Annotated in this window: 88 protein-coding genes and 1 tRNA gene (2 of these 89 only partly in view); 33 read left to right on the forward strand and 56 right to left on the reverse strand. The window is 38.4% G+C overall.

Going from position 1 to position 115343, the window contains the following annotated elements; genetic code table 11:
- Both lysS and KYH19_RS10665 read left to right on the forward strand, forming a co-directional pair.
- Positions 1–719 carry the end of a lysine--tRNA ligase gene (gene lysS, locus KYH19_RS10660; RefSeq protein WP_255562613.1) on the forward strand. Its footprint begins 991 nt before the window's first position, so 719 of the gene's 1710 nt are visible here — the last part of the coding sequence; its start codon lies off the left edge, out of view; its stop codon occupies positions 717–719.
- 138 nt (positions 720–857) lie between these two features.
- Positions 858–1064 (forward strand): hypothetical protein, encoded by a 207-nt coding sequence (locus KYH19_RS10665; RefSeq protein WP_255562614.1) that lies wholly within the window; start codon positions 858–860, stop codon positions 1062–1064.
- A gap of 89 nt (positions 1065–1153) precedes the next feature.
- Here KYH19_RS10665 and KYH19_RS10670 read toward each other — a convergent pair whose 3' ends face one another.
- Positions 1154–1708 carry a pyridoxamine 5'-phosphate oxidase family protein gene (locus KYH19_RS10670; RefSeq protein ID WP_121284719.1) on the reverse strand — a complete coding sequence of 185 codons (555 nt, stop codon included), beginning with the start codon at positions 1706–1708 and terminating at the stop codon, positions 1154–1156.
- A gap of 154 nt (positions 1709–1862) precedes the next feature.
- Between KYH19_RS10670 and KYH19_RS10675 the strand changes: the two genes are divergently transcribed.
- Positions 1863–2360, forward strand: a complete 498-nt coding sequence (locus tag KYH19_RS10675) for a YdeI/OmpD-associated family protein (protein ID WP_219078686.1) — start codon at positions 1863–1865, stop codon at positions 2358–2360.
- A gap of 64 nt (positions 2361–2424) precedes the next feature.
- Here KYH19_RS10675 and KYH19_RS10680 read toward each other — a convergent pair whose 3' ends face one another.
- Both KYH19_RS10680 and KYH19_RS10685 read right to left on the reverse strand, forming a co-directional pair.
- The gene (locus tag KYH19_RS10680) at positions 2425–4446 is read right to left on the reverse strand and encodes a M3 family metallopeptidase (RefSeq protein ID WP_219078687.1); all 2022 of its coding nucleotides are present in this window, start codon (positions 4444–4446) and stop codon (positions 2425–2427) included.
- A 128-nt stretch (positions 4447–4574) separates the two neighbouring features.
- Complete coding sequence (locus KYH19_RS10685) at positions 4575–5114, reverse strand: DUF2892 domain-containing protein (protein WP_121284716.1); 540 nt, start codon at positions 5112–5114, stop codon at positions 4575–4577.
- A 113-nt stretch (positions 5115–5227) separates the two neighbouring features.
- On the opposite strand from KYH19_RS10685, the gene KYH19_RS10690 reads away from it, so the two are divergent.
- The 4 genes from KYH19_RS10690 to KYH19_RS10705 all read left to right on the forward strand — a co-directional run bounded on the left by KYH19_RS10690 (position 5228) and on the right by KYH19_RS10705 (position 7766).
- Positions 5228–5746 (forward strand): thioredoxin family protein, encoded by a 519-nt coding sequence (locus KYH19_RS10690; protein WP_219078688.1) that lies wholly within the window; start codon positions 5228–5230, stop codon positions 5744–5746.
- A gap of 221 nt (positions 5747–5967) precedes the next feature.
- Positions 5968–6648 (forward strand): uracil-DNA glycosylase, encoded by a 681-nt coding sequence (gene ung / locus KYH19_RS10695; RefSeq protein ID WP_219078689.1) that lies wholly within the window; start codon positions 5968–5970, stop codon positions 6646–6648.
- On the forward strand, positions 6648–7295 hold the full coding sequence (locus KYH19_RS10700; protein WP_219078690.1) for an alpha/beta fold hydrolase: 648 nt from the start codon (positions 6648–6650) through the stop codon (positions 7293–7295). Before ung ends, KYH19_RS10700 begins: the two co-directional genes overlap by 1 nt.
- Positions 7296–7355: 60 nt before the next feature.
- Positions 7356–7766, forward strand: coding sequence for a GxxExxY protein (locus tag KYH19_RS10705; RefSeq protein ID WP_255562615.1), 411 nt, complete (start codon positions 7356–7358; stop codon positions 7764–7766).
- Positions 7767–7942: 176 nt separating this feature from the next.
- Here KYH19_RS10705 and KYH19_RS10710 read toward each other — a convergent pair whose 3' ends face one another.
- A complete protein-coding gene (locus tag KYH19_RS10710; protein ID WP_025142637.1) occupies positions 7943–8413 on the reverse strand; it encodes an Lrp/AsnC family transcriptional regulator in 471 nt (156 codons plus the stop codon).
- A gap of 127 nt (positions 8414–8540) precedes the next feature.
- Here KYH19_RS10710 and KYH19_RS10715 point away from each other — a divergent pair, with 127 nt between their 5' ends.
- Together KYH19_RS10715 and KYH19_RS10720 are read left to right on the forward strand one after the other, a co-directional pair.
- Positions 8541–9203, forward strand: a complete 663-nt coding sequence (locus KYH19_RS10715; RefSeq protein ID WP_132396899.1) for a metal-dependent transcriptional regulator — start codon at positions 8541–8543, stop codon at positions 9201–9203.
- A complete protein-coding gene (locus tag KYH19_RS10720) occupies positions 9190–11055 on the forward strand; it encodes an Nramp family divalent metal transporter (RefSeq protein WP_132396897.1) in 1866 nt (621 codons plus the stop codon). Before KYH19_RS10715 ends, KYH19_RS10720 begins: the two co-directional genes overlap by 14 nt.
- Positions 11056–11187: 132 nt before the next feature.
- Here KYH19_RS10720 and KYH19_RS10725 read toward each other — a convergent pair whose 3' ends face one another.
- Positions 11188–11667, reverse strand: a complete 480-nt coding sequence (locus tag KYH19_RS10725) for a redoxin domain-containing protein (protein ID WP_219078692.1) — start codon at positions 11665–11667, stop codon at positions 11188–11190.
- A 763-nt stretch (positions 11668–12430) separates the two neighbouring features.
- On the opposite strand from KYH19_RS10725, the gene smpB reads away from it, so the two are divergent.
- Positions 12431–12880, forward strand: a complete 450-nt coding sequence (smpB, locus tag KYH19_RS10730) for an SsrA-binding protein (RefSeq protein WP_090496795.1) — start codon at positions 12431–12433, stop codon at positions 12878–12880.
- Positions 12881–12945: 65 nt separating this feature from the next.
- Here smpB and KYH19_RS10735 read toward each other — a convergent pair whose 3' ends face one another.
- The 3 genes from KYH19_RS10735 to KYH19_RS10745 form a co-directional block, all read right to left on the reverse strand.
- Positions 12946–13602: a protein-L-isoaspartate(D-aspartate) O-methyltransferase gene (locus KYH19_RS10735; RefSeq protein ID WP_121284707.1), complete on the reverse strand. Its 657-nt coding sequence runs from the start codon at positions 13600–13602 to the stop codon at positions 12946–12948.
- A 214-nt stretch (positions 13603–13816) separates the two neighbouring features.
- Positions 13817–16297, reverse strand: coding sequence for a primosomal protein N' (gene priA, locus KYH19_RS10740; protein ID WP_219078693.1), 2481 nt, complete (start codon positions 16295–16297; stop codon positions 13817–13819).
- Positions 16297–16683 carry a DUF423 domain-containing protein gene (locus KYH19_RS10745; protein WP_029279875.1) on the reverse strand — a complete coding sequence of 129 codons (387 nt, stop codon included), beginning with the start codon at positions 16681–16683 and terminating at the stop codon, positions 16297–16299. The genes priA and KYH19_RS10745 overlap by 1 nt, the downstream gene beginning before the upstream one ends.
- Positions 16684–16773: 90 nt before the next feature.
- On the opposite strand from KYH19_RS10745, the gene KYH19_RS10750 reads away from it, so the two are divergent.
- Positions 16774–18342 carry a DUF3352 domain-containing protein gene (locus KYH19_RS10750; RefSeq protein ID WP_219078694.1) on the forward strand — a complete coding sequence of 523 codons (1569 nt, stop codon included), beginning with the start codon at positions 16774–16776 and terminating at the stop codon, positions 18340–18342.
- A gap of 29 nt (positions 18343–18371) precedes the next feature.
- A complete protein-coding gene (locus KYH19_RS10755; protein ID WP_219078695.1) occupies positions 18372–19781 on the forward strand; it encodes a DUF5723 family protein in 1410 nt (469 codons plus the stop codon).
- A 5-nt stretch (positions 19782–19786) separates the two neighbouring features.
- Here the strand turns inward: KYH19_RS10755 and tsaB are convergent, their stop codons facing one another.
- From tsaB to KYH19_RS10795, 8 genes are all read right to left on the reverse strand, one after another.
- Positions 19787–20482 carry a tRNA (adenosine(37)-N6)-threonylcarbamoyltransferase complex dimerization subunit type 1 TsaB gene (gene tsaB / locus KYH19_RS10760; RefSeq protein WP_219078696.1) on the reverse strand — a complete coding sequence of 232 codons (696 nt, stop codon included), beginning with the start codon at positions 20480–20482 and terminating at the stop codon, positions 19787–19789.
- Between the two features lie 459 nt (positions 20483–20941).
- Positions 20942–21172, reverse strand: a complete 231-nt coding sequence (gene yidD / locus KYH19_RS10765) for a membrane protein insertion efficiency factor YidD (RefSeq protein WP_025142648.1) — start codon at positions 21170–21172, stop codon at positions 20942–20944.
- A complete protein-coding gene (locus tag KYH19_RS10770) occupies positions 21156–21554 on the reverse strand; it encodes a ribonuclease P protein component (protein WP_132396881.1) in 399 nt (132 codons plus the stop codon). The genes yidD and KYH19_RS10770 overlap by 17 nt, the downstream gene beginning before the upstream one ends.
- 66 nt (positions 21555–21620) lie before the next feature.
- Positions 21621–21779, reverse strand: coding sequence for a 50S ribosomal protein L34 (gene rpmH / locus KYH19_RS10775; RefSeq protein WP_010601723.1), 159 nt, complete (start codon positions 21777–21779; stop codon positions 21621–21623).
- A gap of 513 nt (positions 21780–22292) precedes the next feature.
- Positions 22293–23027 carry a LytTR family DNA-binding domain-containing protein gene (locus tag KYH19_RS10780; RefSeq protein ID WP_219078697.1) on the reverse strand — a complete coding sequence of 245 codons (735 nt, stop codon included), beginning with the start codon at positions 23025–23027 and terminating at the stop codon, positions 22293–22295.
- The gene (locus KYH19_RS10785; RefSeq protein ID WP_255562616.1) at positions 23005–24066 is read right to left on the reverse strand and encodes a sensor histidine kinase; all 1062 of its coding nucleotides are present in this window, start codon (positions 24064–24066) and stop codon (positions 23005–23007) included. Before KYH19_RS10785 ends, KYH19_RS10780 begins: the two co-directional genes overlap by 23 nt.
- Positions 24056–24403 carry a DUF4288 domain-containing protein gene (locus KYH19_RS10790; RefSeq protein WP_193420288.1) on the reverse strand — a complete coding sequence of 116 codons (348 nt, stop codon included), beginning with the start codon at positions 24401–24403 and terminating at the stop codon, positions 24056–24058. Before KYH19_RS10790 ends, KYH19_RS10785 begins: the two co-directional genes overlap by 11 nt.
- A 22-nt stretch (positions 24404–24425) precedes the next feature.
- Positions 24426–25190, reverse strand: a complete 765-nt coding sequence (locus KYH19_RS10795; protein WP_219078698.1) for a LiaF domain-containing protein — start codon at positions 25188–25190, stop codon at positions 24426–24428.
- A gap of 132 nt (positions 25191–25322) precedes the next feature.
- Here KYH19_RS10795 and KYH19_RS10800 point away from each other — a divergent pair, with 132 nt between their 5' ends.
- The gene (locus KYH19_RS10800; protein WP_219078699.1) at positions 25323–26195 is read left to right on the forward strand and encodes a ChaN family lipoprotein; all 873 of its coding nucleotides are present in this window, start codon (positions 25323–25325) and stop codon (positions 26193–26195) included.
- Positions 26196–26324: 129 nt separating this feature from the next.
- Here KYH19_RS10800 and mscL read toward each other — a convergent pair whose 3' ends face one another.
- On the reverse strand, positions 26325–26774 hold the full coding sequence (mscL, locus tag KYH19_RS10805; RefSeq protein ID WP_121284697.1) for a large conductance mechanosensitive channel protein MscL: 450 nt from the start codon (positions 26772–26774) through the stop codon (positions 26325–26327).
- Positions 26775–26942: 168 nt separating this feature from the next.
- On the opposite strand from mscL, the gene rpoN reads away from it, so the two are divergent.
- Positions 26943–28415: an RNA polymerase factor sigma-54 gene (gene rpoN / locus KYH19_RS10810; RefSeq protein WP_121284696.1), complete on the forward strand. Its 1473-nt coding sequence runs from the start codon at positions 26943–26945 to the stop codon at positions 28413–28415.
- Between the two features lie 560 nt (positions 28416–28975).
- Here the strand turns inward: rpoN and KYH19_RS10815 are convergent.
- The 3 genes from KYH19_RS10815 to KYH19_RS10825 all read right to left on the reverse strand — a co-directional run bounded on the left by KYH19_RS10815 (position 28976) and on the right by KYH19_RS10825 (position 30637).
- Complete coding sequence (locus KYH19_RS10815; protein ID WP_219078700.1) at positions 28976–29188, reverse strand: hypothetical protein; 213 nt, start codon at positions 29186–29188, stop codon at positions 28976–28978.
- 59 nt (positions 29189–29247) lie between these two features.
- Positions 29248–29388 carry a twin-arginine translocase TatA/TatE family subunit gene (locus tag KYH19_RS10820; RefSeq protein ID WP_121284694.1) on the reverse strand — a complete coding sequence of 47 codons (141 nt, stop codon included), beginning with the start codon at positions 29386–29388 and terminating at the stop codon, positions 29248–29250.
- Positions 29389–29782: 394 nt separating this feature from the next.
- Complete coding sequence (locus tag KYH19_RS10825) at positions 29783–30637, reverse strand: HD domain-containing protein (protein ID WP_219078701.1); 855 nt, start codon at positions 30635–30637, stop codon at positions 29783–29785.
- Between the two features lie 225 nt (positions 30638–30862).
- On the opposite strand from KYH19_RS10825, the gene KYH19_RS10830 reads away from it, so the two are divergent.
- The gene (locus KYH19_RS10830; protein WP_132396869.1) at positions 30863–31516 is read left to right on the forward strand and encodes a TetR family transcriptional regulator C-terminal domain-containing protein; all 654 of its coding nucleotides are present in this window, start codon (positions 30863–30865) and stop codon (positions 31514–31516) included.
- A gap of 7 nt (positions 31517–31523) precedes the next feature.
- Entirely contained in the window at positions 31524–32828 is a 1305-nt protein-coding gene (locus KYH19_RS10835) for an AarF/ABC1/UbiB kinase family protein (RefSeq protein ID WP_132396867.1), read from the forward strand.
- 54 nt (positions 32829–32882) lie between these two features.
- Here the strand turns inward: KYH19_RS10835 and KYH19_RS10840 are convergent, their stop codons facing one another.
- Together KYH19_RS10840 and KYH19_RS10845 are read right to left on the reverse strand one after the other, a co-directional pair.
- On the reverse strand, positions 32883–33434 hold the full coding sequence (locus KYH19_RS10840; protein WP_219078702.1) for a hypothetical protein: 552 nt from the start codon (positions 33432–33434) through the stop codon (positions 32883–32885).
- A 203-nt stretch (positions 33435–33637) separates the two neighbouring features.
- Positions 33638–33994 (reverse strand): two-component system response regulator, encoded by a 357-nt coding sequence (locus KYH19_RS10845; RefSeq protein ID WP_132396863.1) that lies wholly within the window; start codon positions 33992–33994, stop codon positions 33638–33640.
- A 268-nt stretch (positions 33995–34262) separates the two neighbouring features.
- Here KYH19_RS10845 and KYH19_RS10850 point away from each other — a divergent pair, with 268 nt between their 5' ends.
- The gene (locus KYH19_RS10850) at positions 34263–34865 is read left to right on the forward strand and encodes a GIN domain-containing protein (protein WP_219078703.1); all 603 of its coding nucleotides are present in this window, start codon (positions 34263–34265) and stop codon (positions 34863–34865) included.
- Between the two features lie 257 nt (positions 34866–35122).
- Here KYH19_RS10850 and KYH19_RS10855 read toward each other — a convergent pair whose 3' ends face one another.
- The 5 genes from KYH19_RS10855 to KYH19_RS10875 all read right to left on the reverse strand — a co-directional run bounded on the left by KYH19_RS10855 (position 35123) and on the right by KYH19_RS10875 (position 45981).
- Entirely contained in the window at positions 35123–37447 is a 2325-nt protein-coding gene (locus KYH19_RS10855) for a GAF domain-containing protein (RefSeq protein WP_219078704.1), read from the reverse strand.
- Between the two features lie 243 nt (positions 37448–37690).
- A complete protein-coding gene (locus tag KYH19_RS10860) occupies positions 37691–41296 on the reverse strand; it encodes a BamA/TamA family outer membrane protein (RefSeq protein ID WP_219078705.1) in 3606 nt (1201 codons plus the stop codon).
- A gap of 465 nt (positions 41297–41761) precedes the next feature.
- Entirely contained in the window at positions 41762–42676 is a 915-nt protein-coding gene (locus tag KYH19_RS10865; RefSeq protein WP_219078706.1) for an SdiA-regulated domain-containing protein, read from the reverse strand.
- A gap of 51 nt (positions 42677–42727) precedes the next feature.
- On the reverse strand, positions 42728–44767 hold the full coding sequence (ppk1, locus tag KYH19_RS10870) for a polyphosphate kinase 1 (RefSeq protein WP_165902588.1): 2040 nt from the start codon (positions 44765–44767) through the stop codon (positions 42728–42730).
- Positions 44767–45981 carry a Pycsar system effector family protein gene (locus tag KYH19_RS10875; protein WP_132396853.1) on the reverse strand — a complete coding sequence of 405 codons (1215 nt, stop codon included), beginning with the start codon at positions 45979–45981 and terminating at the stop codon, positions 44767–44769. The genes ppk1 and KYH19_RS10875 overlap by 1 nt, the downstream gene beginning before the upstream one ends.
- 451 nt (positions 45982–46432) lie before the next feature.
- Between KYH19_RS10875 and KYH19_RS10880 the strand changes: the two genes are divergently transcribed.
- Positions 46433–48619, forward strand: coding sequence for an alpha-galactosidase (locus tag KYH19_RS10880; protein WP_219078707.1), 2187 nt, complete (start codon positions 46433–46435; stop codon positions 48617–48619).
- A gap of 181 nt (positions 48620–48800) precedes the next feature.
- Here the strand turns inward: KYH19_RS10880 and KYH19_RS10885 are convergent, their stop codons facing one another.
- The 19 genes from KYH19_RS10885 to KYH19_RS10975 all read right to left on the reverse strand — a co-directional run bounded on the left by KYH19_RS10885 (position 48801) and on the right by KYH19_RS10975 (position 81021).
- A complete protein-coding gene (locus KYH19_RS10885; RefSeq protein ID WP_219078708.1) occupies positions 48801–51170 on the reverse strand; it encodes an FdhF/YdeP family oxidoreductase in 2370 nt (789 codons plus the stop codon).
- A gap of 3 nt (positions 51171–51173) precedes the next feature.
- Positions 51174–51524: a hypothetical protein gene (locus tag KYH19_RS10890; protein WP_219078709.1), complete on the reverse strand. Its 351-nt coding sequence runs from the start codon at positions 51522–51524 to the stop codon at positions 51174–51176.
- Entirely contained in the window at positions 51514–52392 is an 879-nt protein-coding gene (gene fdhD / locus KYH19_RS10895) for a formate dehydrogenase accessory sulfurtransferase FdhD (RefSeq protein WP_219078710.1), read from the reverse strand. The genes KYH19_RS10890 and fdhD overlap by 11 nt, the downstream gene beginning before the upstream one ends.
- 163 nt (positions 52393–52555) lie before the next feature.
- Positions 52556–53467, reverse strand: coding sequence for a sugar phosphate isomerase/epimerase (locus KYH19_RS10900; protein WP_219078711.1), 912 nt, complete (start codon positions 53465–53467; stop codon positions 52556–52558).
- A gap of 6 nt (positions 53468–53473) precedes the next feature.
- Positions 53474–55012, reverse strand: coding sequence for an acetylxylan esterase (locus KYH19_RS10905; protein WP_255562617.1), 1539 nt, complete (start codon positions 55010–55012; stop codon positions 53474–53476).
- A 1-nt stretch (position 55013) separates the two neighbouring features.
- Entirely contained in the window at positions 55014–56150 is a 1137-nt protein-coding gene (locus tag KYH19_RS10910; protein WP_219078713.1) for an exo-alpha-sialidase, read from the reverse strand.
- Between the two features lie 139 nt (positions 56151–56289).
- The gene (locus KYH19_RS10915) at positions 56290–56955 is read right to left on the reverse strand and encodes a DUF3826 domain-containing protein (protein WP_219078714.1); all 666 of its coding nucleotides are present in this window, start codon (positions 56953–56955) and stop codon (positions 56290–56292) included.
- A 100-nt stretch (positions 56956–57055) separates the two neighbouring features.
- The gene (locus KYH19_RS10920) at positions 57056–59794 is read right to left on the reverse strand and encodes an alpha-L-rhamnosidase (RefSeq protein ID WP_219078715.1); all 2739 of its coding nucleotides are present in this window, start codon (positions 59792–59794) and stop codon (positions 57056–57058) included.
- 139 nt (positions 59795–59933) lie between these two features.
- Positions 59934–62747 (reverse strand): glycoside hydrolase family 2 TIM barrel-domain containing protein, encoded by a 2814-nt coding sequence (locus tag KYH19_RS10925; protein WP_219078716.1) that lies wholly within the window; start codon positions 62745–62747, stop codon positions 59934–59936.
- Complete coding sequence (locus KYH19_RS10930) at positions 62747–64081, reverse strand: sialate O-acetylesterase (RefSeq protein ID WP_132397040.1); 1335 nt, start codon at positions 64079–64081, stop codon at positions 62747–62749. The genes KYH19_RS10925 and KYH19_RS10930 overlap by 1 nt, the downstream gene beginning before the upstream one ends.
- Before the next feature lie 193 nt (positions 64082–64274).
- The gene (locus KYH19_RS10935; RefSeq protein ID WP_219078717.1) at positions 64275–66107 is read right to left on the reverse strand and encodes an exo-alpha-sialidase; all 1833 of its coding nucleotides are present in this window, start codon (positions 66105–66107) and stop codon (positions 64275–64277) included.
- Between the two features lie 121 nt (positions 66108–66228).
- Positions 66229–67161 (reverse strand): glycoside hydrolase family 43 protein, encoded by a 933-nt coding sequence (locus KYH19_RS10940; RefSeq protein WP_255562618.1) that lies wholly within the window; start codon positions 67159–67161, stop codon positions 66229–66231.
- A 355-nt stretch (positions 67162–67516) separates the two neighbouring features.
- The gene (locus tag KYH19_RS10945; RefSeq protein WP_219078718.1) at positions 67517–68917 is read right to left on the reverse strand and encodes a glycoside hydrolase family 140 protein; all 1401 of its coding nucleotides are present in this window, start codon (positions 68915–68917) and stop codon (positions 67517–67519) included.
- A 204-nt stretch (positions 68918–69121) separates the two neighbouring features.
- Positions 69122–72253, reverse strand: coding sequence for a DUF6298 domain-containing protein (locus KYH19_RS10950; RefSeq protein WP_255562619.1), 3132 nt, complete (start codon positions 72251–72253; stop codon positions 69122–69124).
- Positions 72254–72446: 193 nt separating this feature from the next.
- Positions 72447–72749, reverse strand: a complete 303-nt coding sequence (locus KYH19_RS10955; RefSeq protein ID WP_132396829.1) for a GIY-YIG nuclease family protein — start codon at positions 72747–72749, stop codon at positions 72447–72449.
- 75 nt (positions 72750–72824) lie between these two features.
- Positions 72825–74477 carry a polysaccharide lyase family 1 protein gene (locus tag KYH19_RS10960; RefSeq protein ID WP_132396827.1) on the reverse strand — a complete coding sequence of 551 codons (1653 nt, stop codon included), beginning with the start codon at positions 74475–74477 and terminating at the stop codon, positions 72825–72827.
- Positions 74478–74874: 397 nt separating this feature from the next.
- On the reverse strand, positions 74875–76689 hold the full coding sequence (locus KYH19_RS10965) for a RagB/SusD family nutrient uptake outer membrane protein (RefSeq protein WP_255562620.1): 1815 nt from the start codon (positions 76687–76689) through the stop codon (positions 74875–74877).
- A 10-nt stretch (positions 76690–76699) separates the two neighbouring features.
- Positions 76700–79894 (reverse strand): TonB-dependent receptor, encoded by a 3195-nt coding sequence (locus tag KYH19_RS10970; RefSeq protein ID WP_219078721.1) that lies wholly within the window; start codon positions 79892–79894, stop codon positions 76700–76702.
- Positions 79895–80352: 458 nt separating this feature from the next.
- The gene (locus KYH19_RS10975) at positions 80353–81021 is read right to left on the reverse strand and encodes a DUF3826 domain-containing protein (protein ID WP_219078722.1); all 669 of its coding nucleotides are present in this window, start codon (positions 81019–81021) and stop codon (positions 80353–80355) included.
- A gap of 388 nt (positions 81022–81409) precedes the next feature.
- Between KYH19_RS10975 and KYH19_RS10980 the strand changes: the two genes are divergently transcribed.
- Complete coding sequence (locus tag KYH19_RS10980) at positions 81410–82279, forward strand: AraC family transcriptional regulator (protein ID WP_219078723.1); 870 nt, start codon at positions 81410–81412, stop codon at positions 82277–82279.
- Between the two features lie 144 nt (positions 82280–82423).
- Here KYH19_RS10980 and KYH19_RS10985 read toward each other — a convergent pair whose 3' ends face one another.
- The 7 genes from KYH19_RS10985 to KYH19_RS11015 all read right to left on the reverse strand — a co-directional run bounded on the left by KYH19_RS10985 (position 82424) and on the right by KYH19_RS11015 (position 97583).
- Complete coding sequence (locus KYH19_RS10985) at positions 82424–83356, reverse strand: dihydrodipicolinate synthase family protein (RefSeq protein WP_219078724.1); 933 nt, start codon at positions 83354–83356, stop codon at positions 82424–82426.
- A gap of 62 nt (positions 83357–83418) precedes the next feature.
- Positions 83419–84987 (reverse strand): sodium:solute symporter, encoded by a 1569-nt coding sequence (locus KYH19_RS10990; RefSeq protein ID WP_219078725.1) that lies wholly within the window; start codon positions 84985–84987, stop codon positions 83419–83421.
- A 98-nt stretch (positions 84988–85085) separates the two neighbouring features.
- Positions 85086–88742: a malectin domain-containing carbohydrate-binding protein gene (locus KYH19_RS10995; RefSeq protein ID WP_255562621.1), complete on the reverse strand. Its 3657-nt coding sequence runs from the start codon at positions 88740–88742 to the stop codon at positions 85086–85088.
- Complete coding sequence (locus KYH19_RS11000; protein WP_219078726.1) at positions 88739–91552, reverse strand: glycoside hydrolase N-terminal domain-containing protein; 2814 nt, start codon at positions 91550–91552, stop codon at positions 88739–88741. Before KYH19_RS11000 ends, KYH19_RS10995 begins: the two co-directional genes overlap by 4 nt.
- A gap of 1 nt (position 91553) precedes the next feature.
- The gene (locus KYH19_RS11005; protein ID WP_219078727.1) at positions 91554–93131 is read right to left on the reverse strand and encodes a glycoside hydrolase family 28 protein; all 1578 of its coding nucleotides are present in this window, start codon (positions 93129–93131) and stop codon (positions 91554–91556) included.
- A gap of 199 nt (positions 93132–93330) precedes the next feature.
- A complete protein-coding gene (locus KYH19_RS11010) occupies positions 93331–94884 on the reverse strand; it encodes a glycosyl hydrolase family 65 protein (RefSeq protein ID WP_219078728.1) in 1554 nt (517 codons plus the stop codon).
- Positions 94884–97583 carry a hypothetical protein gene (locus tag KYH19_RS11015; protein WP_255562622.1) on the reverse strand — a complete coding sequence of 900 codons (2700 nt, stop codon included), beginning with the start codon at positions 97581–97583 and terminating at the stop codon, positions 94884–94886. The genes KYH19_RS11010 and KYH19_RS11015 overlap by 1 nt, the downstream gene beginning before the upstream one ends.
- A 303-nt stretch (positions 97584–97886) precedes the next feature.
- On the opposite strand from KYH19_RS11015, the gene KYH19_RS11020 reads away from it, so the two are divergent.
- The 6 genes from KYH19_RS11020 (at position 97887) to KYH19_RS11045 (ending at position 102767) form a co-directional block, all read left to right on the forward strand.
- Complete coding sequence (locus tag KYH19_RS11020; RefSeq protein WP_219078730.1) at positions 97887–98651, forward strand: SDR family NAD(P)-dependent oxidoreductase; 765 nt, start codon at positions 97887–97889, stop codon at positions 98649–98651.
- Positions 98652–98675: 24 nt separating this feature from the next.
- Positions 98676–99530 (forward strand): fumarylacetoacetate hydrolase family protein, encoded by an 855-nt coding sequence (locus KYH19_RS11025; RefSeq protein ID WP_219078731.1) that lies wholly within the window; start codon positions 98676–98678, stop codon positions 99528–99530.
- A 1-nt stretch (position 99531) separates the two neighbouring features.
- Entirely contained in the window at positions 99532–99861 is a 330-nt protein-coding gene (locus tag KYH19_RS11030; protein ID WP_132396803.1) for an L-rhamnose mutarotase, read from the forward strand.
- A 12-nt stretch (positions 99862–99873) separates the two neighbouring features.
- Positions 99874–100695 carry an amidohydrolase gene (locus KYH19_RS11035; RefSeq protein WP_219078732.1) on the forward strand — a complete coding sequence of 274 codons (822 nt, stop codon included), beginning with the start codon at positions 99874–99876 and terminating at the stop codon, positions 100693–100695.
- A 224-nt stretch (positions 100696–100919) separates the two neighbouring features.
- Positions 100920–102089, forward strand: a complete 1170-nt coding sequence (locus KYH19_RS11040) for an alpha-hydroxy acid oxidase (RefSeq protein ID WP_219078733.1) — start codon at positions 100920–100922, stop codon at positions 102087–102089.
- A 468-nt stretch (positions 102090–102557) separates the two neighbouring features.
- Positions 102558–102767 carry a hypothetical protein gene (locus KYH19_RS11045; protein ID WP_219078734.1) on the forward strand — a complete coding sequence of 70 codons (210 nt, stop codon included), beginning with the start codon at positions 102558–102560 and terminating at the stop codon, positions 102765–102767.
- 58 nt (positions 102768–102825) lie between these two features.
- Here KYH19_RS11045 and KYH19_RS11050 read toward each other — a convergent pair whose 3' ends face one another.
- Positions 102826–103977: an aldose epimerase family protein gene (locus KYH19_RS11050; RefSeq protein WP_219078735.1), complete on the reverse strand. Its 1152-nt coding sequence runs from the start codon at positions 103975–103977 to the stop codon at positions 102826–102828.
- A gap of 199 nt (positions 103978–104176) precedes the next feature.
- Here KYH19_RS11050 and KYH19_RS11055 point away from each other — a divergent pair, with 199 nt between their 5' ends.
- The 6 genes from KYH19_RS11055 to KYH19_RS11080 all read left to right on the forward strand — a co-directional run bounded on the left by KYH19_RS11055 (position 104177) and on the right by KYH19_RS11080 (position 110311).
- Positions 104177–104848: an HAD family phosphatase gene (locus tag KYH19_RS11055; protein ID WP_219078736.1), complete on the forward strand. Its 672-nt coding sequence runs from the start codon at positions 104177–104179 to the stop codon at positions 104846–104848.
- 3 nt (positions 104849–104851) lie between these two features.
- Positions 104852–105550, forward strand: a complete 699-nt coding sequence (locus tag KYH19_RS11060; protein WP_219078737.1) for an NUDIX domain-containing protein — start codon at positions 104852–104854, stop codon at positions 105548–105550.
- Positions 105551–105759: 209 nt separating this feature from the next.
- A tRNA-Lys gene (locus KYH19_RS11065) sits at positions 105760–105832 on the forward strand.
- A 449-nt stretch (positions 105833–106281) separates the two neighbouring features.
- Positions 106282–107097 (forward strand): SDR family oxidoreductase, encoded by an 816-nt coding sequence (locus KYH19_RS11070; protein WP_219078738.1) that lies wholly within the window; start codon positions 106282–106284, stop codon positions 107095–107097.
- A gap of 78 nt (positions 107098–107175) precedes the next feature.
- Entirely contained in the window at positions 107176–108090 is a 915-nt protein-coding gene (locus tag KYH19_RS11075; RefSeq protein ID WP_255562623.1) for an AraC family transcriptional regulator, read from the forward strand.
- 469 nt (positions 108091–108559) lie between these two features.
- Entirely contained in the window at positions 108560–110311 is a 1752-nt protein-coding gene (locus KYH19_RS11080; RefSeq protein WP_219078739.1) for a S41 family peptidase, read from the forward strand.
- Between the two features lie 382 nt (positions 110312–110693).
- On the opposite strand, the gene KYH19_RS11085 is transcribed toward KYH19_RS11080, so the two are convergent.
- Both KYH19_RS11085 and KYH19_RS11090 read right to left on the reverse strand, forming a co-directional pair.
- Positions 110694–111686, reverse strand: coding sequence for an NADP-dependent oxidoreductase (locus KYH19_RS11085; protein WP_219078740.1), 993 nt, complete (start codon positions 111684–111686; stop codon positions 110694–110696).
- A gap of 15 nt (positions 111687–111701) precedes the next feature.
- The gene (locus tag KYH19_RS11090) at positions 111702–112253 is read right to left on the reverse strand and encodes a hypothetical protein (protein WP_219078741.1); all 552 of its coding nucleotides are present in this window, start codon (positions 112251–112253) and stop codon (positions 111702–111704) included.
- Positions 112254–112362: 109 nt separating this feature from the next.
- On the opposite strand from KYH19_RS11090, the gene KYH19_RS11095 reads away from it, so the two are divergent.
- Together KYH19_RS11095 and KYH19_RS11100 are read left to right on the forward strand one after the other, a co-directional pair.
- Positions 112363–113256, forward strand: a complete 894-nt coding sequence (locus KYH19_RS11095) for a LysR substrate-binding domain-containing protein (RefSeq protein ID WP_219078742.1) — start codon at positions 112363–112365, stop codon at positions 113254–113256.
- A 598-nt stretch (positions 113257–113854) separates the two neighbouring features.
- Positions 113855–115343, forward strand: partial view of a type VI secretion system Vgr family protein gene (locus KYH19_RS11100; RefSeq protein WP_219078743.1) — the 5' portion only. 338 nt of this gene lie beyond the right edge of the window; only the first 1489 of its 1827 coding nucleotides appear in the window; the start codon lies at positions 113855–113857; its stop codon lies off the right edge, out of view.

Here is a 115343-nt window from a genome sequence, read left to right on the forward strand (position 1 = left end):
AATCGATCCAAAAATATACAGGAATTGATGTTTCGAAAATGACTGAAGAGGAACTTTTGCAAACCTGTGCATCATTAGGCATCGAAACCGATTCTACAATGGGCCGCGGTAAATTAGTAGATGAAATTTTCAGTGATAAGGTAGAAGCCAATTTAATCCAGCCTACATTCATTACAGATTACCCGATCGAAATGACACCGTTGGCTAAAAAACACCGTAGTGCAGAAGGATTGGTAGAGCGTTTCGAAATATTTGTGAATGGTAAAGAAATCGGAAATGCGTATTCAGAACTGAATGATCCAATTGATCAAAAAGAACGTTTTGAAGATCAGTTGAAACTTGCTGATCGTGGTGATGCCGAAGCAATGGCAATGGATGATGACTTTGTTCGTGCTTTAGAATATGGTATGCCTCCTACCTCAGGTTTAGGTTTTGGTATCGATCGTATCGTGATGTTAATGACTAATCAAAGTACCATCCAGGAAGTTTTATTCTTCCCGCAGATGCGCCCGGAGAAAAAGAAAATAGAAATGACAGCCGAAGAAACAGAATTATATTCATTGGTTTCGGAAGGCGAACAGTACCTGTTAACTGAAGTAAAAGGGAAGCTAGCCGATTGGAGTAACAAGAAATGGGATACCACTTTAAAGGCTTTAACAGCAAAAGGAATCTTGAAAGTTGCCAAAACAGATGATGGCTTATTCCTGTCGCACAAATAATCACCCCCCTGAAAAAGGACATTCTGGATTAGATTTTAACATAAACATAACATAAACTTAAAAGGCTTGCTAACAATTATTTAGCAAGCCTTCTCTATATTTACAGCAATCGATAATTAAAATCACTGCGATATGAATATGTCAAGTTTAGAAATCAACGAAAGAGAATACTGCATTAAATTAAGCAAAGATGCTTTTGATTTAACACTGGTACGTCAATTAATAAAAAGAATCCAGGCTGAAGCCTTATTTTTCTCAAGAGTACAAGCTGAAGAAGAAGATATCTTAAGCAAAAGAGCTCAAAGAGAAGAATTTGAAGGATTTGATTATTTAGGAGATAAGTAATAGAAATCGTCATGCTGATCCGATAGTTATCGGATTTATTTCAGCATCTATAAGATCCTGCAATAAATTCAGGGTGACGCGCTATTTTATTAATCAACCTCCAAAGTTCCTTCAACCGAGTCATCCATTGTTTTTCCTGTGATAACTGAGGCTGCCATTTTCAAAAATGCAACAGCAGTACCATGTTTGGTATCCCAGTAATATCCTTCTGATGGGATTACTTTAATTAAAGTAATATTCGGGTCGTCTTTCCCACCCTGAAACCAGGTCTTAATAAACGGACTCCAAAGTTCATCGATTTTCGCCTGATCCCTGCTGATTTCAGAAATACCATAAATATTTACAAAACCTGAATGGGCACCTGCCTGAAACAGCAAATGTGTAAATGGATCGGCAGAGATTTCATCATTTTTATGACTGTCTTTCATGCTCATGAACCAGATATTACCTTCATCATCCACCTGCTGAATAGCCATTGGCCTTACAGATAATGGTATACCTGTTTTAATATTGGTGCAGAAAAAACAACTTTCAGCTTTTTCTGCCAACTCCCTCAGTTTTTCAATGGCTGCTTTGCCACCCAGATCTTTAATGTTATTTTCTTCCTGAGTATTGTTCGTACTTCCTTCTTGTGATGTTGCCATAGGATTAAGATTTTATATTAACTACAATAGAAATTGGGGTTTGGTTTTGAGTTTTTGCGGAGAGCGTTAAGCGGAGCGCATATAGATAAATTATAGCGTTTGATTTACTGGATAAAAATTATGGCGTTTTGATCAAAGGCAATATCTTTAATCAATGAATATCAAAAAACCGGAAGCTTTTAAGGCTGAGATTAAAATTATAGGCATCAACCCTTTTGTATTTGTACCAGAAGAAGCATTAAATTCTATTTTTCATCAATCTGGAAAAAATAAAGGTCAATTACCCATTAAAATGAAAATTGATGGTCATGAGTTTAAACAAACCCTGGTTAAATATGCCGGAGATTGGCGTTTGTACTTAAATACACCCATGCGAAAAGCAGCCGGAAAAGATATTGGCGACACCGCAACTTTCGAAATCGAATTTGATACGGAAGAACAGACAATTAGTATCAACCCTAAACTTGTACAGGCCTTAGCAGAAAATAAACAAGCCAAAGATATATTTGATGGCCTTGCTCCTTATTTACAGAAGGAAATTATACGTTATATTGCCAATCTTAAAACTAAAGAATCAGTTGACCGTAATGTAAAAAAAGCTATTCAGTTTCTTTTGGGTAAAGAAAGGTTTATTGGCAGAGATGGGATTTAAAGCATTATTCATTATAGTACAAAGGCCAATTAGTAACTGTCGTCCTTTGTACTATAATGTTATTTTATAACAATCCTCGCTTTTTAAGCATTGGTTTAATATCAGGATTATGTCCCCTGAAATTAAAAAACATTTTGCCAAGATCTTCCGTATTTCCTTTGGACAGAATCATATCCCTAAAACGCTGACCATTTGCCCTGGTTAATCCTCCATTCTCCTGAAACCACGAAAAGGCATCATTTTCAAGCATAGAAGTCCAGCTGTAAGCATAATAACCTGCGGCATAGCCATTACTCCAGATATGCAGAAAATAGCTGGAGCGGTAACGTGGTGGTACATACGATAAATTTAAATTGGTTTTCTTTAAAGCCTCGGCTTCAAATTTGTCAACATCCTGCAATGGTGAACCAGGAGAAATTGTATGCCATTGCATATCCAGATCGGCTGCTGCCAAAGCTTCTGTAAAAATATAACCCTGGTTAAACGAACTCGCTTTTTTAATCTTATCCAGCAAAGCCTGCGGCATCTGTGCTCCGGTTTGATAATGAAGGGCATAATTCTTCAGTATTTTAGGATCAGAAGCCCAATGTTCATTAAACTGGGAAGGAAATTCTACATAATCGCGGGCTACGTTCGCACCTGAAAGACTTGGATATTGCTGGTTGGCAAACAGACCATGTAAACCGTGTCCAAATTCATGAAACATGGTGGTAACATCATCAAAGCTAATTAATGCTGGTTTTCCGGCTTCGGGTTTTGCAAAATTGCAGACATTATAAATTACCGGTATTGTACCGAATAGCTTAGATTGTGGAACAAGATTATCCATCCAGGCACCACCATCCTTGTTATCACGCTTATAGTAATCGCAATAAAACAGGCCTAACAGTTTTCCATCTTTGTCCATCACATCAAAAACACGAACATCTTCCTGGTAAACGGGTAAATCTTTACGTTCTTTAAAAGTAATGCCGTAAAGTTGTGTTGCAGCATAAAACACACCATTTATAAGCACCTTGTTTAACTCGAAATAAGGTTTAACCTCATTTTCATCCAGATCGAATTTTGCTTTACGAACTTGTTCGGCATAAAAATCCCAATCCCATGGCTCTAGTTTAAAGCCACCTTTTTGCTGATCGATTACGGCCTGTATATCTGCCGCTTCACTTTTTGCCTTCGCGGTAGCTGCAGGAATAACTTTGCTAAAAAAATCTTCTACTGCTTCAGGTGTTTTAGCCATCTGATTTTGCAATTTCCAGGCTGCATAATTTTTAAAGCCAAGCAATGCCGCCTGAGCAGAACGGATTTGTGCAATTCGTGAAATTATTTTACGGGTATCGTTTGTATCGCCTTTTTCTGCCCTGTTCCATGATTTCTTAAAAAGTTCTTCTCTCTTGGCACGATCGGTCATTGATTGCAATTCGGGCTGTTGCGTAGTATTTTTTAAACCTTTACCTGCTGCCTGTAACTGTGCGGTAAACTTCGCGGCCAAAGTAGCTTCTTCTTTATTCAGCGCTTTAAGCTTTTCTTTGTCGGCATCAGATAGCTTTGCTCCTGCCAATTCAAATTTTTGGTAATAATACTCCAGTAAACGCAACGATTCGGCATCTAACTTCAGCTGATCTTTGTTTTTAAAAAGGGTTTCTACCCGATTAAATAGTTTCGTATTCAAATAAATGGCATCGGTATTTGCAGTTAGTTTAGGCGCTTCCTCTTCTTTAACCTTTTGCAATTCAGGATTGGTATTGGCGCCTGTAAGCAGGTTAAAAACCATACTTGTGCGGCTCAGCAATTGTCCGCTTTTTTCGATCGCCAAGATGGTATTTTCGAAGCCAGGCGCATCGCTCTGATCTGCAATTTTCCGGATTTCATCCATTTGCTGCTTCATCCCTTCTTCCAATGCCGGTTTAAAATCGCCGTTTTTTATTTTGTCGAAGGCAGGAGCCTGGAAAGCAAGTGCGCTTGCCTTAAAAAAAGGATTGGCCGCTGAAAAGGTTTCGCTACTTTCTTCAGCATTTTTTTTGTTATTGCAGGCACCCAGAATGGCTAAAAAAGCCAGCATGGGTAAATAATACACTTTTTTCATGAATATTTAAAAGTTAGGTATCCATAAAAATAGTAATTTATATGCTGCAATTTTCAATAAACAAAACTGAGTTGCAACAAAAAAGCCATCTCAATTTTGAAATGGCTCTATATAAGATGTGATCAATACTATCTGTAGCGTACTTGTTGTTGTTTGTCCATCATACCCATCTGATCTTTCATTTGTTTAATCTGATCGGCCAATAATTTATTTTTATCTGCTTTTTTCGCTTCAGCAAGATACATGGTCGCTTCTCGTTTGTTACGCTTTGCCATTGCAATACCAGCCAAACTCAATTTAGCCAAAGCAATGTTATGATCCATCTGCATGCCCAGGCTCAAAGCGGCTTTGAAATATTTTTCTGATTTCATCGGCGCTGTTCTGCTTTCGATTAACCCGATCAATAAATTATAATAACCATGTTGAACTTTAATCAACTGCGTTTCATAATTGGTAATCCGATCTAAAAACATTTTTGCTTTAGGCATGTTATCTTTTCTGAGGAACCATTGTGCTAAAAGCATGTTCTCATTAAAGAAATAGGTTACCAGTACAATTATCCCCAATAAAATGGAAACAATACCCCATGGCCAGAAACCGAAAATAAATAAAGCTACTGCGCCACCCAGTAAAGCAAACCCCGCAATTAATCTGATAATATTTGGCATAAATTTATTCTAATTGTTTTTTTTGCAAATATCGTGTTTAAATGGCAGAAATTAGATTTTAAAACAATAATTTCAGTAAAAATTTAAAAGCTCACAAAAACCGCCCCGTCAATATGAAAATCCTCTTATCTATAACCCTAATTGTAATCGCGATGAACGTTTCTGCACAGGAAGTTAATAAAAAAATCCACGATCAAGTCCACAATAAAGATATATTAATAAATGCTTGTACGCGTGAAGGCATTACCACTTTTCCTGAGTTTAAAGAAATGTATGATCCACTTTATGCGGCATATATACCAGATGCGGCAACCATGATCGAATTGAAAAAACTGGTTAAAAATGAAAAGATCAAAATTGTTTTAGGTACCTGGTGTGGCGACAGTAAGGCAAATGTTCCTAACTTTTTTAAAATTTTAGATGCCTTACATTTTAAAGAGAAAAACGTAGAGATTATAGCCGCTGACGGTAATAAAAAAGCTGAAAATGGCATTTTAGACGGCCTGGATATTTCCAGGGTACCTACATTTATTGTTTTCGATAAAAAAGGCAAAGAATTGGGTAGGATTACAGAAGGCCCAAAAACAAGCCTTGAGGGGGATTTATTGGCTATATACAAGAAGAAGTCTTAAACTTTTTGAGAGGTCTTTGGTTCATAGTTTGATGGTTGATTGCCTAAGTCGTCATTCATAGTCGATAACCTATTGGCTTATACTTAACCATCCAGACCATTGACCATGATCTATAAAACTATGAACTATCAAACCATAGACTAAACATTTATTATAAGACATTACCCGAAATCCATTTTACATCATACATCTTACATTTAAATACATCTTACATCAATATTATGTCTGCAGCATTAGAACCAGGTTGGTTAGCCGTTTTAGAGGGAGAATTTGAAAAAGACTACATGAAAAACCTAAAGTCTTTTTTACAGGAAGAGAAAAACAAAGGAGCAACTGTTTATCCAAAGGGCACAGATATTTTTAACGCATTAAACACCACTCCTTTTGATCAGGTTAAGGTGGTGATATTGGGTCAGGATCCTTATCATGGTGTTGGCCAGGCACACGGCCTTTCTTTTTCCGTTCAACGCGGTGTAACAGTTCCACCGTCGTTAAAAAATATTTACAAAGAACTTGAAACTGATATCGAGGGCTTTAAGACACCAAATCATGGTAACTTAACCCATTGGGCAGAACAAGGTGTATTATTGCTCAATGCCACATTAACAGTCCGTGCTTCTGAGGCTGGTTCACACCAAAACCAGGGATGGGAAATTTTTACAGATGAAATAATTAAAGCTTTATCTCAAAAACGCGAGCATATTGTTTTTTTGTTGTGGGGTAAATACGCTCAGCAAAAGGCATCATTAATAGATCAAAAAAAACATTATGTACTTACAGCTGCTCACCCATCGCCTTTTTCGGCCTACAATGGTTTCTTCGGATCGAAACATTTTTCGAAAGCAAATCAGCTTCTGGTACAGAATAATTTAAAACCAATCGACTGGAACTTACCAGCCTAATGAATGCCTATTTTATAAGTGGTTTAGGTGCCGATAAAAGGATTTTTTCTAAGCTTAAGCTGAATGAAAAAATCAATATTATTCATGTAGATTGGATCAATCCGGTTAAAAATGAATCACTGTCCGCTTATGCAGAAAGGTTGAGCAAAGTTATCGACAAATCTCAACCTTTTGCTTTGGTAGGCGTTTCTTTTGGAGGGATGATCGCAGTGGAAATTGCTAAAGTATTAAAACCTGCAACAACGATTATAATTTCCAGCACCATGTTGAGTACTCAGCTGCCAGCATTATACCGCTTCGCAGGGAAACTCAGACTGTTGAATTTTATTCCGGCAAGTCTTTTAAAATCATCGAACAAACTTACCCAAAACTATTATTTCGGTACACGATCTGGCAGTGAGAAAACATTACTGAGCAAAATTATTAAGGATACTGATCCCTATTTTTTGAAATGGGCTATTGGAAGCATATTAAGCTGGGAGAATAAGATTAAACCAGCAAGGATTTTTCACATCCATGGCACGAATGACAAAATCCTCTATTCTAAAAAAGCAACCCCCGATTTCATGATCGAAAATGGAACCCACTTCATGGTTTATCAAAATGCGAAGGAAATTTCGGGAATTATTGATAAATTGCTTTTATAATTCGATCAACGAATTGTTCAAATCATCCAAAAAAACATTATTAACTAACTAATGGATTTTATGATGAACAAAACTTTTCTCGACCAGTTGGAATACAAGGTTACAGGTGCTTGTATTGAAGTAAATAAAATTCTCGGTCCTGGCCTCCTTGAAAGCGTATATCAAAAGTGCTTAAAGTGGGAATTACAATTGCAGGATATAAATTTTACTGCTGAACATCCAATTATACTTTCTTACAAAGATGTTTTATTAGATACAACACTTAAAGTAGATTTGGTTATTGAAAACTGCTTAGTATTAGAGTTAAAAGCAGTTGAAAGTATATTGCCTATTCATGAGGCGCAGATTTTAACCTATATGAAATTGCTTAAAATACCTAAAGGCTTGTTGATTAACTTCAATTCAACCAATATTGTTCATAATGGGAAAAAGAGTTTCGTAAACGAATTTATGTACGGCATTGACAATTAAACATAAAGATATAAACACCCAACTTAGATGATCTTAGGTGACTTAGGTGGTAACAAAACAATAAAAATATGCATACTCAACCTAGGTTATCAAGTTCGACTCAGGTGATAAGACATATAACCACCTTAGTCACCTGAGGACACCTTAGTTCGTTTAATTCCTACAGTAGTATGAAGCTAGTATTCTAAAGGCACAATTGGTTCCTTCTTTGTGGTAGACATGATCATCATCGTCTGGAATGTTTTCACTACAGAAATCTTACTGATTTTATCCATAATTAAACGTTCATACGCTTTAATATCTTTCACATAAACCTTTAATAAAAAGTCCGCCTGACCGGTAACGTGGTGACATTCGGTAATTTCTTTAATTTGATTTACTTCATCCAAAAAGATCTGAATGGTATTATTTTTATGAAAATCGAGTTGAATCTGAATAAAGGTTTTAATACCTAAACCCAGTTTTTCTTCATCCACCAGGGCATGATAACTTTTAATATATCCTGCCATTTCGAGCTTACGTACACGCTCTAAAGTTGGTGCAGGTGATAGACCAATTTCTTGTGATAAAAGTAAATTGGTAATTCTTCCATTCTCTTGAAGAATTCTTAAAATTTTAAAGTCTATTTTATCTAATTCAGATGCCATATGGTGTTAAAGGTATTTCAGAACACAAACATAACCAAATTATATTCTAAATTTTAACATAATTTATCATATATATTTTAAATAATAATTTTTAGATTTACCTAAAAATAAAATTAGATAAACATAAATGCAAAGTTATACCGAAGAGAACTATCTAAAGACTATTTATCATCTGGCAGAGAAAACAACAAACGTACAAACCAATGCTATTGCAGAGCAAATGCAAACCAAACCAGCATCGGTTACCGATATGATCAAGAAATTAGCCGATAAGGGCCTGATTGATTATATTAAATACCAAGGGGTTACCTTAACCGAAACAGGGAAAAATACAGCGATAGATATTGTTCGTAAACATAGATTATGGGAAGTTTTTTTGGTAGACAAATTAAACTTTAAATGGGATGAGGTACATGATGTTGCCGAAGAGTTGGAACATATTAAATCGATTGAGTTAATTGAAAGATTAGATGAGTTTTTAGGTTTTCCGAAAGCAGACCCTCATGGCGACCCCATTCCGGATAAAAACGGACGATTTGCCAAAACCCAGTTTATTAAACTGATTGAATTAAAAGTAGGAGATTCGGGTACCATTACCGGCGTGAGTCAGCACAGTTCTCCTTTTTTAAAACATTTAGAAAAATTAGGGCTTACCCTGGGCAAACAAATCCGGGTTAGTGATGTTACCGATTTCGATGGCTCAGTAGAAATTGTGCTATCGGATAAACAAGTTAATATTAGTAGAGAAGTTGCAAAACATATTTTAATCAGTAGCAATGGCAAAAACTGAATCCCTAAGTGAAGTACATCAAAGCGTAAATACAGATAAAAGAAAAGGCTGGAGAAGAATTCTGGCGTTCATAGGCCCGGCTTATTTAATAAGTGTTGGCTACATGGATCCGGGTAACTGGGCGACAGATTTAGCAGGTGGCAGTAAATTTGGTTACCAATTAATTTGGGTTTTACTGATGTCTAACCTCATTGCATTGCTTTTGCAATCGCTGAGTGCCCGCCTGGGCATTGTGAGGGGATTGGATTTAGCCCAGGCTTCAAAACAGGCTTACCCACGCTGGGCCAATATTCCACTATTTGGATTGGCACAAACCGCTATTATTGCCTGTGATCTGGCAGAAATTATCGGGATGGCCATTGGTTTACAGTTACTTTTTGGCCTGCCATTAATCTGGGGCATTTCAATTACCATTTTCGATACCATTTTATTACTCTTTTTACTTAATAAAGGCATGAGAGCCATGGAAGGCTTTATTGTTTCGATGGTTTTTATTGTCGGGATTTCCTTTTTGGTTGAAATGTTTATTGTAGAGCCATCACTTAAAGAAGTAGTCAAAGGTTTTGAACCCTCTATACTCAATGGTGATGCACTTTATATTGCCATCGGGATTATTGGCGCAACGGTAATGCCGCACAATCTTTACCTTCATTCTTCTTTAGTACAGACCAGAAAAATAGAACGGAGCAATAAAGGGATTAAAGAAGCTTTAAAGTTTAACCTCATTGATACCACGGTAGCACTAAACCTGGCCTTTTTTGTTAATGCAGCTATATTGATTCTTGCCGCTGCAGCTTTCTATAAAAATGGCTTACACGAAGTAGCCGAAATTCAGGATGCGCATAAACTCCTTTCGAATATTTTTGGCAATGTAGCGCCAACTCTATTTGCCATCGCGCTAATAGCAGCCGGGCAAAGCTCTACCGTTACCGGAACTTTAGCCGGACAGATTATTATGGAAGGGCACATCAACTTAAGGATCCAACCCTGGCTACGGCGTTTGATTACACGACTACTGGCAATTATCCCTGCATTTTTCACCATTCTGCATTATGGCGACGATGCCCTTGGTGGCTTATTGGTGTTAAGTCAGGTGGTTTTAAGTTTGCAGTTGGGTTTTGCCATTATCCCTTTAATCCATTTTACATCAGATAAAAAACTGATGAAAGATTTCGCAATCAAACCTTGGGTAAAAGTTTTGGCCTGGGCAAGCGCTATCGCCATTATTGCGCTCAATGTAAAACTGGTTGTTGAAGAAATAAGCGGCTGGGCAAAAGAAGCCAATAACTGGTGGATCTATGTGATTGTAATACCGGCATTAATCCTAATCGTACTACTCCTGCTCTATGTTTTCTTCCATCCACTATTGGAAAAGAAAAAAGATGCATCCAAACAAATTGTACCTCATGGAGATGCTTTGGATATTGGCAAAATAGACAAGATCACTTATACAAAAATTGGTATTGCAGTAGACTTCTCTAAAAACGACAGAAACACGATCAGGCATGCTTTAATTCAAGGTGGCAAAGATGCGCACTATTACCTGATCCATGTTGTAGAAACTGCTGCTGCCCGCTATCTTGGTAAGGAAGTAATGGACCATGAAACGCAGAGCGATGCTGCGAACCTGGAGAGGTACAGAGCTAATCTCGAAGACCTTGGATATGATTCTACACCCTTCATTGGTTTTGGAAACACCGGTAAAGCCATAGCCGATATTAGTAACCGGAACGAAATGGAGCTTTTGGTAATGGGTGCACACGGACATAAAGGTTTAAAAGACCTTATTTTCGGAACTACAGTAGATTCGGTGAGGCATAAGGTTAATATTCCCGTACTGATTATCAGGTAAGTCTATTTAGCTACCTCCCTAGCTTACGCCGCACCCAGAGCTAAATTACGACTAACCACAGATAAAAAGGATGAACACAGATATATGAGAATCTGTGTTTATCTGTGCATATCTGTGGTAAAAAAATAGTTATTATTTATTCACCACCGTCATCAGCTTGTTGATGCCGCCATCGCCTGATTGATACATTAATAATTTACCTGCAGGTGAATATAAGTACATGGAAGGGTACTTTTTTGGTAAAAATGTTGGAATAAATATTCGTTTTTTATCCTGTAGTACCAGCACGTTAGGTTTTGAATTTAAACCTTTGGCATAAGAATCGAAAAACTGTGGAATGATATAACCTTCATCCATGGTAATCATATAAATATTTACATTCTTAAACTTAGCATAATTGGTATTCAATATTTTGCTTTCACGCTGGCAATGCGCGCAGGTACAATCGAATAATATAAAAAGGTTCTTTTTGCCTTGTTTAATATCTGTATTAGAAAAGGCTTTTCCATCCAGGCGGTAAAAAGTAAATTGTGGCAACAAAGTTGGCTGCTGTGCTTTTACCTGGAAAGTAATGGCTAATAATAAGATTAAAAGTAGGTTTCTGAATTTCATTTTAGATATTTTATGTCCAAACTTAACGGAATAAATACGAACATAATAATATATCATTAGCTTTTACAAACTGATGAACATTTTTTATCCAAGAGAAGTCAAGTTTAAATATGCACATTGCCAAGAAACTTGACTTCTCTCCAATCCAAGCATTATAATTAGAAAATGAAAGCCAGTTTTTCATGGGTACTGTTGTCCCGCCATCCGCTTTACCCCGATGAAACCTGTGAAACAAGCAAGCATACCAAAAAATAATCAACAACAATGCTTAAATCGGGATGCCCGCTCCTGTCGGGTTTAGGAACAAGGGCTTGTGAGTATCCAATTGGCTTGTTTCCTTGCAAAAGCCTCTGTTAAATAAAGCCGATTGACGCGGAAACCAAAGGCTTTTTCTGCTTTTGTTGCAGCAAAAAGCGGAACTGAGGCTGCAAAATGCTTCTTCCTTACATTTCCAGATATTAAAGAAGTCAAGTTTTAAAGCAATTTGGCTATTCAAACTTGACTTCTTTAATTCATACAATTGAAATTAAAACTAAATTATCACATCAATTTTTAGGATATTTGCAACCAGTTGAGGGCAAATCGCATAAACGGTCGTCATCCTGATCCGATAGCTATCGGATTTATTTCAGGATCTTTACAGTTACAAAGATGCTGAAACGAGTTCAGCATGACGTGGTGTATTTTATATCTGCATTTGCGACCTAAACATTATACTTTATATACAATTGTATATATTACAACAACATACTTTATTAAAATTTTGAAAAACGACATCAACATAAAAAATAAAAGAGCATATTTCGACTACAATCTCTTAGATAAATACGTAGCCGGTATTGCCCTTTTAGGAACTGAAATAAAAGCGATCAGACAAGGTAAAGCCAATATGACGGATGCATTTTGCATGTTTATTGGTGGCAATCTTTTCGTGCGCAACCTTCATATTTCTGAATATAGCCACAGTTCTTTTTATCACCACGATATAAAACGCGACCGTGCATTACTGTTACAGAAAAAAGAAATCAGAAAATTAAAGCTTAAAGGCGAAGAAAAAGGTTATACCATTGTTCCTTTACGCATTTTCATCAATGAAAGAGGTTTCGCTAAAATGGAGATTGCCCTGGCTCAGGGTAAAAAAGAATTCGATAAACGCGATAGCATTAAAGATAGAGATACCAAGCGGGAGTTGGATAGAGCGATGAAACGGTAGTTTAGTCTTCAGTCTTTAGTTCTGAGTCCAAATTGACTTAAGACTGAGGACTTTGGACTAAAAGACTACCACGCCTGGTCGCCAACTAAGGGTACAAACCTAAAGGTATCTAACACAATTTTTTCGTAGTCGGTTTCGCTTACTCGGATAACAGTAACCATTTTCTGCGTTTTCTCATCTCCTACCGGGATAACCAGAATGCCACCAATTTTTAGCTGTTTTAATAAGATCTCCGGAACCAGGGGAGCGCCAGCAGTAACAATTATTTTGTCGTATGGTGCGTGCGCAGCAATTCCTTTTGAGCCATCACCACAATAAAAAGTAGGTCTGTAACCCATTCCAGGTAAAATCTGAATCGTTCTGTTGTAAATATTCTCTTGTCTTTCTATCGTAAAAACGGTAGCACCCAACTCCATTAAAATACAGGTTTGATAGCCCGATCCCGTTCCAATCTCAAGTACTTTATCTCCTTTTTTAATGTGCAGCAATTCACTTTGGTAAGCAACCGTATAAGGTTGAGAGATGGTTTGCCCATCCCCTATCGGAAAAGCAATATCTTTGTAAGATTGATTCCAAAAAGTTTCATCAAAAAAGAAGTGCCGTGGAACTTTACCTATGGCTTTTAACACATTTTCATCTTCAATTCCGCGAGATTTTAACAACTCGACCAGTTTTTTTCTCGCTCCACGTTCCCGGTAATTATCAACAAATTTATACGCCATGAGCTTCAAAATTAGCTTTTTTTAACGGTGATACAAGGGGTAAAATGAGAGAATGATTTAATTAGTGAATGATTACCTGAATTAGAGAAAGATACATTATCCACATTAAAGAATGATTGAATGAATGAATTTTGAATGGGAGATTGAGAGAATGTTAGAATGAACAAACCCATCCAATCATTCAAAATTCATTCAATCAATAATTCACTCATTTCTAGTATGGATCTACATCTATCTGTGTAAAAACACCTTTAAATTCTTTGGTGGCATTAAATTGGGTCAGGGTCTCCCTCAATGCATCTTTAACCTTTTGAATGGCCGTATGCTTATCAGCTTTAATAATGATCTGTTTGATATAAAGATTCCGTACACGGCTTACCAACGGTTGCTCGGGACCTAAAACACGTTTACCAAATTTTCCTTTGAGGATGTTAGCCAGAGTGAATGCCGCGTGATCTAGTATATGAGAATCTTTATGTTTTACATACAAGAATATCATTCTGGAAAAAGGTGGATACAAGAATTTCTCGCGTTCAACGATTTCGTCGTTGTACATCCCTTCGTAATCATTGTTTACCACTTGTTTGATAATCCGGTTTTCTGCGTCGTAAGTCTGGATACAAACATTACCCTGATCGGCTCTTCTACCTGCCCTACCCGCAACCTGTGCCAACAGCTGGAAGCTCCTTTCGTAAGCGCGGAAATCGGGATAACCTAAAAGAGTATCGGCATTAATTACCCCTATAAGGTTCAGGTTGTCGAAATCAAGTCCTTTGGCCACCATCTGTGTGCCAATTAAAATATCGGTTTTCTTCTCTTGAAAGTCATTTAAAATCTGCTGAAGCCCATTTTTTGTCCGCGTACTGTCCATATCCAACCGGGCAATAGTAACCTCTGGATAAAGTAATCTGAGTTCTTCTTCAATCCGCTCGGTACCAAAACCTTTTTGCTCTACATGTACTGAACCACAAGCCGGACAGATATTAACACTGCTCTGCTGATAACCACAGTAGTGACAATGTAATTTCCCACTGCTTTTATGATAGGTTAAACTTACATCGCAGTTTACACATTTTGGGGTATAACCACAGGTTGCACAGATTAAAATGGTGGCATAGCCCCTCCTGTTCTGAAACAATACAATCTGCTCTTTTTTAGAAAGTGCCAGGTCGATATCTTTGATCAACACGCTCGAAAAATACGAACTCATCGTTTTTTTCTTGGTTTCTTCAGAGATACTTACTACCTGTTGGTTTGGCAATTGAACACCACCAAAACGTTCTTTCATCTCTACAAGTCCGTATTTGCCCTGTAAGGCATTGTAATAACTTTCTAAAGATGGAGTAGCCGAACCTAAAATCACTTTTGCCTGGTGCAGGTATCCTAAGTAAATGGCTGCATCCCTGGCCTGATAACGTGGTGCCGGATCATATTGTTTATATGAGGGTTCATGCTCTTCATCAACCACAATCAGTTTTAAATCCTGAAAGGGAAGAAAAACAGCTGAACGTGCGCCTAAGATTACTTTATAGGCACCTGTTCTTACCTTATTCCAGATTTCTACCCTTTCACTATTGTTGAATTTAGAATGGTATACTCCTATCGAATTGCCAAAATAACGTTTAATCCGCTCTACAATCTGTGTGGTTAAGGCAATTTCGGGAAGCAGGAACAATACTTGTCCATCTGTATTTTGAATAATTTTTTCGATCAGTTTAATATAAACCTGTGTTTTTCCTGATGCAGTGACACCATGCAGCAAAACCACCTCTTTCTCTTCAAAGTGCTGGTTAATCTGACCTAATGCTTTCTGCTGACCTTCGTTCAGTTCAAAATTAACACTAAACTCTTCATCGTGAGCGGCCAGGCGACTAACCGGCCTTTTCATTACCACAAAAATATCTTTGTCGGTTAAAGCCTTTAATGCCGCTGGTCCACAATTACTTTCTTCCAAAAGCTGTTCTTTAGCGATCGGAAGATTTGATTTTTGTAATTTCAGGTAAGCCAGCAAAGCGTCTAATTGTTTAGGTGCCTTATCCAAAACATTAAAAAGCTGTTTCAGATTTTCTTCATCGCTATAAAAATCATTTAAAATGATGAACGATTTAAGCAAAGGTTTATATTTCTGCACTACCTCCTCGGCAACCAGAATCAATTCTTTATCAAGTAAATGGTTGATGATGGGATACACCGTTTTCTGCCCCAGTAGCTTGGAAACATCATTAACTGTAAGTTTCTGTTGCTGTTTCAGTGCATTGATGATGATTTCTTCCTTATCGGTAAGCGCAGTATCTTCATTGTAATCTTCACGAAGAATCAATATGGTTTCGCTTGCCAATTTTAAACTTGCAGGTAACGCAGCCGCCATTACATCACCTTCATTGCACATATAATAATTGGTCATCCATGTCCAGAATTTAAGCTGCATGGGTGTAATTACAGGCTCGGCATCTACAACATCAATAATATATTTCGCCTCATAAGCCACTGGTGGTACCGTGCTGATTCCGCTAATTAAGGCCGTATAAATTTTATGCTTTCCAAATTGCACCACCACCCGTTTTCCAACAGCAATCTGGTCGTTTAAATCAAAAGGTACCCGATAAGTATAGTTTTTCGCCAAAGATAATGGCAAAATAACTTCCACAAAAAGTGTTTCTCTTTCTGAAAAAATATCGTTTTCGAAAGTATTCATTATTTATCTTTAAATGCCGCAAAAAAGAGCATTATCCATCCCAATACAAATAAAAGCCCGCCAATTGGTGTAATTGGTCCAATAAATTCAGTAAATCCTAAATGCGATATGCTTCGGGTAGCCAATAAATATAACGATCCTGAAAAAAGGATGATTCCAAATGTGAAGCAGAAATAAGCAATATTAATGAGTTTGTTCCGATAACGGGCGAAGGTAGAAAGGTACAATAGTGCAAATGTATGATAGAACTGATAATCAACACCTTTTTGCCAGATTTCTAATGATGGCCCATCAATTAAGGCCTTTAAGCCATGGGCACCGAATGCGCCCAGTAAAACAGCAACAGCACCAAAAAAAGAAGCAGTAAGGATTATTCGTTTATTCATAGTTAATTGCTAGTAGCAATCGCTAAATTAATAAATTGACAAAGAACTTCTCACTAATCAATGTAATAAATTAAATTTGTTGCACAGCAGATGAAAAAAATCGTAATTCTAACAAGTGCATTATTTTTAGGTGTAGCCTTTATGGCCTACCTTTATTTTTCGAAATTGGGAATTGATAATGATGCGAAAGACCTGGCGCTGCAATCGGCAACCAATAATGCCGCTTTGGTGTTTTCCTTTCAAAACGATAAAGGTTTTTACGATATCATTGAAGGGCAACAGCTTATCCAACAGGTTTTAGGGAAGGATAAAATGAACCTTTTAAAACAGCTAAAAACAAGCATTATCGACGATAATCTGCTAAACAGATACCTGAAAGATCAGCAAGTTTATATTAGTGTGCTGCCCGACTCGAATAAAACGCTAAACTTCTTAATCACCTTGCAGATACAACGTGATAATGACATCAAAAAATTCTACGAACAGTTAAAATTTAAAAAAGCGATCAGCGAAAATGCTAAGGATCTGTACACGGTGAAGCTCAATGACAGCTTATCGGTTTATTTAGGCATTCATAACCAGGTATTAACTGCATCAACATCGCTCAAACTGATCAATGATGCCAATGTACGTTTAACAGAAAATCCCTTTACCGAATACATTAAGGAGAATAACCGTCAAATTAAAAATGTACTCAGCCATGTTTATATTAATTTTAACCAGGCTCCCTTATTGATCAAAAATATTATTGCTGGCAACATTAATGGCGAGATTTCAATTTTTAACCAACAGAACAGTTTCGCTGTACTCAATTACAATTTCAGTAAAGAGAAAATTCTTTTCAACGGGAGTACCGAATTAAAAGATCAGCATAATTATCTTAAATTATTCGAAAACACCGCGGCCCAAAATACATCTATCCAAAATATCCTGCCTGATAATACTGCAAATTATGTACTTTATGCTTATGATAATTATGGTAAATGGCTCAAAAAACTGAATAGCTGGCAGGAACAGACGAAAATACTTTTAAAAACCAATGCCGCAATAAAAAAAGTAAAGGATGATTACAGAACAGATTTAAATTTGATTTTTACTACTTACACCAAAAATCAGTTTATTCTTTTTCAGTTAAGCACCAGCGAAAAACTAGGCGCAATTTCGTTATCAAATGGCGAAAAAGTAAAACAGTTATTGCTTGATGTAAGTGCAGATTATAACGAAGACATTAAGCTCTTTAAATCGACTGATATCTTATACAGTTATTTTGGCGAACCATTAAAAAAATTTGGCAGGCCATATTATACCATTGTAGATAATAACTTAGTTGTAGCCAATAATGCCAGCACGTTGCAATCATTTCTAAATAATTATAAAAACAACAGGCTTTTAATTCAAACGCCACAATATTTAGATGCAATGAACCAGATTTCTACCACTTCAAACATCAGCTATTACATCAATACTAAAAATTCTGCAGATATTTTCAGACACAACATCCAACTGAATTTCTACAAACATCTACGGGCCGATAGTGGTTTAAAAAGTTTCGATACTTTTTGCTACCAAATGAGTTCAGATAAAAACAAGTTCATCACTAACTTACTCTTAAACAAATACATACAAAATGAAACACCAGATTCATTAAGTAACCGTTAATAATGAACCATCCCTAGAAACTATTTTACATGAAGAAACTTTTACTGGCGTTACTGGCAATAACCAGCTTCAGTGTTGCAAATGCACAACAATATGCGCTTTTTGGCACGAAAACCATGTTTGATGCATTCGAAAATCCATCGCAGAAATCTTTCACCCTGGATTCATCACGAAGATTTTCTTCCAATTTCTTCTTACCTTATCTTGGAACGAATGCCATTAATAAGGGAAGCTCTAAGCTGGCTATAAGAAAATTAACACAAGAAGGTGTTTTTGATACCAGAAGTTTACCGATTGGCACCGGAGAAGTGAATCATTTTTTTGAGAACAGCAATATCTATGTAGCAGCCTTCAGGCTTTTCATGTCTTATAAAGATCAAAAAGAAATGGGTTTTTCGTGGCAGATCAGGTCTGATGCCAATATAGATTACACTAATGAAACTTTGGTTATTTTTAATTCATTCGAAAGATTTAATACCGACCAACTGTATTCCGGAATATTGGATACCAAGGGTTATGAACAAAGCTACCACCAATTTAGCTTTACCTATCGGGAAAACTGGAATAAAAGGCTGGCATTTGGTTTAAAAGCAAGTATATTGAGCGGAATACTTTATAACAAATTAGATGTTTCTGAATCTAATTTATATATCACATCCGGATCAAATGATCCGTTAATTAGCTTTAAAGGAACCTATTCAGCTAACTTCGCTGACTTTAAGGAGGTAGACCAGAAAAACTTTTTCCCAAATTTTAAAAACCCTGGTTTATCATTAGGTTTTGGAACAAATTATACCACGGAAAAGGGTTTGTTTTTAATGGCTAACATTAAAGATTTAGGATTTATCTGGTGGCGCAGTAATACCCAACGTACTACTATAGATCAACCGGACGGTATTCCGAATATAGTAAACAACCAGTCGAATATCAATCAGCAAATAAAAGACATTTTCCTCCATTCAGGGCAACCCAAAAAGTTTTTGGCCCCAACCAATGCTAAACTGGATGTTTATCTATCTAAACGTTATGATTTTTACAAACCCGCATTGGCTGTTTCGAAAAACCTGCTTTACAAAGGCGGGGACATCGCTTTTGTAAACACCTTTATTTTTAACGATCTTTCAGGAAGCATTACCCCATTATATAATTTAAATGGTGTTTTTATGGTTGGCCTGCAAGGGAAATACCAGACTCCAAATTTCGAGTTGTTTATGGGTACCGATAATTTGGTGGCTACCAGTTTCCAAACTTATGGACTACTTAAAAAAGATGCTACTGTAGGCAGCGGCCCCAATGGTGCTTCTTTTTACATGGGTGTAGGCATTAAATTCGGCAGTGTAGTTAACCATCCTCAATTTGCCGATATAATACCGGTCATAAATGGTAATGAAAGAGAAAGTTTCTTTAAAAGTTTGTTTTCGGTATTTAAAAGAAAGTAAATACCTTAACCTTGTACTTGTTGTTTTTTAGATTGGGTAACGACAAAATCTTTCAGGTAAAAGGGTTCGAAATAGGCTACATCTTCAAATTTACTGTTGCTGAAAGCTTTATTAGCTAAACCCGACATATATGTTGCAGAATTAAAGTTAGCTTCATCGAATTTTGCATTTTGATGTGTTAAAACTTCTGCACACTTGGCTGCTCCATCACCTATAAAAGTAAGCGTTTCCTTTGCGAGATCATCTGTAAAACTTGTTTCATCAATAATTTTAGCTTCAGTTGGTAAAATTATGTTTAACGATAGGTCGAAAATTGAGGTATACACTTCCATTCTACGGGCATCGATCATCGGACAAATTAAACCAGAATAATCCGGGTTCTCCGCTAAGTAACCGGCAGCCATCATTTCTAACGTTTCAATTGCGATCAGGGGTTTATCTAAGGCATAACAAAGTCCTTTAGCAGTAGAAACACCAATTCTCAATCCGGTATAAGATCCAGGACCTTTACTTACGGCGATGGCATCAAGTTCCTGATAGCTTAGTCCTGCAGTTTTAACTACTTCATCAATAAACAGGGTTAAATTTGCTGCGTGCAGGTTTTGTCCGTGCTCTTCTTTAAAAGAAATTGTTTTCCCGTTAACAGATAATGCCACAGAACAAATTGCCGTAGCGGTTTCTATTTGAAGTATTTTAGCCATGGGGCAAAGATAAGTAAAAATGGAAGATGTAAGAGGGATTATGGAAGATGGGCGTGGCTAGTCCGAAGTCTTTAGTCCGAAGTTAAATACCCTTTGTGTCGTGTCATACTGAAAAATAATTTTTGTATAAAAATCCTTCTAGGTACCGTCATTTCGAGCGGAGTACAACGCAGTTGAGAACCCGAAGGCTCTGCGAAGCAAAATCTGCCTAGATAGATCTCTCCATTTCGCTGCGCTACAGTCGAGATGACGACCATTCTATTGAATTCTGTCTTTAATAGCGGAGTCGAAGAATAATTGAACCAAACGAAATAGATTTCTCCGTTCCGCTGCCTTACATCTGATCGCTATCGGATCGAAATGACGGCCACCTTAATCAATAATCAAATGGCTAATGAATCAATAACCAGTCAGCTGTGGCAACAAATCAACTAATGACTAATGAACGATTAAACCTCGCTATGGAACCGGGTCGTGCCCATGTTTACCCCAGGGATGACAACGGCCTATACGTTTCAGCGCCAGCCAGCCACCTTTAAACGGGCCATGTTTTTTAATGGCCTCTATGCCATATTGTGAGCAGGTTGGTGTAAAGCGGCAGTTTGCGCCTAGCATAGGTGAAATGGCGTATTGATAAATTTTGATCAACCCTAAAAAAAACCATCCAAAAATTTTATTGATGAATTTCATTGGGCTGGATTAAATTTTGGAAACGCTTAAAGGTAGCGATCAGTTTTTTCTCGATGAAAGCAAATTCGTACTTATCCTTTCCTACAAACTGGATTGAAAACAAAAGCAATCCCCGATCTGCAGGTAATGACATGTAAAATTTATCTTGTTTATTTAGGCGATAAGCTTCGCGTATGCGGCGCTTGAGCAGATTGCGATCTACTGCCCGTTTATATCTTTTTTTAGGAACATTGATCACCACCTGCGCTTGTACATTCGCTGGTATATCAACAAAAAGATAAGAAATCCGGAAGGGATATAATAAAAAAGAAGAACCGTTTTTAAACAGCAGGTCTAAATGTTTCCTGCTGCATAACCGTTCTTCTTTCTTGAATGTGTACATATATTTTGATTGATAATTGCAGACTTTGATCTGCCGATTCCGAATTAACGGAAAAGCAATCAAAAATTATGCTTTATGCTTGCGTTCGTCAGAAACTGTTAATCTTTTTCTTCCTTTAGCACGACGTGATGCTAATACTCGTCTGCCGTTAGCTGTTGCCATTCTTTCGCGGAAGCCGTGTTTGTTTCTTCTCTTTCTTTGCGAAGGTTGGTATGTTCTTTTCATGACTGTATATTATCTATTGTAAAATTAAGAGGTGCAAATATAAAGCGATTTCTCTACAAATGCAAGAGTGATTAATTATTATTTTTTCTATTTAAATGCAAATGTAATAATTCTTTTGAAAAAGATGCCTTGTGGGCATTTAAAATATGTGCTTGTATGTTTTATTGTTTCACCAAACGTTCCCACGGAACGAAAATATAAATATTTTTTCCACCCATAATCCATTTCGATGCATTGTCATCCTGATATAGAACGCTAGAAAGGATCAAGCATCAATAACAGCAACGACAGCCGTAAAATAAACCTGATTGGAGTGGAAACCCTTTTTGTCAGCCTGAGCGCAGTCGAAGGGTAAAAAGATTGTAACGGAAAGCAGGGCTAACAATAATTTTAGCACTCAATTGCTTTGCAAAAAAAACTAATGACTACATAGTGAGCTAACATCTTTCTGGCAATGAAGATCCTGATCCCGAAGTTTCGGGACAGGGTGACACCAGTTATAAACATTACTTTTTACAAGCCCAGCGCGGCCTTCAATTTTACATAACCTGTTTTACTCACAGGCAACCAAATATCAGACTTTAACAAAACCACATAACTATCTTTCTCTTTAAGCTCTATTTTAGTTACCTGAGCCAGATTAATGATATACGATCGGTGTATGCGAATAAACTGGCCCACATCTAGCGTTTGTTCGAAATAAGCCATTGTTTTGTTCTTATAGAAGGCACCATCAACGGTACTTAATTTCACATAATCATCATCAGCTTCTAAATAGTTGATATCGGCAACAGGAATAATCTTAATTACGCCATCTTTTTTAACCACTACTCTATTGTTTTGAGCCGGACTTAAAGCTGCAGCATCCAAAACAGCCTCTGTATTTTCTGTTTGATTTAATTTTCCCGGTAACTTTTTAATAGCAGCATCGAAGCGCGACTTATCAATTGGCTTAAGCAAATAATCTACTGCATTAACTTCAAAAGCTTTAATGGCATATTCATCAAAAGCTGTGGTAAAAATTACCGCAGGTTTGTCTTCCACCAGTTCGAGCATTTCGAAACCACTGATTTTAGGCATCTGTATATCGAGAAAAATTAAATCAGGCTTATGTAAGGTAATGGCTTTTAATCCTTCAAACCCATCCACACATTCTGCTACAATCTCTATTTCTGCATGATCTGAAAGGTAATATTTTACAATATCTCTCGCTAAAGGCTCATCGTCAATTAGTATTGTTCTGATCATTTTTCTGTGGAATTTTTAGGGTGGTAATATATAAATTATTTGCCTCAATATCGGTTTGTAATAAATGGGTATTTGCAAATAACAGATATAACCTGCGTTTAATGGCACTTAAACCAAATCCTGTACCTCCGGCAGCTTTCATCTCCGGATCGAAAGGATTTTGTACACGCAACTGTAAAATATTGTACTCTACAGTGACATCAACTTTGATGGTAATGCCTGCAGATGTGTTATACAGTCCGAATTTAATGGCATTTTCTACGATGGGTTGCAATAATGTACCGGGCAGACAAAGATTTAAAGTATCTTCAGCAACGTTAACTTCAATGTTTAACCTATGGCTAAACCTCACTTTTTCGATATCGAGATACAGTTGAATATACTCCATTTCTTCTTCCACAGAAACCCATAACTCATCATCGCGTTTTAGGGTACCACGTAAAAAAGAAGCCAATTTTGTAATCATTACTCCCGCCTCTTTTGGATTAACCATGGTAAGTGCAAATACCGAATTTAAACTATTAAAAAGAAAATGCGGCTGTAATTGGTGTCTTAACTTATTTAGCTCAGCCTCTTTAGCTAAACTTTTAGCTGCCGATAGTCTTTCGTGTGTTTCTGATTGTTCTTCCAGCCTATACCATAAAATATTAGCTAAAGCACACCAGGCTAAACACATAAAGGAAATTAAGCCTCTAAAGGCAAAAGAGAAATTGTAAAAATCTTTGTATTCTTTATAATCGACAAAAATATAAAGAACGCTGTATTTAGCAGCATAAATAATTACAAATGTGAGGGCCAGCGTAATAATCAGTACATAGAGAATCCGTTCATTTTTTGGCTGATAATAACCCAGCATATTGCTTAACCCTATACAAGCCAAGGCCAGCAAAAAGTTATTGGTTAAGCTATCGGTTATCGCTATCCACCAGGAAAAATTAACTACATAATGTAATCCGGCACCACACAATACCGTCCACACGATTGCAATGGTAAGCGATACTTTCTGTATTTGCGGAACGGATAAAGGTCTAGTTGTCAAAATGATTTTGATTAGTTAATGATTTATTACGGTGCGCCAGCTTTTCCAGGTATTGTGTAACTGATTTAGGCTCAACAATCCTGGAACTTACTTCTACACCATCGGTAAGTTCTGCAACTTCCGATATTCCACCTACACCTAAAAACTTCCATGTTACTTTATCACCCTGGCAATTATTAAAAGAGGGATTAAAGTGTATGGCATTCAAATTAGCTTTGCTTAAGACTTGCTTTATACCTTCTGCCTGGATTAAACGCGTTTGTTCATTAAATTGGGGCGTATGCTTTCCTTCACCACAAATTACCTGATAAATACAATTTACTGCAAACCATTTCATAGGCGATGTTTATAATAAATGTTTAGAAACTTTTAATTTCAATCCCGCCAAATAAAGCCGTCCCATCTAAGATTAATGTTTTTTTCAACTCGGCTACTGGCATTACATGTGATCTTTTATCTTCAACGCTCCCAAATAATGCCGTTACGTTCGATTTTATTGCCCAGTTTTGGGGTACAATTAATTTAATTCCTCCAAAAACTGCCGTTACATCGAGTGATACTGTTTCAGAAAAATCAGCCTGGGTCATTACAATATCGGCACCGCCAAAAACGGCCGTAATATCGCCGCCCTGAAAGTTTTTGGTGTAAACCGTTTGATGGCTACCACCAAAAACGGCCATTACATCAATAACATCATTATTATTTGCGGTCTTATGATCGCTAGCCGTGTCAAAATCAAAATCGGCTTTGTTTTTATCTTTACGTTTTTTCTTAAAACCAAAAGTATCCTTTGGTCTGAAGATTAAAAAACCGCCTACTATCACTAAACCAATACCTAAAGCGTATTTAGATAGGTCGAGATCTAATCCAGGTATACTACATAAGGTATTGTAAGCGCCGATTAAAATCAAAATTAGCCAGGCTATTCCTTTAAAGTTACGACGAACGCCGAGAAATACACCAAGTAAAATTAAAAAATTAGACCAGCTGAATATCCACCTCGGAATCGCTAATCCCATATTGTTCAATAGAAATGCAAATCCGATGATGACTATGATGAAACCGCTCCAAACCCTTCCTGAGTTTTTAAGTTGGCTATTATCGTTATTATTAATATTTTCCATTTGTGCTCGTATTTAATAATTCAAAAATATTGATAAGCACCTGATCATAATATAGACAACACGCAAGAACTCCGTAAAAAGCGGTAAGTGCCCTTATTTTATCGGTGAAAATTATTTTGTTATTTTGATGGTATGAAATTTCTCCTATTAATGTTTGTTCTTGTTACTTCTACCTGCTTAAAGGCACAGGAAATGAGTATCGACTATAAAATCTACGATGTAAAAAAACAAAAATTGATATCGATAGATGATATTGTTGCTGATATGGAGCAGGCAGATGTATTATTCTTTGGCGAAGATCATAACGATTCTGTAGGGCACTACCTTGAAGCGCTGCTTTTCAGAAAACTCCATTCAAAATATCCATTAAAAACGGCGCTATCTTTAGAAATGTTCCATACTGATGTACAACCTGAGTTAGACGAATACCTGGCAGGATTAATATCAGAAAAAAATTTTATTAAAGAAAGCAGGGCCTGGGGAAATTACAAAGATTACAGACCTTTAATTGAGTATGCCAAACAGAACGGGTTAAAAGTTATTGCGGCAAATGCGGCAACGCGTTACAGCAATGCTGTTACACAAGGCGGACTTAAGGTTTTAGAAAATTTCCCAAAAACATCATTCAATTTTTTACCTCCCTTACCTATTGATACGGCTCAGGGTAGATATTATGAAAAATTTACAGAAACTTTGGGTGGACACAGTATGGGTTCCATGAAAATTTATCAGACCCAAAATTTATGGGATGCGACCATGGCCTGGTCTATCAATAAATTTATTAAGGCGAACAGGGGCATAAAGGTTTTTCAACTTAACGGGCGTTTCCATAGCGATGAAAAACTAGGGACTCTTGCAAAACTCCAACAATTAAATCCAAAATTAAAAATCCTGAGTATTTCGTCCTTTTCTGATGAAAGTTTTATCAACCCCAATTGGGAGAAATTTAAAAATCTTGGTGATTATATTATAATAACAGATCCAACGGTAAAAAGGAGTTATTAACCTGAATCAGTTAAAGATGTTCAGCAGATATTTATCACTTTAGTCCTCACCCCGACGAAAGTACCTAAAAATAAGTTCTTAAAAACAAATAGCTCCGCAACCGGGACAGGTCTGCGGAGCTTTTACATTTTATGCTTTTGCTTTTAGTAAATCTCTGATTTCAGTTAAAAGCACTTCTTCTTTTGTAGGCACAGGTGGTGCGGCAATTGCTACGGCTTCTTCTTTCTTTTTCATTCTGTTAATTGCCTTAACCATAATAAAAACAATTAATGCCAATAGTATGAAGTTGATCGCAACCGTAATAAAATTACCATAGGCAAATATAGCGGCATCCGGAGCAGCTTTTTTGGCATCTGCCAACGATGCGCCTTCAGGAATAAGTTCTGATCCTTTACCCATTGCAAAGTAAATGCTGCTGAAATCTGGTTTACCCACCATAGCAGCAACTACAGGCATTATCAAGTCTTCAATTACACTGGTCACTATCTTACCGAAAGCTCCACCAATAATAACTCCGACTGCTAAATCGAAAGCATTCCCCTTAATGGCAAACTCTTTAAATTCTTTTACGAACCCCATACTTATTTTCGTTTAGTTTTATTTATTTACTAAAGTAGCAAACATTAAACTCAATACAAATGTTTAGCAAATTAATTTTAAAACCAAACATATCGATAGCATTTAGATCAAATCAGCATAATATCTGAAATCTATTGTTTATTTTTGCCCTATTCTTTTCTATTTAATATGCTAAAACAACACCTACAACAAAAATTATTACAAAAGTTATCACCACAACAAATACAGTTTATTAAATTGTTGCAGGTACCAACCGTTGCTTTAGATACCCGTGTAAAAGAAGAACTCGAAGAAAACCCAGCGCTTGAAGATCCAAGCTTAATGACTCAGGATGAGCCAAAGAGTGAATATGATGATTTAAATGATGGACCTGAAGATTACGAACAACCATCAGAAGATACCAGCATGGATGAGTTTAATGTAGATGACTATCTACAGGATGATTCGACCAACGATTACAGCACCAACTACAATAATGGCGACGACGATGAGGAGAAAAAAGAAACGCCAATAGCTATAGAAAGTACATTTTTTGAAAGTTTACAAGAGCAATTAGACCTTATTCCCCTATCCGATCAGGATTTTATTATCGGCAAACAGATTATTGGCAGTTTAGATGATGATGGTTATTTACGCCGTCCGTTGGGCTCCATGATCGATGACCTTGCTTTTTCTCAGAATGTTATTGTTGAGGAAGAGGATGTATTGGAAATGTTAAAACTGATCCAAAGCTTCGATCCTCCGGGCATTGGCGCAAGAGACCTGAAAGAATGTTTACTGATCCAGTTAAAAAGAAAAGATCCGAACAATCCCATTATAGTTAAAGCAATGAATGTTGTAGAAAACTATCTGGATGAATTTACACGCAAACACTACGATAAATTAGAAAAAAGTTTAGGCTTGGATAGCGAAGAGCTTAAAGAGGTGGTAAATGAAATTTTACGTTTAAATCCGAAACCAGGTGATGCCAATCAGGTTACGACTAAACAAATGCAGATTATTCCTGATTTCCACATCAGCAATAACGATGGCATATTAATTTTGACTTTAAATTCGAAAAATGCTCCAGAATTAAAGGTAAGCAGATCTTACCAGGAAATGTTTGAGCATTACGACAAGGCTGCATCTAAAGATAAAAAGCTAAAAGAGGCTGTTCAGTTTGTTAAACAAAAATTAGATTCCGCCCGATGGTTTATAGATGCGATTAAACAAAGACAACAAACTTTGTTAAAAACGATGAATGCCATTATGCACTATCAATACGAATATTTTTTAACGGCTGATGAGCGTAAAATGCGCCCGATGATCTTAAAAGATATTGCAGATAAAATCGATATGGATATCTCAACCGTATCCAGGGTGGCCAACTCTAAATATGTACAAACCGAATTTGGCACATTCCTGTTAAAATCTTTCTTCTCAGAAGCTATACAGACTGAAAACGGTGAAGAAGTTTCTAATAAAGAAGTAAAAAAGATTTTAGAAGATTGCATTGGCAATGAAGATAAGCGCAAACCTTTGGCAGATGAAAAACTAACCGAAATTTTAAAAGAAAGAGGTTACAACATTGCCAGAAGAACGGTTGCGAAATATCGTGAACAAATGAATATTCCGGTAGCAAGGCTGAGGAAAGAACTTTAGTTCAGTTGGCAGTTTTCAGTTATTAGTTTACAGTTACTATCTAAAGTATAGAATTTCAAATTGCCAAATGATAGTGCTGCGCTCGAAATATAAGTGGTGTATTTTGTGATTGGGAAATGAGCAGTTCTTTGTGCGTGGCAGCTTCAGTCCCGCTTTCCATTCCAAGTCCACACTCGTTCCTCGCTTATGGGCTTTCCATTACATCCGATAGCTATCGGATCGGGTTTATGAGCATAGGCCTGTGCATTTTCACCTTTGAAATTGAATAATGGCTTAGCTATTTAGCTCCTGTTATAGCGTTACTATAATATAGTCCTCGTTTGCAGCATTACTCTAATGTCATTAAGTTAAACACTGCGATTGTCAGTCTGAGCGTAGTCGAAGACTTATTTAGATTGATAAATCACAATCAATAGAATCCAATAAAAGATGACAACTCCACTTTAATATGGTTCCCTGTTAAATCATCAACTGATTGATATTAATAAATATCACCTTTATTTAATTTGGATAAGATATGAAACCAAAGCCAACTTATTAATTGGCTATATGATAAAAATTCAGTTATTTCCCTGGTCGGACTGGTCGCCGCTACCATATTTCTCTGAAAAATCTTTGGCCTTTTCATCTGCCTCATAATGACTATGCGCTTCAGGCTCCAGATTCTCATCTAAACGATCGTTCCAATTGTCAAGTCCTTTTTCAGGATTTTCAGCATTTTCTTTGGTAAAATCTGATTTTGATTTGGCCAGGTCTTGTTTTTGATTTTCCATTCTTTGGTATTTATTTTAAATAAAACAGCGCCCGTGAGGGAATGTTTCACTAATAAGAATTATTTAACTGGCGGCTCATTTTTGGCATCCTTAAATTCTTTTACACTCTTCCCTATCCCCCTCATTAATTCAGGTAGTTTCTTACCACCAAAAATAAGCAGGATAACCACGCCGATTAAAATAATTTCTACTGCAGACATATCGTTATATTTTTCCCAATATACGTGATTTCTTTTGAACCGGATTGTTTGATTATTGGTTTATCAGGGAAATTGCTTTTAAAACATGTGTAAAAATTAATTAGCCACAGAAGCACAGAAATCACGGAGGAGATTAAAGTTTTTCCGTGTTTTTCGTGCTTCCGTGGCAAACATAATGCTTAGGCATGCGCAGAAAGAGGAAGAATTATCAGAGAAAAGTTAAAAGCGATTTCCCTGATTTGTTCATTGTCCATTAGCAAATTTGGTCATTGGCTTCCTAGTACCCGGCATAAACTCCAAATTGAATTGATGAATTATACTGGAAAGATTCTGAAACAAGTTCAGTATGACGAAACTAAGAAAATAACCGGCGCTTAACGCCTGGCCCTAAAAACTAAACCAGCAACGCATTTAAAGTTCTTTTTTTAATGTTTGGTACCGCACCATGGCGCATAAATTCAGCAAAACCTTTTAACTGTTTAATCGACTTGATGGCTTCATAGCCTTCATATGATGTTCTGATTTTGTTCAGCAACATGGTATCTGTTTTAAACAGGTCACTTTCAACCAATATTCCTTTATTCAAAAATTTCTTAATCAGTTCGGCCATTTTGCCATTGGCATATAAATGAAGGGGCAATTTAAACACATCATTATTCAGCTTCTCAAAAGCTTCATTAATCCAGGCTACTTCAGTTTCTGCATTTACCGCAATTTTTCCATCTTTCAATACAATGGAAGTCAAAAATTCGCGTGCACGCTGGCGGGAAATTACCCCACCATGAATACCATCGCGTAAAGTATAATCCAAACGATCAGCACAGAGTGCTGGTAAGGGCTGTTCTAAAATGTCAAAGGTGCCATACAGAATCTGGTTAACATTATATCCATATTTCAACAGCACATCAGGCACTTCTGATTTACATAAAACTTCGGCAAAAACCTTTTCATGATAATCTTCGTCCAGATTATCGAAAACATAATCCCCCACATGAGAAAAAGCAGTATGTGAAATATCGTGTAGCAAGCCTGCAATTTGCTCCAGTTCCGAGCCACCAAGCATCCTGATCAGCATGGTTACTCCAACGGCATGCTCTAACCGCGAATGGCAGATATCCGGATTGACCAAAAATATAGCACCGCTTTGATGAACCCCACCTAACCTTTTTAAAGCGTCAGTATTTAACAGATCAGAAAATACCATTGGCAGTTCCATTTTGCCATACAAAAAATCGTTCACCTGAATCATATTGCCTTGCTTTAGTTAAAAGAATAATCAGCAACAAAAATACTAAATAAATTAGCTTTACAGCGAAAAATTATCAACATTAAAACAAGCTAAAAACTAAATTAATTAGTCAAAAACCAACTTTCAAATATTTTGAAAGCTATTATTACAATTTCGTGATCAACAAAAAACCAGCAGTAAAAACAACCCGATTAATTAAACGTTATACTTGTAAAAAATAGCGATATGGCAACTGCTGAACAAATTAGAAAAGGGTATTTAGATTATGTTTTAACGAACAATGAAAAGCCTAAATCGGTTTACATTTTTGCAAAAAAGATTAAAATTACCGAAGCCGATTTTTATCAGTTTTTCTCTTCTTTCGAAAGCATTGAAAAAACAACATGGTTCGAACTTACTTTCGAAACCATTACAAAAATCAAAGAGCAGGAAGTTTGGCTCCAGTATACGGCCAGAGAAAAAATGCTTTCTTTCTTTTACAGTTATCTCGAAAATCTGAAGAATGAGCGCAGTTTTGTGATTTATAGCTTAAAAAATCACCGGGGTAAATTTTCTACCCCTGATGTACTGGCTGGTGTAAAGCCTATTTTCGAGAACTTTGCACAGGAAATTATTGAAGAGGGTTTAGATAGTGGAGAACTTGCTGAGCGCCGCTTTTTAAGCAAAAGATATAAGGATGCCTTATGGATCCAGTTTGCCTTTATTCTTAATTTCTGGATCAACGATGATAGTGAGGGTTTCGAAAAAAGCGACGAAGCCATAGAAAAAGGCATCAACGTTACTTTCGATCTTTTTCAGCATTCGCCAATTGATAATTTATTGGAATACGGGAAATTTTTATCCAGAAACGGAAAATTTGCAGAAAAGATGAGGTTTTAAACATTAGATGAAGACACAAAAAAGTATTCCAACTACAAAGGTAGAGCGTTCGGCAAAATTTGTTAAAACTGGCATTCAGATCGGCGGTAATTACATTAAACATTATTCAAAAAAACTGTTTAACCCTGAAATGGACCGGGAACAGCTTAACGAGGATAATGCTACCGACATTTATAAATCACTGAGCGAACTTAAGGGAAGCGCCTTAAAAATTGCACAAATGCTGAGCATGGATAAAAATATCCTGCCGAAATCTTATGTCGATAAGTTTAGCCAGTCGCAATACAATGCTCCCCCGCTTTCAGGCCCATTAATTGTGCGCACTTTCACCAAAAATTTCGGTAAAACACCTGAAAACATTTTCGATAGTTTTAACTTAAATTCCAGCAATGCAGCTTCTATCGGGCAGGTACACCAGGCCATGCTTAACGGCAAAAAATTAGCCATTAAAATTCAATATCCTGGCGTGGGCGATAGTATTTCGTCTGATTTAAAACTGGTAAAACCTTTTGCATTCCGTTTACTGGGCATGTCTGAAAGGGAATTGAATATCTATATAAAAGAAGTTGAAGAACGTCTTCTCGAAGAAACTGATTATGAACTGGAAGTTAAACGTTCTATAGAATTTTCTGAAGCCTGTAAAAACCTCGATCATGTGGTTTTTCCGAAATATTATCCCGAATTATCTGGCAAGCGTGTCATTACCATGGATTGGATTGATGGCCAGCACTTGAAGGAATTTTTGCAGACCAATCCCTCGCAGCAACTTCGGAATAAAATTGGTCAGGCCTTGTGGGATTTCTATAACTTTCAGCAACACGAGCTGAGGGCTGTACATGCAGACCCACATCCGGGAAATTTTATGATCACTCCAGATGAAAATTTAGGCGTAATTGATTTTGGCTGTATTAAAGAAATGCCAGACGACTTTTATTACCCGTTTTTCTCCTTAATTTCTACTGATGTCATCAATGATAAAAATAAAACCATCGATGCTTTTAGAAAACTGGATATGATCCATGCAGAGGATTCTGCTGAACAGGTTGAGTTTTATTATAAATCGTATAAGGAAATGATCAGTCTGTTTGCCAAACCTTATATCAGTAAATCTTTTGATTTTAGTAAACCTGATTTTTTTGAGCAGCTTTATGCTTACGGTGAAAAGATCTCTAAGATGCCAGAATTTAAACAGGCACGTGGCGTAAAACATTTTATTTATGTTAACCGGACTAACTTTGGATTGTACCAGATTTTGCACGAGTTAAAGGCTACTGTACATACGGATACCTATAAACCCACTTTGGAAAGGTAAATACAGGAGATTAATATAGTTCCGGCACTACGATCGGATAGTTATCGGAATGAATTAATTACATAATGCTCCGGCAAAGTCTTTTGATGCATAAGCTTTAAATGTTCTGTTTGCAGTTCCGATAGACTCACTCGCTTTTGAATCCGATTTTACAGTTTTCGCTTCTTCCATTGTTTTTAAAGGACTGTCATCCTTAACGTAAAACCTGTATTCTGTTTTGGTAACCTTGCCAACGGCAGGTCCGCCAACAATTGTCTCAAAACAAAAAATAACTTTACCCGATCGGTAATAGTATTCATTTACCCAGCTCCCATCTCCTATTGCACCTGATTCTACTATTTTAACGATGCCTTTTTCGTCAAAATAGTAATCCACTACGCCATCCTCCGTACAACCGGCAGATTCATAAGTGTAATGTTCCTTTTTTAGCCTTTTTGAATTGATTTTCTGCACATCCTGTCGAATTGCTAAAATTGCCTGGTCGACCATTTGTTTGTTCGATGTTAAATTCTGTTGCGATGGCACAGATTTCGTTACCTGGGAAAACGCCACATTTGTTAAACCAAAAGACAGGAGCAATTGAACGACAGTTTTGCAAAAGGTCATAGTTATATTTATTGTTTTAGTGAACACACTATGAACACTAACAATCTATCTGCCATTCGGTTTATTATTGGGGTAACTTTTCTTTCAATTTCGTTGCGCTACAGTCGAAAAATCAATAAATTAAATCCAGTAAAAATGCTTTTGTAGATTTCTCCATTCCGTTGCACTCCAGTCGAAATGACGATTATTCTATTAAATAAACGCTAAGTATTTTTTTTTACCACATTAACCATGTGATCAATATCAAATGGTTTTTCGATATAATCGTCGGCTTTGCAATCTTCTGCCTGTTGTGGTAAGTTATTAGATGTTGAGGTGAGCACGGCTGGTACATCTTGCGTTTCAGGATCAGATTTAAGTTCTTTAATCACCTGCGACCCTTTCTTTTTACCTTTGATATGATCATCAACTATCACCACATCGGGCTCAATTTCATCTATTTTATCTATAGGATCGGTTGTTAAAGATGCGGTAACATCAAATCCCTCATCTTCTAATACCTGGTCCATTATATCAAGGATATCTTTATTATCCTGAACAAGTACAACCTTTTTCTTCATAAATAAACAGACTAAATTCTCACTAAAGATAAAAAAAAAGAGCAATCCAAAAATGGATCTTAAAAGATTTTACAAATGCTTGGTAAAGTTTCAGGCTTTCGTCTTGAATTAATGCCTGTTCGTCGAGTATTAACTATCGATTGTATAAAAATGCAACATGGCCTGCAACGTTTTTCATTTCACGGCGTCTTATCATCAAACAAAAACAAAAAAGACTTAAACAGTTAAATAACAATTAATTAACATTTAATTATTAAATAAAAATATTATGAAAACCGCTATTAAAACCCTCATCGCAACTTCATTAACCGCAATTGTTTTATCATCTGCTGTATTTACTACAAGCGTTTCTGCTATAGAAAAAAAACCAGATGCCATTGCAAAAATATCAGCCTTTAAAAGAATTTCAGTGGCAGGGAATGTAGAAGTAACCATTATCCAACGAGGTAATGCTGGTATTTCTTATAGCGAAGATAACACAGGCACAGCAAAAGTGATGCAAGATGGGTATAATTTAAAAATTACTTCAACCAGTGCCGAAAAAACAAAATTAATCGTTTATGTAAATGATTTTTACAGGATCGAAGCATCTGGAAATGCTATTGTTAAAACCGAAGGAAAACTAACCACCAAATATCTTCAAATCTTTTTAAAAGGAAATGCTCATGCAGATATCAATACCAGCTCAGAAGGTTTATATACTTTAATTTCAGATCATGCAGATTTAAAATTAAGTGGCTCTACCGATATCCATACATTGGTAATGGGTAAATCACAAAAGTTAACCATTGATAGATTTGCTGCTTTAAAAACCAACATCAGTTCGATAGAAACTGATGCTGTTGAAAGAGAAATCGCCGCAATTAACTAAGGATAACATACACAAATGAAAAAAGGCTTTCTGATCTAAATCGGAAGGCCTTGTTTGTTGTGATGGAAAATGTAAGACGGATGATGGAATGCATACCAATCATTACCATAGGCTATTGCTCAGTCACAAGTTACGTATTGAATTAGCTTTTTTTCAGGCGGAGAAAAAATAGGACTCTTTTTATTGAACGCTATTGATCACACAAGGGTTAAAAACAAAAAATCCGCCGGTATTAAGCCAGCGGATTTTTAAAGAATTTAGTGCTGCAGCACCTTTTCGATTTCCTCCTCAATAGATTTAATCTCTTTAGGTTTAAGCTTTTTAGCAGCATCTGTTCTGGTTGTTACTTTATTTTCCGGATACTTTATACCTACCCTTAGAGCTTTTAAGCCTGATACCCCCTGAAGTTCATCCAATTCCAATTGCTCTAAATCGTCGTTTAAATAACCTTGAACCTGCATGTATTTGATATATTCTATATACTCTTTGGCTTCTTCAGGATTAAAGTAAACCATAGAAATTTTATGCGGCTGCGTTAAACGTTCTGTAGTTCCTTTTATCAGCACTTTATCAATCCGTTTTTTAACTACCTCATAACGGATATTGTAGGCTCCTTCTACATCAAAACGGCGTTCATCGTTCCTGAAACTAATATCAATAGCATTTGAGTGGATAAAAATTAATTGCGTAGTTTCCAGTGCGCGTGGCATTTCGGCAATTAAACTATTTGATAAACGGGCAATATCAACCATGGAAGTAAGTTGCCACAAGCGGATATTTTTCAGGTAAAGCAAATCAAATGGCTTTTCTGGAGCTATGTCCTGACCAATGTAAATATCGTACTCTACGCCATCTGTTCTAAATTTTGCAAAATAGCAAGGATAAGAAGCTTGCAGTTTTGATTGCGATTTTTCCAGGTATTGACTTACTTCGGTATTGATCAGCTGCATAGAAACTTCCAGCTGCCTGCGGTTTTCGAATGCGGCTCCGGTTTCCGGCACTACTACTTCGAAATATTTATCGATTACGGCTGCTGTTTCAGGATGGTTTCCTTTAATAATAGATAAAAAAGGATAGACCTCAACTTCCAAAAATTCGTTCAGCTGGCTTTCTTCGTTTGATGAAGCAAAATCGCCAATTCTTTTAATCCAGTCTTTACAATTAAAAATCAGCTTATCAATCAGCGCTAAAGAAACATGTTTGCAGATCTGTTTTAAAGTATCAATTAAAGTATTTAACTGTACTCCCATATCATCTTTCAGCGCTCTGTTGCGCTCGATGGTGGAATTGCGGATATCAATAGCACCAAACAGCGGGTATAAATGTTTAAAGGTAACGGTCTCAATTTCTTTTAACTTATGATAACCATTATTCTGCTGAAGGAAATGCCAAACGGCCTCATTAAATTTCCACTGAACGGAAGGTTGCAAGGCCGTAAATTTATCCATTAAAATTTCGTCCATTTTGGCATTAAACTCTTCAATGCTGTATTGGAAAAGCTGACCGATTAAAGGCATGGCCGGACGTAACCTAGATAACAATTTATCATCAACAGCTACTTTATCGTTAGAATACACTTCCAGTACGCCTGCCAACTCTTTATTATAGTAAATAGGCAGCACTGAATAAGAACAAACACCAGCAGCTTTTAAAACCTTTAAAAAAGGATCTTTCTCTATCTGATCATCATTAATGGCGCCCACGAAAATAGCCCTTGGGTTTTCCTTGTATTTATCAACCAGCGAATAAAAAACTTCTTCTTCTAAATTGGAAGCTTTTGCCGAATTGATTAGCTTGCTTTGCGAAAACTCCTGGTTATCGAATACGAGCTTATTGTTAACCGTTAAAAAAGGCATTAAGCCAAATTCAAGCTTGCTGTTACCACTAAGCGTTTTTAATGCATGTATTACATGGGTATAAGCTTCGGTTTGGTAGTTATGATCAGCCAACGCACTGCGAATACCTTCAATGGAGTGTTGTAAAGTAACATCGGTAATGGAAATGATGCTAAAACCTTCAAAATGGAAATTTTTCAAAGGCAGATTTTCTACCAGGAATTCTAATTCTGTTTCTTCCTGAAAATGTTTACCCAGCGCTTCAAAATTCAGCTCAGGCAAATCACCCTTATGCATAATTTCTACAAATTTGGTATCCGTTTGGATATTGTAGTATTGCGTAAGCTTAGTTTCGGGATTAATATGGGCATAAATGATCTCGTTTTTCAGTACCGGGGTAAAATTATAAAAACGGCCTAAAATTACGTTATAGATAAACTTAAGCTGTTTTTTCTCAACCGGCTCGTTATCTTTCGTTACCTTATTTTTAGGATCGTGATCCTTAAAAAATTTATAAAATGCGTTGGTGCTAAAAAAAATCTGATCCGGAATCGGGGTACTTAAAGCCCAAAACAAATCGTCTTCGTTATCCATTAAAGGTGTTAGAATGGTAAAAATCAATTCTAAAGTATCTTTATATTTGGATAATTCTTCTGCACTGATGTTGCCAAGAAGCACATCGTCTTTTTCAATTTTTTGAAGTAAAAACCTGTAAAATTCAGATTTTACCGATTTTTCTGTTTTCAACCTTCCCTTTAGGTATTCCACAAGGGGGCGGAAAGACAGAGATGATTCTACCTGGCAATGTATACATTCGTTTTTATGTATCTGTATTACATTGGTATTCATTGTATAAGTTCTGCTATATGGTAAAAATTATAATTATCTAATGTGTTACTAATCAATTGCAAAGATAGCTACTACCCTATACAATGTTAGTCTGCTGAACGTAATACTTAGATAAAACATCCATAGTGATGTTACACAAATTTAGTACCTAAAATTCAGTGAAACGTACGGATACCAGCCATCGCTGGAGTGTCCCATCACAAATCGCACAACTGTGAGTGATGCCGGAGCAAAATAAACCCCTCCCCCAACGCCATGGTGCCATATTGTTGAGGTTTCGTCACGTTTCCAAACCCTGCCGACATCGTAAAAACCAAGCAAGCCAACTTGTCCGGGTAAAACGTAACTTACCAAATCGCCAAGCTTTGCCCTGAGCTCCAGGTTGTTGTAAAACATATGCTCGCCGGCAAACCTGAATTGACGGTAACCCAACAGATTCCCTTGTCCACCTAAAAACAAAGCCTGGTAAAATGCGGGTTTACCAATGGTAACTCCTCCACCGAAACGATCGGCCAAAATGAAGTTTTTTCTGCCATCTAAATTTTTATATAAGGCAATGCTGCCCGTAACCTGGGCTATAGAATTAGAATATTTATTTATGCCTTTATAGCCTAATAGTTTAAAATCTACGAAGCTACCTAAGGTTGGTAATAAATCATTATCACGTGTATTGTTGGTGAAATTCACAAATGCACCGGCAAACATTTTTTCGTTGCGTACGGTTAAACTATCTGATGAGTGTAGCTGGGAAGTATTTTCGATAAAGCGGCCATCGTTATCTTCCTGATTATATTTGTAATACTGAAATGCCGGGCCAACGCTAAAAGTAGATTTAGGACGGCGCCAGCGAATGGCAGCATCTACCTGGTACAGGTTAAAACGTGCGCGGTAGTACCTGATATCATCGCCATGTTCATCGAAATGGGTTTCATTACCAAAACCAAAGAAATTCTGTGTGTTGTTTGGTGCGAAGGCATCGGCTTTCAAAACAAAATCGCCTTTACCTAAAGCTTTTAACCACTCACCTTTATAATTAAACCTGAAAGCTTTAGTCGAAAATGAATGCAAAAAGGAAATAGTCTGCGAATTGCCATAAGGTTGCTTTCTAAAACCAGGATTGGTTTGTTTATAGATTAAACCCAATAAAATCCCATCATCCTGATTATAACCAGCATTTAATAACCATGAATTCCGGCGGTACATATCTTTTGGGATATAGCTAAAGTTGGCAGTATCGTTTGAGATAATTTTCCTGATCTTATTGGCATCCTCCCCATTATAAGTTGCCTTATCAGTTCTGCCGTATAATTTAACAGATCCGTTACTGTTTGCAAAATCATAAACTTTAGTGCCCTTTCCACCAATAATCCGCAGTTTAATATTCGAATTTTTGTTGTTTAGGATCAGGCTATCGTTACCGTTGTGCATGTACACCCTGATCTCTTTGGTTACTTTAGGATCAAATTTCCGGTCGAAAAGCTCATCTTTAATATTACCTTCTTTAGAAATTTTATTGATTTTTACACGTAGCCCATCTTTTTCAGCATCGGTAATCTGAATCAGTTCATTCTTATTGGTCACTTCAATATCTACAATGCGGTTAAAGAAATGATAATACTGCTTCATTAATTTTGGCAACGTTGCTATGCGGTTACGCATCTGTGCCAAAAAGGCATCGTGATGTAATGAATAACTAGGTTCAGGAAGTTTTTTCAATGCTTTTTCAAAAACCGCATCGTTATAATTTGCGCAGAAATCTTTTACAATTTTATCAAATTCCTCCTCGTCGATATTGGCTGTCCAGCGGCTGCTGATTTCCCTTCCTTCCCATAAAAACCAATTGATATCTTTTATACCACGTTCGTAACCCTGCATCATCGGTAATAATGACGAAGATTGGGTATAGCGTTGTAAAAAGCCATCAGATCTGAAAAATACCTGATCGCGATCTCTTGGCACCGGCGAATAAAGCGAGCCATCTTTAGTCTTCGTTTCTTTCCAGCGCCACTGGTCTTCGTGTCTGTCCCAATCGCCCAATAATACATCAAATGCCCTTGCCTTAACCCAGGCAGGTCCATCTAATTTATTGTCGTTATCTTCGGTTAGTTTTTTATCCATTTTCGGCGAACTGTCTGATTCTCCGGTTGGTTCCCGTTCTTCGAATAAACACAAAGTATTGGCAAATGCCGATTCAAATTCGCCCAGATTATCATCAGGAGAAACCCAGCCAATAATCGGATTGCTATGTGCAATGCCACCAGCTTTAGCAAGTTCAGGAACTACCAATGCCGAAAACGGATGCTGTGCTGACATATTATCTTTTATAATATCTTTCGCGAAAGTTTCCCGTAATGCAGCAGGTAATAGTACTTCAGGATATTTTTCAACACTGCGCAATACGTATTCTTTGCCGTTTTTGTCTTCTAAGCGCAAAGACCGTGATTGATTACCACCGCCACGTTGCGTAGCCTTTAAGCCGCCCATCATTTGAGAAACCCTTAGTACCGGAACTTTCGTTTTTGCAGCATATTCTTTACGGTAATTTTCGCCAAAAATAAAACGATGAAAACGACCAACGCTATCATACTCAGGCTTAATGCGTACAAAAATACTGTCGGCAGTAATTGGTTTGTCTCTATTTCTTGTTTTTTGAGGAATGGTTTCGAACTTTTTAACGTAACTATAAACTTTTTTAACGCTCGTATCCGAATAAATATAATATTCGTAGCGCATATCATTGTTTTTTAACTGATCGGCTACTACATATCCCTGTTGCATTTCATGGAACAAAGAAGTTTTACCTTCCTTATTGGGCGATACTTTTGATCCCGAACCACTGATAATCTGCAATTGTTTTCCTTTAATTAACTGTAAACCATGTTCATGCCCGGCCACATAAGTTACATTCGGATAATCGCCAAATACACCGGTTACTGATTTAATCATATCCTTATAAGCCGGATGATTTAAATCTTCAGGGCTCAGTAAGGTAGAACGTAATAAAGGATAAACAGAACCTAAACCAGGCAAAGGGATATATAGATTTTTGTTCAAAGATGTTAACGGAAACAGATGGTTCCGTAAGTTAAAATAACCACCATGCGGTCCGTAACTTTGAAAGGGATGGTGTGATGCCAGAAGAATTACTTTATCCTTATTTTCTTCTAATAACTGCTCCATTTTTACCAGCACCTCATCTTTGGTACGGCAGTCGCAATCGCCATCAGGATTAGATTTATTGTAGGGGAACAGCCACCATTCACTATCGTAAGCAATGATGGTAAGTTTATCGGTTAATTTAATGGCTACGGGATCGGGACAACCGTTATCGGGAATCAGTTTCAGTAAAGGATCGTTCTGTTCCCTAAGGTAATCGCCCTGGGCTTTTATTTTGGCAAGTCCTTTAGGACCGGATTTATCCCAATCGTGGTTGCCGGGAATAAAATAAACCGCAGCGCCCATATTACGCATCGGTTCGAACTGCGAACGCAGAATCTTTTTGGTTTCCTCTTCGTCTATACTTCCCGGCAAGCCCATTCCGGTTGGGTAAATATTATCGCCCAGATATACAACGGTTGTTTTTTTTGGAAGGATCTGCTTTGCAGCGTTTTTTAAATCCTGCATTTGGGCAGGGTTCATTTCGCCTGCGTCGCCAAAAAGAATTACACGGTATTTTACATCATCCTGCGCAAAGGCAATGAAGTTGATTAAAAATAAGATGTTAAAAAGGGTAAATCTTTTAATCATAGACTAAGCGTTTGTATAAAGGTAGTTATTTTAAAATTTATTTTATTTCTCATTAGCATCGTTCCAAAAAAGATCGTCATTGCGAGGAGGAACGACGAAGCAATCTATCATGCTAGTGATCCTTGCTATAAAGATTGCTTCGTCGGCTGAAAAAGCCTTCTCGCAATGACGATCCCTCGGGGAGATTTATTTAAAGGTAGCAACTCCACCATTAAATTCTACTGTCATTTATATTGATTTTATAAATATATACCCCTACCATAGACAAAATCTATCAGTACGGCCATCATACGATAGCTATCGGATCTCGCGCAGGCGGGAATCTTAAAGCGCTTGCATTACGATTATTCATAAGTTTCCCTTGTTTCAAAGGCATTTATGATCACTCCGTGATTCCCAATCAAGTTGGGAATGACGATTCCTCGCAACTTATAATACGATCGCGTTAGGATACCTCTACCAAATTTACTTTTTCAATTTAAACAGTAAAATATTACCAGCGGCTAGGGTCCCACCCTCATTAGAGATATAAAGGTTATTATCTCGATCAAAGGCAATGCCTTCTGGCTGGTTAAATAACTTCGGATCTAAGGGATGTGTTGTTTTAACTTTGAAATCAGCATCGGTAATAACAAGTACCTTGTTTACTGAAGAAAGTACATACCACTCATTGGTTTTTGGATTTTTTGCCAGTGCAGATGGCCGGAACTTTGATTTTGAACTTCCAGATGCTTTTTCGATCGCTTTATGCGAAAGGCTAAATTCTCCTGCTGCTGTTAGCGAAGCATCATCAGCAACTTTAAAACCATAAATACTGGAAGCTTTTGCTTTAGAATCGGGTTTGCTATCTTTAGTCAGCACATAAATCATGTTGTTTTTTTCATCTGCCGCCAATCCTTCATACTCTGCTTTGGGCACAAGATCTTTGGTTTTGGTTACATTGGCGGCTTCTGGCTTGCCTACTTCAGCAATTGGAAAAGTATGCAGTTCGCCATTGCTTTTTAACACAATGAAATAATTTTTGATGATGGTTACATCTTCATAATCGCCTTTGCCACCAAATTTCGTAAATTTTGACTCTTTATCGCCCAAACCTAAGTGAAAGAGGTCTCCATCTTCATCCTGTATTGCAAATACTTCTTTTGGATCGCCATTATGAAATACAATGCCTGAAATTTCGAAGAGATTTTGAGGCATATTGTACGTTACCGGATTGGCCAGATCATAAGGTAAATCTGATTTTGCTGCCCCGCTGGTTGAAGCTGTTGTACTTGTTGAATCATTTTGTTTATCATCGCGGTTACCGTTTACACACGATACGCTAAAAAAAGCTGAAGCGACTAAAAGACCTGAAGCCAAAAAAGTTTTATTGTATTTCATAAGGGTAAAAATTTAATGTCCTTGGTCTGTGAGGACACAGACCAAGGCACTTTATTTATTTTTCAATAATTCATAAATATCATGCTGGGAGGAAACAAGAACCCCGCCAGTTTTAACAGGAATATTATTCATGTTTTCATCAATACAAACCGCCTGCACGTTATCTTGTTTTTGGATTTCGATAATAGCTCTTATTTCCTCCTTAATCTGCTCGTTATAAATCGGAAAGCAAACTTCAATTCTTCTATAGATATTCCTGTTCATCCAATCAGCAGAGCCCAGGTAAACGTCATATTTACCTAAGTTGTTAAAAACAAAAACACGTCCGTGTTCCAGATAACGATCTACAATACGGGTGACTTTAATGTTTTCGCTCATCCCCGCTACACCTGGAATCAGGCGGCAAATGCTCCGCACAATCATTTCGATCTTTACACCCGCTGCCGAAGCCTCGTAAAGTTTATTGATTAAAACCTTCTCCTCCAGGTTGTTCATTTTAATGGTAATACCGGCTGGTTTACCTTGCTTGGCATGTTCAATTTCCCTGTCGATCAGGTTAAGAAAACCCTGCTGCAAATTAAACTGAGCCACCAATAAGTGATTAAATTTAACCTGGTCTGAAGAGGTAGGTTTAATCCTTTTGGCCAGAAAAATAAACAGTAGCTCTACCTCACGCAGCATTTCTTTATTGGCCGTCATTAAAATATGATCGGTATAAAAAGCAGCTGTGCTTTCATTAAAATTTCCGGTAGCAAACAAACCAGAATAACGCATTCTGTTACCAACCTGGCGTTTCACCAAAGCTACCTTGGCATGAACTTTTAAAGCAGTAACACTGTAAATAATATCAACGCCAACTTCTTTCATTTTTTTTGCCCACTTGATGTTATTGGCTTCATCAAAACGGGCTTTTAGCTCAACCAAAACTGTCACTTTTTTGCCGTTTTTTGCTGCGCTGATTAAAGCGTTAACAATTTTCGAATCGCTGGCCACGCGATATAACGTAACGTAGATCTCCCTAACTTCAGCATCAATAGCGGCTTCGTTAAAAAAGCGCAACACACTATCGTAACTCTGGTAAGGTGTGTGTACAATAATATCATTTTTGTAAATAGCCTCGGTTAACGATCCATCTATTAAATCGGTATTGCAGATTTTTGGCCAGTTTTGGTTGGATAACTTTGACGAACTAACCGGAAAACCCATAAAATCTTTCAGGTTATGGTACTGCCCGCCTTCTATCCTATTGGCTTTTTTTAAATTGAAAAGTTTTTTAAGCAGTTCAAATACATTGGCCGGTATGCCGGGCTGGTGAAGAAAACGTGTCGCCAAACCCGAATCACGCTTTAGCAATTGTTTTTCCAGCTGCTCTGATAAACTACCGGAATATTCATCTTTCAGGTCTATTTCAGCATCTCTGGTGATTTTGAAACTATAACATCCGGTCACTTCACCTTGCGGAAAAATACGGTCTAAATGAAAACGCACAATATCATCCAGAAACACCACAAAGGTTTCATCACCTGATTCGATCTTATAAAAACGGGGTAACTGATTGGAAGGGATATTTAAAATAATTACTTCTGCATCTTCTTTATTTTTTAGTGTAATCAGAAAATACAGCTCATTATTGGAAGGAAAAAAATCGGAATCCGCATTGAGGTAAACAGGCTGCAAAAAGGCCATTACCTGGCTTAAAAAATACCTGGTTATGCTTTTCTCAATTTCTGCGGGGAATGGCGCTCCGTAAATTAAGTTTATCTTATTTTCTTTGAGCAAGGGAATAAGCTCTGATTTAAGCACCTTACCGTAACGCTGCTGCTGACCGGAAATGAGCTGATTGGCTGTATTCAACAAATTTTCATCAATCCTGATATCGTTATCTTCCTTATTGCTCAGTTTCTCTAAGGCGAGCAATACAGGCATGCGTACGCGATAAAACTCATCAAGGTTAGAAGAAAATATCGACAGGAATTTAATGCGTTCTAAAAGCGGAACGGTACTGCGCTCTGCTTCCATTAAAATACGCTCGTTAAACTTTAGCCAGCTTAAATCTCTGTTAAAAAAAGAGCTTTCTACAATCTGTTCCATTAAAGTTTACCGTAAGCTGCGTAAGCAATTACAAATGCAAATACTGCTGCAATTAAACCAAACATGAAAATATTATAGGCCAGTCGGATCAGCTTATACTTTCTGCCTAAAACTACACCCTGCGAGTATACATCGGTAATTAAGGTTCCATATAAAAAATCTTTATCGTTCATCACCTTAATCATCCCGTCGGTATAACTTGGCAAACTCATTTTATAAAAGTTACCAAAAAACAACAGGTTTACCTTTTTCTTATCCATATCTTCCTGGGTAAATTCTCCTTTCGGAATAGATGGCCGGGTTGATAAAATGGAAACAACTACGCAGGTTAAACTTACCAATAGCAAAATAAATGTTGGGATAATCAGGTTGCCATGGTCTTCCAACCGCCTTAACAATAAACTTACAATTAGTGAAAGCATAATCGAATTTACGGTGATGAGGATGTGCGCCTTATTATCGGCCATATCACTCAGCCGTTGGTTATTGGCTGAGGTAATCCTAAACATGGTTTCGATCCCTTTATCTGGCCTATCGTCTTTATCCTTCTTTTTTTTATCTTTAACAATAACGGGTGCAAAGCTTTTAGGTTCTTCGAGTTCGGTATTGATTACTTCTTGTGCAGTGAGTTTACTTTTCAGTTTTTCGATATTTTTCTGTTTCTGATCGCTTAACAGCAGATTGGCGTAGTCGGTATGGTAATGGTGCGATTCCATAAACTGGATATCCTTTTTGCGCCAATCAGATTTACTGATCTCTTTTTTATAGATCAGTTCATTTTCCTTATGCATTAATTTACCTTTTGCACGAAAATCGGCCAGTCCTAAATGGAACAAATCTGCGTCGCAAAGGATTTTATCAATTTCACTTTTAGGTTTCTGAGGAATTTTAGTGGCCAATATTGCACTTTTAACCTGATCACGGATTTCCTGGTTTACCTTATGTTTTGCCAAAAAATCATCAGCCAGCACTGCTCCTTTTGCTTCGTGGTTTAATGCATCTTCAAAATATCCTGTATCATGAAACCAGGCTGCAACGGTTACCGTAAAAAAATCCTGTTCGTTTAACTGGTAATGATTGGCAATTTGCTGCGCAGCATTTACTACTTTTTCCGTGTGTTCGAGGTTATGATAAACCAGGCGTGGATCGCTATGGGTATGGAAGTAATCGCCAACATGCTTTTCTACATCTTCCTGCAATTGTTTATAGTTCATGAGCTTATTGGGGTTGCGATAATTTGATATGATGAAGGAAATGCATTTTATTGAAAATCTTTAAAGCTGAAAAATCGGTTTATTTTTATAGGGATAAAATTACGCTATTTTTTTAAAAACAACACTGATCTCCGCTCAACAATAATAATGCCCCTTTTATTTTACAATTAGATTTAGAAATGTGAGTGTTTGGCACTATAACCTCATGAAATCAAGTTTATTCTTGTTAAAAAAAGATTACAATTTGGTATAAATAGCAAATTCATTGGCGCTAGAAAGCACTAATTTCAATTTAATTAACTTTATGGTCAATCATCAGTAGAATTTTAGTTTAATGCTAATATCACCAAATTGAATAATAAAAACAGGTGTATACGCGGCACATTTTACGATCAGCATTCCTGATTTAAGCTGCTGCAAATATGACCTGAACTTTTTCCCGGAATAAATAATGAAAAGAAAAAACACCTATTTTTTTTTACTGTTAATGGCAATAGCGCTGAATGGCTTTGCGCAAAAAACAATAGAAATCACAACAAAAAACAATGTGCTGATTTTAGAAACAGATCGTGACAACACTTTATTATCAACCTACCTTGGCAAAAAACTAGACAACGCGGGCGAATACCCGGGCATACAGGCATTAGATAAATATAAGCCTGGCTCTGATGATCTTTTAAACAAACGTGAAGCTTACATTGCCTCCGGCTCGCTTAATTTATTAGAGCCGGCATTAACCGTCACCCATAACGATGGAAACAAATCGACGGTATTAACATTTTTTGATGTAAAAACTGAACAGCTGGATCAGAACAGAAAATTGACCAGCATCATCCTTAAAGATCTAAAATACAATTTTCAGGTGACCTTAAAATACCTGGCTTATTTTAATGAAAACGTAATTGAGCAGTGGACTGAAATCAGGCATCAGGAGAAAGGCACAGTAGTGCTCAACAAATATGCTTCAGCAAATCTTACGCTGAGTGGAAAAAAATTCTTCCTTAAAAACCAATATAGCGGTGCTACCCGCGAAATGCGATCGGAAGAGCAGCAATTACTGCATGGCATAAAAACCATCGATTCGAAACTGGGAACCAGAACAAACCTGCTTCATTCTTCTTCTTTTATGGTTTCGATAGATCAGCCTGCAACTGAAGACCTGGGTGAAGTAATTGCCGGATCGCTGGCATGGACCGGAAACTTTAAGTTGGATTTTGAAACTTTTGACGAGTATTACCTCCGGGTAACTGCCGGGATCAATAATTTTTCTTCTAATTATACTTTAAAGGCTGGCGAAAATTTCGTTACCCCCCGCTTTATTTATACTTACTCATCGGCAGGAAAGGGTTTAGCCAGCAGGAATTTGCACGATTGGGCCAGAAACTATCAGCTATTAGATGGCAAAGGCGAAAGGTCTACCATCTTAAACAACTGGGAAACCACTTATTTCGATTTTAATGATGAGAAACTAAATGAATTGACTAAGGATACCAAAAAATTAGGTGTTGATGTTTTTTTATTGGATGATGGCTGGTTTGGCAATAAATATCCACGTAATGGCTCTACTGCTGGTTTGGGCGATTGGCAGTATAACAGACAAAAATTGAAGAATGGCATCAGTGCTTTGGGTAAAGAGGCCACCGCTAGCGGTGTAAAATTTGGCATCTGGATAGAACCTGAAATGGTAAACCCTAAAAGTGAGCTGTATGAAAACCATCCCGATTGGATAATCAGACAACCTGAAAGAAAAGAATATTACATGCGCAACCAGTTGGTGCTGGATTTAACCAACCCCAGGGTTCAGGATTTTATTTACAAAACAGTTGATGATATTTTTATGGAAGTACCTGAAGTTGCCTTCATTAAATGGGATTGTAATTCTCTGATATACAATGCCAATTCCCCTACGTTAAAAAACCAGGATCATTTTTATCTTGAATATATCAGGGGATTAAACAGCGTACTGGATAGGATTAGAAAAAAATACCCTAAAACGCCAATGATGCTTTGTGCCGGAGGTGGTTCAAGAGTTGATTATGCTGCACTACAATATTTCACCGAATTTTGGCCCAGCGATAATACCAATCCATACGACCGGATTTTTATTCAATGGGAATATTCGTATTATTTCCCTGCTATTGCAATAGATAACCACATTACCGATATGGGTAAACAGCCTATTAAATTTAAAACAGATGTGGCTATGATGGGAAAACTCGGTTATGATGTACGCGTAAATGAGTTAAGTAAAAATGATTTGCTTTTTAGCCAGAATGCCGTTAAAACCTATAATAGCTTTAAAGATATTATCTGGCATGGCCAACAATACCGTCTGCAGGATCCATATGAAAATAAAATAGCTTCAATTGCTTATGTTAATGAGTCAAAAGATCAGGCCATTGTTTTCAACTATTATGTGGCTACCCTGTTTACAAACGGTGTGATATTGCCGATTAAACTAAGAGGATTAGATTCAGCTAAAAGGTATAAAATAGAAGAAATTAATCTCTACCCTGGCGTTAAATCGCCGATTGACAGCACCAAAGTTTACTCTGGCGACTTTTTAATGAAAGTAGGCTTTAATCCGGAAGCAAATGCTTACAGAACCAGCGTAGTTTTAAAGATCCAGGCTATATAAATTGTTAAAACCATCACCGAACTATCATTGACAGCCTCCAAAAAAAGGTCGTCATTGCGAGGAGGAACGACGAAGCAATCTATCATACCAGTAATCGTTGCTATAAAGATTGCTTCGTCGGCTGAAAAAGCCTTCTCGCAATGACGATCCCTTATAATCCATATTAAAAAGCAAAGCGCAATTATTGCATCAGCCTGTAATCTTCTTCTGCCTTTTTTACCTGGTCATAAATTCCGGGGTCGTGTTTCTTAATTTTAATTTTCACATATTTGGAAGCGGGCATATTACTTTCCGCTACCACATTATTTACTGAAACCAACACATTGGTTTCGGGGAAATAAGTAACGGTATTCTTCTCCGGAATTTCGTAGGCAACAATTACAAACAATGGGGCAATTCGTGTTATTCCATCATCATAATTAAACAGATCAACCTTATCCCCTGCCTTCAGTCCGAGTTTTTTGATATCTTTTTGATTCATAAAAATTACCCGCCGCTCATTTTTGATTCCCCTGTAGCGGTCATCCAACCCATAAATAGTTGTATTGAACTGATCATGCGTCCTGGTTGTAGCCATCATATACTCGTCTTCCTCAAGCCGATTGGCTGGAATTTCGGTGAGTGTAAAGGGAGCCCTATCGCCAAATTCTTTGGTTATGAATTTTCCTTCCCTGGCAGCGTTTGGCAAATAAAAGCCGCCTTTTTGCCTTACTTTAATATTATAGTTTTCAAAGCCGGGAATGCACTGCGCTATCGCGTCGCGAACTGCATCGTAACTATCATGGTAAAGGGGCCAGTTCACAACAGATTTTTCGCCTAGTGTTGCCATCGCCATCCGGCATACAATCTGGGTTTCATTTATCAGGTTTTTAGATACGGCATCCAGCATTCCCTTAGAAGCCTGTACAACACCCATCGAATTTTCAGTAGATATGATCTGTACTTCACCATTCACGATATCCTTATCACTGCGGCCATAAGTGGGTAAAATCAATGCTTCATTTCCATGAATTAAATGGCTACGGTTTAGCTTGGTAGATACACATACCAGCAAATCAAGTTTTCTTACGGCATTGGCGGTAAAAGTGGTATCAGGAGTTGCAGATAAAAAATTACCTCCCATGCAGAACAAAAATTTTACCTTGCCCTCTTGCATTGCTTTTATTGTACCTACCACATCATAACCATGCGCTCGCGGCATTTTAAATCCATAGAGCACCTCCAAACGGTCTAATTGCTCGTCAGTAGGTTTCTCATCAATCAGCATGGTCCTGTTTCCCTGTACATTACTGTGTCCCCGCACCGGGCAAACACCGGAACCTGGTTTCCCAATACTACCTTTAAGCAGCAGGATATTCACAATTTCCCTAATCATGGCCACGCCGTTGGGCTGTTGTGTTAAGCCCATTCCCCAACAAAAAATAATTCTGTTTTTAAATGCAATCATTTCGGCGGCTTTATGCAAATCCTCCGTCGATACGCCTGATAAACCGGCTAAATGATCCAGGTTGTAATCTTCCTGTTTAAATTGATCCAAAAAAGCTTCATAACCGGTGGTCTTGTCCTTTATAAACGCCTGATCAAAAACTTTTCCCGGGTGTTGTTTTTCAAATTCAATTAAAAGAATTTCCAGTGCCTTTAACAGAGCCATATCGCCGTTAATCTTTACCGGAAGATACAAATCAGCCAGCTTAACACCTCCGCCTATCATTCCCTTAATAGATTGAGGATCCTCAAAGCCCATCAGGCCAGCTTCGGGCAGCGGATTAATGGCAATAATTTTTGCACCGTTTTTCTTCGCTTTGGCCAGGGCACTCATCATCCTCGGGGCGTTGGTTCCGGGATTGTGGCCAATTTCAATAATCAGATCCGTTTCATAAAAATCCTCAAGGGTTACCGTCCCTTTCCCAATACCAATAGTAGGCCGAAGTGCCGAACCTGAAGTTTCATGGCACATATTGGAGCAATCAGGCATATTGTTCGTTCCAAATTCTTTGGCAAAAAGCTGGTATACAAAAGAAGCTTCATTGCTTGTTCTACCGGAAGTATAAAAGGCGGCCTGATGCGGAGATTGAAGCCCATTGAGGTGCCCGGCAATTTTACTAAAAGCATGATCCCAGCTAATCGGTTCGTAATGCGTGCCGCCCTTTGGCATGTACATGGGTTCGGTAAGCCTGCCAAATTTCCCAATCTGGTAATCATCCAGTTTAGCCAGCTCATATACGGAATGTTGTTTAAAAAAATCTGCTGTAACCCTTTTTGTCGTCGCTTCTTCTGCCAGGGCCTTGGCACCATTTTCACAATATTCGCCAACCGGCGACCGTTCATCATCAGGATCTGGCCAGGCACAACTCGGACAATCGAAACCTTTAAACTGGTTCATGCTCAGCAGGGCTAAATTACCCCTGAAAAATGTTTTTTCTTCAACCAGATTTCCCATCGCGGCCATTACCGCATGCATACCTGCTGCCGATTGTGCTATAGGGCTAAGTTTAAGGTTTAGCAGTTGGTATGGATTTTCTGCTGAAGGCTTATTTTCATTATTTTCCATGGCTTAGCAATTGAGGTTGGGATTCGGAAAATTATCGCTCTGGTCTTCTGCCACGTTGTCCAGGCAGGCAAAGTCTTTTTCTATGAGTATGCTAACGGTACCAGAGGCATCACTAAACCCAACTTTTTCGGTATTCACCAGTTCAGCTATCATTTCCACAGGTATATTCAGCACAATTTTATGGTTAGCAAAATCAGCGGTGAGTGTCTCCTCGTTTGTTCTTCTGATGGCGTATTCCAGCGAATGGCTTGCAAAGTGGGTAAACTCAGAAAGAAAACCCACCGTACCCAATGTGCTAACGTCTGATTTGGTTAAACGGTACCTTATCGAATTGCCTTTGATTCTAATTTTCATGTGATATAGGGATTAATATACGCTCATTTGTGGTGTAAATATTGAACCTGTCTTCCCGGAGAAAGCCCAGAAGGGTTATTCCAAATTCGGAAGCCAGTTCTACAGCAAGGCTGGAGGGTGCACCAATTGCGGCCACAATGGAAATACCTGCCATTGCTGCTTTTTGAATCAGTTCAAAACTAGCCCTTCCGCTTAAAAGTAATATACCTTGGTTTAAAGGGAGCAGATCACCAGCTAGTGCTGCACCAATCAATTTATCTAAAGCATTATGCCGACCAACATCCTCCCGGAGCAATAACAGCTCGCCTTCCATTGTAAAAAGGCCTGATGCATGAATGCCTCCCGTTACTGCAAAATTTTGTTGTGCAGCCCTGAGCTGGTTGGGCAGTGTATACAATACCTCCGGCAACAAAGTTATTTCCTGCTCATCAGCAGAATTCGAATAAGGGCATACTGTTCTGATAGCTGCTATAGATCCTTTGCCACAAACCCCGCAGCTCGAGGTGGTGTAAAAGTTACGGTCAGATTTTAAAAGATCAGGAATAAAACCTTCTATTAATTCCACACCGATTATATTTTCTTTATTAAGTTCGCATGGCATGATCAAATGGCTTATATTTTCAACCTGATCCTTACCGGAGATAATGCCTTCAGTAAATAAAAAACCAAGTGCGAGTTCTAAATCCTGACCGGGGGTCCGCATCGTTACAGAAATATTCTTTTGCGTCCTGTTATTTTCCGCACCATATATGATCCTGATTTCCAATGGCTCTTCAACTGAAAGCGTATCAAGCGCTGGAGCGGCAATAGCACCTGAAACTTTTCTCACAGGCATGTGCCTGATCGATAACGATGGAGTATCCCTCATAAATATGTTGGTAAATCAGAAAAAAATTAAGAGCCTGTCTAAAATTAAATAAAATTTAATTCATATGCCAGTCTGAGCGTAGTCGAATATCATTTCAACGCATTAATAAAGCAATCGGCTACGCTAGCAACTCCACATTGGATAGATCTTATAAGAAAGGTCGTCATTGCAATGACGATGCATTGTTTTGAAAAATTGATTTCAGGTAGCTGGTATTGGCGGTGAAATTATATTTTACGTTTGTAGGTTGTTTGGCATCGCGGCTTCGTTCTACCACCAGCCAACCTTTCCAGCCCAAATCATCAAGTGTCTCTTTTACTTTATGGAGATCGATTTTCGGATCGTTTTGTAACCAAAGCCCATCTTCATTGGTCGCATGGATTTGAACAATATTTTTTTTGCCCAAAATTCTAAGCTCTTGATGTAAATCTCTACCATTTTTTATCGCATTAGAGAAATTGAAATAACTTTTAACATGTTTGCAATCAATATCTTTTAACAGTTGTAACTCACCTTTTGCATCTAAAGCACTTTCAATTCCAATAGTAACTCCGGCTCTGGCAGCCATTTTTCCAGCAACTTTTAACCGCTCCACAATAGGTTCGCGGAGTTCTGGGTTTTTAACTAGATCTCCCTGAATACCCAATGGAAGAAAGACCACTTTAATATTCATTGCTTTAGCGGTATCTAAACAGTCCTGAATCATTTTCTGATAAGTTGGTCGTTTGGCAAATGATTGCGCATAAAAACCAGTCATCGCTAAGGAACAGATTTCAAGGTTTAATTCTTTTGCCTTATCCAGGTACTCCTGTCTGATTTTTGGATCGGCTAGTTTATTGTCGAACGTTTCCCGAGCGCCTAAGCCACCCATGTCAATTTCCAGTCCATCAGCACCGATTTCTTTTGCAAGCGGCAAAGCACTGATTTTCTGACGCTTCAAAATCATTAAATCGATGACAGCAACTTTAAAATGTCCCTTTTTCTCTGCTGCTAAAAGCAATTGACCGGGAATCATTAAACTACCTGTTAACAAGGCCATGCTACCAATAAAAGATCTTCTATTTTGATGTTGCATATCCAATTATTTGCTTGTACTTAATGGGAATAACTTCTCCAGGTTTTCGAAGCCCATTACCGCATTTTTAGGGAGTTTTTCGCCCTTATCACCAAAAACATATAAGGCATTTTCTTTTTCGATGGTTACTTTACTTTCAGCATATTTACCGGTCTTATCTTTAACGGCGACAGCATTTAATTTGAAGTTTTTGATTAGAAAATCGTATAACGCAGTACGTTTATTGATCCCAAAATCGTGCTTTTCATAAGGAAGATGAACATTCTCGACTTTATCTTTAGCACCATAATAACTGTACATTTTTTGCAGGTAAGGAAAATCGTGTTCAGGTGTATGTGCCGTCCAATCGCCACCGTCTGACACCAATAATTGCGGACGTGGAGCTGCCATTGCCGCTAACTCTACGTTATCGGTTCCACCACCACATTGATGAATAGGCATTCCACTTTCGCAAGGACAACCGCCATAAAAGTATGATGACATGGCAACCACTGGAGCACTTAATTTAATGCGGTCGTCCATGGCGGTCATTAAAATAGAATGACTTCCGGCACCCGATCCACCGCTGATTCCGATCCGGTTGATATCTGTTTCTTTTAGCGCACTGAAATAATCCAAAATTCTGATACCGCCTAAAGTTTGAACGGTTTGGGCCAGGCTTTTACGGTGATCTTCATATTTAAACTGCAACATGGATTCGCCCCATGCAAACAAATCGTAACTAAAGGCAATTGCCCCCATTTTGGCAATCATGGCGCAACGGATCTGGCAATCGGGCCGGTAACGTTGTTTTTCCCAATGTCCGTCCGGACTAAGTACAACAGGAATTTTTCCTTTAAACTTCAATGGTTTGTATAGTGAACCGTTAATCCATACGCCGGGTAAAATTTCTAATGCAATGTTCTCTACCGAATAGCCATCGAAAATTCTTTTTGCCGTTACAATCGGTTTTGAATTTGGTTTTGCAGGTAATGGCGATAGCAGTAAGGCTTTGTACAGTTCGGGCTTAATTTCTGCTTTACGTTTTTCCCAACTTGCCCGATCATGATATTTTGTAGCCAATTGGTCTAAGTATGCCCAACCATCCTGCACTTCCCAACGGTAATATTCATATTCCTTTAATTTGTAAACGCCGGGTTTTTCTTTGTTTACCTTCATATCCAAAGGTGTAAGCACATTCGTAAGTGTTTCGTCTACATCAGCCCTGAAACGCCAATCGGCATAGTTTACCCATTTATCTTTTACCTGAGGTTCTGAGTATTTGATTTGTACTTTAAAACGTGTTTGGATTTCTTTTAAAACATCAACAAGCGGTTTTTTATAGCGGTTATCGGTGTTTTGGCTTTGGGCGGAAAGATTATTTACAGCCGATATATATGCAATAAATAATATAGCAAAATATCTAAGCACCCTGCCCGTCATTGCGAGTGCTGATTTTTCATCAGCCGAAGCAATCTTTCTTGACAGGATAGATTGCCGCGTCGTGCCTCCTCGCAATGACGATCGACAAAATCTCAAAATGATGTTTCTAATTATATCTATCATTTTACCCTTCCTCATTTTTAGTTTCATTAATCACTGGTGCAGTATAACCTTTCAGTTTAGGCCAGATTCCATTTTTAATTTTCTTCAATTTCAACTTTGATGGATCTACCACTACATGTTTAATTTTTTCTCTTCTCCAGGTGTAAATGAAGTGCAACATACCATCAGCAGTTTGAATAACAGCTGGATAGGAATACTGGCTGATCGGTGAATCTTCCAAAATTAAAGCTGCAGACCATTCTTTGCCATCTTTGGAAACGGAAACATTTAATGGTGTTCTTGCACCTTTAGCCAGATCACCCGGAGGTAAAACATGGTTGTACACCAATACCTGGCGACCATCTTTCATGGTTACGGCATCTGTACCGGAATTGTTATTTGGCAAGGTGGTTTTGGTTAATGCCGACCAGGTTTCGCCATTATCATTAGACCATGCTTCTACAATTGCGCGGTTGGCAGTTCTGGCTAAAATCTGTAACTTTCCGTTTCCATACTGCAAAATACTGGGTTGAATGGCTTTAATACCGTTTTCAGGAAGAGGGCCAACTGTTCTCCAGGTTTTACCGTTGTCTTTTGTTACTTCAAAATGGATTTTCCAGCCGTCACCCTCTTTGCTTGATGGCGCGAATAAATTTTCGTTGCTCAATAAAACGGGTTTATTTTTTACAGGGCCAATATATCCATCGGGTAATTTGGTGGCTTCAGACCAGGTTTTCCCACCATCTTTTGAAGTTTTCATCATGCCCCACCACTCAGATGGTTTTGGGCCAATTTTATAAAACAGTAACAAATCTCCACCAGGAACCTGGTATAAAACCGGATTCCACGTTGGTAATCTTTTACCATCAGGTTGAATGCCATTGGCAACCGAGAACGGTGCTAACCATTTACCATCTACAAAGCGGCTGATGTAGATTTCTACATCGGGATTTCGTTCTTTTGTGCCGCCAAAAAATGAAGCGACTAAACCTGTCGGTGTTTCTGCTATTGTAGCTGAGTGGCACGAGGGAAATGGTGCTTTGTCGTACAAAAACTCTTGTTTTACGATTCCTTTTTGCCATTTCTCTACCTGGGCATTAGCACAAATTGTGATTGCGAAAATTAGATTGATGGTGATGTATATTTTTCTTTTAAACATAATGTTTTTTTGTTAACCAACTATTTATGAACGGTCGTTATTCCCAGCTTGACTGGGAATCTTAATGTGCTGGCAAGGCATTTATTTTGCTTTAAGATTCCCGCCTGCGCGAGAATTACGATATGGTTGAGGGAACCGCCTACTGTTTCTGTTTCGCTGCTTTCTCTTCCTTTATTTTCTTAGTATAGGCACTATAAAGTGTTCTCCAGCTACGACCATTATTGTTCAGCATTTGCTCTGATTTTGTTTTGTAAATCTCGAAAATGGCTGAAATTTGTTTCATGTTTTTATAATCTACAGCTTGCTCGCGGGCTTGTTTTAAGAAAGATAAAATTTTTGCTTCTTCATCTGCCGTTAAATCAGGAACGATTGCTTTATAACCTTTCATCGTAAAATCAACCTTTCCGATGGTGTATTTATCCAGAATGGTTTCCAGCTGTTCTGGTGTGAGGTTTTTTCTTAAGTCGTTTATTAAAGATTGATGCACAGTTGAAGGCATGGCAGAATCGGCAATAATTTGTTTATCCAGATCGCTTAATTTGTTTCCTGTAACCGGATTTATTCCATCAGGAACAGTTGAAGATGGATGATCGTTGTGCCAATATCTAACGGTGGTTAAATGAACCATGATGGCATTTTCTACCGCAGATTTTTTAGTAGCATCGGTTAAATTCAATGCAGCCACCCATTCTTTTGCCTTGGTTAAAATTTCTTCGGGCACCACAACATCTTTAGTTTGACTGAAGGTATTTACTGTGGTTAGTAGTAACGTCAGCAGCATAAATGGTTTTAAAAATTTTCTCATAATTGTATTTTAATTTCTGTTTCGGTTCGTGAAGACACAAACCGAGGCCTGTACCTGTAATCTTCTTTCGCCATGGTTCGTGTCACCACTAACCATTGTTTCATTTCCGCTCCACCACAAAAGCATAATCACCCGAGCCAATTTCATAAACAGCCCTATTTTGCTCCATTTTTATAAATTTTAAATCTTTAACCGATTTTATCTTTTCTGAAACTTCATTTTTGTTATTTGCAGGAATATACACCATTGCCGTAGTATTTGCGGGTATGGTTACATTCCATTTAAATTGATCGGCTGTTTTGGTATAACTACTTTTGATTGAGCCATAAACCGAATTGAAGCTCGCATTTACCGAATTTAAGCCGTTAATCATCTCTGGCTTCATGATGATCTTTTTAAAAGCTGCACTTTCTGATTTTATTCCAGCCAGATTTTCATAATACCAGATCAGTAAGTCACCAAGCATCATCACGTGGTTCTGCGAATTCATTTTCGGATCGGCAGTATTTCCATTCCAGAGTTCCCAAATGGTAGTTGCGCCGTTATCTACCATGTAACCCCAACTTGGATACGTTTTTTGTGTCGCTATGGTATAAGCCAAATCTGGTCGACCATAATCGTTTAAACAGCGCATTAACCACTGAATTCCCACTAAACCATTGCTCAAATGACCTTTGTTTGTCACTTCAACCGTATAAGTAATGTTCTTAAAAACCTGATCTACTTTATTTTGCGGAACCATCCCGAAGTAAAGCGGAATGATGTTATCAGTTAGCGCATTCGTAGCATAATAGCCTTGATCGTTATAATATTTCTGGTTGAAAGCGTCTTTGATTTTATTCCCCAGAAGCTCATATGCTTTTATATCTTCCTCATTCTTGCTTACCTTAGCAAATTGTATCATCAACTGGGTGAAATGATAATAATAAGCTGTCGAAATCAATTCTGATGGATACTTTTTATCTGCGCTTTTACCACGACCAAATTCGATGGTAATGGGTGGCATACACCAATCGCCGTAACTATCTTTCGTTAAAATGTAATCTTTCATGTAACGGTCTTGCATGTAAGCCAGCCACTTTTTCATGGCCGGATAGTTGTCCCGTACGGCAGAAACATCACCAGTTTGTTTGTATAACATTTCGGTAACTAAAAGCATTGCTCCAGGCCAGGTCATGTTATCGCTGTAATAACGCCAAAACGCCGGTGCAACATCCGGAATAGCACCATCTTCCTTTTGCGAATTCCGGATATCCTGCAGCCATTTTGCATAAAACCTGCCGTTATCAAAAAGGAAACTTTCTCCGTAAGCCACAGCGCCCCTATCGCCCAACCAAGGCATGCGTTCGTTACGTTGCGGACAATCAACCGGAATCCCCTTGTAACTTCCGGCAATTCCCCACCAGGCATTTTTGAAAATCTGATTGGTCAGCGCATCCGAAGTTTCGAAGGTTCCGACCGTTTTGATGTTATCGTAAATCATTTTGCCAACGAAATCGTTCAGTGATGGCTGGTAAGGATATCCTGAAAGTTCTACGTATCTAAACCCGCGGTAAGTAAACGTAGGTTCCCAGGTTTCTAATTCGCCACCTTTTAGGGTGTATAAATCGGTACATTTTGCATTGCGAAGATTAGCAGTAAAGAGTTCGCCATTATCTTGTAAAGATTCTGCAAAACGCATTTTGATCTGTTTGCCTTTTACACCTTTTACCTTGATTTGCAACCAACCTACCATGTTTTGACCCATATCCAAAATATATCGGCCACCGGAAAGTTTGGTGATTGAAACAGGCTTAATGGTATTCATCACCTTCATATTTTCATTTATCTGGGCCTCAATGGTTCCGGTTGGTTCTTGTACAAATTCTGCTTTCGCCCATTTGCTATCATCAAAACCTACCTTATTCCAGCCTGAAGCTTCTTTTGTAGCATCATATTCTTCGCCGTCATATTCGTTATTGGCTCTGATCGGCCCATCCGTTGTACCCTTCCAGCTATCATCGGTATCAATATTCGCTGTTGTTCCGTCAGTATAAACAATGTTGATGTTCATGAGCATTTTTGGAAAACCAAACGTTTTAATTTTATATGGCTTTTCATTCTGGCGCATCGCGAAAAAACGGCCATTTCCAAGTATTGCGCCAACTGCATTTTTACCATTCTGAAGGTAACCGGTTACATCGTAAGTGTTATATTTAACATTTCTGCTGTAATCGGTTGGCGATGGAGACAATACATCTTCCCCAACTTTTTTGCCGTTGATGTAGAGTTCATACAAACCCAAACCTATGATAGACGCTGTAGCCGATTTAATCTGTTTTGCACACTGAAACTCCTTTCTAAAATATCGTGCAGATAAACGGGAATCAGTTTTAATGTTATCCCATGGGAAAGCCCGGTCGAAACCAATCCAACCTTTTGGCCAATCTTTGTAATAAAGCAAACCCATGGAGAAAGAGTTGTTAGCCGACCAATCACTTTGGCCAGCAGTTGTCCAAACTTTAACCTTCCAGTAGGCTTTCATACGGCTTCTTAGTGCCATACCGTTATAGCCTACATGGATAGATTCTTGTTCGTTAACCTTTCCTGAGTCCCATAAATCGCCCTCATTTGCCTTTAATTTTTCTGCCGATGATGAAACTAAAATTTGATAAGCGGTTTGCAGTACATTACGCTCATTGGAAATGATATGCCAGGCAAAGCGAGGTTTTACAACATCAATTCCCAACGGATTTTCGAGCATTTCGCAGGTGGTATGCTGAAACGAGACTTGCGCCATCACCTTTGTAAAGGATAGAAAGCAAATGCTGATGATCGCTATGTAGAGTTTAATGTTCATTATACTTCGTATATGATTACACCGATTGTTGGATTGCACAGATTATATTATTTTTTTAAAAAAATTCGTCATTGCAGAGCTGGGCCTGAGCGAGCTGAAGCAATCTTTTTTGCTAATGTAATTGTGCTTCATAATTCCTTTATTGAGATTGCTTCGTCGTTCCTCCTCGCAATGACGAACTATGGAGTGAAAAATCAAAATACAAAGTCATATTCAATGCCCTATCCGGATCTTTATCAAAATCATAATAAATATTTTTCATTCCCATTGGCCCTGTTGTTTCTGGTTTTTGGGTTTTAGTACCAATTGCCGAAATCGCATTCATAAAGGAAATATCACCATCCGGAAATGTCGGACTCATGTTATCATATTCTGTATCTTTCGATTTTTTCGGTGTAAATAACCTTAAAAAAATATCTTCCTGATCGGTTACAACTTTGAATGATTGTTGCTTGCCAATAAATTCGCACCAGTACATATTTGAATAATAGCCTTTAAATTCAGGGTACTGCCAGGGTGCTTCACCTGTTGCCGAATTGTTATAATCATTTTTCCAAATACCAAAAGTTGTGCCTTTAATTCTGTTTTTCCAAACGCGGTATGGTCCGTTTCCTTTATATTCAACTGCTTTGATTTCTGTTTCAGGATAAGAAAAGTTAAGTCCAACAAAAGTGGTAAAGTAATCTGATGGAAAATATTTTACCTCCATTTTTAACCATCCTGACGGATAAATCGTCCACTGTAGCGTATTCCAGCTTTCCTTTTTATCAAATTTGGATGAAATCACTAAGTTCTCGCCATCCATTTTCTGAGTAAAACCTTTAAAGTTATTTACACCCTCCTGCAAAATAGGACCATTAGAAAAAGGTATTATCCCTTTAGCATTCCTGGCCTTTTGCAACAAACCAGTTATTTTGTCGAAAGTCAGATCAATACCGTTAGCAGATACCTGATAAACTTTTGCATCCTCTTTAACATTTACTTTTGAGGAACCTGTTTTTATAACGATTTTCTCTGCATCATCCTTAGGCAGCGTAATCGGGAAACTCCAGGTAAATAATTCTTTTCCATCAGGTGCATTAGCGGTGAGATAAAGTGCATCGAAGCTTCTCCAATCTGCTGGAAGATTAACCTGTAATTTTCCTTTTTCAAAAGGTTTGATGTTTGGCGCATCGGCTTTGCCAGATTTAAATGCTGCATCATCCCCAACTTTTAGTTTCTTCAATTTCCAGTTAAAAGTACATTGATTGAGGTTAGTAAATGCATAACGGTTTTCTAATGTAAACGAACCGTCAAATCCAGCAGTCATTTCTCTTTTTTCTACAAAAACAGGACTCCAGACTTCTTTAATGGTGAAAAAACTGCCTTCTTTTTCGTGGTAAGGTCCAACAATTCCATCAGGGCCATGGTTTCCGTCAGTATCTAATTCGCCGCTTTTATCGGTACGCACCACCGCCTGATCGGCAAAATCCCAAAGGAAACCACCAGCCGAAAGCGGATTGTTCCACATGGCATTCCAGTAATCTTCAATGCCTGCACCGTGACCGCCGTCCCACATACCATGCAGAAACTCTGTAGGCATTAAAATGTTGTGGCCGTGATCGTAGTTGCCAATTCCGTAATTAAACTCACGGTAATGTGTGGTTTCAAACCCATTAAAAACCTCCCAAGGATGAATTAAAGGTCTTTTTTGAAGATCTTCTTCAGCAAAAAGGTGATCGAGTTCGCGATTGTGTCCACCTTCGTTTCCATTTGCCCAAAATATAATTGATGGATGATTTTCATCATTCAGCATCATTTCTTTCATCAACTTCGTTCCCGTTGGCGTATCATAAGTGCCATGCCAGCCAGCCAGTTCATCCATTACAAATAAGCCGAGCGAATCGCAAACATCCAAAAAATGACCATCAGGCGGATAATGCGACATTCGAACGGCATTCATATTCATCTCTTTCATTAGTAAAACATCGGCAATGCTGATTTTTTTACTGGTTGTTCTACCGGATGACGGGTAAAATGAGTGACGGTTTACACCTTTGAATTTCATTTTTACACCATTGATGTAAACACCATCACGTTCTTTTACTTCAATTGTTCTAAAACCAATCTTTTTTGAAACCTGGTGAACCACTTTGCCATTTTTGATCAAGGCAAAGTTTGCAGTGTACAAGTTTGGAAACTCTGACGACCATAATGCCGGATTCGAAAACTGATGATTCAACTTTACACTTTTACTTCCCTTTTTTATTGGAGTGGTAAATCTATTACCGAATCTTTTTCCATCTTTCCCTAAAAGCTCCACCTCAACTTTATCTGCATCACCAGTATAATTTAATTGCGCATTTAAACTGCCATCAGCTCTGGCATCGATCTGAATCCGATTGATATGATTTTGCGGCAGCGATTCGAGATAAACAGTTCTGAAAATACCACCAAAGATCCAGAAATCGGCCTTACGTTCAGCTTCATTAACAGATTGATTTGCAGAATGCTTGGATACTTTTACTTCAAGTAAATTATCGGCACCAAATTTAATCAGTTTGGAAATGTCGTATTTAAAAACATAAAATGAACCCTGATGGATCTCTCCCGCCAACTGACCATTAATTTTGACTTCGGTATCGGTCATTGAGCCTTCAAAAACGACATTAATTTCCTTATTTTTCCAGGCAGAGGGAACCTTAAATTTGTACTTGTAAAGACCTTGTTCCTTGCCTTTATTTTCCTCTTTGTTAAAGCCATAATTATATTTCCCGAAACCTTGTAATTCCCAGTTTGAGGGCACTGGAATGGTAGTCCATTTACCAGAATTTGCTCCAGCTGTACAGAAGAAATCCCAGTTAACGGTATTATCATTTCCGGTTCCCGATAGGTATAATTTCTCTGTTTGCTGTGCTTTTAGCGAGCAGAATAGGGTTGTTAAACACAAGAAAAGTATAAATCTGCGTTTCATTAATTGGTTTTAAAAGTTTTAGTTAGTGGATTATCGGTACGGAAAGGTAAGGCAGGTAAACCATTGCTATAAAAGTTCCCTGAAGGGTTTTCCGTCCAATTATAACGCACGGCAACCGGTGTTTCAATTTCTTTTGAAGAAACGATAACCTTTCCATCTTTTACGACAACATCAGCATTCACAAATTTCCCGTCGTTTCCTGCAATGGTAAAACCGGTAATCGGACTAGACGAAGTTGCTTTTAAGTTATCGAAGTCCAATAAAGCTTTTCCATTTTTAAATGAAACTGATTTATAAATAGGTCCTGAAAAATCATTTTTTCGAAGGTAAGTTTTAGCTAAAGCCCAAAGCGCCAACCTTCTGCCTACCTCCCATTTGTATGTTGGGTGCAAATCTTCATTCGAGTCGGTTAAATCGTTTGTAGAAATCATCCCAGTGTTTGGCAAACGCAATAATTGTGTTTGTGCTTCCCAAAATTCGGGTTCTGTATTTTCATCAACAGGTACCTTACCTTTGGTTTTGGAGTAGTTAAAAGGCGCAATCTGAACATAATAAAATGGTAGATCGTTTTCTTTCCAGGCTTTCCTCCAGCTATTGATTAATACTTTCATTTTATAAGCATAGCTGATTTTCTCGTTCAGAAAACAATTGGTCTCGCCCTGATACCAAAGAAATCCGCGGATTTTAAATTGAGTTAAAGGTTCGATCATGGTCGGATAAAATTTACCGGGATCGTTACCCACTTTTTGATTTCTGAAATAATCCTCTTGTTCAAATGCATTTTCTGAAATCCAAGGTTCAATTGCACTTCCTGGAATGGCTGAAGAGATCATCCCAACAGGGATACCCAATTTTCCCTGAACTTCCTTTGCGTAGAAATAACCGACAGCTGAAAAAGCACGTAAAGCTGAATCTTTGGCTTCACTCCAGCTTTTATGGACAGAATCAGGTTTGATCAAAGTTTTGCGGTTAACCAGGAAAATTCTGATCTGATTATTCTTTGCTTTTGCCACTTCATCAGATGGGAAACCTAGTTTTTCATTCTTTGGTTTTGGGATCTTGGCCAGTTTGCGCATGGCGTATTCCATATTCGATTGACCGGAGCATACCCAAACTTCGCCTACCAGAATATTAGTAAGTTCAATCTTATTTGAGCCACTGATGGTCATGGTTTGAGGTTTTGTAGCTGTTTTTAATTGAGCTAAAACTACTCGCCAGTTTCCGTTTTTATCCGCAAGAGCTTCTTTTTTCTGGCCTGCAAACGTTACTTCTACTTTTTCGCCTGGTGAAGCATAACCCCAGATATTGATGGGCTTTTCGCGCTGCAAAACCATATTACTCGATAAAATTTGAGGTAGGAGGATTTTTGCGTTGGCGGAGAAGGAAAAAAGTGAAAGTAATGTCGTTATCGCCGTCATTGCGAGGAGGAACGACGAAGCAATCCTTCTAGCCTTTTGAAAAGATTGCTTCGCTTCGATGAAAAATCGAAAGCTCGCAATGACGATATATCTTAAAAACTTAACCATACTAAAATCCCTCCGTTTTTAAATACTTAATCGAATAAACAGCTTCCTTTTTCTCTGGTTCCCCCGCATTTTTCAAATCATAGGTTTGATCTGCAGGTGTATCTACATCAGGGAAACGACGAACATCGCCGGTGCGGAAAACAATTCTTGAAACATCAGCAACAGGTTGAAAAGCCAAACTGGTTAACACATCTTTGCCGTTTACGGTGATGGTGTAAAAACGCGTAAAGGCATCTAATTTTAATTTAATGTCGTAACTTTTACCCGCCTCGTATTTCATAAAATTTTTATACCGTGCTCCCGCCTTTGCGCTTAAAGTTCCAGCGGTATCAAAAGTCAGGCGCACAGTTGCCATTCCTTTTGCATCCTGCAATTCGATTTCGAGCAAGCCGAAATCATTTTGCTTTGGCCTAACCGAAAACGAAGCTATTATTTTCTTAGATGCAGGAAATAATCTTTCGGCTTTGGCATAATCAAAAGGATCTTTGTCTCTTAACTCTAAAACGCCGTTTTCTACCTTTACCGGTGCCCAAAGCGGACTATATATGTTCCACATTTCGAGCGCTTTATCTGATGGTAATTTACCAAAATCATCGTTAACATGTTGTGTTGCTTTATCGCTAACCGGTACAGGAACTGAAGAAACCCAGATATCCTCTTTGTTCATGCTGTAGGTTACCCATAAATTGCCATCTTTTGGTTTTCCATTACCCTCTTCAATGCCACGCACATATTGCGGACCATAAGACTTGTAATTTCCACCATAACGCATCGGCGTGATTTCGCCATTTACCAACAATAAATTGGTATAATCCAAGCCATTTTTACTAGTTGAAATGGCTAAAGGCCAACGATATTCAGATGGATTATAAACTGTTGCGTAATTGCCGTCTGAAGTTTTTTGTCCCCAGATTTTGGCATTGCTGTTTACAAAACCGGGTGCCCGCGACGCGTTTTCTGGCCAGCTCTTTCCGTTATCATTACTAATGGCTGTTAAGGCATTTTTCCATAAACCCACCACTCTTCCATCAGGTAAATGATAGTAGCTGAAGGCTTTATACTCCTTTTGTAAAGTAATCAAAGGATCTTTCCGATCAGCCTCTTCATTCCATTGTTGAGTCATCAACTTGTTTGATAACAATTCATTACAGGCTTCAATGAAAGTTTTACTTTTGCTTTTGGTGTATAGCGGATATTTGGTATTTTTCTCGGAGTAACCAGGATTGTAATGAATGAAATAAATGGGGCCATACTTTCCATCTGGCTGAATTTCTCTTACTGCCCTGCCAATTCCATGGCCATCGTTCGGATCGTCTTTCGCGTCAAAACTAATGGCATAAAAACCCAAAACCAGGAATACATTTTTAGTGGAAACATAAAAACCCATGCGTTGATGCATCACAGCATCTAAATCTTTGGCAACATCGGTTCTACCCTCTTTTGTTGTACCATCCGGAATCCGGTAGACCGGAAATACCACCTCTGGTTTCGTCCAGGTGTAGCCATCTTTTGACGATTGCAATAAAGTTTGTCCTGGCGGGATGCTTTCGCCAACTTTATCGCTTAAATATTCAATATAAAATTTATTATTCCAGTAGGCCAGCATTGGTGCATGGTTATAGGTCCACCCAAAATTCTCGGCCAGTTCAGGGTGTTCCCGGTTGGCACGGAAAGTCTGGATATTATGCACACCCATTACTGGCGAAAGCTGACCATGATGGTAATCTGCATTAACCAGTGTTTTACCTGTATAGCGTACCGTATCCTGCGCCTGCGAGTTTTGCATCGCAAATGCAAATGGTAAGCTTAAACAAAGTATTTTAAATATTTTCATGTTATTAGTTCATTTCGTCATTGCGAGTTTCCGATTTTTCATCGGAAACTCGCAATCTTTTTTGTTAAATAGATTGCTTCACGCTCTCGCTCGTTCCCTTGCTTCAGTTCGCAATGACGACTCATTTATACTTCAATAAATTCTCAATCACTTTCTTATTCACTTTTATAATCGTTCCGTGTTTATGCCCTTCGGGGATTGAAATTGATGCTGTTACATCCTTAAAAGTCTTAAAATCGGCAGTTTTATAGGCTGAATAAATCTTTTGTCCATAGGCATCGAAATAAATCAGCCAATTATTTTTTACTTTTACCACAGTTGGTCCCTCTGTTAATTTCGGACTAAAAGTGTCCGAAACATTTTCGTAAGGTCCTAGTGCATCTTTTGCAAACGCTACTTTTAAATTTCTATTCGGGCGTGTATTGTCTTTTAAAACCAATACATAATCTTTGCTTGCCCGTTTCACAATCACTGCATCGATTACACTGAAACCAGGATCAAGAAACAATTTCGGTTTAGAGAAGCTTATAAAATCTTTTGTGGTAATGCTGTACATCCGGTGATTATTTTCTTCTTCCTCTATTCCTTTAGCAAATCGAAACGGAATAGCTGAAGCCCAGATAATTACATATTCTTTTTTCTCATCATCATAGAAAATTTCAGGTGCCCAAACATTTACAGTTTTCGGCTCACTTTCCATTACCGGAAGGAATTTTTGTTCGCTCCAATTGATCAGATCCTTTGAATTGGCGTAACCAAAACCTTTGTCGCCTTTCCAGCTGCAGGTCCAAACCAAATGAAATGTTCCATACGGCCCTTGAACAATTGATGGATCGCGCAAAACTTTCTGTGTCCCAACCGCTGGTTTCAAAAAAGTTTTATTCAAATCTGTCCAATGGTAAGCATCGTAGCTGTATAAAAGCCTTAACCCTTCGTTTGCCGGCTCATGGAAAGAGGTAAATATATAAGCCTGCTTTGTACAGGATGTTAAGCCGCAAAGAAGCAGGCCAATAATGGCTAAGCGAAATGATGATATGGAATTGGGTTTAAACACTGTTCTCTTTAGTTATTTCTTTTTTCAATTGTCAGTCTGAGCGTAGTCGAAGACCCTTTTTTATAATTTGATTAAGGATGGCCCTTCGACTACGCTCAGGGTGACATTATTTATTTATTGATGGTCGTCATTCCAGCGCAGGCGTGAATCTTAATAGCCCAATAGCGAAAGCATTACGATTCCCAATCAAGTTGGGAATGACGATCGCCCTAGTATGCGTCATTTCGCTGCGCTTCATCCAATAACTATCGGATCGAAATGACGAGCTTTCTAATGAGATTGCTTCGTCGTTCCTTCTCGCAATGACGATATTGTCCCGGCTTTAACGCCATACGCCTATCGCTAAACGCTTCTCCTACACCTCCTCCAACACCAACACCCAATCATTGCCATTTGCAGGTTCGCCGGGTGGGTTAAACTCCCTAATTCCTTTATTTTCAAATTCTCCAATTGCCGTGATTTTACCAGTTCTTGGATCAAACCAGGAAGCTTTAACCTCATCACCATCGATTTTGCCCATCTGCACAGTAAAATTTCTTCCTGTATAAGTGTAAAGCAATGCAAACTCTTCACCTCTTGTAGCAAGAACCCGTTCATATTTTTCACCATTCTTTCCAGCCACTAAAGTTTGATCGGGCACACGATCGAAATAAGAGTGAGAAAGCATTAAATCTTTCAGGTATTGCATCTGTTTTGCGCCTGGAGCATTAATGGCAGTGATCCAATGGTCTTTCGCACCATAAGCAGGTTTTAAATCTGCCTTTTTATACATCTGCATTACCGAATTGTGGCCATAAGTATAACCAAATGCACCTGCAAAAACCGACCAATAACCGTATCTTCTTACATCACTAGCTGTCCAGCGTGGTTGGACCGTATCGTGTAAACCTTGTGGAATATCTTCGTATGAAGGCTCCCCATCAATGGTTGGCTTAGTTGGTTTTAATTTATAATCAGCTTCAATATATTTCCAGTTATCTTCTCCATAATGTAATTTTTCGTTTTTAGAGGTGTCCTGATCATACCGGCGGTGACCAGATTGAACCATATCAAAATCACACCATTTTGCATTTTGAAACCATTGTGAGGAAGCAGTTCTTCCCCTTGGATGGAAAGTTATTAGATGATTCGGATCGTTTGCCCTTAAGGTTTCGCCAATGGTATTCCAAACATCCGCACCATCACTTCCTTTAATATCGCCACCATTGAGCCAAATGATATTCCACTTATCTTTATAACGTTTTGCCAGGAACTCAGAATAAGCCTTTGCCTGCGTTTTATTCACTTTTTTATTTTTTACATTGGTACCCCATACCGGAACCAGGGCAATATAAAGTCCTTTTTCTGCTGCCTGATCTATGATGTAATCTACATGATCCCAATAATCATAGGCCAAAGAGTCTTGAGGATTATTGCCCGGTGTAAGCATCGGCTTTGATACATCTGCATGTACAACTGACGAATCGAGGTATACATTTCTCGAAGGCACATCATGTAATAACATCACCTGAATAACATTAAAACCTTTTTGTTTACGGTCTTCGAGATAGGCGTTTGCTTCTTCGCGGGTTAAACGACCGAACAGCAACCAGCCTGTATCTCCAAGCCAAAAGAAGGGTTTGCCATCACCGGTGGTTAAATACCGCCCGTTCTCTGAAACCAAAAGACTTTTATCGCCAAAATGAGGCTTTTTCTTACAGCCAAAAGCAAAGCAAGAAAGCACAGCAAGCAGAAATATTTGTAATTTAAGGTTCATATTCAGTTTAATGTATTTAAAAATGTTGTTGGGTGTAGATACCCGCTAATAAAAAACGTGCTGTCATGTTGAGGTACGAAGCATCTCTTACCTATTATGTACACAGCTTATGCTTGCTAAATTCCATTTTTAATGGTGGTTTATTAACGTTTTGTTTCCACCGACTGGAGATTCTTCGCTGCGCTCAGAATGACAAAACTCAATTTATATTTTATTCACAATGATAACTTCATCTCCTGATGCTACTTTGTTCAATTTTACCATAGCACCCCCGTTAATTTTCTCTTCCTTAAGCACTTTCCCGGTTCGGGTATTTAGCACTTTTACATTAAATTTTCCTGTGACCTTACTTAAATCCAGATTAACTGCATTTGTTGAAGCATTGTACAAAATATAAGCCTTACCAGCATTTTCAAGCCCATATTGTTTAGCTGATTTACCTGCAGGGAGAAATGGTTTCATAGCAGATGCAGCCCTTAGAACTGTTTTATCTATCTCATTAACGTTCGATAAAGAGCCGCCTGCCATAAAAATCGCCCATCCGAAGCTATCAAAATTATCTCCAGAATACATCACTGCCTTCTCAGGGCACTTGTTTTTATATTCGGATACAGCATGGTAAACTTCTTCGAATGACGTTTTCTTAGGTTTTAGCAAACGGGCATGCTGACGAGGCGCTAAACTTAAACCGCCTTGCGGCGCATAAGCGGTTCCATCGGCCTGATAATACCAATACCTGATATCGATCAGGTCGACCACGCTGGCACGTTCAGGATCAGCTAAAATGGCATCCTGCACATCTTTGGTTACGCTTAAACCGATAATCGGGTGTTTGCCTGTTTCTTTCTTCCATTCCTTAATGGTATCGATCCAGAACTGAACAAAATGCAAAGGACCCGTAAATTCGGCACCTATTAATTGAATGACTCCGGAATTTCCGTCAAAATTCTCTAAACATTTTCTGATGTAAGCTTTATGGATTGCCCTGCGGTGTTCGTTGGCGATGTCGTAAAACTGCTCAGCCATAAAAATGCGTTTATCGCCGGCATAAGGCACTGGTTCAGGGAAGCCCGTATTGTTGATATTGTTTGCGGTACGCCAGGGAAAATCAGCATAATGCGCACCAGCCTCGATAATATTGTGCTGGAAATAGTTCTCATGGATTAAAACCAGGCCTTTTTGATCGGCAAGGTTAGCGAATTGCTTTAACCTGTCCCAATACCAGAGGTTATATTTGGTGATGTCGTACTTGCTTAAACCGTCCCAGGCTTTATCCTCCCCGCTACGGGCAAATGGCAATTCGTAAAAAGGAGCCCATACTTCGCCATCCATGCGGCGGATGCGTTCGTGATCGTCTCTTCTCCTATCGTACCAAAGGCCATAATTATGATCAAGTACCTTAACCGAACCATTTTTCATCGAATCGGTAATCTCCTCAAGATCATCGGTTAAGCCATTTCCGGAACGGCCAGGAACAAAACGGGTGACATGAAATTTAGTGTTTTTTAATCCATACGGACGCGCGCTCCCATTCCACCAGGGCACATCCTGACGATTACCCACCACAATTTCATTGCCGCGCACCAACCAGCCATTTTTGATCGTCATGGCATCCGCAAGTACAGGTTTAACGATTTTATCCAAGCCAATTTTATCTATGCTTTTTGCCTGACCAGCATCTGTCGGGATTTTATTCCGATCTGGCGCGGCATCAATATATTCTGAAACAGTTAAAGCAGGTTTATAAGCCAGTTTAGTGAGTTTTTGAGCTACATCTACCGGCGGACTGCTGGATGCTTCAGTTTCTACAGGAAGAACGAAGTTCCGTTTATCGGCTTCATTACCCAATCTATCTTTTAACTGCGCACAATATAAGCTTCGTGGCTGAATCTGTTCGTTAGACATGTCCCAATAACCGTTTCCGGCAAATTGCGCCCATGTTCCGAATGCCCAGTTTTGAGCAGTTGGCGGCTGAAAATTATCAACCCTTGCAGCGCTACATTGCCAGAACACACTGTTTGCGGCACTCCAGCCCGCCCCTTGTCCGTCTTGTCCGCGGTTTAAATAACTTAAGGCCTGTCCATCAATATTTACAATATCGAATAACACACCAGATGCCCAGCTATCAATAGCACCACTGAAACTGAAAGGTAAATAAGACTGGCATTGTACAAAAACATTTGGCCCCGGTGCACAAAAGCCAACAGCAAAATCGTGGTAACCATATTCTGAGTATAATCTTTGAAAAAGCGTTTGCTGACCGGTAGTTAAAAATGTAAACCTTCGTTCACCACCAATTTCAGAAACCGGGGTAAGTGATTTACAATCTTCTACCGTAATTCTTTTAGCGGTTTCGAGTACATTAACGGCAGAACCAGCAAAATGCTCAAAAACAACCTGACGAACCCATGCATCCTGTACATTTTCCAAACAAATGGCCGTCCAGCGATGGTATTCATCTTTACTATTTTCTTTATGATAATCGGATTCGATTTTCAGGTTTTCAACCCCCGTTTGCGCAATTCTACCTTCCCATTCGTATTTAGAGATGGTTGCTCCACCAAACTTAACATCTAACGCTGTTGTAATTGGTGCATCAAAAGTGATGGTATTGCCGTTTATGGCGATAATTTTTCGATCCCAATGGATATCCCTGGTTCCTGGTTTCCAACCTAAAGCACTTTCACCACCACCAAACTCTACAGTTTTCAAGGTTTCGATCCATTCTTTAGTTGAAGGACGGTTAATAATGATTTTATCGCCAACTTTTAATTCGTTGGTATTTGCCAAAGTAATTTTATTTGAATTTACAGGCACATAAGCATCTGTAATGGCGATTGCCTGTTTTTCTATTTTGTTTTTTTTGCCTAAAATTCTGATTACACCAATCCGGTCTAAGCCAGTTGCAAAAATCTTTGTGTCATTTTCGTCCATTCCGCTTCCACGAAGCACCACTCCTGACGCTGATAACCGCAATGTCCCTGCAACTTCGTAAGTTCCTTTTTCTAGTAAAATCGCTCCGCGTAAACCATCTTTACCAAGGGGTAATTTCGAAACATAATTAATGGCTGATTGAATCCTTAAGGTAGCATCGCCATTTGAAACAGGAACGACTACCTTTATTGTTGCACTGGGAATGGCTTTTTCACCAGCCATGTAACCTGCGTAAGAAAAATCGGGAATGCGGTTTCCATCGGCATCAGGAGCGTAAGCCATTTTGCCATCTTTTCCTTTAAAAATCGGCTTTGGAGGTTCAACAGGCTTTGTTTTTTGCGCAAAAGAAAAGTTTGCAACTAAAAGTACGATAACCATTATAGGTACGGTTTTCAGTTGCATCGCTTTTAATATATGGTTAGTTTTTGGCATTGATTATTTTGTATTTGTCATGCTGAGGCACGAAGCATCTGCAACTTATTTCCTACTGTCTCTGCCTATTCTCTTCCATTGCTAGCAGTAGTTATTAATGTTTTGTTTTCATAGCATGCGTATTCTTTACTACATTCAGAATCATAATGCTATTTGATGAGGTTTATCTTTCAATTATCTCTTCATTCAAAAATCTCCAATTTGGATTAACAATTTCAATCAATTCATTTTTCTTTTTCCTAGTCCAGCCTTTAATTTCTTTTTCTCTCTCAATTGCATGTTCAATGAACTGATGTCTTTCGAAAAAAATTAAATAGTGACAGTTGTATTTAAAAGTAAAAGCAAATTTATTTTCTCTATTCCCAACGTATTGTTTAAGTCTAACCTCTAAGTCATTTGTTACGCCTGTATACAAAACAGTTTTGTTCTTGTTTGTTAAGATGTAGACAAAGTAATTATGGCTCATGCTATATTAAAGTTACGTTTCCATCGCTTGCAGATTCTTCACTGTGTTCAGAATGACAGTATAATTAGAAATTTTCTACGGTCTCACTTTATCAATATCAACCAAACTATTCAAATATACTTCAATATTCGAATAACCTGATTTCGATAGCTTTATAGCATCCTTCGCATCTTTAGGATTCAAGCCATTTTTAATTTCGTATGCATCAGGCATGCCATCATCGTCGCTATCTTTATATGGCGTTCCTTTATATTCCGGATAACCACCCACCTGTGAAACTTCTGTAATGATACCCTGTTTGTAAGAATCGCCAGGTAATCTGCGGTGTTCGAATTGAAATGCAGATGGTTTAGCATTAGGGTGAACTTCAATTTTTCCGGTAGCCACCTGTTTAACTACGCGGATATCAACCGGATCTCTCTTTGGTAAGGTAGCACCAGCATTTGCCAATACATAGTCTTTTGCTTGTAACGTTGGGATAATGCTGATTTTAGGCATCGGGAATGGATCTTTAGCTTTCATTGCTGCGAAATATTTGCTTGCAGTTTCAAACGACATGAGGTTCCCTTTTTTATCTTCTAACTGTACGCCTCCATCCCAGTTGTTTTTGGTTACTTTTTCATTTCCATCGATGATATTTCCTGCTACATAAGCACGTCCGAAAACAACATAAGGTAATTTACTGCGACCAGATTCCGGTTTTAAAATGCGGTAGCTGATCGGGTCTTTTAATTCGGTAACCGGACCAGGTTTGTAAAAGTTGTTGATGATGTTGTACTGTGCGGTATAATCTCCGCCATCTGTGGAGCGGTTATTCCAGTTAAACACTACGTTATTGGCGAAGTTAAAAATGCCGTTCCAACCAATTGATGGATTACGGGCACCATTATCGGCCCAAAGATTACGTACAAAGGCACAGTTTTCGCCACCTAATGTACTGCCAAACGCATGGTTCCAATAATCTAAAGCTTCAGAGAAAATAGAGTTTTGGATCGTAATGTTAACCGTTCCTAATTTTTCTTCGGCTTTACCTGTGCTATCATTATACATGTGACGGTACATCGACATGTTTTCGTCCAATCCCCAACTGGCAGAAACGTGATCGATCATAATATTGCCAACCGGATTTCCACCAATGGCATCATCTCTGCGACCTACAAAAGTTTCACCTCTTCTAAAACGCATAAAGCGAACAATAACGTCATGGGTATTTAACCAAACTGATTCGCCAGCTACACAAACACCATCTCCAGGCGCCGTTTGGCCAGCAATAGTAATATATGGGGCACGAATAATCAATGGTGTTTTCAACCTGATAATTCCTGCAACATTGAAAACCACAATTCTCGCACCACCTTGTTCACAGGCATCACGTAAAGAACCGGAACCACTATCGTTTAAATTTTTAACCACAATTACCCTGCCGCCGTGACCACCAAAACTATATGCACCTCCCCCTTCTGCACCAGGAAAGGCCAATAATTTAGATTGAGGAAGATCGGTAGGTCGGCCAGCCCACGGAATATATGGCTTACCCTCTGCAGCTTCCTTTGCTATAACCGGCTTGGCTTTTTCCCAGGCGATGTCTGATTGATGGTAAGCTTCTTTCATCATTGAATCAGAAGATTTTTTGACTTCAGGCGGTATATTCGGGTATTGCGCAGATGCGTAATTTGCGGAGAGCATTAATGCTGTTGTGAACAACAGATTTAAAAAGTTCTTTTTCATTTGTGTTTTGCCCGTTAAAGAAGTAAAAGAAATTTAGCTGATATTTTTTGATTGATGAAATTGTCAATCGAGAATTTTATAAAAATCGGCTCATTTCTGTTTATTTCTTTGGTTATCAGTTTTGGTTAGAAAGTATATTATATTTCAAAATTGCATGCAAAAATTGGCTATTTACTGTATAATTTTGGCCAGGTATTGCACCATCTTTTCATTTGGTTAAAATGGCTGTAACAAATAAAATTCATTTCTACAACCGTGTTACAAGATAGAAATAATATTCATATATAAATGTAACATTCTTAAATGAAAAAGGAAACAAATTAATGTTCCCTTTTCTAAAAACCAAATATAAAAAACCAGGGCGGTGAGCAAACCGCCCTAAAAATTTTGCTGCTTGCTAAAGCTGTGGATCGAAACTTCCTCCCCAGCCTCTTGTTTGTTCTATTTTCGGATTATTGGCAATCGATGAGGTTGGAATACCAAAGAAATAATATTCGTCTTTCCAATTAATCGTATAACCATTATCTAAAGTTTTAGGAAGAATAGTCATGTAAGTATAAACCTGATCTGTAGAAAGTGCATCACGGCCTACATATGGTGAAGTTGAAAGACTTGCCGGAGCACCGCTTGTAACGAGGTTAAATTGTTTGCCCGTTCTTATTTTACCATTTAAGACTGTTGAAAACAGCTTTCTTCTCCTTAAATCCCAGAAACGTTTTCCTTCAAAGGCAAATTCAATTTGTCTTTCATACATTATGGCATTAATTAACTCGGTTTGGCTCATTCCTGCTTTAAGCCCATAGAGATTATCAGTTCCTTTTTCAATTCCAGCCCTTGCTCTGATCAGAATTAAATTGTCATAGGCTTCCTGCAAACGATTTGTCGCCGCAGCAGATTCTGCCAAATTTAAAACCACTTCTGCATATCTTAGTTCCATCCAGTCCGTACCAGAATAGATTACATTATTCTGTAAAACAGTAGGATCAATGGCTTTACGGCAGTAAAAACCAGTGGAGCTGGCTGTTCCAGGCTCAACAGTTCTATTGTTTACAAAATATGTCCATAACCTATAATTCTGGTTCCCGATAATTGGCCAGTTTGCGCCATTATAAGCAATGGTTTTATCGAATCTGGGATCTCTGTTTTTATAAAAATTCTGATCGCTGTAAACATACCTGGTTGATGTGCCCGGTGCCTTACCATCAAGCATTGGATAAGATTTAACTAACTCCCATGTTGGTTGATAGCCCCCTCCTCCGGTTCCTAAATAAGATGGTCTTGCACTGTTGTCATAACCGTTATTTTTGCTTGTGGCAGTATTAAAGTTATTGTAACCCGTAACCAAAACTGCTTCAGGATTATTTACTTCAGTGAACCACATATTATCATAAGATGCAGCAAGTTTCCATCCGTATGCGGTTAGCAAAGACACAGCTTCCTGATTCGCAGTGTATGACTTCTCCCAACGTTCTACAATTGTTGCCGGATTATTAGGGTCGCTCGCTTCATTTGTAACAAATTGCGGACTTGCATACGTTAACAAGACTTTTCCTTTAAATGCAGCGGCAGCTCCTGCGGTAATCCTACCCCAGTCTGCTGTACCTGCCCACTTTTTGGGCAGATATTTAATACAGGTATCTAAATCCCTGGTAATTTGTGCAATACACTCTGAGGTCTTATTTCTTGGCAATAAGGCTGCATCTTTGGCTTCATCGCCCACAGCTTGAAGTGGTGTTAATACCAACGGAACGCCACCATATAACCTCACAAGATCGAAGTATCTAAATGAACGGAAAAACAATGCCTGTGCTATTAACCGGTTTTTTGTGCCTGCAGGTAAGGTGCCGGCATTAACATCTCTGATAAAAGTATTGATTAAACGGATTTTGCCATAGTTATTGGAAACATTTACTGCTGTTCCAATATCGCCAACATCATTATTACTTATTGTGCCCCTAAAAAACTTATTGTCATTATAGGCCTCATCTGAAAGACCACTCGGATTGGTAATCGCACTTCCTGAATTTACGCCTGCCCAGGATGGCAGATTAGAATCATACAATACATTCAGGTTTAAAACTGCTAATGTCGAATCATTAAAAATCTGACCTGCAACTGCATAATTTTCATCAACATTATCAAGAACTTTTTTACAGCTACTTGCTCCTGATGCAACAAGTAAAGCGAATATTAATAATTTATGTATTTTCATTTTCGTAAAATTAAAATCCAACATTTAGTGCAAAAGAAAGAGACTGAAGATTTGGATAAACATTGTATGATGATGCATTATCTCTATAGGTGTAAGGATTATAGAAATTAAAAGGATTTGTGGCGATTACTGAAGCTTTTAAACTTCCTATGCCCATTTTCTGGGTAATTTTAGCCGGAAAACTATAGGCCAAATTGATGTTGCTTACCCTAAAAGTGTAACTGTTAACAAACCAGAATGACGAATTTAAGTCGTATGTAGCACTATAGTATGGGCTTGGGTATTTGGCATTTGGATTTTCAGGAGTCCAGTGATCTGACCAGAAAGCCGGACGGTTAACAGTGCTCGTTGCACGTTTTCTTGCATCGCCTTCTATAGCATCCTGCCCTCCGAACGACATACCCATAGTAACGTTAAGTGAAATGCCTTTATAAGCACCTCCAAAGTTTAAACCCAACCCATAATGGTTGCTCGATTTATCTGTCAGATAGTCCTGATCATTCTCATCAACAATACCATCTGGTCCGGTATATACACCGTTTACTTTTGGCCCTCTAACATCTGCATAATATAACATACCTGCCACTGGCTTTTGTCCGAGCACAGTGTATTTTGGGTTAGCTGCAGCAAAGGCATCAGCTTCTGACTGAGATCTGAACATACCTAAATAATGATAACCAAATGCTCCTCTATCGCTTGATTGTCCCAGGATATCAAGATAAGTACCCACATTACCCAGTGGCTGATCGGCAACTAATAACTTATTATCGCTCCAGGTAAAAAAAGGATTAAAATTGTAACTAAAATCCTTGCCAATTTTGTCTCGCCATCCTGCTGATATTTCGTATCCGAAAGTATTAACTTTTGCAAAATTCTCCGTTGGTGGATTTGCACCAATAAGTACTGACACAGATGAAGTAAGCGCTGAAAGCATGTTGTAACGGTGTGCGAAAAAACCATCTGCTGTTAGTGATAACCTATTATCAAGAAATTGCGCATCCACACCTAGGTTTGTACTTAAATTACTATCCCATGTTGTATTTGCATTGGCAATGATAATGTTTGGCGCATAATTTAAGCCTCTATCATTATTGCCACCAAAAACAGCTGATTTGCCTGTCTCCAGTTTATAATTTTCCTGGTATAAATATGGTTTCGAGCTATCATTACCCAATAAACCAACCGATCCTCTTATTTTTAAAAAGTTAACAAACTTCACCTTATTTTTAAAGAAACCTTCTTCTGATATTACCCAACCTAGCGAGGCAGAAGGGAAAAAGCCATATTGCTGCCCGGGTGCGAAATTATTATTGGCATCTGTACGTAAGGATACTTCAAGTAAATATTTATCCGCGTAAGAATAATTAATACGCGTTGCGTAAGCAAGCCTGCCAAATTCGTTTAAACGCCCTACCTGATCTGTAGCTTGTAAGCCAGTTGCAAAATTCATATTATCCAAACCGCCAACTAAAGTTCCCTCACGAGATACGGCAAGGCTCTCTCCTGACGTGTGCTGTTGCTCAAATAAGGCAATTGCAGAAATGTCATGCTTTCCGAATTTACGTGCATAAGATAATAATCCATTAAATTGGTAAACATCTAAACGCCCTGGTGTAAAGCGAACGATATCTCCATTTTTTGCCGATATGATATTGGTTACTTTACCTCCAACAATATGTTTATTATCACCTAATCCTTCAAACTGGTATAAATTATACCTGGTACCATACTGCTTGCTAAAATCGTTGTTGATATTTCTATTGAAATTTAAACTGGCCTTTAATCCCTTTACAACAGGGATTTCATATTCTGCTGTAGCCTGTAGATTGATGCTTGTTGTATTTTGAAGCGTATAATTGTTTAATCTTTGAACTTCGAAAAAGTTTGCTCCTTCAACCGTGCCCGTATTGGGTGCCTGCAACACAGGTAAACCATCTACATAAAAGGGAACAAATTGTGGTGATGCCAGTAAGGATTTAAAATCGTTGTCCAAACTTTCAGACCCTTGTTTAAAATAATATCGTTTGTTGTAATTTATATTACCACTAACCGAAACACCAACTTTTAAGCCATTGGCAACTTTCGCATCTGCGCTTGCTCTGAATGTTAACCGATCTGTATTTACCCCTTTAAAATTTGAATTTTGACTGGTGTAACTTCCTCCGGCAAAATAGGTTGCCTTATCGGTACCTCCGGTAATATTTAAAGCATGACGCATAATATACGATGACTGCCAGGCCTGAGCAAGATAATCCTGACTGTTTTTACTGAAATAATCAAGTTCATCAGGAGTGTAATAAGATGTTATTTTAGTGGTTACACCGGTTGTAGGATTCGTGTAATTTCCATTTGGCTGTACCAGAAAATTATTTTGCGCCTGAGTATAATCATTTAGATAAACAGCCTGCTCTAAACCACTCATCATCTTCGGCAGCATCGTGGCATCAGTTAACCCATAAGATCCACTATAGCTGATTTTCGGAGCTCCTGGTTTTCCGCGTTTTGTTTTAACCAGTACCACACCATTTGCACCTAAAATACCGTATATAGCCGCTGCTGCATCTTTTAATATGGTTATGCTTTCTACTTCACTGGCATCGAGTGCATTAAAATCAGTAATAGTCCTTTGAATATCATCAATCACATAAAGTGGATCGGTTTTACCGTCCTTGGCAAAAAATATTGGGTTTCTGATGGTAATTGTAGCATTTTCGCCAGGGCGAGCAACACCACCTGTAACACTTACAGCGGGCAATTGACCTCTTAATGCAGCTGCAAGGTTCGTTGTCGGGATATCCTCAATAGCTTTCATATTAACAGTAGATATTGCACCCGTTAAACTGGCTTTTTTCTGCGTGCCATAACCAATAACAACTACATCATCAAGGTTCTTGTTTTCCGGAACTAAACGCACCACAACATTGGCTTGTTTACCTACTATTACCTGTTGCCTTATGTAACCTATAAACGAGAATACAAGAACATCTGCATCAGATTTTACCTGGATGGTGTAAATGCCATCTGCATTAGTGCTTACATTGCTGGGAATACCTTTGATGCTCACATTCACCCCGGGAATACCACTCCCGTCGGATTGATCAACTACCTTACCTGTAACCTTTCGGTCCTGGGCAAAGAGCATTATACTTGCCATGAGCATCAGCAGCAAAGGCAAAGAAATCTTGCGTAAAAATTTTAAGTTCATATTGTTATTTGGTTAGTTTTTAATCTGATTTTCGGATGGCCTAGCGTGGTTCCTCCACTAAATGTTCGGGCATCTCTAATTTGGCCTCATAATAATTACCGTTGTAAATTAATTATCGGTAATAGGCGATCAATTTTATTACCTTAAAAAAGATAACATCAACTAACGCTTATTAAATTTATAGGACAAAAAATTTAAGGTAATTTGGCTCATTTATATTTTGATCTCTGTGAATTATCTGGTTAGAAAATGTATTATAATTCGAACTATAATTAAATTGGTAATTCTAGCTAATCTCCCCGTTAAATTTTGAATTATTTTATCAGCATAAAACAAAATTTAAGGCGCATTTATACCTTTTTTAATTGATCATACAAGGTATAAATAAATTCATATATAAATGAAGTATTCTTAAATAAAAAATCATAAAAAAAATTTATCCCTTAAATTATTAGAAATTAATTGACTCCAGCCTTGGCCTTTCGCCTTTTCTCCCATTCTATGCCTTCCTTTTTAAGATCATAACCTGCTGAAGAAAGGTAATTGTTGATACGGCCCTTATATTTACCGAACCAGGCATGTTTTTTATCAGATGATTCAGCATCCATGGCATGCTCACGGGCCTCGGTTAGCCAGTTCAGAATCTGTTTTTTTTGATCGTCGGTTAGTGTTAAAATTTCTTCCTGATAGGCTTTGTAAGTGATGGGCAACACATTATAAGTCATGCCGTTTTTAACCAGCTCTACCTGCTCATTAGTTAGTTGAGCAGAAAGTTTGCTGATGTATTTTTTGTGCAGTTTGTTTAAAGCTATTTCTACAATACGGCCATCTTTTGCCAGTGCCGAGTCGCGTTCTACCTTATTATCTTTATTTTTTTCCTTAATTTCTTTAACTCTGGCATCACGGGCGGCATAAATATCATTCAGATTGCTGTATTGATCGCGAACAATTACCGCTACTTTTTGTGTTTTCCTGGCATCGTTAAGGCCTAAATTGGTCACAATTTTAGCCGCACGATCAGTAATCATTTTGGTATAGGCTTCTTTATCTGCAGCAGCATTCGTCTGTGCAAAAATGGCTGTTATGCTGGAGAACGTTAACAATAAGGCCAAAATGGATGATTTCATGTATTTGATATTTTGAATTGAATATATTTTTAATGGAATTTGCAATTTTTGAAGCATAAAATTTTTAAACGGGATCCGTCCAACACCAACAGTTTTGATGATGAGGATGTTTAAATAGGCAGCCTAAATTAGTGGAATTTTTGGTTGTTTTTCATTGTCTCACAATTTATTAATAAACAAAAAATTTATAGGAAAATAATTTGTCTGTTTATAATTTGGTTACGCCCATTTGGCTTAATACAAAACTCAACATAGAAAAACACTATTTTCTAATGGTTTTTAGCCAATTAATATAGGATATTATCATTTAACTCTTTAACTTTATGTCCGCTGCACAAATTTAACTGAGTAGATTGTTGCGGCGCTAACCAAATATTTTAACCCTGAGATGAAACCCCATTTTCATAAAGTTCCCATTACTTTGCAAAGTTCTTTTAGTATCCGCCATGACGTTAAACCCGATTTTGGAAACATCTGGCATTACCATCCCGAACTGGAACTCCATTATGTAATCAAAGGTGAAGGTGTACGTTTTATCGGCGATAACATCAGTAATTTTGTGCCTGACGAAATGGTATTGCTGGGTGAAAACCTGCCCCACACCTGGCGTTGTAAGGATGAGTATTTTCAAAACAATCCCGACCTGACAACTGAAGCAATGGTAATCCATTTTTTACCTGATTGTTTGGGCAAATACCTGCTTACTTTGCCCGAAGCTTACCTGATCCCTAAACTGTTCGAAAAAGCCAAAAATGGCATGGTAATTAAAGGTAAGGCTAAAGATAAACTGGTCGATTTAATGCGGGCAGCTGTTGATGCAACGAATTTAGACCGCATTATTATTTTACTTTCGATATTAAAAACGCTGGCAGAAACGGATGAATATTCGACCATCGTAACCAGTAAAAATACTTTTTACCAATCGAACGAATCAGAAACTTTACGCATCAATAAAATCTGCAATTATACCCTAAGCAATTATAAAAAGGATATTACTTTAGAGGAAGTGGCATCGTTAAGCAGTTTAAGCGTGACTTCTTTTTGCAGGTATTTTAAACTGATGACGAAAAAGACTTTTTATGATTTTTTGATCGAGATCAGGGTGAGCCACGCCTGTCGTTTCCTGATTGAGAATAAACTGCCAACCGAAATGATCTGTTTTGATTGCGGTTTCAATAATGTATCTAATTTTTACAGGCACTTTAAAAAGGTAACGGGAATGACTCCTTTGGATTATAAAAGAAAATATTTGAATTAAACTTCATCTTCGCTAACGCTCGTTTCTAACGAGCGTTGAATAGTTTATCGTTTAAAAACGATAGAATCGTTTAATTATTTTTGCGCTCGTTTGGAAACGAGCGCAAACGTCTTTTAAGTTTAAAGCTGCGAGGTTTAAAAAAAATCATATAAAAACCTTAATATTCAAATTGTTGCGTAACGAGGTGTAATCATCAAATAAGGTCTCCATTCCTTTTACTTCACTACTTGTAAATGCGCCCACATTTCTGCGTGTAAAAGTCGAAATGTTTAACCCTCTTTTTTGCAGAAAATATTTGGATACTACTGGATAAACATGATGCATCACCTCCATATTATCGATCAAAAACTGCTGCACGGCCTGTACCTCATTATTAAGCGATTCATCATCATAATGATCACATAACCAAACAATTAACTCCGGAAAGTAATTACCCTGAATGCAGGATAACCCTGAAGCACCTGCTTTTAGCGAATCAACTGCGTGAACCATGTAGGCATCGTATAAACCAAAAGCATAACCCTCGGTTAGTTTAAATTTTTCTTTTATCTGAGTAAGATCCAGGCTGGTATCTTTATGGTAAATTACCCTTCCTGTAGCGACAAAATCGGCGAGTTGATGTGGCTTTAACACCCTTTTATAGGGTATCGGGCATTCGTAAAAACCCATCGGAATTTCATCCGTTTGATGCAGCAGATCGAACACACGGTCGTTAAATATTTCATCGTTTTCGCCTTCATTGGCCAATAAACTGGTAATGGCAATTACGGCTTCTACACCTGCATCGCTTACTTCTTTTATAAAATCAGCTTGTTTGGTAATTTCGCCGCCAAAGGTTCCAGTGGCTACAACAGGTACGGCACCGTTTGCCACTTTTACCACATGTTTTATAACCTGGATTCTTTCCTTGTCACTCAATTCGAACATCTCGCTCGAGAGGCAATTGGCAAACAAACCTGAAGCCCCTGCCTGTAAATAAATCTCCGTAAGTTGTGTTAAAGCAGGATAATCGATGTTCCCATTGCTCAAAAATGGCGTGAGCATAACCGGGATGAACCCTTTTTGTGAGTTTTCCATTGTAATTTGATATGGTAAATGTGCTATATTTTTTTTTTGCCGCGAATAAGCACTGAATGAGCTTAATGGGCTGTTTTTATCTTTTTGTTTTTAATTTTTGTCAGGAAAAGTCCTGTCAAAAAAATGGTTAAAGTACCGATCACGATGATCATATTTTTATGTAAAGGATTTCTAAAAACTCCATATTCCGGAGGAAGAAGTGAAGAAAATGTCATCCATATAATTACAGCAATACCGATGATGGTTGCCGTGATGGCTTCATGGTTTTTAGTTTGCCTGCTGATGATACCTAGTAAAAACAAACCCAGCATTCCGGCCGCAAAAATGCCTGATAATTCCCACCAAACATCCAAAATGCTTTTTACACCGATCATGGCTATTCCTGCAATCATGCCCAGCAAGCCAAATCCTACCGTAGCCAGATGTAACAGCGATAAATTTTGTTTTTCGGTGATGCCGGGTTTGAAATACCTTTTGTAAATATCTACTGAAAACACGGTTGCCGAAGCATTCATTCCAGAACTAATGGTACTCATGGCTGCAGATAAAATGGCCGAAACAATCAGTCCAACCAAACCCGCCGGAATCTTGGTAACCATAAAATGCGGCATTATTTTATCTCCATAATCTGACGGAATCAAAGCGTTCTGTACTTTCAAAATCTCTGCCGCCGAAGCATGTAGCGGCAAACGCTCAATAGCTACTTGATGTTTGACCGACTGCACCAATTCCGGATTAACCTCATAATAAGCGAATAAGCAAGATCCTATAATGAAAAACAGCAGTGAAGCAGGGATGTATAACCAAACACATAACCAGATTGATTTCGAAGCCGCTTTACCTGATGATGCGGTATGGTAACGCTGAATATAATTCTGATCCATTCCAAAATTGTTCAGGTTGATGAAAAAACCATAAAGCAAAACCACCCAAAACGACGATCCGACAAAATCGAATTTGAAACTGCCAAGGCTAAATTTATCGGCAGATTTCCCAATTTCTACAATCTTTGATACACCTCCCGGCATATTCGAAATAATCAGGTACAAAATGAGTAGCGCACCCAGGGTTTTTACAATCGCCTGTACCACTTCTGTCCATATTACCGCTTCAATTCCTCCTAAAACGGTATAAACAATGATACAGATCCCCATCACAATCATAATCATCTGCATAGAATAGCCTGTAAGTGCCTGCAGGCTCAGGGCAATTCCGAAAAATATCGATCCCATTCTGGCCAACTGCGTTAACAGAAAACAAACTACTGCATATACCCTTGCCCATGCACCGAAACGTTTTTCTAAATGGGTATAAGCTGATATTTCTCCACTATTGCGGTAAAATGGCACAAAATATTTAGAAGCCACCCACGCCGCCAATGGCATCGAAATACTAAATACAAATGCATTCCAGTTGCCACCAAAAGATTTACCAGGCACACCCAAAAAAGTATTGCTGCTTAAAAATGTTGCATAAATAGATAAACCTATCGCCCATCCGGGGATTAGGCCCGAAGCTTTTGTAAATTGCTCGGAGTTTTTATTTTTTCGCGAAAAATAAACCCCAACTAATATCATCCCGACAAGGTAAATGAAGATGATCGCAAGATCGAATACAGGTAGACCTTTCATTACTTGTTGGCTCGTTTATTAATTTGGTTAAAACAAATATGCATCGCTAAATATCATCATTAATATAAGATTTTGGCCACATATTATACCATCTTATCCTATTGAACATCTAAAACATCAACTGCCAGTCCTTTGGTTTCTGTGGCGGTTAAGCGCACTTGGTAACTTCCGGCATTAATCATGCTTCCGGTATTGGTGTTCAGGTAATTCCATTTCCCCTCTTTGGTAGGCGAAAATTCTGCCATTTCTGTTTTCATTAAGGTTCCATCTGCCGATAAAAACTCCAGTTTAGCTTTCAATGGCTGATTGGAAGGGTTATGGTATTTAATGGTTAAGGAATAGGTATCGGCAACGCCAACTGAAATATTCCAGGTGAGACTCCCCTGGTTGGCAGCATTAAAAATTACACGCTGTTTGTTCATTAATACTGCTTTTGTAATATCTTTTCCCTCTAAAATGCCGTCGGTAGCTTTGTAGCTCGTGGTTGTTTTTAAATCGTAAGCAGGTTGTAAATGGGTAATGGGCGACACAAAAACGCTGGCCACCCTACTATCAAAAATTATTCTTTCGTTGGGGATAAGTCTTTTGCGGTAAAGATCAAACATTTCATCATTACTGTTGCTTAAAGTGGTTTTGGTATTTTCAAATCCCTGCGGAACGCTGCTGCTTTTATTCAGTGCAATAAAGGCATCAACACTATCAGTAGCGGTAAATCCGATGCTTTCCTGTCCACGGGTGGCCTTAAGCCATTCTGCACCGTATAAATTTGAAGGCAAACTGACAAATGTTGTTTTTTCACCCTTAAATTGTGCTTCACCAATATCCAGCCAACTCTTTAATCCAGCATTTTCAATCTTGGTTAAGAGCGAATTGCTTGCTGGTGCAGGTTTAATACTTTCATCTAAACTGGCTATGGCAATGCCCGAAATCACCGCCTGCCCCACTTTCACCTCAGGGAAATTAATATCCAAAAAGCCACCTTTGATTGAAGTTTTGATTGTTTTCTTCAATAATGTATTGCTGCCGGCTTCTTTCCAGATATCTAAATCTTTAACAACTGTTTTACCGTTAAATGCCACATCAAATAAACGCATGGCTTTGGCATCAAAACTACCACCAATTCCCAGCCAGGGTTCAATAAAATAAAGTTCAACCAAATATTCTCCATCCGGCAATGGAAAGTGATATTTTAACTGGTCTCTGCCATATCTGAAATTTTGAAAAAGCTTCCAATCTTTAGTACCATTAATCGGTTGAAAAGTACGGCGTTGACTGGCGAAAAAATCGGGTATACCCGGAAAATTAGCCGTCCATGAGGTAGAACCAAAACGGTCAGCAGAAGTTAAATTCCGATCGGCGGACCATTGATTGCCGTTCACATCGGTATAATCGCCTCCTCCACAGTTTAAACGATAAACATAGTGATAACCATTTTCAGGACTGATTATTTTCTTATCGGTAACCAACAGATTGAAATTAGGGCTTTGTGGCAAGTTCTGTAAAATGATCTGATCTTTAGCTAAAGGTTTCCCGTCAACATAACCTATAGCATACAAAACGTTATACTGAATATTCGGCTTATCCCATTGGAAATGCGTACCAATTGCCCCACGTTTTTTCTTGCCTAATGACTGCCCGTTTACATCATTAAAAAGTTCTACTTCATCACAGTTAGAATACACCACTACACTATCTTTGATGCCAGGTTTTATCCAACGGTTTGGCCAGGTGTGCGAAACAATATAAACCATAGGTTCAGTTTGTTTTAGTGTATAATTGGCCCTGAACATGTAAAAAACATCTGTGGGTTCTTCCCAAGGGGTAAACATGCCTTTGTAGTTTACCGGACCAATGCGATCTAAATCACGCAGACCTTCCCCACCCTGAACCCGACCTGGATTATCGTGAGAGCTATACAACCAGAAAAAATGACCCGCGGTTTTATCTTTTACTGATTCGGCCAGGCGCACCTTGGTTTCCATTAAATCTGTCATTTTATTTTCCGTGTACCCTTTTCCATTGGCATCAGTTGTATGAAGATCAACGGTTCTCCAGGCGCCATATTCTCCCACTAAAACCTGTCTTTGTAGGTCTTCACCATAGGTTAACGGATTGCCTCCATAGGTACCTGTCCAGTTTTGGGGTACATCCCAATCGGTTCCTTTACCGCCATTACAGGTCGTTACTTTTCTTTGTGAAGAAGCGGTTGGATCCAGTTTCCGAATCAATTCGGTACATTCTCTTGCGAAATCTTCGGGCAGCGTACTTTCATTTTCCAATCCCCATAACACTACCGCAGGACTGTTCCTTCTTTCTTTTATCCAGTCCGTTAAAAGGGCTTTAAAATTCTTCCTGAATTCGGGCGTATCGTACCAGATGTGCGCCGCCATTTGCGTCCAGCACAAAATCCCCTCCTTGTCCCAATAATCAGAATACAATAAATTGTGTGGCTGATGTGCATCTCGGAAGGCATTAAAACCTGCTGCTTTAATCTGCATCACCCTCGACCTGATCTGTTCCTTACTAAAAGCATGGCTCTGTCCGATTAAATGCTCATATTCTGCTATTCCGTTAATAAAAACAGGCTTTCCGTTTAATAAAAATTGCTTCTGATTGGCGTGATCGCCTGTAGGCAAGCTGATCCAACGGATGCCGTAAGGTGTTTTAAGTTCATCTACAATTTTTCCATTCTCAATGATGGTGGTTTGCAGCGTATAGAGATATGGGCTTTCCAGAGACCAAAGTTTTGGATTGATGATTTTGTCGGTTTGCTGATTGATCTGGATTTCCTTCCCTGCGGGAACAATCAGCGTTTTTTTAATTTCCTTAACTAGCTTTCCGCCTGAATCAAACAACCGGTTAATTACCAATACATTTTTTAGCTTTAAAGCATAGTTTTTAATGCTTGTACTCAGGTTTAATACTGCGGCTTTTTCAGAAATTTTGTTGTCGTTCCAGATGTGGATACCAAATGGTTCAACACGGATATCACTGGTCACAATTAAATGCACCGGACGGAAAATTCCCATGGGCTGCGAACCTTCTGAAAAGCCGCGTTCTGTTGAACAACCGCCATCTACCCAGGGTAAATCCTGAATGTTTGCAGGATGATCGGCACGAACGGCCAAAATATTCTCCTGATTATTCAATTTAATTGCAGCAGTAACATCCAAAGTAAAAGTGGTTCTGCCACCCGCATGATAGCCTACTTTTTTACCATTTAACCAGACAGTTGCATAAGAACCCACGCCTTCAAAATATAAAAAGAAACATTTACCTGTCTTTACAGCATTGATTTTAAAGGTTTTGTGATACCAGGCGTATCCATGTTTGTTACCGTGCATTTTCCGTTGATAGCCTTCATATTGATCCCAGTTGTGTGGAACATTAACTTTTTTCCAGCCTGTAGTTTTAAAATTGGCCTGCTGAAAGCCATCATAAGTATTTTCGCTTTTTTCATTGGCAATGCTGAGCCAATTGGAGTTTAAGGAAATATCTTTTCTGGTTGAACTTTGGGCATGAACGAAATTGATCCCCAGCAAGAAAATAGCGCAAAAAGATAGTAAAAGTTTCCGTGTAAGATTTGAGTAGGTTATCGGTTCGTGGAGACACGAACCAAGGCACCGCAAAAGGTTTCTTCCGAAGTTTTGTAAGGTGGTGAGGTGGCAAACTTCAGAAGTATTTACTGAACTACATGCTAAGACTGACGAAATCTTCTCCCGCTCAGCCATTTTAGATTTCGTAAGTTGATTCATCGCTCTTTCAAATCTCCATTCAGTTTATAAGTTTCGCCCATTTTGGTTTCAAAACTTATCTTGTTGTTTTTATAATGAACTTTACAATTCCCCCCAGTTTTAGATTTTATGGTAATTGAGGTCAATAGGCCATTTTTCCATGTCAAATTCAGTTCAAATCCACCGCGTGCCTGTAAACCTTTAATTTCTCCATTTGGAATAGCTGCTGGCAAGGCTGGTAAAATATCCAGATAACCTTGATGGCTCTGCACAATCATTTCAGCAATTCCGGCTGCGCCGCCAAAGTTTCCATCAATCTGGAAAGGCGGATGCGCATCGAAAAGGTTTACATAAGAACCTGCACCATTATGGGCTGGTTTCATTAACATTTTGATCAGTTTCATGGCATGGTCGCCATCCTTAAACCGTGCCCAGAAATTTATTTTCCAGGCTAAACTCCAGCCCGTAGCATCATCTCCCCTATATAGCAGCGATTGCTTTGCCGCTTGCATCATCTTTTCGTTGTTGTCCCAGGTAATGTCATTTCCAGGATAAACACCCCATAAATGAGAAACGTGACGGTGTTTATTGGTCGTATCATCTTTATCTTCCAGCCATTCCTGCAGTTGGCCGTATTTCCCGATTTGGTTTGGTGCAATTTGTTTTACCTTTTCTGTCAGGGATTTCCTGAAATCTTCATCAACATTTAACACCTCGCTAGCAGCGATACAATTTTTAAAAAGAGATCGAATAATCTGATGATCCATCGTCGGGCCAGCTACTAAACCACCATTTTCCGGCGAATTGGATGGTGTACTGATCAACCAGCCTGTTTTTGGATCTTTCACTAAAAAATCCTCAAAAAATAGAGCGGCCTGTTTCATTAAGGGATAGGCCTCTGTCTCCAGGAATTTACGGTCTTTACTAAATTGATAATGTTCCCACAAATGCTGACTTAGCCAAGCACCACCACTTACCCAAATACCATGATCGGAAGCATTAATCGGAGCTGTAGCGTTCCATAAATCAGTATTGTGGTGTAACACCCAGCCACGGGCATTATAATATGCTTTTGCCGTTTCAGCACCAGTTTTTGATAGTCCTTTAATTTTACTAAAAAGCGGTTCGTTTAAGGCTGATAAATTGAGGATTTCGGTGGGCCAATAGTTCATTTCGAGGTTAATATTTGTGGTATACTTACTTCCCCAGGGTGGTGTGAGCAGGTCGTTCCAAATCCCTTGAAGATTAGCGGGCTGTGTTCCTGGCCTGGAACTCGAAATCAATAAATACCGACCATATTGCATATAAAGCGCCGCAAATGCAGGATCATTAGCGCTCGCAAATTTTTCCAATCTTTCATCTGTCGGCAGGTTTTCATTCTCAGAATGTCCAAAATCAACGCTAAAGTTGTTATAGGTTTGATATTCTTTAATGTGGTTCTGTTTAATTTCGGTGTATGCTTTACCTTTTAAACCATTAAGTGCTTTAACATTGGCCGTTACCGGATTTCCTGAAACATCCTGTGCATTAATAAAATTAGTACCTGCAGTTAAATAAAGTGTTACTTCATCTGCCTGATTGATACTGATTTTTCCATTTGCGATTTTTAAATTGCCTTTTTTAATAATGGCTGTTAACCTGCTTTCTCCTTTTAATACACCATTTTTAACCGCCACAGTCAAAGCCAGCGTATGGTTATCCAGTTTTTTAACAGCCGACTTGCGGTGAGGGCTCGATAATTCGGCATCAAAACTGATGGCTTTAGATTTATCGGCAGTTAAATGAATGACTATAGCCTGATTAGGCTGGCTGGCAAAATATTCGCGCTGATAATTTATCCCATTGCTGGTAAAGGTAGTTTTAGCAATAGCAGTGCTGATATCAAGTGAGCGTTTATAATTGCTCACCAGTGATTTGTTAAGTTTAAAGTATAAGTTCAGGTCGCCAAACGGTTGGTAACTTTCTTGATATTGAGGAACGGCAGGCGGATCTTCATCCTGGATTTTATATTTCCACGCTTTAACCAATGAAATGCCCTGCTCAACACTGCTGCCCACAGGGTAAATGCCTATTTTTTTTGAAGTATCCTTATAACCTGCCAAACCGCCTTTATCGAAATAGTTGAGTACCTGTATAGCGATCACATTTCTGCCTTTTTTAATCAATTTTGAAGGAATGGTGTATTTTCTAGGCTCCGTATTATCGGTATTGCCAGCTAGCTGGCCATTGATATAAGTGAAATCCTGGTCGCGGATGCGGTTAAGATCGAATACCAGATCTTTTCCAATCCAATTTTCGGGAACATCAAAACTTGTTCTAAACCAAACTGCACCGTCTAAATTGGCTAAACCCACAGTCTCCCAGCCATCAAAAGCAGGTACTTTAATGCTTTTCCAAAGTTTATCATCGAAACTGGCTAACGCAGGGTTGCCCTGAATACCCTTCCCGTTTTTCATTTGGTTTACCCAGGCATTCCTGTCGCCTGGTTCGCTTTGCAGTCCCATAAATTCTGCCTGAGCAAGGGTTTCGGCTTCTTTTTGTTTGCCTTCGAAAAGCAATTGTCTAATATCGTTTAAATATTTAAAGGCTCCTTTGCGATTGTAATCCCTTGGTTTTCCTGTCCATAAAGTTTCTTCGTTAAACTGGATATGATCAACCATTGTGCCTGCAAAAATCATAGCGCCGATGCGTCCGTTACCAACCGGTAAAGCATCTGTCCATTTTTCTGCGGGTTTGGTGTACCACAAAGTATGGTTGTTTTGTTGCGCAAAACTGTCGCTGTATGCAACCAATGTCAAAGATAAAATGCCTAAAAAAAGTTTAAACCTCATGTTACTGTCCTTTATCACCCGAAATAATTTCGATGTTTGTTGTTACTTCTTTTTCCTTTTTAATGGCTTGCTTAACCCTTCTGAAATTATTATTTCCAAGGTATATGTTTTTGGTTTCTGCCCCACTTAATTTCAAATAGGTAACGGTTTCTTTTACAGGAAAAGCGTTGTACAGAAACAGATCAGATACATTTGTAAGATCAGTTACTGCTGAATTTGCTAACGGTTTATTACTTTTAAAGCCATCAATAATTAGATTATTCACTTTTAATACTTTTAATGAAGGGCCTAACTCCGTATTTACCATTACATTATGAAACTCGATATTACTGGAATTTTGAATGTAAAAACCGGTATTAGCTTCCATATTGATGTCGTTAAAAGTGATATTACTGATGGGCATTTCTTCTAAACCATTTAAATAGCCTGCCTGGTTAACCTGACCGGTGATATTGCTGAAATGGATATTTCTAAAAACAGGCGTTCGATCAGAAACAGGTTCTACATTGGTTTTTGCATACTGCATATCCAATATGATAGCCTGATCTTTAATGTTTTTCATGATAATATTGCTCACCCTGATTTCTTCAACCACACCGCCTCTGCCACGGGCAGTTTTGATGCGGATTCCCCGATCTGTTCCATCAAAGACGCAATTCGAGATGGCTATTTTGCGCACATCGCCCGACATTTCGCTGCCAATAACCACTCCTCCATGACCGGATAACATCGTACAATTTGTAATCACATAATTTTCTGCCGGAACTGCCATTTTTCGCCCGGGTGCATCCTTGCCCGATTTGATGGTGATGCAATCGTCGCCCACACTGATGTGGCAATCTGAAATGTGCACATTTTTACAAGATTCAGGATTAATCCCATCTGTATTCGGCGAATGGGGATTGTTGATGGTAACCGCATGAACTTTTACATTTTCGCAAAACTCAGGATTTATGGTCCAGAAAGGAGAATTGCGAATCGTAATGCCATCAATCAATACGTTTTTGCAAAACATAGGCTGTATAAACGGCGGACGGAGAAACCCTCTTTTCATCTGCTTAGGATCATCTGGCAGAACAATATCTTTATTTAAGTTATCAAAAGTAATCTGCCATTTCGATCGTGGTTGTCCTTCTTTATAACCTTCTACAAAATCCCACCACTTTTTACCATGCCCGTCAATAATCCCCCTACCAATAATGGAGATATTTTCTACTTTATAGGCGTAAAACAAAGGTGAAAAACTGGTTACATCTACGCCCTCGTAGCGGCTTTTCACCATCGGTAAATAATCGTCAAAATTATCGCTGAAATGTAATTCGGCACCGGCATCAATCAATATGGTGATGTTGCTTTTTAAGTGAATTGCTCCGGTTAAATATTTTCCGGCAGGAAAATAAACGGTGCCGCCACCTGCTTTTGATGCGGCTTCTATCGCATTTCTAATGGCGGTTGTGGCCAGTTTACTGCTATCGTTTTTTGCACCGTATTTAATTACGTTATAGTAAGATTGGGCTTTAACGGATAAACAAGTAGTTACTACAAGTATAAAAAGTAAGGTTTTGAAAATATATTTCATTGTTTTTTATTATAGTTCGGTTCGTGGAGACACGAACCGAGGCATTTAATTTATTCGTAAAATCCTCGTCCTCGTTTGCAACGAGGATGAATGAGGTTAGCGATTGTATCGCTTTTTTATACGCCTTGGTTAGTGTCTCCACGAACCATAAACATTTACTTCGGTCTGTGAGGACACAGACCGAGGATAAGCGCATGATTTAATCCATCCTAACCTTTAAAGGCTTCAAATCTTTGCCTTTATAAATTTCTTTACCATCAACAAACACCAGTAACCCCTTACCCCTGTTATATTTTGTCCCTGTTTTGTCCCATAAAACCGTCACTATTTTACCATGATAGGAAACATTATCCAGTATAAACCAATCCCACTGATTTTTGGGAATTAATGGAGAAATTTCGAGCACATTATCCTGACGTGGCTTTATACCAATCAGGTCATTGATAATTAAATCATTAAAGGTAGAGTGATTATAAAAACTGCTTCGTGGATTATCTCCTTTTAACCATTCCCCGGTTTTTTCGTCCTGGTATTCCCCTATGTATGGCTTTCCATTTTTGACATGGGATGCTGCATATTGATGCAATTCCTGATAAAAGATATTTGCATTCATTTTACCATGCTTTTTATAATTCGTGAGCAGATTTGCCAATCCTTTTAATGTCTGCGAGCTGGCGAAAGGCCAAAGTGCTCCATCCCATTCACAGCTATGTCCTGTTCCTCTTGTTCTAAACGTTGGGTTTCTCCTTTCGGCTGTGGTTAATCCCCATGGTGCTTTAAATCCGGCAGTATCCAATAACTGGTTCCAGGCTTTTGCATAATTGGCCTTATCGTCGGGTAAATTAAAATCCCAGGGCGTAAAACCGATGGCTTCCCGTACATCAGCTGAACCGCCTTTGGCTTTTCTGGTTTCAAAAAATGAAGCAGAAGCATTCCACAAACTATCCTGAACCAGTTTTTTAAGCGCAATGGCTTTATTTTTATACTTACTCGCAAGCACGCCATCACCTAAAAGTGTAGCAATTTTATCTAAAGCCATGGCGTTGCCATACATGTAACTGTTTATTGTTGGTCGCTGGTTCTGGTCTTTGCGTGATCCGCTGATTGATTCTTCCATGCCATCCTTCACATCATGCTGCCAGAACAACCCATTTTTAAGCTGTCGTTGCGATTCCCATTTTTCGTAATCTTTATCCAGTGCAGGCAAAATTTCTTTCAAAAATCCCTGATCGGGTTTCACCAAATAGTTTTGATACACCGCATCATCCACCCAGCTGCTAAATTGATGAAAACGCTGCTTGCTTTGCCCCACATCAGCATGATAAAGCCAGAATTTGATATAATCTTTCAGGTAACTGTTGTCTTTTAGCCACCTGCCTTCGTAAATGTGGTGACCTAATGCACAACTGATGGAATTGTATTTGCCTGCATGTTTAACCGGTTCAATAAACTCGGTAAAAATGAAACCTTCTGGCGTTTTAACCAGGTGTTTGCGGTAAGTCCACCAACGGTAATAATAATTCTGTTCCAATACCGAATCGGGACATTCGAATAAAGGAGCCTGATCGGCAAGCCATTCAAAAGCCTCGCTATTTGGAATATAATTCTTTACCGCTTCTGTATCAATTGAATTAAAATATTCAACGTATTTCTTCAATTTTCCTGTTCCCAGGATAAGCTGTTGTTGCGCAAAGCCAGCAATTGTTAATATGGACAATGCTGCCGTGGCTATAAATTTTCGTGTATTTTCCATTATTCGAATAACCAGTCTATATCTTTTCCCCTACCATCTAAACCTGCATTAAAAATGCGTAGTTCCTGTTTATCATCAATAAAACCTAAAACCAAACAGACTCCTTTTCCTAAATTTAATGTATGCGTTCCGGCCGGGAAAGCATAAGCGTGTACATTTACCGGAGGAAAACCATAAGGCACCAGCGCATTCGATATTTTAATTTCGGATTGACCATAATTATTGGCACTTGCATCGGTTTCCAATTGTGGTGGAGCCAGGTATTGCGCGTTTTTCTGGTTAAAAAAGCCAACCAATAATTTAACAGGAGATTTGGTGCTGAACTTTATTTCTGTACCGTTTTTAATTTGTTGTGCTTTGCTCAATTTAATACCCTTTAAACCGCTTAACTGCCCGGCCACTTCTTTGATTTTAACTGTTGTATCCGTAAAAAGCGGAGCATCTTTGGCGATGGTATAATTTTCAGCTTGGTTCAATATCTTAACATCGGCTGTTTTATAGGGTATAATTGCAGCAATTGTTCCTACTTTTATTAATTTTAAAGAATCGATGCTCCTTTTAAAATGATTTAATTCCTTGGTAAAAATGGGTAACATTTCTCTCCAATGGATAAAAGTTTTATCTACACCACGCATCGGTATTTTACGTTGCTTTGTTTGCATACTGTTGGCATACAAATAATGATGATCTGTTAGTTTAACCAGTTCCGAATAGTAATTAACGCTTTTTTGCAGAAAAGGCAAGGCCTGTTCTAAATCGCTTACCTGGTTCGAGTATTTATACCGCAATATCCAAAGCGCTGCTTTTACTTTCTCCGCATAAAAATTGGCCATGGCATCATAACAATAAATGTCGTTTTTAAGCCTTTTAAATTCTGCGGTATCTTTTCTTACATTTGGTGCGGCCTGATTAATCGATTGAATAGCTTTTTTGCCGTGTTCAACCACCTCTTTTGCCACCTGAACGGGTGTTTCGCCAATATGTCCCTGCTTCTTCCATTCCTTTTCTGCATAATCAATAATCATTTCACCTTCTGGCGCTTCCGACTCATATAACAAGGTAAAAAGTCCGTATCGGTACGGATTGATCAGTTGTGTCACTAACATACCCAAGGTCAGCGTTTGCCGGTTACCATCGGTAATGCCGTATCTGCGTAAAAGTTTAGGCGATATCTCTCCAGATTCTTCATAGGCATTTAAAATGGCTTTGCCACCAATTAAATTGGTTCCGTATTTATCACTGAGTTCTTTGCCCCAATAATCGATTTCCTGTTTGCGGTCGCGCTGCGAATTCCACGAATACCTCGCCCATTCTTTATACCAGATCCAATCGCGGTCTACCTCTAACAACCTGCCTTTTACTTCATCAGCTGAATACGGCCAGTCCCAATAACTTGCCTGTGGATATAAATGTAATCCCTTGGCGCCATAAATTTTATTCATCGCCTGCACCGATTTCTGGATAAAATCTGCTGAACCATATCTAAATGGTTCAAGATTAGCTAAAATATGCACATTAGAAATGTTAACCGTTCCAATAGCCGCCAACTTTCTGTTCAGATCGGCCCATGCGCCACGCGGCGTATAAGTGGTTAAGGCCTCTCCGTTAAACTTATTTTCAGTATATAAATTATGATAAAGTGGCAATGCGGCTTTCATTACGCTGGGCGCATCTGTATCATGTGCACGCAATACAATCGGAGGCTCTTCTTTAATTCCGGCAGCTTTTAATCCATCTTTTACCCCCGGGATAATGGTTTTGGTAAACCAATCAATATCATCTTGTCCAACGCCTTCCATCGCCTCTCCCAAAGCCACCATTAACCCCACATTTGGATATTTCTCTACAAAACCAGCAATCGATTTTCGGGTGTAATCAGCAATTAAAGGAATAATCGGACGGTTTCTATCCTGTGTTTTTAATCCATATTTAGCGGCAAAAGGTTTTGGGATGATGATATTATAAAACATTTGGATTACCCAAATTCCGCGTTTATCAGCTTCTGTGGTTAAAAACCGAAAAATCTCTTCATTCTTTTTTAATGTAGCATCATCTACCTCTACAGCATAAGGATAATCCTTTAACCTCAATAAAGAAGAAAAGGGATGGCCATTCCACAAATAAAGCGAGTTATAACGGTTCTCGACCATCATATCGAGGTATTTGATCCATAAAGCTTTATCATATAACCAGGGAAAAGTTTCGGGTGTGTATGGATATTCGTAAACATCATGTCCGGGCAGGTAGTCTGGTTTCTGCAAGCCGATACAAGTGCCGCGTAATACCATTTCGGGTTGATCGGACATGGTTAGCTGCAATGGTAATTTACCGTTACTTTTAATTTGATCTGCTAATTCAATACAGCCATACAAGGCACCCGATGCATCGTTACCAATGATATAAATGGCACCATTTTTTGAGGTATAAATATGGAAACCTTCTTTTTTTGTAATGGAGATTTTATTTTTAATTTCTGCAGGAAGATGATTGGCGAAGAGCTTATCGGAAAATATACCGATTGCAATCATATTGCTTACGCTACCGATTTTGTCTTTCTGTTCGATTTTGATCGAATAATTTAATTTAGTTAAAGCTTTTGAAATTCTTTCTGCGCCAAAACCTACGCGAACATGGTGCTCAGTAGAAATAACAATCGTTTTTTGTGCACGCTGCGTTGCATGAGATAATGGTATTGACAAAAAAAAGCAGGAAATAAAAATCAGAAAATTTCTCATTCGATTTGTAGCTTACCACTCTCCTTTTACAGAAAGATGAAATGTGATATCTGGTTAAAATATTATTTAAATATAAAAATAATATTCAAATATAAGTAAATTAGCTTTCTGTGTTTGTAAAATTTATGCAAGGTAAGGCAGTTGGGATGTTACAGGCGGAGTATGACAATATCTGTTAATATTTAGACAAGAAGATAAAATTTTTAACCAACAATATTTATTTTATTTGTATTGTATATTCTAATCAATTATAATTTATAACCATACATGTTTTCATTAAAAAACAAAAGAGCCGTGGTTACAGGCGGAGGAAGCGGCATTGGAAAGGCCATTGCAACCATTTTAGCTAAACAGGGCGCTGAAGTTCACATCATCGAACTGGGAACTGAACAGGCGCAGGATACGATCAATGAAATTAAGGAAAATGGCGGTACAGCATTTAGTTATGCCTGCGATGTTTCTGACCATAAAGCAGTTCATGAGATTTTTAACCAGATCGGGCAGATCAACATCCTGATCAATAATGCAGGCATTGCGCATATCGGAAAGGCTGATACGACTGAAGAAGCCGATTTTGACCGTGTAATGCGCGTAAACGTTAAAGGTGTTTACAACTGTTTGCATGCAGCCATTCCACAGATCCGCTTGGCAGGTGGTGGTGTAATCATCAATATGGCGTCAATTGCTGCTTTGGTGGGCCTACCCGATCGTTTCGTGTATAGTGCGGCAAAAGGTGCAGTGAAAGCCATGACCATGAGTGTGGCCAAAGATTATATCGGCGAAAACATCAGGTGTAATTCCATCTCTCCGGCAAGGGTACACACGCCTTTTGTAGATGGCTTTTTACAGAAAAACTATCCGGATAATATCCCTGAAATGTTCGAAAAGCTTTCTAAAACACAACCTATCGGCCGGATGGCGAAACCGGAAGAAGTAGGCGCGCTGGCTTTATATCTGTGCAGTGATGAAGCTTCTTTTATTACGGGCTGCGATTACCCGATTGATGGTGGATTTACAACCTTAAACAATTAATAACGAAATTTTAAATATAAAATAATGAAATTAATACGATTTGGAGAAGCGGGAGCTGAAAAACCTGGAGTAATCATTAACGATAATTATTTCGATGTTTCTGCACTGGTAAAAGATTATAACGAAGAGTTTTTTGCTGGCGATGGTTTAGAAAAACTTAAAAAAGACATCGAATCTGCAGATTTACCTCAGGTTGATAAAGGTGTACGCCTTGGTCCTGCTTTGGCACGTCCTTCTAAAATTATCTGTGTAGGTTTAAATTACAAAGACCACGCAGCCGAAACCAATGCCCCTATTCCAACCGAGCCGATTTTATTTTTCAAGGCTACTTCGGCAATAGTTGGCCCAAATGACGACCTGATTATCCCAAAAAACAGTAAAAAAACCGATTGGGAAGTAGAATTGGGCATTGTTGTGGGTAAAAAAGCGAGTTATGTTTCTGAAGAAAATGCTTTGGATCACATCGCAGGTTATATATTGCACAACGATTATAGCGAACGTGAGTTTCAGATTGAAAGAAACGGCCAGTGGGTAAAAGGAAAAAGCTGCGATACTTTTGCGCCGATCGGTCCATTTATCGCCACTCAGGATGAAATTGCCGATGTACACAATCTTCGCCTTTGGCTAACCGTAAACGGAAAAACCTTACAGGATGGAAATACTTCGAACCTGATTTTCAATGTTCCTTTTATGATTTCATACATCAGCCAGTTTATGACGCTTTTGCCAGGAGATGTAATTAGTACAGGAACACCAGCCGGCGTTGGATTAGGCCAAAAACCAGAACCCTGGTACTTAAAAGCAGGCGATGTGGTTGAATTGGGTATTGATGGTTTAGGTACCAGCAAACAAACGGCTAAAGCTTACGGCGAAAATTAATATGAAAAGATATTGCCTGGCGCTCGATCTGGTTGACGATGTAAAGCTTATTGAAGAATATAAGCAATACCATCAGTCAGTTTGGCCTGAAATCAAAGAAAGTATCAGCTCCTCTGGCATCGAGAATATGGAGATATATCTCGCTGGTAACCGGCTGTTTATGATTATGGAGGTGAATGAAAGTTTTTCTTTTGAAGCTAAAGGTACGGCCGATTTAGCCAACCCAAAAGTGCAGGAATGGGAAACCCTGATGTGGAAATTCCAGCAGGCTTTGCCTGGAGCTAAACCGGGTGAAAAGTGGATCTTAATGGAGCAGATATTTAAACTTTAATGCCTTTACAACATGATTGATACGCATGTACATTTTTGGAATTTCGATCCGGTTAGAGATAATTGGATTAGCAATGATATGAAAATTATCCGTAAAGATTTTTCTCCGGAGAACCTTATGGAGCCTTATAACCAACTGCATATTACCGGATGTATTGCCGTGCAGGCCAGTCAGTCGGAAGAGGAAAATCATTTTCTCTTAAAGCTGGCAGCGCAAAACGAAATCATAAAAGGCATTGTGGGCTGGGTTGATTTGCTTAATCCCAATCTGGATGAACGTTTAAATTACTGGCAAAATCATAAGACCATTAAAGGCTGGCGACATGTGCTGCAGGCTGAGAACCGTGATTTTATACTTAACCCGGCTTTTATTGCGGGTGTTAAACAGTTAAAAAAATACAATTATACTTACGATCTATTGTGTTACCACAATCAGTTGGAAGCCATTATACAAATGGTTGATCAGATTCCGGATCAGCCATTTGTATTGGACCATTGCGGTAAACCTGATGTAAAAAGTCAGGATTTGAAAGCCTGGACTGAAAACATTAAAACTTTGGCTGCAAACCCCAATGTACAATGTAAAGTGTCAGGTCTTTTAGCCGAAGCCGACTGGCAAAACTGGACGGAGAAAGAATTATTTAACTGCTTCGATGTGATCTTTGAAGCGTTTTGCCCTGAACGCGTCATGTATGGCAGCGACTGGCCGGTAATGCTGATCAGCAGACCTTATGAAGATTGGTTTAATTTAGTTACTAAGTATACAGAACGGTTTTCTTTGGAAGAACGTAAACTGATTTTTAATGATAATGCGAAAGCTTTTTATGGGGTTTAGTTTTATATATGCGCTAACGCTCGTTTCCAACGAGCGTTGAATATTTTATCGTTTGTAACGATATAATCGTTTTGCTATTTATGCACTCGTTTGGAAACGAGCGCAAACAAATTCCAACATAAAACGATCAATACAAAAATAGCAGATAGTGCAGGATGGAAAACTTAATACAAAACATTAGTTTTCAATTTTAAAACACAATCTGACCAACACAATATTTAATTATGAGTAAAAAGATTACATTCCCTTACCATCCTCAATTCCCTTCTGTAGCCGATTTAAGAAAAAAAGCAAAATCAAGAATCCCTAAATTTGCTTTTGATTACCTGGAGGGTGGTTGTAATGAGGGACTTAATTTATCGAGAAACGAGAGCGACTTCGATAATATTTACCTTAAACCGAATTACTTACGTGTTGGTGGAGATATCGACATGTCGGTTGAACTTTTTGGCCGTAAATACAGTGCGCCATTTGGCATTTCTCCGATTGGTTTACAAGGTTTAATGTGGCCCAATGCACCTGAAATTCTGGCTAAAGCAGCGGCCAAACATGATATCCCCTATACACTCAGTACAGTATCTACCAGTAGTATCGAACGCATTGCAGAAGTTTCAGAAGGAAAAGCCTGGTTTCAGCTTTATCACCCTACTGAAAACAAACTGCGGGATGATATTTTATCAAGGTTAAAAGCAGTTGAGTGTCCGGTTTTAGTGGTACTGGTAGATGTTCCTGCCTTTGGATTAAGGTATAAGGAAATTAAAAGTGGTCTTTCTATACCGCCTAAAATGTCGATAAGTAATATTTTACAGGCCTTCGCAAGACCTTTATGGGGGATTAAAACACTTCAGCATGGCATCCCTTCATTTGCTACCTTAAAGCCCTACATGGAAAAAGGAATGGATATGTCGCAGCTCGGACAGTTTATGAACAGAACATTTACTGGGAAAGTTGATATTGAAAAAGTTTCCGCCATCCGCGAAATCTGGAAAGGCCCCTTGGTATTAAAAGGCATCGCTACCGACGAAGATATGCAGGCAGCCATACAAATTGGTGTTGATGGGGTTATTGTTTCGAATCACGGTGGGCGACAAATTGATGCGGGTGAATCATCGATCAATTCTTTAATCAAACTTGCCGGAAATGAGATTTACAAATCAAAACTCAAAATCATGTTGGATGGAGGAATCCGTTCGGGTGTTGATTTGGCAAGGGCACATGCAGTAGGTTCTGAATTCAACTTTATGGGCCGTCCGTTTATGTATGGCGTTGGCGCATTGGGTGATGAGGGCGGTGAACATACGATCAATATGTTTAAAACCCATTTGTACCAGATTATGCAACAACTCACCATCGAAAAAATTTCACAATTCCCTGAAAGGTTATTGGAAGTATAAAAAAGGCTGTATCAATCAACCTTGCTTTCTCAGAAGTTTGTCACGTTGAGCCTGTCGAGAAACGCCCACATAATATAATGGTTGTTTTATACAGGCTACTATTTAACAGATTCCAATATAAAAATCGTCATTGCGAGGAACGAAGCAATCTTAATGCTCACGTTAGTAGCGGTCGTTTTAAGATTGCTTCGTCGGCTGAAGAAGCCTTCTCGCAATGACGATTCCTGATAGCCTACAGTTCGATAAAAATTCTCCTGCCAGCTATATTGATTTTTATAAAATAAATCACTTCTACCATTGACGTTATTTTATAATTATTATTAATCAGCACTCTAACTACTTTAGTATTTCCGCCCAGCTAGGCCATAGCACTATATCCCCGTTCTGCTTAAATCCGGCCTAACAAATTTTTCGGGCTGCACTGCCTAAGCCGACCTATTAGCTTCAAAAGAAAACGGCGAAGCCCTCATGAATGCAGCTGAAAGTTATAAACAACAAATGAATAAATTTTCAGCCGGTGTTTTTTGTTTTTTCATGGGCCTTTATATTTTCAACAGCATTCAAGCTAGCTCTGCTGGTGTTTTTGACACCAAAAAGAAAGAGCCCTTCGGCGGCGGTGAGCCGAAGCAAGACCGCGCCGTAGGGCAAGGAAAAACAATTGTACATCGCTCATATTGATTTATAAAATAAATCAACCCTCAGATAACAATTCAATATTTATGATACAGCTTTAACCTTATTTCGAAAACTTGTAGGTGGTACTCGTTTTATATGTTTCGCCTGGTTTAAGTACGGTTGAAGCAAAATTCGGGTGGTTTGGTGCATCAGGGAAGTGTTGCGTCTCTAAACAGAAAGCCGAACGGTGCGGGTAAGATTTACCACCTTTACCATCCTTATCCGCCCCGGTTAAGAAATTACCACTGTAAAACTGTAAGCCAGGCTCGGTGGTGATCACTGATAAAACAATCCCGGTTTTAGTACTTTTTACCACAGCTACCGGTGTTTTACCATCATGGTGGGTTAAGGCAAAGTTATGGTCGTAACCTTTACCAAATTTTAATTGCTCGTCGTTATCGCCAATTTGTTTACCAATTAGTTTTGCTTTGTTAAAATCGAAAGCAGTACCTGCAACAGGTTGCAATTTTCCGGTTGGAATCAGGGTCGAATCAACTGGTGTGTAAGTATTGGCATCAATCATCAGTTCGTGATCCAAAATGGTACTGTCGCCTTCACCGTTTAGGTTAAAATATGCGTGGTTAGTCAAGTTTACAATAGTCGTTTTGTCGGTAGTAGCCGCGTAATCAATTTGCAGTGAATTATCGTCGGTTAAAGTATAGGTTACTTTCACATCCAATTTACCAGGATAACCAGCTTCGCCATCGTTAGAAACGTAACTCAATTCAAGCTTCGTACTATCCACTTGTTTTGCATCCCATACTTTGCCGAAAAAGCCATCAGTACCGCCATGCAAGGTATTTACGCCATCGTTAAGCTGTAACTGGTATTCTTTTCCATCTAAAGTAAATTTACCTTTGCCAATGCGGTTTCCGTAGCGACCAATCAATGCGCCGAAAAATGGTTCACCTTTTTTACGGTAAGCACCCACGCTATCGTAGCCGAGTACCACATCGGTTAATTTGTTGTTTTTATCTGGCACCAATAAGGAAACTATCCTACCGCCGAAATTGCTGATCGATACCGAAGCACCTTGTTTGTTTTTCAACGTGTAAAGTTTAACTGCTTTACCATCAATGGTCGCGCTGTATTTTAACGAATCTTGCTGTGTACTACTTGTTGCACCTTTATCGGTTTTAGGATTACATGCACTAAAAGCAAGGGCTACACACAAGGTAGCCAATGGTAATGCCTTAAGAAATGGTTTTTTCATCAGTTATTATTGTTTTAAGTTGATGAAGCAATCGTGAATTTTACCTGGCAAAACTCCTGATGCTTGCATATAGATTTATTTTTGGTTACAGCTAAAGTAGTAAAAATAATTAACGTCAGGTTAACGATTATAATATTATTTCTGTTAATATTGATCATCATTCCCAACATCAAAAAAAATCATATAATTTAGCAACACTATGCACGATTTTAATTTCAAGCCCAAAGCGCTTCTTTTTGATTTAAACGGAACCATGATTAACGATATGGAATACCATACCTTAGCCTGGTACAGTATTATGACGGAAGATTTAGGTGCAGCACTAAATTACGAAAGTGTAAAGAAAGAAATGTACGGTAAAAACCACGAAGTAATGGAGCGTGTTTTTGGTAAGGATAAGTTTAGTCCTGCAGAAATAGAACGCCTTTCGGCAGATAAAGAAAAGCGCTACCAGGAAGGGTATTTGCCGCATCTGGCCCTGATAGCTGGTTTGGATAACTTTTTAGAGCGGGCTAAGACTGCGCAGATTCCGATGGCCATTGGCTCTGCAGCCATTCCTTTCAACATTGATTTTGTGGTTGATGGTTTAAACATCCGTCATTACCTGGATGCCATTGTAAGTGCTGATGATGTACAAATGAGCAAACCCGATCCGGAAACCTTTTTAAAGGCTGCAGCTGCCCTGGGTGTTGCACCGGCCGATTGCCTGGTTTTTGAAGACGCACCTAAAGGCGTAGAATCAGCTTTGAACGCAGGTATGAAATGCCTGGTATTAACGACTACACATAGCCTGGAAGAATTTGATGGTTATCCAAATATTTTGGGCTATATTACCGATTACAATGATGCTAAATTAAATCTGCTTTTTTAAAACATGAAAAAATATCTAAATCAAAAACCTGTATTGGTTGCCGTAGACTGTATTATTTTTGGTTACGACGGCGAACAATTGAAACTTTTGGTTATTAAAAGGGCCATTGAGCCAATAAAAGATCAATGGAGCTTAATGGGCGGTTTTATTGGCGAAAACGAAAACCTGGATGGCGCTGCGAAGCGAATCCTTTTGGAGCTCACAGGACTGCACGATGTATATTTAGAGCAGCTGCATGCTTACGGTAGCCCCGACCGTGATCCGATTGAGCGCACGGTATCAGTAGTGTATTTTGCCCTGATCGATATCAATAAATACAGTAAACAGATTAATGATCAGTTCCATGCCGAATGGTTTACACTTAAAGAAGTACCTGAACTAATTTTCGACCATAACGTTATGGTTAAAGCAGCGATGGATAAAATCCGTTACCAGGCCGCCCTCCACCCTGTTTTGTTTGAGTTATTACCCAAACGCTTTACCATACCACAATTGCAGGCTTTATATGAACAGGTTTACGATACACCGATTGATAACCGCAACTTTATCCGTAAAATTACAGCCAGTGGTTTATTAATCAAACAAGCGGAAAAAGATAAATCGAACTCCAGACGTGGTGCCTTTTATTTTAAACTGGATAAAAACAAACATAAAGCACAGTTTCAATCGTTTTTGAACTTTATACCCAAGTCGGTTAAATAATAAATTCGGGTAAGCACCCCCCTATTTAGCTTGTTCAACTTTTTATTTTTAAAAGATGAAAATTATTTTTGGCGCTTAGCCATTTTAAAATCAACAGGTTACAAACCGATAACATTATTTTAACAATAAAGGCCTAAAACATTTTGTAAAAACATTTGCAAAGAAAGGATTTATATCTATATTTGCACCTCCTTAAACAAAAGGAAAATGATTCCGTAGCTCAGCTGGTAGAGCATTACACTTTTAATGTAGTGGTCCTGGGTTCGAATCCCAGCGGGATCACAAAAAACCTCACATTTCTGTGAGGTTTTTTTGTTTTATCCCCCTTGGGATTCGAACAGAAGCACCGGCATGGGTTCGATTTGTAAAAGGCTCAGGGCCGGCTTCTGAGTTTTGCAGGTCTGGGCCAATCCCACCGCAATCACACCAAATACTATCAAAATGTATAAAACCTTGCAATCGCACGATTAGCAGGTTTTTTGCTTTTATGGAATTGCCAAAAACCGCAGGAATTCACAAAAATTGGTGAGTGATTCGGTGAGTAGTTTTACAAAGTGACATACTCACTGAAAACGACATAAGTCATTGACTCGCATAAAGTTAAATTATTGAACGACTTGTTCCCCCTTAGGGCACAAATTTCAGTAAAAACAATACAAATATCCTGAATTCGTCTTACCTGCCATCAATTCGTTAATTCGACCTTTATACCATAATTTAAAATTAAAAAAATGAGGAAGACAATTTTAATAACTGGAGCAAGCAGTGGGTTAGGAAAAGAAACGGCAAAACTATTTCAGCGGAAAGGTTGGAACGTTATTGCCACCATGCGTAAACCTGAAAGTGAAACTGAATTAAATCTCTTAGAAAATGTTCTGGTAACCAGACTGGACGTTTTGGATTTAGATTCTATTGAAACTGCGGTAAACAAGGGAATTGAAACATTTGGAAGGATTGATGTCCTACTTAATAATGCGGGTTATGGTGCCTATGGTCCTTTAGAATCTTTTTCAAGAGAACAAATCATCCGTCAGTTTAATACAAATGTGATTGGCCTTTTAGATGTTACCAAAGCATTGCTGCCACATTTTCGTGGAAATAGCAGCGGAACAATCATTAACATTTCTTCTATTGGAGGCAAAATGGCGTTTCCGTTAGGAGCGCTGTACCACGGAACTAAATTTGCTGTGGAAGGCATTTCTGAATCCTTGAAATATGAAGTTTCAGAATTTGGAGGTAAAGTAAAGATTATCGAGCCAGGTGCTATCGCTACTGACTTTACGGGCCGTTCTCTTGATTTTAGCAACAATGAAACTTACACAGAATACCAACCCTTTATTGGAAAAATCATGTCAGCTATGCAGACCTTATTTCAAAATGCTTCACCGGCAAGTGTTATTGCGAATGTCATTTACCAGGCAGCTACAGATAATACTACGCAATTGAGATACATAGCAGGCGAAGATGCGGAATTTATGATCGCAAATCACAAGCAGAATGATGATGAATCTTTTGAGGCAGGAATAAAAGCCCAATTCGGAATTTAGTCCCATTAACCTGATTATTGGAACCATTGCACTGGTAATGGCTTCAATAATCATCATATTTACGAAAATCCCTATGACATGATAAGTAAAATTATTCATTTACAAACGATCTCTGAGATATTTTTACTATTCGGACTTGGTAGCGATATCCACCATCCTCTGGTTGGCGTGGTAGACTTTAGCAAAGTGAATCAGCAAATAGACTGTAAAATAAAAATGTCTGCAGATTACTACTCAATCATGTTCAAAAACTACCCCGATAATAAAATCAAGTATGGTCGCAAGATCATTGATTTTCAGGATGGTAGTTTAATCTGCATGGCACCCAATCAGGTCATCGAAATTGACAATGATGAGCAAGCGTCAGAAAACATAATGGGTTGGGGATTATTCTTTCATCCTGATCTAATCCGGACAACTTCCTTAAATGACAAAATGAAGGACTACAGCTTTTTTTCTTATGAAACTTCCGAAGCACTTCATTTGTCCGAAAAGGAAAAGCATGTGTTATATGACTGCATATCCAAAATTAACACTGAACTTGAAGAAAATATAGACGTACACAGCCAAAACATTATCGTTTCCACGATTGAATTGCTGCTCAATTATTGCAGCCGTTTTTACGGACGGCAATTTATAACAAGGAAGAGTTCCAATAATTCAGTTCTCGTTCAGTTTGAGAAAATTCTCACCGAATATTACAACCTCGACAATAAACAAGAAAAGGGCTTGCCTACTGTAAAATACCTATCCGAAAAGGTGCATTTATCACCTGGATATTTAAGCGATTTACTCAAAAAAGAGACTGGTAAAAATACTCAGGACCATATTCATTTTTATTTAATTGAGGAAGCTAAAAGCAAGCTGATAAGTACAAATAAATCTGTTAGTGAGATCGCATATGAATTAGGCTTTGATTATCCTCAATACTTTAATAAACTATTCAAGCAAAAAACAGGGAAAACTCCTATCGAATTCAGGAATATGAATTGATGCTAGCAATGAAAAAAGAATCATAAAAATCAAGAGAACGTTTTGCAGATTAAGTAGTGGCTATTACATATCAGTACAGATCATAGGTCATAAACCAGTTTTATCGATTTTATGACCAAATCGTCCTGGTTTTGCTTTCAACATCTTCATCCATTCTGACTGGACATAAAATTGATCATGATCTTTGATTAAAATAAATTCAGGGTTCAGGCTTTTACCTGTTTGATAATCAGATAAATTTTTAAGATGAAGTTATTTGTTTTATTGCTCTCTGGGATTCAGAACAGAAAAGCGCCGGCCTGGATTCTATTTGAAGTTGTATACCAATTCAGCAACATTATCAGATCCCTATACAAATATGGTTCAATCAGAAACAATTAATCTGAATTTACGCGATTCGGTGGAGAACATTGCTTTGGCGACTAAATTACATGTCTTTTATTATATTCGTTTCAAAAAAGCGCTCCTAATGAAAAAAATCCTTATACTCTTATCAATCCTTATTAAATTCACCTTTGGCTTAGCTGCGCAATCCACCATAACGCCGCCCCTGGAAAGCTATCTGGGCATTTACAGCAGCAAAAAATCGTCACTCAAAATAACCATCAGCAAAAATGATACGACATTAATAGCCCAGGCAAATGGACAGAATGCATTTCCGCTGGAAGCCCGTGCCAAAGATCAATTCATGTATTATAAAGCCGGTATTGAGTTGTTATTTGATACTTCCAAAGGTGAAATGACAGTGAACCAGGACGGTGACATATCTTTGTTTATCAGGGATAACTTTACACCTGTGATGGGAATTGCACAAAACTCCACAATCTATCAGCCTGAAGATATGCAGGCAGATCTCAATAAATTTAAAGGTGCGCTTATCAAAACACATCCGGGACTCTACACAAATCAATCACCAGAGAAATTTGAGAAAACGGTAGACAAATTAATGTCGGAAACTTCCAAACCTTTGCAGGCAACAGATTTTTACAAAATTGTACTTAAAATGATTGCCACTATTCATGATGATCATACAAGTGTAAAGGCTTTTAACCATCTGGGCGATATTATAGCTAATCAAAAATGGCTACCCTTTCAAATTTACGTTAAAGATGAGCGGATTTTCGTAGTAAACAACTTAAGTAATCTGCAAATTCCGGAAGGCTCTGAAATTCTGGCAATAGACGATCATTTAAGTAATGAGATTTTATCTGAAATTTTGAAACATTTTTCTTCCGACGGTATAAGCGAATCTCCTACACTACATAAATTAGGAGTTTCCTACTTTACCCTATTTGGTAAAATATATCCGCAGATCTTTGGAGAAAAAGTATCTTACAATATTTCCTACCGGGATTATAAGTCTAATAAAATTTTAACCGCACAAGTGGAACCACTCTCTGAACAAAATTACATAGCACTGAAAGAAAAACGTTATCCATTAACGATCCCATCGGCAGATGCTTTTAATTTTACCCTCAATAAGCAAAGAAACCACGCTATTATAAAGATCAATCGATTTTTCAAAGACAGTTTCCATGAACCTGAAAATACATTCCCTGATTATTATAAAAAATGTTTCAAAGAAATTTCTGCTAACAAAATTAAAAACTTAATTATCGATTTAAGAGATAATAGTGGTGGTAAGGCAGGGAATGCCGCTTATTTACTTCAATACTTTATTGATAAGCCGATAATTCCAGCTAAAGAAAAAATTACACTGGGAAATGATGAATACTTTTTGAAAACAACCGGGGTTAAACTTAGATTAAATGAAGACTATGGCTTGGCCAGGCAAATGAATGGAACTTTTAAGGTGACTAAATACGATGCCTTACGTGAATTGGAGAAATTTGATCCAATAGAAGAATATCATTTTAACGGAAAGTTAGTGGTGCTGATTAATGGCGGAGTGGTTTCTGCTGGTGGTACAGCCGCAGGACTTTTCAAAGAGTACACGAATGCTATTTTGGTCGGACGTGAAACGTCCGGATATGCCGGAACTGGTAATGGCGTCCAAAAAATATCAATATTGGGTGGCCATACTGAAACTGCCATTACAATACCGCTTTTACATGGCGTATATGCAATAAACCCAATTATACAGAAAAGAGGAGCCATTCCTGATTATGAAATATCAAATTCTGTTCAGGACGTATTAGAAAACAGGGATGCAGCCATGGAATTTGTATTTAAAAACCTGTTGAAGATAAAAACTAAATAAAAAATGGCCTTCGAAGTAAAGAACTTTCAATATTTGTCACCTCATTCATCAGCCAAATTAATTATGCGTTTTAAATCTGACACACAGTGGTTCGGGAAAATGTCAGAGAAGTTCACAGAAAACCTTTCAGAAATGTGAGTTTTTTTTTGTTTATCCCCTCTGGAATTAAGAACAGAAGCGCCGGCCTGGGTTCGATTTGTAAAAAGCTCATGACCGGGTTCGGGAATGCGGGAATGAACCAATCCCAGCGAGATTACACCAAAGAATATCAAAATTTATAAACGCCTGCAATTGCAAGATTAGCAGGGGTTTTGCTTTTAGGGAATTGCCAAATCTAAAACCGAAGGCTTTTGTTTATGAAAACAGGGTTTATTTTTACAGTTTAAACTTCAACAAGCATTTTACCCTCATTGTTTCCTGAGAAAAGGCCGATAAAAGCTTCAGGCAATTTGTCAAATCCTTTAATTATGGTTTCCCTGTAATGAAGCTTACCTTCGTTTATCCACTGTTCCAGTTGCTTTCTGCCTTCCGGAAAACGCTGTGTATAGTCGCCGATTAAAAATCCCTGCATCAATAATTTTTTATAAACAATCAGGGGTAGTAACTTTAATCCACCTACGGCCTCCTTATTATTATAACTGTCAATGGAACCACATACCACCACCCTGCCGTAATCGTTCATGCGGCTAATCACTTCATCCGAAACAGCACCACCCACGTTATCAAAATAGATGTCAACTCCTTCCGGGCACAGATCATCTAATGTCTGCCCAATGTTTGCATTTGTTTTATAGTTAATTGCGGCATCCATTCCTAAACCAGATACGATAAAATCTGTTTTCTCATCACTTCCTGCAATACCGATAACCTTGCAGCCAAATATCTTCCCTATCTGACCCGCGATGCTGCCTACTGCGCCTGCAGCACCTGAAACCACTAATGTTTCCCCTGCTTTGGGCTTACCTATTTCACTTAATGCAAAATAGGCAGACAGACCTGTAGATCCCAACACACTCAGGTAGGCGCTTAATGGAAGGCCCTGCTCGCTGATTATGCTAAAATCGTTGCCGTTGCATACCATCCGGTCTCGCCATTGCATATAGCCCATTACGATATCACCCGGTTTGAAATCTTTATGCTCCGAACTGATCACCTTGGCGATACCGCGCGAAATGATGATATCGCCAACATTAATCGCCGGTGGATGCCCCCCGGCCATAGCCACCCTAAGGTATGGGTCAACTGAAATAAAGATTGGCCTGAGTTCGATATCACCTTCTCTTAACGGGCGAAGTTCTTCTGTCTCGAATTTAAAATCATTTGCTTGTGGTACTCCCTCCGGCATCTTAGCCAGCCTGATTAAATTACTTTTCATTACCATTGGATTTGATTAAATACCATAATTTCCGGTAAGCGCTTTCTTTTCAATGCTTTTTGCAAAAAGAGGGGTTTCTTCATGATTATGTGCGTCAGATGCTACTTGCCGGTCATGGGCAGCTTGCTCAAGTGTAATATTGTGTGCTTTCATAAACGCAAAGAACTCAGGCGTTGCCGTGGCATGAATTTCATTGGTGTAATCACAGCGGTTATTATCCAGTTTGGTCACTTTCAGCTCCCAAAGTACCTGCACTTTACTTCTGCCATTTGGTGTTATCGAATCAGATACTGATAACATGCGGCAATAATCGGCCCGGTATTCGGTAGCCACATAGTGTTGAATGATGAGCGCGTTTCCAATGGTTTCCACATTGATAGACATAGGTTCGCCATCAATCGTACGGGTAAAGCCAGCCGCAATGTGGGCGGTAGAACATTTTTGATATTCTGCATCCGGAAGGTTAAACAGCCAATCGGCGATATTTACCATTTCAATTGGTGCGTTAATAACTGCTTTTACAACAGAATGTGAAAGTGCGTTTTCGGAGGTTTGTTTAATTTCCATATTTTTTTTTAGTTTGACAAGTCAAAGATCAAGATAAATTCATTATCGTCTAAACACTTATTTTCGATAAAGTTGATCGTTAAAACCGATTAACTCATTATATTTGAAAATGGAACTACGCCAACTCAAGTACTTTATTAAAGCCGCTGAATTACAAAACTTCACCGAGGCCTCCAACGGGCTCTTCATCACCCAAAGCACTTTATCGCAACAAATTAAACAACTCGAAGACGAACTTGGTATCCCATTATTCGACCGTATTGCAAAAAGGGTACGGCTAACGGAAGCTGGAAAAACTTTCCTCCCCTTTGCCATAAAAACGGTAAAGGATGCCGAGGATGGAAAAAGTATGTTGAAGGATCTGATGAACCTTGATATTGGAACCCTAACCATCGGGGTTACTTATGGCCTTACAGACTTGTTAACCAAAGCGATACTCGACTTTTCCAGCAGCTACCCGAATATTCATTTACAAATAGGTTTTGGCACTACGCAGGATTTATTAAGCAAACTTGAACAGGGCCGCCTCGACCTGATGTTATCTTTTTCACAGGAGGAAAAAGCCGGGAGCTATAATACAGAACCACTGTTTTCTTCATGCCTGGCACTTATTGTGCATCAAAGTCATCCGGTGGCATTACGAAAACAAATCAACATCAAACAGCTGGAAAGCCTGCCATTGCTTTTGCCCTCCGGTGGTTATAGCATCCGCAATTATCTTGATGGGCTATTGGATAAACACGATTTGTCCCTCAATATCAAAATGGAAGTAAATGATATCAATGCGCTTTTACAGTTGGTGAGCAGTGGCCGCTGGGCAACGATCCTAATGGGGTCATCCATATTTAATTACCCTTCTTTAAAAGCCATTAAAATAACCGGTGAAGGAATGAACCGGCTTGCCACCGTGACCTGGCCGACGGGTTCTTATCGAAAAAAAGCGGCTCGCTTATTAATGGAAATATTAAAAGATCATGCGGCAGATTATCATGTCAACAATTAATAAAAAGCTACATCAGCGAATACCATGTATGGACTTTCATTATAAAGACAGCTTAATCTAAGACAGAACATTACAGGTTTGATACGTTAATTAGTTATGCTGACTCCTCTGTTAACCTCATTAGCCTAATTCTTTTTACCCGAAATATCTCGACATAAAAGATTTAATTTCATGTAGACATAAATATTCATAGTTAAATTGATATGTGTATTTAAAAAAATACATAAAACAATAAAATCAGGATACGTTTTTTTGTGATTATATATTTACTAGATTATGTTTAAAATGTTTTAGAATACTTAACCTTTCTTTTGGGCATTTTAGCCAGCCTCATAGTGGATTCTACCCATTATATATTGATAACGAGAAACATATTTAACCAAAAGGGATTGATTTTTGATTACTAGTTATTAATAACATAAAATATTTTTCATTTAAAGACGTAATAGATGTGATATAAATTAAAATAACATTTATTTACATTAAGCATCGTATTGGATGTACATGAAGCATATTTAAAGGCTAAATGATCTTGAATTCAAGTATAAAAGATAGCCTTATTCGCATACATGTTAATCTAATTAATAATTAACCACTCATGGAAAACAAACTCATTACCGAAATTAATATTGGAGATAAGGCGATTAATCATTTCTCCTCATTTACTTTACAGCAGGAATTTAACAGTCACCATTTTTTCCAATTGCGCTTTAACCACGATCAGATGGGGGCGCCAGGCTTAATCAGCCTTGATGATAGCCGTGATTTTGTAGGTAAAACCTTAACCGCATCGTTTGGATATTCACAGGAACAGCTTCAAAATTTTTCAGGTTTAGTTACCCGGGTAGAACTGGCGCAAAGCCATGGCTATCACGGTGTGTTAATTGTAAGTGGTTACAGTCCGACGATTTTAATAGACCGCGGCGAAGATTTAGGTTCCTACCTGGATAAAGATTTAAACGACATCGTTAAACTGGCTACCAGTGATACCCCCGCCAACGATTTAAAAATTGTAGCCAATGCCAGCCGTAAAACCAGCATTGATTACCTGATTCAGTACAAGGAAAGCGACTGGGAATTTCTGAACCGCTTATCAGGAGAATACCACGAATGGCTGTATTATGATGGGCAACAACTCAATTTCGGAAAGCCCGATCAGCAAAAAGATATTGCCCTATTTTATGGCCGCGATGTACAGAACCTGCAATATGCCATGGAGGTTTCGCCCATTAAGAATAAACGCTTTGCCTATAATCCCAAACAGAATAAAATACTGGAAAGCGAAAGTATTGGACAAACGGACGGCAACCCTGATTTGGCACATGCCATTCAGGCATCGAACATGATGTACAGTAAAACATTTAATCAGCCCGCAATGATCAGGGTTGATAACGATGGCGACATTAAAAGCCATGTAGAGAATGAGGAAAAGGCACACATCAGCGAGTTATTAAAGGTAAACGCCAGTGGCGATAATGCCGAACTGGGGATCGGTACACTGGCCGAAATTACCATGAGCATCAGGCAGGAGATTGCTTTTGCTACCCAAAGCCTGGGCCGGTTTTTAATTACCAGCATCACCCACAACCTGGATGGTACAGGAAAATACCACAACACTTTTGAAGGAGTAGTTTCCACTACCGAGCGGATCCTGGTGAAAAATTACGATAAGCCCAACCCGGATATGCAACTGGCCGATGTAATTGATAATGATGACCCTCAGGGACAAGGCCGGATTAAAGTGCAATTTAAATGGAAATGTTTAACCAATGATGTTACTGAATGGCTGCGGGTAATTACACCAGATGCAGGTAGCAGTGATAAAGTAAGTAAAAACAGGGGCTTCGTGTTCATTCCGGAAAAAGGAGATCAGGTAGCCGTTACTTTTGAAGAGGGCAATATTGCAAGACCTATTGTTTTAGGCTCAGTTTTTCATGGGGAAAGTGGTAGCGGTGGTAGTGCAAGCAATAATAGTAAAAGCTTAACCTCAAAAAGCGGACACACCGTTCAGCTGGATGATGGAGGAGGCATGACCATAAAAGACAAGGATGATAACTTGATTGTGCTGGATGGAGAAGGAAATATCA

It is taken from the genome of Pedobacter sp. D749, assembly GCF_019317285.1.
GTDB lineage: Bacteria > Bacteroidota > Bacteroidia > Sphingobacteriales > Sphingobacteriaceae > Pedobacter.

Bases quoted from the DNA above. Each gene is read 5' to 3' on its own strand.
- KYH19_RS10880 (WP_219078707.1), top strand. From the start codon at position 46,433: ATGAAAAGAAAAAACACCTATTTTTTTTTACTGTTAATGGCAATAGCG.
- KYH19_RS10925 (WP_219078716.1), bottom strand. From the start codon at position 62,747: ATGAAACGCAGATTTATACTTTTCTTGTGTTTAACAACCCTATTCTGC.
- KYH19_RS10910 (WP_219078713.1), bottom strand. From the start codon at position 56,150: ATGTTTAAAAGAAAAATATACATCACCATCAATCTAATTTTCGCAATC.
- KYH19_RS10720 (WP_132396897.1), top strand. From the start codon at position 9,190: ATGGCAAAAACTGAATCCCTAAGTGAAGTACATCAAAGCGTAAATACA.
- KYH19_RS10930 (WP_132397040.1), bottom strand. From the start codon at position 64,081: ATGGTTTTGCAGCGCGAAAAGCCCATCAATATCTGGGGTTATGCTTCA.
- KYH19_RS10795 (WP_219078698.1), bottom strand. From the start codon at position 25,190: ATGGAAAATATTAATAATAACGATAATAGCCAACTTAAAAACTCAGGA.
- KYH19_RS11080 (WP_219078739.1), top strand. From the start codon at position 108,560: ATGAAAAAAATCCTTATACTCTTATCAATCCTTATTAAATTCACCTTT.
- KYH19_RS10965 (WP_255562620.1), bottom strand. From the start codon at position 76,689: ATGAAAATACATAAATTATTAATATTCGCTTTACTTGTTGCATCAGGA.
- KYH19_RS10745 (WP_029279875.1), bottom strand. From the start codon at position 16,683: ATGAATAAACGAATAATCCTTACTGCTTCTTTTTTTGGTGCTGTTGCT.
- KYH19_RS10800 (WP_219078699.1), top strand. From the start codon at position 25,323: ATGAAATTTCTCCTATTAATGTTTGTTCTTGTTACTTCTACCTGCTTA.
- KYH19_RS10780 (WP_219078697.1), bottom strand. From the start codon at position 23,027: ATGATCAGAACAATACTAATTGACGATGAGCCTTTAGCGAGAGATATT.
- ung (WP_219078689.1), top strand. From the start codon at position 5,968: ATGTCTGCAGCATTAGAACCAGGTTGGTTAGCCGTTTTAGAGGGAGAA.
- KYH19_RS11045 (WP_219078734.1), top strand. From the start codon at position 102,558: ATGAATGCAGCTGAAAGTTATAAACAACAAATGAATAAATTTTCAGCC.
- KYH19_RS10680 (WP_219078687.1), bottom strand. From the start codon at position 4,446: ATGAAAAAAGTGTATTATTTACCCATGCTGGCTTTTTTAGCCATTCTG.
- KYH19_RS10900 (WP_219078711.1), bottom strand. From the start codon at position 53,467: ATGCAACATCAAAATAGAAGATCTTTTATTGGTAGCATGGCCTTGTTA.
- KYH19_RS10770 (WP_132396881.1), bottom strand. From the start codon at position 21,554: ATGTACACATTCAAGAAAGAAGAACGGTTATGCAGCAGGAAACATTTA.
- KYH19_RS11030 (WP_132396803.1), top strand. From the start codon at position 99,532: ATGAAAAGATATTGCCTGGCGCTCGATCTGGTTGACGATGTAAAGCTT.
- KYH19_RS10670 (WP_121284719.1), bottom strand. From the start codon at position 1,708: ATGGCAACATCACAAGAAGGAAGTACGAACAATACTCAGGAAGAAAAT.
- ppk1 (WP_165902588.1), bottom strand. From the start codon at position 44,767: ATGGAACAGATTGTAGAAAGCTCTTTTTTTAACAGAGATTTAAGCTGG.
- KYH19_RS10685 (WP_121284716.1), bottom strand. From the start codon at position 5,114: ATGCCAAATATTATCAGATTAATTGCGGGGTTTGCTTTACTGGGTGGC.
- KYH19_RS10905 (WP_255562617.1), bottom strand. From the start codon at position 55,012: ATGATAGATATAATTAGAAACATCATTTTGAGATTTTGTCGATCGTCA.
- KYH19_RS10835 (WP_132396867.1), top strand. From the start codon at position 31,524: ATGAAGACACAAAAAAGTATTCCAACTACAAAGGTAGAGCGTTCGGCA.
- priA (WP_219078693.1), bottom strand. From the start codon at position 16,297: ATGAATACTTTCGAAAACGATATTTTTTCAGAAAGAGAAACACTTTTT.
- KYH19_RS11050 (WP_219078735.1), bottom strand. From the start codon at position 103,977: ATGAAAAAACCATTTCTTAAGGCATTACCATTGGCTACCTTGTGTGTA.
- KYH19_RS11060 (WP_219078737.1), top strand. From the start codon at position 104,852: ATGAAAAAATATCTAAATCAAAAACCTGTATTGGTTGCCGTAGACTGT.
- KYH19_RS11090 (WP_219078741.1), bottom strand. From the start codon at position 112,253: ATGGAAATTAAACAAACCTCCGAAAACGCACTTTCACATTCTGTTGTA.
- rpoN (WP_121284696.1), top strand. From the start codon at position 26,943: ATGCTAAAACAACACCTACAACAAAAATTATTACAAAAGTTATCACCA.
- KYH19_RS10885 (WP_219078708.1), bottom strand. From the start codon at position 51,170: ATGGAAAATAATGAAAATAAGCCTTCAGCAGAAAATCCATACCAACTG.
- KYH19_RS10915 (WP_219078714.1), bottom strand. From the start codon at position 56,955: ATGAGAAAATTTTTAAAACCATTTATGCTGCTGACGTTACTACTAACC.
- KYH19_RS10945 (WP_219078718.1), bottom strand. From the start codon at position 68,917: ATGAACCTTAAATTACAAATATTTCTGCTTGCTGTGCTTTCTTGCTTT.
- KYH19_RS10815 (WP_219078700.1), bottom strand. From the start codon at position 29,188: ATGGAAAATCAAAAACAAGACCTGGCCAAATCAAAATCAGATTTTACC.
- KYH19_RS10860 (WP_219078705.1), bottom strand. From the start codon at position 41,296: ATGATTAAAAGATTTACCCTTTTTAACATCTTATTTTTAATCAACTTC.
- KYH19_RS10735 (WP_121284707.1), bottom strand. From the start codon at position 13,602: ATGGCGTATAAATTTGTTGATAATTACCGGGAACGTGGAGCGAGAAAA.
- KYH19_RS11095 (WP_219078742.1), top strand. From the start codon at position 112,363: ATGGAACTACGCCAACTCAAGTACTTTATTAAAGCCGCTGAATTACAA.
- KYH19_RS10710 (WP_025142637.1), bottom strand. From the start codon at position 8,413: ATGGCATCTGAATTAGATAAAATAGACTTTAAAATTTTAAGAATTCTT.
- KYH19_RS10790 (WP_193420288.1), bottom strand. From the start codon at position 24,403: ATGAAATGGTTTGCAGTAAATTGTATTTATCAGGTAATTTGTGGTGAA.
- KYH19_RS10875 (WP_132396853.1), bottom strand. From the start codon at position 45,981: ATGAACTATAAACAATTGCAGGAAGATGTAGAAAAGCATGTTGGCGAT.
- KYH19_RS10935 (WP_219078717.1), bottom strand. From the start codon at position 66,107: ATGAAAATATTTAAAATACTTTGTTTAAGCTTACCATTTGCATTTGCG.
- KYH19_RS10995 (WP_255562621.1), bottom strand. From the start codon at position 88,742: ATGAATCAACTTACGAAATCTAAAATGGCTGAGCGGGAGAAGATTTCG.
- KYH19_RS10845 (WP_132396863.1), bottom strand. From the start codon at position 33,994: ATGAAGAAAAAGGTTGTACTTGTTCAGGATAATAAAGATATCCTTGAT.
- yidD (WP_025142648.1), bottom strand. From the start codon at position 21,172: ATGAAATTCATCAATAAAATTTTTGGATGGTTTTTTTTAGGGTTGATC.
- KYH19_RS11075 (WP_255562623.1), top strand. From the start codon at position 107,176: ATGATAAGTAAAATTATTCATTTACAAACGATCTCTGAGATATTTTTA.
- KYH19_RS11085 (WP_219078740.1), bottom strand. From the start codon at position 111,686: ATGAAAAGTAATTTAATCAGGCTGGCTAAGATGCCGGAGGGAGTACCA.
- KYH19_RS10990 (WP_219078725.1), bottom strand. From the start codon at position 84,987: ATGAAAGGTCTACCTGTATTCGATCTTGCGATCATCTTCATTTACCTT.
- tsaB (WP_219078696.1), bottom strand. From the start codon at position 20,482: ATGGCTAAAATACTTCAAATAGAAACCGCTACGGCAATTTGTTCTGTG.
- KYH19_RS10665 (WP_255562614.1), top strand. From the start codon at position 858: ATGTCAAGTTTAGAAATCAACGAAAGAGAATACTGCATTAAATTAAGC.
- KYH19_RS10705 (WP_255562615.1), top strand. From the start codon at position 7,356: ATGATGAACAAAACTTTTCTCGACCAGTTGGAATACAAGGTTACAGGT.
- KYH19_RS11055 (WP_219078736.1), top strand. From the start codon at position 104,177: ATGCACGATTTTAATTTCAAGCCCAAAGCGCTTCTTTTTGATTTAAAC.
- KYH19_RS11010 (WP_219078728.1), bottom strand. From the start codon at position 94,884: ATGGAAAATACACGAAAATTTATAGCCACGGCAGCATTGTCCATATTA.
- KYH19_RS10890 (WP_219078709.1), bottom strand. From the start codon at position 51,524: ATGAAAATTAGAATCAAAGGCAATTCGATAAGGTACCGTTTAACCAAA.
- KYH19_RS11025 (WP_219078731.1), top strand. From the start codon at position 98,676: ATGAAATTAATACGATTTGGAGAAGCGGGAGCTGAAAAACCTGGAGTA.
- KYH19_RS10750 (WP_219078694.1), top strand. From the start codon at position 16,774: ATGAAAAAAATCGTAATTCTAACAAGTGCATTATTTTTAGGTGTAGCC.
- KYH19_RS10920 (WP_219078715.1), bottom strand. From the start codon at position 59,794: ATGAACATTAAACTCTACATAGCGATCATCAGCATTTGCTTTCTATCC.
- KYH19_RS10690 (WP_219078688.1), top strand. From the start codon at position 5,228: ATGAAAATCCTCTTATCTATAACCCTAATTGTAATCGCGATGAACGTT.
- KYH19_RS10970 (WP_219078721.1), bottom strand. From the start codon at position 79,894: ATGAACTTAAAATTTTTACGCAAGATTTCTTTGCCTTTGCTGCTGATG.
- KYH19_RS10675 (WP_219078686.1), top strand. From the start codon at position 1,863: ATGAATATCAAAAAACCGGAAGCTTTTAAGGCTGAGATTAAAATTATA.
- KYH19_RS10975 (WP_219078722.1), bottom strand. From the start codon at position 81,021: ATGAAATCATCCATTTTGGCCTTATTGTTAACGTTCTCCAGCATAACA.
- KYH19_RS10825 (WP_219078701.1), bottom strand. From the start codon at position 30,637: ATGATTCAGGTGAACGATTTTTTGTATGGCAAAATGGAACTGCCAATG.
- KYH19_RS10715 (WP_132396899.1), top strand. From the start codon at position 8,541: ATGCAAAGTTATACCGAAGAGAACTATCTAAAGACTATTTATCATCTG.
- KYH19_RS10985 (WP_219078724.1), bottom strand. From the start codon at position 83,356: ATGGAAAACTCACAAAAAGGGTTCATCCCGGTTATGCTCACGCCATTT.
- KYH19_RS10955 (WP_132396829.1), bottom strand. From the start codon at position 72,749: ATGAGCCATAATTACTTTGTCTACATCTTAACAAACAAGAACAAAACT.
- KYH19_RS11035 (WP_219078732.1), top strand. From the start codon at position 99,874: ATGATTGATACGCATGTACATTTTTGGAATTTCGATCCGGTTAGAGAT.
- KYH19_RS10840 (WP_219078702.1), bottom strand. From the start codon at position 33,434: ATGACCTTTTGCAAAACTGTCGTTCAATTGCTCCTGTCTTTTGGTTTA.
- KYH19_RS10980 (WP_219078723.1), top strand. From the start codon at position 81,410: ATGAAACCCCATTTTCATAAAGTTCCCATTACTTTGCAAAGTTCTTTT.
- KYH19_RS10820 (WP_121284694.1), bottom strand. From the start codon at position 29,388: ATGTCTGCAGTAGAAATTATTTTAATCGGCGTGGTTATCCTGCTTATT.
- KYH19_RS10755 (WP_219078695.1), top strand. From the start codon at position 18,372: ATGAAGAAACTTTTACTGGCGTTACTGGCAATAACCAGCTTCAGTGTT.
- KYH19_RS10960 (WP_132396827.1), bottom strand. From the start codon at position 74,477: ATGAAAAAGAACTTTTTAAATCTGTTGTTCACAACAGCATTAATGCTC.
- KYH19_RS11020 (WP_219078730.1), top strand. From the start codon at position 97,887: ATGTTTTCATTAAAAAACAAAAGAGCCGTGGTTACAGGCGGAGGAAGC.
- KYH19_RS11000 (WP_219078726.1), bottom strand. From the start codon at position 91,552: ATGAGGTTTAAACTTTTTTTAGGCATTTTATCTTTGACATTGGTTGCA.
- fdhD (WP_219078710.1), bottom strand. From the start codon at position 52,392: ATGAGGGATACTCCATCGTTATCGATCAGGCACATGCCTGTGAGAAAA.
- KYH19_RS10950 (WP_255562619.1), bottom strand. From the start codon at position 72,253: ATGCAACTGAAAACCGTACCTATAATGGTTATCGTACTTTTAGTTGCA.
- KYH19_RS11005 (WP_219078727.1), bottom strand. From the start codon at position 93,131: ATGAAATATATTTTCAAAACCTTACTTTTTATACTTGTAGTAACTACT.
- rpmH (WP_010601723.1), bottom strand. From the start codon at position 21,779: ATGAAAAGAACATACCAACCTTCGCAAAGAAAGAGAAGAAACAAACAC.
- KYH19_RS11040 (WP_219078733.1), top strand. From the start codon at position 100,920: ATGAGTAAAAAGATTACATTCCCTTACCATCCTCAATTCCCTTCTGTA.
- KYH19_RS10850 (WP_219078703.1), top strand. From the start codon at position 34,263: ATGAAAACCGCTATTAAAACCCTCATCGCAACTTCATTAACCGCAATT.
- KYH19_RS11070 (WP_219078738.1), top strand. From the start codon at position 106,282: ATGAGGAAGACAATTTTAATAACTGGAGCAAGCAGTGGGTTAGGAAAA.
- KYH19_RS10725 (WP_219078692.1), bottom strand. From the start codon at position 11,667: ATGAAATTCAGAAACCTACTTTTAATCTTATTATTAGCCATTACTTTC.
- KYH19_RS10830 (WP_132396869.1), top strand. From the start codon at position 30,863: ATGGCAACTGCTGAACAAATTAGAAAAGGGTATTTAGATTATGTTTTA.
- KYH19_RS10865 (WP_219078706.1), bottom strand. From the start codon at position 42,676: ATGAAATACAATAAAACTTTTTTGGCTTCAGGTCTTTTAGTCGCTTCA.
- mscL (WP_121284697.1), bottom strand. From the start codon at position 26,774: ATGGGGTTCGTAAAAGAATTTAAAGAGTTTGCCATTAAGGGGAATGCT.
- KYH19_RS10700 (WP_219078690.1), top strand. From the start codon at position 6,648: ATGAATGCCTATTTTATAAGTGGTTTAGGTGCCGATAAAAGGATTTTT.